Origin of the sequence: Mannheimia massilioguelmaensis, assembly GCF_000940515.1 — a bacterium.
In the GTDB taxonomy this organism is placed as follows: domain Bacteria; phylum Pseudomonadota; class Gammaproteobacteria; order Enterobacterales; family Pasteurellaceae; genus Basfia; species Basfia bettyae.
On the sequence record NZ_CDQL01000007.1, the window covers coordinates 288,358 to 399,546 of the forward strand.

Genomic DNA, 111,189 nt, shown 5'->3' on the forward strand with positions numbered 1-111,189 from the left:
AAAGTGCCTGCGATTTCTTCAACTAAATCAATGACGGGTCACTCTTTAGGTGCAGCTGGTGCTCATGAAGCTATTTACACATTACTTATGTTAGAAAATGATTTTATTGCTCCAAGTATTAATATTGAAACATTAGATGAACAAGCCGAAGGTGTAAATATTGTTACTCAAACGAAAGAAAATGCAGGCTTACAAGTAGTAATGTCAAATAGTTTTGGTTTCGGTGGTACGAATGCTACCTTAGTATTTAAACGTTATACTAAATAATTAATTATTTTATCCATATTGAATAGAAAAGTGCGGTTTTTATACCGCACTTTTTTTGTGTAAGGTTTTGTCTATAGAGTAGTAATGAAAATATATTTGTTGAACTTTAGTGATTCTTTAGACATCTTTATTTACTCTAGAACAAGTGTGGTAGTAACAAAAAGTGAGTTACAAAAAGGTACATTATCAAGTACAAAAATGCACGGATTGAATGGAGTTAATTTGGAACAACGAAAAAGGCTAGAACCTTATAAATTCTAGCCTTGTGAATTTCTTTAAAATGTTATTGGAACATATCATTGGTGCTCTGGGCGAGACTTGAACTCGCACGGCCTACGGCCACCACCCCCTCAAGATGGCGTGTCTACCAATTCCACCACCAGAGCATTTTAGAATTTAATTTTTATTGAGGGATATCTGCGTTTTTATTTTCAACTGGTGCAGGTTTTGCAGGTTGTTGTAGCTGTTCTGCTGCTTGAGATAAATCCTCAAATGCGCCTTGTTTTACATTATTTTTATGTGAGTTCATATTGCCAAGAGCAATACTAATAATAAAGAAGATTGTAGCTAGAAGAGCTGTTGTACGCGATAAAAAGTTTGCAGAACCAGCTGAACCAAATACTGTACCTGAAGCACCACCACCGAAAGATGCCCCTGCATCAGCACCTTTACCTTGCTGAACCAGAATGAAACCAATTAAAGCGATTGAAACTAGTAAATAAATAATTAATAAAGCTTGATACATTATATTTTCTCTTCTTTGCAAATTGCAATTATATAAAACGTGCAAATACTAGCTGATTTTTGCTGTCATCGCAAGTCATTTTATGTAAATTGTGGCGGATTGTGTTAATTTTAGACATTTGTTTTATTTTCAATGTTTTTATTATTTTTCGTTTTCAATTTAAAAGATTTAGCTTGAGAATTATTGGTTACACTCGTTAATTTACGCAGTGCCGAATAATTAACATATTGTATGAGTTCAGGCAGTAAGTGAATCAAGGTTGACATAAATTGTTGGTAACTTGTTTGCTTACGACTAATGCTATCTAATTGGGATTCCCAATGTGCTGTCATATCAGGTTGAGTCGCAATATCAGGAAGTGCCTCAATTAAGATTCTACCTGCTTCAGTACTATGAATATTACGACCTTTTTTATATAAGAAACCTCGTTTGAATAGTAATTCAATAATACCCGCACGAGTCGCCTCTGTGCCTAACCCATCGGTTTCACGTAAGATCTTTTTTAATTCTTTATCTTGCACAAAGCGGGCTATGCCGGTCATTGCAGATAATAGGGTTGCATCTGTAAAAGGTTTAGGGGGTTGAGTTTTTTTACTTATAATTTCCCCTTTTTGACAATGTAGTACTTGCCCTTTTTTTACCACGGGTAATGGTGGCTCTAATTGTTCATCATCATCTTCTTTACCTAACAATTCTTTCCAGCCGGCTACTTGTAAATTGCGTGCTTGAGCAATAAATTTTCCTCCTGCAATAATAAAATCAATTTTACTTTTGCGATATTCTGCATCTGGGCAGAATTGCATTAAATATTGGCGAGCAATTAACGTATAAATATTGAGTTCATGTACGTTTAAACTTACAGGGCGGTTTTTTGCCGTCGGGATAATGGCGTGGTGTGCTTCCACTTTTTTATCATTCCAACAACGATTTTTTTGCTCAATATTGACCGCACTTGGCAGCTGTTGGTATTGGTTAGAATGCATTTGAATTACCGCGAGCACTTTTTCACGCTCAGCAAAATGTTCTTCAGGTAGATAACGACAATCTGAACGTGGATAAGTAATGAGTTTGTGCTTTTCATATAGATTTTGGCACGTATCTAAAACATCTTGTGCAGACATTCCAAAGCGTTTTGCCGCATCAATTTGCAAAGCCGAAAGTGAATAGGGTAAAGGTGCGGTTTCTTTTTCACGTTTGTCTACATATTCTGTCACTTCCGCAGGTTGATCTGTAATGCGTTTAACCACATTTTCTGCCAACCCTTTGGAAAGCACTCGACCATCTTCATCTTGATAATCTTCACAAGCTTTACTTGGCTGCCAAAGTGCGGTCAGTTTTTGCGGAATTTCTTCTTGAGTTTGGATATGGGCGAGCACTTCAAAGAAATCTTTGGGTTGAAAATTTTCAATTTCTAGGTCACGACGCACAATTAATCCTAATACGGGTGTTTGTACCCGTCCCACAGAAAGCACACCGTTATAGCCTGCTTGGCGACCGTGAATGGTATAGGCTCTGGTCATATTAATTCCATATAACCAGTCAGCACGAGCTCGAGCAAGCGCTGAAGTTGCTAAAGCGATAAAGTGTGTATTAGGCTGCAATTTTTTTACTGCTTTTTCTACCGCACTTGGATTGAGATCGCTGACTAAACAACGTTGAATAGCATTACGTTTATTAATAGATAATTTAGCATAATTGAAAACTTCATCTACTAATAATTGCCCTTCTCTATCAGGGTCTCCAGCATTGACTAATTGATCTGCTTGATGAATAAGATTTTCAACAGTTTTCAGTTGTTTCGCCACTTCTTTACGTGGAATGAGTTGCCATTTTTCAGGTACGATGGGTAGATGCTCAAGACGCCATTGTTTAAAAATAGGGTTGTAAGCATCAGGTTCTGCTTGCTCTAATAAATGCCCTACACACCAAGTTACGCAATCATTATTGCCACACTTAATGAAACCATCACCACGCTGATGTGGTTTAGGTAACACGTCAGCAATGGCTCTGGCTAAGCTAGGTTTTTCGGCTACAAATAATCGCATTTCATGTTGGTCTCTTAATTAAAAATTCGGGAAATTCTACCGCACTTTTTACTTCATTCAAATAAGCTTTCTAATATCGTGAGCTTCTGTTAGAGAATATTGCTGATGTTTAGGGAATATATTCGTAAATAAAATTAACAGAATTTATTTGATGTTAAAAAAACAGTAAAACTATTTTTATAAATGATATGGATCAAAAATTAAAGACATATTTTTTGTAGGCCATTTACAGTTGAAAATATTTTATGTCAATATGAAGTCATTTATTTTTGTTCTATTTTTTTTCTTTATTTTAGTGTTATTTGGGAGTGATTCGGTATGGCTAAATTCTTTCTTACCCCTGCGGATAACTATGATGTAAAAATTGGTCAATTAGTTGATAAGTTTGTCAATAAAGTTAGAAGTTTTCCTCCTGGTACTTGTCCTTTGGTTGTGCAATATGCCTCCTTACGTTCTTCAATGAGCCAAACCTGTGGCAAGTGTGTTCCTTGTCGTGATGGTATTCCTCATTTGTCTTTTTTATTGCGAGATATTTTAGCAGGAGAAGGCGATGATAATACGATGTATCAAATTCGTGAATTAGCAGAAATGATTCGTGATGGTTCAGATTGTGCGATTGGTTATCAACCTGCGATTGAAATTCTAGATAGTATTGAAGAGTTTAAAGAAGAATACGAGAGTCATATACATCATAAATCTTGCCAAAAGGTTATCGGTCAGAGAATTCCATGTATCAATATGTGTCCTGCCCACGTGGATATTCCTGGTTATATCGCTCATATTGGTGATGGAAATTATGCAGCGGCAATTAACTTAATCCGTCGAGATAATCCTTTACCTACGGCTTGTGGGCTGGTATGTGAACATCCTTGTGAAGAACGTTGTCGTCGCCGCTTAATTGATGATGCAATTAATATTCGTGGTTTAAAGAAATATGCGGTAGATCAAATTGCTGCGGATACAGTGAAAGTCCCTGAACCATTACCAGATACAGGTAAAAAGGTTGCGGTTATTGGCGGTGGACCCGCAGGATTAACTTGTGCTTATTTTTTAGCGCAAATGGGTCATCGAGTTACCATTTATGAGCGCCAAAAAGCTTTGGGTGGTATGTTGCGTTATGGCATTCCTAATTATCGTTTTCCTAAAGATCGTTTAGATCAAGATTTAAATGCAGTGTTGTCGGCAGGCAATATTGAAGTGAAATATGGGGTGATGGTAGGCGATGATATTTCTGTAGAAGAAATTCGTCGTAACCATGATGCGATGTTCGTGGGCATCGGTGCGCAAAAAGGCAAAATTTTGCGTATAGATGGTGCTGATGCGAATAATGTGTTCTCTGCGGTGCAAATGCTTGATGATATTGGCAATAATATTATTCCTGATTATACGGATAAAGTAGTTGTGGTGATTGGTGGAGGTAACGTTGCAATGGATGCGGCACGTTCTGCAGTGCGTTGTAAAGCCAAAGATGTGCGTATTGTTTACCGCAGAAGACAAGAAGACATGACTGCACTTCATACGGAAATTGAAGCGGCGATTATGGAAGGAATAGAACTGATTACCCTTGCCGCACCTGTGAAAATTGAAAAAGATGAATCAGGCAGTTGTAGAGGCTTAACGGTTCAACCACAGATGACGGGCCCTTATGATCATGGTGGTCGTCCAAGCCCAGTAAAAGCGAATAAACCTGAGTTTACTATCGATTGTGATGTAATTTTAATTGCAGTGGGACAAGATATTATTAGTATGCCATTTGAAGAATTTGGTATGCCAGCAGAGCGTGGTGTGTTTAAATCCGATCTGACAACGGCAGTACCTGATATGAATGGTGTATTTGTCGGCGGTGATTGTGCAACAGGGCCTTCAACTGCAATTAAAGCAATTGCCGCAGGAAAAGTAGCTGCTCATAATATTGATGAATATCTTGGTTATCATCATGAATTTCCTTGCGAGACAAAAGCACCGCCACCAAAACAAAATGTTCGCATACAGATTGGCCGTGCAAATATTACCGAAAGACCTGCCTATATTCGTAAATGTGATTTTGAGCATGTGGAAAATCCTTATACTTATGAAGAAGCTATGCAAGAAGCGGAACGCTGTTTACGTTGTGATCATTTCGGTTGTGGAGTTTTACAAGGGGGGCGTAACTTATGATTAATTTAAATATTGATGGAGTAAATGTTCAAGTTGCTGAAGGAACAACTATTCTTGATGCAGCAAAATCAATAGGTATCAATATTCCTACATTATGTTACTTAAAAAATGTGAGTGATATCGGTTCTTGTAGACTTTGTGTGGTTGATATTGAAGGATATGAAAAATTACCTACATCTTGTAATACGCTTGCACAAGATGGCATGATTATTCGAACTCAAACCGATAAAGTGGTGCGATCTCGCCGTATGGCATTGGATTTAATTTTATCTCATCATAATTTAATTTGTTTTTCTTGTCCTTCTAATGGTGCTTGTGAACTACAAAATGTCGCGCATCAATGCGGAATTAGTGAATCTAGTTTCCCTAATTTTCGGTTACCTGGAATTGAAGTACCTCATGTGGAAGATAATCCTTTTTTAGGATATCGACCAGATTTGTGTATTCATTGTCAACGTTGTATTAATACTTGTGCAAATGTTAGTGGTTGTAATTCTATTCAACTCACCTCAAGAGGCATTTTTAGGGCTATTGAAACCCCATTTGGTACAAATTGGAAAGAAACGAATTGTGAGTCTTGTGGTAATTGTGCCGAAGCTTGTCCAACAGGCGCTATTTATAAAAAAGAAGCCAAGGCATACCGCAGTTGGGAAATTCAACGAGTAAGAACCACATGTCCACATTGTGCAGTAGGTTGCCAATATAATTTATTAGTGAAAGATAATAAATTAGTGGGTGCTGAGGGGGTAGATGGCCCATCAAATAATAATCGTCTTTGTGTAAAAGGTCGTTTCGGTTCTTATAAATTTGTGATGTCTCAGGATCGGTTAACAGATCCATTAATTAAAGATCGTGGGACGGGAAAATTTAGAAAGGCTAGTTGGGATGAGGCTTTAGATCTTGTGGCTTCAAAATTTATGGCATTAAAACGTCAATATGGCCCAGATTCATTAGCTGGTTTTGCTTGTTCAAGATCACCAAATGAAGATATTTACATGGTTCAAAAAATGGTACGTGCATGTTTTGGTACGAATAATGTTGATAACTGTGCTCGTGTATGCCATTCAGCTTCTGTAGAAGGGTTAGCGAAAACCTTAGGTTCGGGGGCGATGACCAATACTATTTATGATATTACTCATGATGTGGATGTGATTTTATTGGTGGGTTCAAATCCTGAAGAGGCGCATCCTGTCATTGGTATGCAAATCCGTGAAGCGGTGCGTAATGGTACAAAACTGATTGTAGTAGATCCTCGTGATATAGGTTTAACCAAACAAGCTGATATTCATTTAAAATTACGTCCTGGTAGTAATATTGCTTTTGCCAATGGTATGTGTCATCTCTTTATTGAAGAAGGATTAATTGACGAGAAATTTATTGCCGAAAATACAGAAGGTTTTAAAGAACTTAAAAAAATCTTAAAGAGTTATACGCCAGAACGAGTTGCTAAGATTTGCAATATTGATCCTGATGATCTTCGAGCTGCTGCAAGAATGTATGCTACGGCAAAAAAAGCACCAATTATTTATTGTTTAGGCGTAACAGAACACTCAACAGGGACGGAAGGCGTCATGTCAATGTCTAATATGGCAATGATGGTAGGGAAATTAGGTCGTGAAGGTTGTGGTGTCAACCCATTACGTGGGCAAAATAATGTGCAAGGAGCTTGTGATATGGGCGCGATGCCAGATAAATATTCTGGTTATCAATTAGTCTCAGATCCTATTGTTAGGAATAAATTTGAAAAGGCTTGGGGAATTAAATTACCATCGCAAATGGGGATGCATGCTACGGATATTTTCCCAAGTGCAATTAAAGGAAATATTAAAGGATTATATATTTGTGGTGAAGATCCTGTCGTGACGGATCCCGATACAGCACATGTGATAAAAGCATTAAAATCATTAGACTTTTTAGTGGTTCAAGAGTTATTCATGACAGAAACTGCAATGTTAGCAGATGTAGTATTGCCAGGGCGTTCTTATGCTGAAAAAGATGGTACATTCACTAATACTGAGCGTCGTGTCCAGCGAGTCCGTAAAGCGGTCACATTACCTGGAAATAGTCGTTTAGATACGGATATTATCTGTGATTTAATGCGTCGTATGGGTTATAACCAACCGACTTTAAGTGCTTCAGAGATCTTTGATGAGATGGCATCTGTTACGCCATCATTCCATGGAATTAGTTATGCTCGTTTGGAAAATGAGCCAACTAAATCATTGCAATGGCCATGTACAGATAAATTTCATCCAGGTACGCCAATTATGCATGTAGGAAAATTTGTGCGAGGTTTAGGTTATTTTTATCCGACAGAATATAAACCAGCACAGGAATTACCTGATAAAGAATATCCAATGATGCTAACTACAGGGCGTATTTTGTATCATTATAATACTAGTGCTATGACAAAACGTACAGAAGGGTTAATGGAAATTGCAGGACACTCATTTGTAGAAATTAATACACAAGATGCTGAGCATTTAGGTATTAAAGATGGTGAACGTGTAACCGTATCTTCTCGTCGTGGTACGATAACATCAGAAGCACGAGTCTCCGATAAAACTAATCCAGGGGAATGTTGGATGCCATTTCATTTCCCTGATGGCAATAGTAACTGGCTTACTAATGCTGCATTAGATAAATATGCTCGAATACCAGAGTATAAAGTTTGCGCTTGTCGAATTGAGAAATTATCAAAAGAACAGGCTTATGATGGACGAGGTCGATACATTTCACAAAAAATCATTGCGACACAATGGCATAAAAGAATGGATAAGTCCCTAAGTCGGGTGATAATGAGATAAACAAAAGTGCGGTAAGAATTTTAAAAATTTATACCGCACTTTTTTATCTACAACTTAATGTTTTACTACTTTTAATGCATTACTGCTTTGACTAATCGGCATGATTTCAATGCGATTAATATTGACATGAGCGGGTTGTTGATAGATCCAAAGAATCGTATTGGCAATATCTTCTGGCTGGATTGACTCAGTATCTTTATAAAGATTAGCGGCTCGCTCATCATCCCCTTTAAAACGTACATTAGAAAATTCTGTTCCACCGCAAAGCCCAGGTTCAATATTAGTTACTCGTACTTTAGTACCAGATAAATCTGCACGCAAGTTTAAACTAAATTGTTTTACAAAGGCTTTCGTTGCACCATAAACATTACCACCAGGATATGGATAAGTACCTGCAATTGACCCGAGGTTAATAATATGGCCTTTATCACGTTCAACCATTTGTGGCAGAATTTTTCTTGTGAGATAAATAAGACCAATAATATTAGTATTCACCATAGTGAGCCAGTCTTCAATTTTCACTTGATGAGCAGGTTCTAAACCTAAGGCTAAACCAGCATTATTTACTAATAGTTCAATTTCAGACCATTGCTTAGGTAAGCTATCGATAGCTTTATCAATATCAACTGTGTTGGAAATATCCATTTGTAATGGATAGAAGTTATCACCTAGTTGTTGTTTTAATTCATTGAGTTTTTCTAAACGACGGGCTGCACCAATAACTTTATAGCCAGCTTTGACTAAGGTGATACAAGTTGATTTACCAAAACCTGCAGAGGCACCAGTTACTAAAATCGCCATATTGTTCTCCTTGGTTATAGATTAAAAGAAAGGTGGTATCTATCTTACTACGAATATAAAGAACTGTTACAGATTTTTTAGATAACCTTGACCTAAAGCATTCATTTGATGAATGATCCAAATTTGTTTTTTACGTACCACTAAACTTGGTTTATTCACTTTATAGATAATCGGGTTCGGTAAGACTGCAGCTAACATAGCTGCTTCTGATTGTGTCAAATTTTTAGCGGACTTTTTAAAATAATACTGACTAGCAGCTTCCACACCAAAAATGCCTTTGCCAAATTCAGCAATATTTAAATAAACCTCAAGAATACGTCGTTTAGACCATAATGTTTCCAACATTAGTGTTACAGGCACTTCTAAGCCTTTTCTTATCCAACTTTGACCATGCCATAAATAGAGATTTTTAGCCGTTTGTTGGGAAATCGTAGAGGCTCCTCGTATTCGTTTCGATTTTTGGTTATATTTCACCGCACTTTGAATCGCATTCCAGTCAAAACCATTATGATGAGGAAAGCTTTGATCTTCTGCCGCAATGACGGCTAATTGCATATGAGGCGAGATTTCATCAAGGCTTGTCCAATCATATTTAATATCATAATCAAAATCTAATATCGCTAAATGGGCAATTTTTTGTTCTGCCATATAAGCAGAAAAAGGAATAGGAACAATGCGAAAGAATACTGTAATCGCAATGGAGAAAATAAAAAAATAGAATAAAAAAGTACCGCATTTTGTATCAAAAATGCGGCAATTTTTATGTTTACAAAAATGAAACTTAAAGGTTATTTTTTTCATCAATTTGAGCTTTGACCCAATCCATAAATTCAGGTGGCATCAATTTCAACATATTAGAACCTCTGGTAATTGTTGCAGCACTGGTGCTAAGATTTTGTTGAATTTCACGCTGTGGAATTTTTTTATCAAGTAATTGAGCAACAATTTGTAATCGTAGCCCAATTGCATCTCGTTCATCAGGGGTGAGCAGAAGCGTTAATAGCTCTTGTTCTTTTCCTTTGTTAAATGCAGTTCGTAAAACCTCAATAAATGTTGTCCATTGTTTCATGTTACGACTAATATACATATCAAACTCCTTGATTATTTATACTATTAAACTAGTATAGCTTATTATATTCCTCTTTGGAAAATATTTGTTGTGGCTTGTTTTGTAAAATTTGGTAATAGGTATCATAAGCGAGAACATTTTGTACATAGCCCCGCGTTTCATAGAAGGGAATAGAAGCGACGAATTCAGCCATTGTGAGTTTACCATTAGATTTTGCTAACCATTGGTCAACACGATTTGCGCCTGCATTATATGCTGCAGCGATGAGAATTCGATTATCTCCATATTTATCGTATAATTCTTGTAAATGTGTTGTTCCAAGCATAATGTTATTAAATGGATCCAATAACTGATTTTCTTGATTATAAGGCAAATTATTGCGTTGAGCTGTTAATTTTGCCGTGCTAGGTAAAAGTTGCATCAAACCTTGAGCATTAGCACTTGAACTTACATAAGGCTTCCAAGCACTTTCTTGACGAGCAATCGCCATTGCAAAAGTGCGGGTGATTTTTTTATCTTTTAAAAATAAATCAAACCATTTTTCATAGGCGTTAGGCAAACGTAATTTTAAATAGTTCCAGGCTTTAGCCTGAATTGTCCCTTCCACTTGTAAATCATACCAGCAATGCTTTTCAGCAAACTTAATTAATGCAATTTGTTCATTGAAATTAGCTTGATTAAAAAGCTCCCGCCATTCTGTATTCATGTTATTGTGATCATTAAAATAACGAAGTTCTTCAATGCGGGCTAGTTCATTAGCATATTTATCCGCCACAGATGTTAAATCTGTTACTTTCTGTGTGGAAGATGGGCTTTGCAAATTAGAATGACTTGTTTCTTGTTGAGATGATGTTGTTTCAATCTCTTTTGTTTCTTGCACTTTTATTTGGTAAGGTATGCCAAGCTCTTGTGCAGCTAGCATAGCGTAAAATCCTCGTTGGCTAGAAATTGATTTTAGTATATTTTTAGATTTTTCGGCAGAAAATTGTGATGTTTTTGTAAGCCAATATTGCCATTCATCCATGGCTTTTTTTTCATCAGAAAGCAATGCTAACCAGGGGGTAATATCTTCTTTTTCACGAATAGCCATGCGAATACGGCGTTCTATCAGTTTATCTTCCTTAACGGTTTTTAATACTGTGTCACGCCATTGTTGCACGCTTATATTAGGGCTATCAAATAGTTGATTAATGATTAAGGTTTGCCAATTGTGAGTTTCTTCTGGTGTTAAGTTGAAAGCTATTGCCCAGTTATCCACTTTAGACAATAAGCTTTTAATATCCATTACATCCGTATCTTTAATGGTTTTGATAAAACTTGGAAAAATAGCCAGTAAAATACGCTTATTTTGTTCATTAATTTCTAGATTATCCGCATTTAGGGAAAAGTCTGGACTGGAGATTTTTTGTGCATAACGACGTAAATCAGCTAAATCTTTTAACCATGTTTGTAGGGTAGACTCTTGTGTCATGGAAGATAAATGCGTTAATAGCCCTACATTATTTTGCTCAAAGGCAAGTAATGCTCGTTGCTGAATTAGTGAATTGCTCAAACCGCCCATTTGATACCATTGCTCAAATAAAGGATCACAAACTTTCGGTAAACTATTGCCAGTTAGCCATAATTGTTCTAACTGTGATTCAGTCAACGTGCCCACGATAAATTGAGGTTGATTCACTAAATTTTTTTCTAAATTGACCGCACTTTTAGGCAAAATCATCTGCATGTTTTTTCCATTTATTGCAAGCTCAGCTTGTTGTATAGCACATTGCGTATAGGTATTTGTAGGTAGCTGCTGTTTGCTATCTAAAATAGTTTGCCAATGTTCCGCTTTTTGTTGTGCTTCTAGCCATTGTTTGCTCAGATTTTTAGATAAAGGAAAATTACTATGTTGCTTTTGATAAGTATCTATATCAGCAAAATTTAAATTGGCGAGATTGGCAGTGAATAATTGATATTCAGCGTAAGGATAAAGCGGGTAGTCTTTTATCTCTGCTACTAGTTGTGCTGCAATATTTTGAGTGGTATTAGATGATGAAATTGTCAATAATTGAGAAATCTTTTGATAGATTTCACGTTGTTGTTCTAATGGAGCTTCTGTAGCAAAAATAGAGAATGTGATACTTGATGTGAGTAACGTCAATATAGTACGAGAGAATTTCATGCTATGCTTCGCTCCTATTTTATATTTATAGCCTTTAAAAATAAAACCCGATAATAAATCGGGTTTTACTGTCTATTTTAGACCTTTTTATGTAAAAAAAGTGCGGTAATTTTTCAAAAAATTTTACGTTTATAGACCTTCTTGAAATTCTTCTTTTTCCACCACTTTGATTAACATATGCTCACGGTCTAAGCCGAAGTCAAAGGCTAAAGCAATTGCCACAAAGATAGAAGAGTAAGTACCAAAACCGATACCAATTAATAGTGCTAAAGAGAAGCTATAAATTGATGGGCCACCAAAGAACAATAATGAAAATACAACAAATAAGGTTGTAATAGAGGTCATTAAGGTTCTTGATAAGGTTTGGGTTAAGGAAATATTAATGACTTCTTCTGAGCTTAAACGACGAACTTTGCGGAAATTTTCACGTACACGGTCAAATACCACAATACTATCGTTTAATGAGTAACCTACTACTGTTAAAATAGCAGCAACAAAGGTCAGGTCAATTTCAATTTGTAGGAAAGAAAATACACCAATAGTAACGATGACATCGTGTGCGAGAGCTAAAATACCGCCTAATCCCAATCGCCATTCAAAACGCATTCCAACATAAGCCAATAACATAATTAAAGTTGCTAATGTGGCATAAATTGCACCTTGAGTTAATTCTTCACCCACATTTGGACCTACGAATTCCACTGCACGTATTTGAATATCTTTATCCAATGCAGTCATCATATCTTTGATATTATTACCAATATTTGAATCACTAGCTGATGCAGGTAAGCGAATAGCTACATCATTTGAACTCCCTGTGGTTTGTACTAGTGCGCTTTCAATCCCGTGATTTTTTAAGGTACTACGGACTTGTTCAAGATCAGCTGGTTGAGAGAAATGTGTATCAATGATCACCCCCCCAGTAAAATCTAGACCCCAGTTAAAGCCTTTAGTAAAAATTGAAAATAAGCTTAAAAAGATCACAATAATTGAAAATAGATATCCCAATTTACGAAATTTCATAAAATGAAATAAAGAAAATGGGAGACCAATACCTTTATATTCGTGTTTCTGTTTTAGATTTGTTGATACACTCATAATGATTCCGTCCTAAATTGATAATTTCTCAACACGTTTACCACCGTAAATCCAATTGACAAGCATGCGAGTACCCGTGATTGCGGTAAACATTGAGATTGCAACCCCTAATGCAAGGGTGACGGCAAAACCTTTTACAGGACCCGTACCTACGGAATAAAGAACAATTGATGTTAAGATGGTTGTTAAGTTGGCATCAAAAATAGATGTCCATGCGCCGTTATAACCTTCATGAATAGCTTGTTGAATAGGGCGTCCATTACGTAGTTCTTCTTTGATCCGCTCAAAAATCAGTACATTTGCATCCACTGACATCCCAACAGATAAAATAATCCCTGCAATACCAGGCATGGTGAGAGTTGCTCCAGGTAATAAAGACATCAATCCTACAACTAATACCATATTGGCACAGAGAGCAAGACTTGCCACTAAACCAAATAATTTGTAGTAAATTAAACAGAAGACAATGACAATGGCTAATCCCCAAAGACCAGCATTTAGTCCTTGTTCAACATTTTGAGCACCTAATGAAGGACCAACTGTACGTTCTTCAACAATTTGGATTGGGGCAGTTAATGCACCTGAACGTAATAAGACTGATAAATTTTGGGCTTCAGCAGGAGTATCAATACCTGTAATTTGGAATTGACTACCAAAACGACCTTGTATTGTTGCAATATTAATGACTTCTTCATGTTTAGCCAAAATGACTTTACCATTTTCATCTTTTGAACCACTGTCTTTATATTCTACATATAAAGTTGCCATAGGTTTCTTCAGATTCAAACGGGTAGTGTCAGACATGATTTCTCCACCTTCACTATCTAAAGTCACACTTACTTGAGGTAGAGAGGTATTTTTATCTACACCAGAATTTGCATTGGTAATGTGTTCACCACCCAATACTGCACGTTTAAATAATGCTACAGGCTGGCCATCTTTAGTTTGTTTGATTTCCGTATCAGATGGCACAATATTACGAGAAATTGCTTCAGGGCTCACATTTGGATTTACTAAGCGGAATTCTAGTGTGGCAGTCGCCCCTAAAATTTCTTTTGCACGAGCAGTATCTTGAATACCAGGCAATTCCACAACAATACGTTCTGCACCTTGACGTTGAATGACTGCTTCAGATACACCTAATTCTTCCACACGTTTACGTAAAATACCTAAGTTTTGTTCAACTGCATTTTCACGATATTCGGTTAATGCTTGTTCTGATAAATTTAACGCAATGCTATCAGAAGAGGATGATTTAATATTCAGAGTAGGGTGTTGTTTACGTAAGAATCGTTCTGCATCTGCTAATTGTTCTGGTTTAGCCAATGTCACCATTGTTCCAAAATTATCAGCATTTTTAATGCCTGAATATTGAATTTTTTCTTTACGTAATTCAGTACGTAAATTGTCTTGCAGCTGTTCTTGACGTTTTGCGAGAGCAGTATTCATATCTACTTCCATTAAGAAGCGAACACCACCACGTAAATCAAGTCCCCATTTCATAGGGTTGCCACCTAAACTACTTAACCAAGCGGGTGTAGAAGGTGCTAAGTTTAAGGCAATAGAATAAGACTGACCAAGTTTTTCAGTGATTTTATCTTTGGCAAGAAGTTGGTCATTTGTATTATTGAAACGGGCTAAAATTGAGCCATTTTCTAATTTGATAGATTTAGGATTGAGATGATTTGTATCTAATAAGTTTTGTACATCACTCAATGTAGTTTCGGAGGCCGTGTGACCACGGGTACCAGAAATTTGTACGGCAGGATCTTCACCGTAAATATTTGGAAGAGCGTATAAAACGCCAATGGCGATCACGAGGATCACCATTAGATTCTTCCATAAAGGGTAGCGATTTAACATAACTGTTTAATTTCCCTTGGAATCAAGATTAAAGTGATTTGATTGAGCCTTTTGGTAAAATCGCGACAATAAAATCACGTTTGATAGTTACTTCGTTAGTTTCATTTAATGCAATAACAATAGCATCGCTATCAGTAGGCACTTTTGTAATTTTACCAATTAAACCACCAGAAGTAAGCACTTCCGTACCTTTTGCCAATTCAGACATTAACTTACGATGTTCTTTGTTACGTTTTTGTTGTGGACGGTAAATCATGAAATAAAAGATTAAACCGAATAACACAAAAATAATTAACATTGACATTGGGCTACCTTGTTGTGCATCCATTTTATATTCCTTTTAAAAGTTAAGTTGATATTTAAAGAAAAAATCGTTGGCTAAAATACCACAAAATTGCTTGAAAGTGAAAATGATCTTAGCAAAGCAGAGAAAATTTCATAAAAATTTACCGCAGTTTTATTTCTTAATCAGAAGTTTTTGATAATCTTGCTTAGATTCTACTGAAATTAGCTGATAATTATATTTTTTACAGAGTAATTCAAAGTCTTTCGCTGCACTCGTGTAATTGACTAATATGATTAATTGATGCCCTTGGGGTAAGTTTTCAAGTGCCTGTTTTGTGAGTAAAACAGGCATTGGGCAAATATATTGCGTTAGATCTAATTGGTGTTGCATAGTAAATTATTTAACTTTACGGCGATCTGCCATAATTTTCCCCATTGCCACTAATTCATCCTCGGGAATATAGTGCTGACCTAATTCAAATAAAGGTTCTTCTAAAGCAATATGACGAGCATAAGCTGCTGTGTAATCATCTAGTAATTTTTGATCGATTTCGGAGCGTTGTTCATTAATCAATTCTTCTAATTGAACGGATAACTGAGCCCAAATACGATGAATGCTAATATGTTCAGATTCTAATTTATCAATATCAATTTGCGCTTGGGGTTGATATTTCAATAAGGCAGGGAAAAAATTTAATTCCTCATCTTCATGATGAAGAGGGGCAGCAATATTAAAGTAGGTGATTAATTGCTTAATATCGTTTTTCACTGCTTGATTTACCCCATTCTTGATAAGGTAATCAGGCAAAATTTTTAATTGTTGGCAAAAACGTTTTACACGACCATGGCAAGCATAAAGCATTTCAATAGGTTGAGCCCAAGTTGCAGAGCCTTGAGGTTGAATATTTATTATCATAGATTAACTCCCACAACGACGTTCACAAGGTTTTCCATCTCTATCGCCATCCATTTTCACATTGGGGCAATAACGATTAAAATATCTTGCCTCATCACAAGTTTTCATTTCTGCACAATATTGGCGACCATCACAGTGATATTGAGTATCGTTTTGTTGATTATGTTGTACTTGATTCGCTAGGCTTACTATAGGGAATGTTGGATATAATATTCCAAAGGCAAGTAGTAAGGTTAATTTTTTCATGATATTCCCTAAAATAAAGATAAAAAATGGGCCATATAGACCCATAATATACTAAATTTAACTTTTTTGTAATGGTGGAACTTCACGACCTTGACGAGCATAAAATTCAACTACAAATTCATCGAAACGATCTTCTTCAATGGCTTTGCGAATTTGTTCCATTAAGCGTTGATAGTAACGTAAATTGTGAATAGTATTTAAACGTGCACCTAAGATCTCACCACATTTATCTAGATGATATAAATAAGATTTCGTATAGTTTTTACAGGTATAACAATCACATTCAGGATCTAATGGGCTAGTATCATCTTTATATTTAGCATTACGAATTTTTACAATACCGTCTGTGACAAATAAATGACCATTACGTGCATTACGTGTTGGCATTACGCAATCGAACATATCGATACCACGACGAACACCCTCAACTAAGTCCTCAGGCTTACCAACCCCCATTAAGTAGCGAGGTTTATTGGTTGGAATTAGAGGCGTAATAGATTCTAAAATTCGGTGCATTTCTTCTTTGGGTTCACCTACGGCTAATCCCCCGACAGCATAGCCATCAAAACCAATATTGACTAATCCTTCAACAGAAATTTTACGCAATTCTTCAAATGTACCGCCTTGGATAATGCCAAATAAAGCATTTTTGTTTTCTAATTGATCAAAACGATCACGACTACGTTTTGCCCAACGTAATGACATCTCCATTGATTTCTTCGCATAATCAAATGTGGCAGGATAAGGTGTACATTCATCGAAGATCATTACAATATCAGAGCCAAGATCATATTGAATTTCCATAGACTTTTCAGGTGATAAGAAAATACGTTCACCATTAATTGGATTTTGGAATTTTACCCCTTCTTCAGTAATTTTACGTAATTTACCTAAGCTGAATACTTGGAAACCGCCAGAATCAGTCAGAATTGGACGATGCCATTGCATAAAATCATGTAAGTCACCATGTTTACGCATCACTTCTTGCCCTGGGCGTAGCCATAAGTGGAAAGTATTACCTAACAGAATTTCTGCACCAGTAGCACGCACTTCTTCAGGTGTCATTCCTTTTACTGTTCCATAAGTACCTACAGGCATAAAGGAAGGTGTTTGTACCGTAAATTCGCCTTTAGGACGATTGAAGGTGAGTTGACCACGACGAGCTGAGCCACTTGTGGTTTTAAGTTCAAATTTCATGAGTGTTCCTTTTGTTGAAAAAACAGTTCAACGGTTTGTTCGAATAACTAATTCGATATGATGAGTAATAATTTGTCTAAACTATACAATAAAAAAGGACACATTTAAGTGCCCTTTACTATTGTTGTAAAAGTGCGGTTGATTTTAGCAGAATTTTACTTTTTTTGAAAATATCTACCGCACTTTGTAGATATTGAAATGACGATTTAAGCCGCCACAAGAATTTCTGTGGCTACAATAACCACGACCATACCAACAATCATTGGTACAGAAATACGTTTTACCACCTCAAAAGGTGAAATTTTTGCCATACCTGATACAGCAACAACTACGCCTGATACTGGTGAGAGGCTACGACCGATATTTGATGCTTGTAACATCGGTGTGGTTAAGTAGGCAGGGTTTGCTCCCATTTGAGCTGATAATTTAGGAATAAGTTCAACGAAAGCATAAAAAGGTGCATTACCAGAACCTGTAGCAATTGCCGCTAATGCAGTAATTAATGCAAGGGCTAACATCATTAAGAATGCACCACTGCTTGCAGCTTGCACTGAATTGATTAATGCACTAATGAAACCAACGGTACTTAAGCCTTGTGCAAATACACCTGCCGCCACTAATAAAATCACTACGCTTGAGAAAGCATCTGCCATTCCTTGATAAGCCATATTCAAGTTTTCATAAACTTGTTTAGCATTAAATGAGCGTAGGAAGTCAATTACAGCGATAATCGCTAAGCAGATAACAATGATCGTAATAATATTTAATTCTGGTGCCCATTTACCATCAAAAATTAATACACCAATAATCGGTGTAAATGGAAAAATGGCATAGTATGCAGGCACTCGAGTAGTGATTTCATGAACTTCTAATTGTTCTGCATTAAAACCTTCTTTACGATCTAAATAACGTTGCCAGAAGTAATGTGAAATAGCAATTGAGATAATTGCAGTGATAGATATTGGTAAAGTTAAATCAAATGCATATTGTAATAATGGCATTTTAGAAACTTCAGCGGCTAACACAACATCGCCAGAGGTGGGTGAAAGAATAATAGCTGCAGGTGAAGCACAAATTGACGCGGCTGCACCACGTGAAATCCCCATATTAACCATCACAGGGAACAATGTCGCCATTAATAAAACCCCTAATCCAGTTGCAGATGGCACAGCAAGAGACATTAGACAAGCTAGGAAATAAGCTGCAACCATTAATATATAAGGAGATTTTATATATCTAAGTGGTCTAGAAGCTAATTTAACTACCATATCATTCGCCCCTAAGTGGGTCATATAAGCGGCAAATCCACATAACACCATAATTAACATACCGAGGTTTCCACCACGATTCATTAATAGATATTTAATATATTCAAAAACATCTAAGTAGGTATTCCCTGTGCTTTTAACACTTTCAGGTAAAATGCTTTTATCTAATAAAACACTAATTAATAAAAGTAAAACACCAACGGTCATTAACACACCTGTTGCAGAGTAACCTTTTATTACATAGTAACCGACTGCAATAATGGCAAGTAAGCCAATGATCAATTCCATATTGTTATCCTCACAATTAATAAAAGAATCTAATCTAATCCCTTAACATGATGATTCTTAGTAATAAACATAGCATCACCATAACTAAAGAAACGGTAAGCATTTTCTACCGCAATTTTATAAGCATTCATTGTATTTTTATAACCTGCAAAAGCAGAAACCAACATAATTAAGGTGCTTTCAGGTAAGTGAAAATTGGTAATTAAACAATCAATTACACGGAATTTTTTACCTGGATAAATAAAGATTGAAGTATCGGAGAAAAATGGCTCAATCAGTTGTGATGAAGCTTTTTGCTCGGCATTCAAAGCAGCACTTTCAATAGAACGAACAGAAGTTGTTCCTACCGCAATTACTCGTTTCCCATTAGCTTTCGTGGCGAGAATTGCATCCACTACTTCTTGAGATACTTCAACATATTCTGCATGCATATGATGATCTTCAATATTTTCTACTCGAACAGGTTGGAATGTCCCAGCTCCAACATGTAAAGTGACGAAAGCAAAATTGACTCCTTTGGATTTTAATTTATCGAGTAATGTATTATCGAAATGTAAACCCGCAGTAGGCGCGGCAACTGCACCAGGAACTTTATTGTAAACTGTTTGATAACGTTCTTGATCGCTATCTTCATCTGGACGGTCAATATAAGGCGGTAATGGCATATGACCGATCTTCTGCAATACATCTAAAAGTGCGGTGCCTTTTTCAGAAATTTCTAACTCAAAAAGCGCATCCTGGCGTCCAATCATTATTGCTTTAACGCCATTTCCTTCTCCTAATTTATCTTCACCGAGAATCAATTCCGCACCTTCTTTTGGCGCCTTTGAAGCACGAACGTGAGCAAGAAAACGAGTTTCCGTGAGTACACGTTCGATTAACACTTCAATTTTTCCTCCCGAGGACTTACGGCCATACATGCGAGCAGGAATCACACGAGTGTTATTAAAGATTAATAAATCCCCTTCATTAATCAGATCTAACACATCATTGAACACTCGATGGTTTAGTTCTCCGGTTTCACCATTTAGTTGGAGTAAACGACTTGAAGTGCGTTCTATTTTAGGGTAACGAGCGATCAGCTCATCAGGTAAATCAAAATAAAAATCAGAAAGTTGCATAATTATTAGGAAGGGATTCAATCCTTCTTTAGTAAAATTAATTAAGAATTAGTAGGCAATCAATATTACCCAATTAATGAAATGCCGCTTAGTCTATTGCGATTTTCTGTGAAGTACAAGTAAAAACCTTTATCTTTTAAGCTTTTTTCGATAAAATCTTCCAGTTATCCCTGTTATGAATGAAATCAAAGAAAATGTCAAAACAAGCTAAATTTTATGTGATCGAAAAAACTGCTATGCAGGGTGAGTTATCAGCTTCTGAAGCCTTGGCTTGTGATTTGGCAGCGGATGCTTGGCGTTTGGGTAAAAAAGTGCTTATCGCTTGCGAAACTGAACAACAAGCCTTAGATCTTGATGAAGCCTTGTGGCAACGTGATCCTGAGCAATTTGTACCGCACAATTTATCAGGCGAAATCACTCAATTTGCCACACCTATTGAAATTAGCTGGAAAGGCAAACGTAATGCTCAACGCCGAGATTTATTAATTTCACTACAACGAGAAATTCCTGATTTTATCGCCAGTTTTAACCAAGTGATTGATTTTGTATCGACTGATGAAGCCGAAAAGGCACAGGCAAGAGAACGGTATAAACAGTATCGACAAATGGGCTGGCAGCTGGCGACTGAGAATGCCTGATTTAGTAAATTATTTATAGAGAATGGAATTTTGTCTGATTTAATTTTAACTTTGGTTTCATTTATTACTATGATACTTGTTATATACATTTTAACAAGAGAATTTGATACTATAAAAATTAATAGTAGTTTCGTTATATTTATTTTATGTTTGACTATTATTTTACAAATTGTTTGTTATGTTCAACCTGTTTCTAACATAAAAGAATATTCAAGTGCGTTAGATGCTATAGAATTTTTTTTCTTTATCATTTCTGGTATAGCGTTAATATGTGTTATATATCTTTTATCTATATATCCTAGCTTGTCAGAAAAAATTAAAGTATTTTTGATATTATTATCTGCTTTTCAAGTAGCGATATTTATGACAGTCGTTTCATTAACGAGTGTTTCTATATTATTTAAGATTATATTTAATTCTTATTATTTGTTAATTCCTGCATTGGTATTGTATGAATTAAGTAAGAAAAGATAATACAAACAAAGAGAAAAATTAAATGACAAAACAATTCACAATGGAAGATCGTTTTAATCCTTCCACCGTAGAACAAGCCCTTTATAAACACTGGGAATCACAAGGTTATTTTAAACCATCTTATGATGCAGGTCGCCCAAGTTATTCCATCGCCATTCCTCCGCCCAATGTAACAGGTAGTTTACATATGGGGCATGCGTTCCAACAAACTTTAATGGATACGTTAATTCGTTTTAACCGTATGGAAGGTAACAATACCTTATGGCAGGCTGGAACTGACCACGCAGGAATTGCGACTCAAATGGTCGTAGAGCGTAAAATTGCTGCTGAAGAAGGCAAAACTCGTCATGATTATGGTCGTGAGGCATTTATTGAAAAAATCTGGGATTGGAAAGCTTTTTCTGGTGGCACGATTAGTCAACAAATGCGTCGTTTAGGCAACTCAATTGATTGGACTCGTGAACGTTTTACCATGGATGATGGTTTATCAGATGCCGTGAAAGAAGTGTTTGTCCGCTTACATGAAGAAGGGTTAATTTACCGAGGTAAACGCTTGGTAAACTGGGATCCTAAATTACAAACTGCGATTTCTGATTTGGAAGTTGAAAATAAAGAATCTAAAGGTAGTTTATGGCATTTCCGTTATCCATTAGCTAATGGTGCGAAAACGGCAGATGGTTTAGATTATTTAGTGGTCGCAACAACCCGACCTGAAACTGTATTAGGAGATACAGCGGTAGCTGTTCATCCTGAAGATGAGCGTTACCAATCATTAATTGGTAAAACAGTAGTGCTTCCATTAGCTAACCGTGAAATTCCAATTGTCGCAGATGAATATGTTGAGCGTGAATTTGGTACTGGTGTAGTAAAAATTACGCCAGCACATGATTTTAACGACTATGAAGTTGGCAAACGTCACCAATTACCAATGGTAAATGTGATGACATTGGATGGTAATATTCGTAAAACTGCAGAAGTAGTAGGATCAAATGGCAAACCATTAGATGGTTATGAAGCCGTTATTCCAGTAGATTACCAAGATTTAGAACGTTTTGCTGCTCGTAAAAAAGTGGTAGCAGATTTTGAAGCATTAGGTTTATTAGAAAAAATTCAACCACATGATCTGAAAGTACCTTATGGTGACCGTGGTGGCGTGCCAATTGAACCAATGTTAACAGACCAATGGTATGTAAGTGCAAAACCATTAGCAGAAGTTGCGGTGAAAGCAGTAGAAGATGGAGAAATCCAATTCGTGCCTAAACAGTACGAAAATCTTTATTTTTCTTGGATGCGTGATATTCAAGACTGGTGTATTTCTCGTCAATTGTGGTGGGGACATCGTATTCCAGCTTGGTATGATGAGCAAGGCAATGTGTATGTAGCACGTAGTGAAGAAGAAGCCCGTGAAAAACATGGTTTAGCTGCAGATGTTGTATTACGTCAAGATAATGATGTATTGGATACTTGGTTTTCATCGGCACTTTGGACATTCTCAACTTTAGGTTGGCCACAACAAACTAAAGAATTAGCAATGTTCCATCCAACTAATGTGTTAATTACTGGTTTCGATATTATTTTCTTCTGGGTGGCACGTATGATCATGATGACCATGCACTTCATTAAAGATGAAAATGGCAAACCGCAAGTGCCTTTCAAAACTGTGTATGTAACAGGTTTGATCCGTGATGAAAATGGACAAAAGATGTCAAAATCAAAAGGTAATGTTATTGATCCAATCGACATGATAGATGGTATTAGCCTTGAAGATTTATTAGCGAAACGTACAGGCAATATGATGCAACCTCAACTTGCAGAAAAGATTGCAAAAGCAACCCAAAAAGAATTTGCTGAAGGTATTGCGGCTCATGGTACAGATGCATTACGTTTCACCCTTGCTGCATTAGCTTCAAATGGTCGTGATATTAACTGGGATATGAAACGCTTAGAAGGTTATCGTAATTTCTGTAATAAATTATGGAATGCGAGCCGTTTCGTCTTAACTAACAGTAAATTAGATTTGAGTGAAGGGGAGCGTGAGTTTTCAGTAGCAGATAAATGGATCCAAGCAGAATTTAACAAAGCAGCTCGTAATTTCCGTACGGCATTAGGTCAATATCGATTTGACTTAACTGCAAATGAATTGTACGAATTTACATGGGATCAATTTTGTGACTGGTACTTAGAATTAACTAAACCTGTATTTGCCAATGGTACACCTGCACAAATTCGTGGCGCAAGCTATACATTAATTAATGTATTAGAAAAATTATTACGTTTAGCTCATCCAATTATTCCATTTATTACGGAAGAATTATGGCAAAAAGTGAAAGATTACGCAGGTGTTGAAGGTAATACCATTATGCTACAACCTTTCCCTCAAGCCGATGCTAGCCTAGATAATGACAAAGCCGTAGATCAAATCAACTGGATTAAAGATGTGATTACTGCTGTGCGTAATATCCGTGCTGAAAGTAACATTGCACCAAGTAAAGGCTTAGATTTATTGTTCCGTAATTTGGATCAGAAAAGTAAACAAACTTTAGATGAAAATTTTGCATTAATTCAAATTATGGCGAAATTGGATCATATTAAAGTGTTATCTGAAAGTGAAAATGCACCATTATCCGTCGCAAAATTAGTCGGTCAAATGGAGCTATTAGTACCAATGGCAGGCTTTATTAATAAAGATCTAGAACTTGCACGTTTAAACAAAGAAATCGATAAAATGATTGGTGAAGTAAAACGCATTGAAGGCAAACTTAACAATGAATCTTTTGTTGCTAAAGCGCCTGAAGCGGTTATCAATAAAGAACGTGAAAAAATGCAAGAGTACCAAGACAGTCTAGAAAAACTTCGAAATCAATTTAAAGAAATTGAATCGTTGTAGTTATTAAGTATAAAGGCGAACTAAGAGGTTCGCCTTTTTTATGGATAGAGATATGAATAAGCATCAACATTATGAATTATTAAATTTACTTGGTTATGGTCTAGCTAAATTTAATAATGAATTTGTTAAACAATTTGGCTTTAAAACTAAGCAAGATTTTTATAATTATTTTGTTCAGTTAAATATTGTTGATACGGCAAGTACAGTTAAAAATAGAATGGATTTATTTGATCCTTTTTTTGAAAACGGCAGGAAAGGGTGGTGGCAGAAAGGAAATGCTTATATTCATAGAAAGGAACTTATAGATAGCTTATTTGGTAATGAACATGTTGAAAATTATAGCAATATTATCAAGATGATTTTGCAAAATGAATTTCATGTAAAGAATTTAATTCAATCTTCTTTGATAAGTCCTATCACTCAATCAAGATTTAAATCTATGCAAGAAACAGGAATAGAAGCCGAATTATTCTTTATGAAAAACTATCAAATGATTGATATTTTTTCAACCGGGCATTTAGAAGATGCTCGTTTATATGGTGATGGATATGATTTTCAAATTACTACCTCTGATAATACTTATGTAGTAGAAGTTAAAGGTATTAGACAAAAACAAGGAAAAATTAGGCTAACTGAGAAAGAATATTTAAAAGCTGAAGCCTATAAAAATGATTATATTCTCGCTGTTATATTAAATTTATGTGATATGCCTAAGGTTAAAATAATTGAGAATCCAATAAAGAACCTTTCATTTAAAGAGAAAATAGTCAGGTCAAAATTGACTAAAGAATACCATCTTGAAACTGATATATATTAATTTGGTTAGCGAAAAGTTCGGATAAATTTTAACCGCAGATTTCATCATGCTAATACAATTTGGTTTTAATATGTATATTTTTTGTTAAAAATGTGATCTTGATCTGACTATCAAATTAATAGTTTTTAATAGCTATTATCTATGTTGTATTTTGACTTGAATCGTTTTAATCTAATTTTAACTCATATTGAGTTTAATATTTTTGTAACTTAACGATAACAAGGATTAAGATTATGATGAAAGATTTAAAGGTATTTGATAAACATTATGGCTTATTAATTAATGGTGAGTGGACTGATGGCTCAGAAGGTCAAAAATTAACTGCACATAATCCTGCAAATGGGGAAGCACTAGCAACTTTTATTGATGCAAGTGATGCGGATGTTGATGCAGCAGTTGCAGCCGCAAAAGAAGCGTTTAAAACTTGGAAATTAACAACAGTTACTGAACGTGCGGCAATTTTAAATAAAATTGCAGATATTATTGATGAAAATACTGAGTTATTTGCATTACAAGAAACATTAGATAATGGTAAACCAATTCGTGAAACTTGTGCGGCAGACGTACCTTTAGCGGCTGACCATTTCCGTTATTTTGCTGGTGTTATTCGTTCTGAAGAAGGAATTGCTAATCAGTTAGATGATGAAGATTTATCATTAATTTTACGTGAACCTATTGGAGTGGTTGGTCAAATTATTCCGTGGAACTTCCCATTCTTAATGGCCGCTTGGAAAATTGCACCTGCTTTAGCTGCGGGTTGTACTGTCGTGATTCATCCCTCCTCATCAACTTCACTTAGTTTATTATCGTTAGCTCAAAAAATTAATCACTTATTGCCAAAAGGCGTATTCAATGTGATTACAGGTAAAGGTTCTAAATCAGGTGAATATATGTTGCACCATAAAGGATTTAATAAATTAGCCTTTACAGGTTCAACAGAAATCGGCCGTAAAATTGGTATTGCAGCGGCTGAGATGTTGATTCCGTCAACACTTGAATTAGGTGGTAAATCGGCTAATATTTTCTTTGATGATATGCCATTTGATAAAGCGCTTGAAGGTGCACAAAAAGGGATTCTATTTAATCAAGGTCAAGTTTGTTGTGCAGGTTCTCGTATTTTCGTGCAAGAAGGTATTTACGATAAATTTATCAGCGCTTTAAAAGAAGAGTTCAAGAAAGTGAAAGTGGGTTTACCTTGGGAAGATGATACTCAAATGGGCGCTCAAGTGAATAGCAACCAAGTAAGTGTAATCAGTAAATATATTGATATAGCAAAACAAGAAGGTTGTGAAATTCTAACTGGTGGTTCTAAACCAACATCTACTGAACTAGCCCGTGGCGAATTTTTCCAACCAACTTTAATTTTAGCACCTGATAATGCTAAACGTGTTGCTCAAGAGGAGATTTTTGGACCTGTCGCTGTAGTGATCAAATTCAAAGACGAAGAAGATGTAATTCGTATGGCAAATGATAGTGAATACGGTCTTGGTGGCGCCGTGTGGTCAACTAATATCAATCGTGCATTACGTGTTTCTCGAGCTTTAGAAACAGGGCGTGTATGGGTCAACTGTTATAATCGTTTACCTGCGGGAGCACCATTTGGTGGTTATAAAACTTCAGGTATTGGTCGTGAAACTCATAAAATGATGTTGGCGGCTTATACTCAAGTGAAAAATATTTATATCAGCACAAGAGAAGAACGTGAAGGTATGTATTAATTTTCTTAGGCTTATAGTGGTTTAAGTTAACTAAAAGTGCGGTCAGAATTTTTAAAATTTTGACCGCACTTTCTTTTTACGACTTATATCATAACTAGTATTGGTTAATTAATATTCGATCAGTTCACTTTTAGTGATCTTTATCACATTTTTTATGAATAACTATTTGCAAAATTAGATTTTCAATATATTATGCTGAACACTTTTCTTGTGTCGGTATAATTTACTGCAAGTTTTATTAAATTGACTCGTTATATTTGCTTTTATATTAAAATATAGTTTTTTATTCTAATATAAAATAGCATTGTAATATATCATAAGTTAGTTAACGTTTGCGTAGAGTGATTTCTATAAATAACAATTCAAAATAGGGGATGAAGAGTTATTTATTGACTTATGCAAACTTTCCTTGAGTGAATTTGATGCATTTGTTGTGTAAACAATCTAATGGATTAGTAGTTAATGGACTAACGATGCATACATTAGAAAAGTATAGAACAGAAGGATATTGTTCTAGTAGATTTAGTGGATTATGCTTGTCACATAAAAAAGGAAATTTAGATTTGTGATCGAAATTTTATATTGCGAGTTATGCTAATAGGCTAAGTTTACAAAGTATCTCAATGACATTATTTTGAGAAAGGATTCATTTAATTAATAGTAATTTTATATATCAAGTTTAGTCATGATTCATTGATATAGAAAATTCATTGACAAGATAGGTAATGGAATATTATTTTGTCTGTTACTGTTAGGTATAATAATGTTATTAAGGTGCTCAGAATAACCAAGTTATACATTGGATGTTTAATCAGTTATTCAACCGACTAGGGAGTGATGATATCCAATGGAGTGGATATTTCCTCTTCTAGTCAACTATAACATTATGAAAAAGTAATTGAGAGTAACCGCACTTTATTAAATATGTGCGGTTTTTTTATTGCTAAAATATAAATATTTTTAATTTTGTACAAATAATCATTCAAACTTGCAGGACAATCATTATAATAAGACGTGGAGTGGGTTATCGAGATTAACCTGAATCAATGAACTACAATTTTAAAGGAAAGCTCATGCAAATTAATCAAATTGCTAACGTTGATTTGGTTAAACAAATGAACAGTGCAGTGGTTTATAAATTAATAGACCAAAAAGGTCCTATTTCTCGTATTCAGATTTCTGAATTGAGTCAATTAGCCCCTGCGAGTGTAACTAAAATTACACGTAATTTATTAGTTAGAGGCTTAATTAAAGAAGTTGAACAGCAAGAATCGACAGGTGGGCGTCGTGCAACGTCAATTATTGTTGAACAAAAAGCTTTTCATGCAGTGTTGGTGAGATTAGGAAAAACGCATGTTACTTTGGCTTTAATGGATCTTTCAACAAAACTTATAAAACGTGAGAAATTTGAGCTACCTAGAGAATTAGACATTATTGTGCTTGAAGGTTTCTTATTAGAAAAATTAAAGGATTTTATCCATAATTATCAAAAACGTTCTAGTGAAATTATTGCTATAGGGATTACTGTTCCTGGGTTTGTTAATATGAAAAAAAATATTATCGAACAATTACCTCATATAGAACTTAATGAGCCTTGGGATCTTGCTAACTATTTATCAGAAAATTTAGGCTTACCAGCGTATGTTGGACATGAAGTAAGAAGTCTCGCCTTGGCAGAACATTATTTAGGGGTAACTAAAGATTGCCATGATTCCTTATTATTACGCATTCATAATGGCGTTGGTGCAGGAATTGTGATTAATCATGAAGTTTTTTTAGGATCTAAACATAATGTTGGTGAAATAGGCCATATTCAGGTCGATCCTTTAGGTAAACGTTGTTTATGTGGTAATGTTGGTTGTCTAGAAACCATTGTTAGCAATACTGCAATTGAAGATAAAATGCAACAAATGCTAGAAGATGGCTATCATAGTAAGTGGCTAACCTTAGAAAGCCATGATATTGATGCTATTTGTAAAGCGACTAATAAACAAGATGCCGTCGCTACTGAATTGATTGAGCATGTTGGTGTACAGATTGGTCGGGTATTGGCAATGTCTGTCAATATGTTTAACCCAGAGAAAATTGTGCTTTCTGGGGAAATTACACAGGCTAAAAATGTATTATTTTCTTCCATTCGTCGAACCTTAGAAAATCATGCATTGCCAACATTTATTGAAAATACACCTTTAGTTGCATCAGAATTAATTAATGAAGATGTAATCGGTGCATTTGCTTTAGTTAAACATGCTATATTGGATGGTTCTTTACTTCAGCATTTATTGACAGAATAACTAAATAAAGAGAATGAGAAAATAGCTACTTAAATAAAGTAGCTATTTTTTTATATCATGAAAAATAAGGCAATTTCTAATGAGTTAATTATTTTTACTATAAATTTGGTTTGATTTTAAATCAAATTGTTTAATCTCTATTCGAACAAGACAAAAAAACGCATTTTTTTTAAAAAATAGTTGACGAAAGAGGCTTATCTTAGCATAATACGCCACGCAAAGCCGATGATGGTGACGCAAAATGGAAATGGCTACATAGCTCAGCTGGTTAGAGCACAACACTCATAATGTTGGGGTCGCAAGTTCGAATCTCGCTGTAGCCACCATAATGCGGGACTGGCGAAATTGGTAGACGCACCAGATTTAGGTTCTGGCGCCGCGAGGTGTGTGGGTTCAAGTCCCTCGTCCCGCACCATTCATTGCTTGCAAGTCTTTTAGTAGGTGGGGTATCGCCAAGCGGTAAGGCACTGGGTTTTGATCTCAGCATCCCTAGGTTCGAATCCTAGTACCCCAGCCATACTATCAAATAAAGTCTATTAAATCTTTTTTAAGATAATCTATTGGGGTATCGCCAAGCGGTAAGGCACTGGGTTTTGATCTCAGCATCCCTAGGTTCGAATCCTAGTACCCCAGCCATTTTATCAATATTATTTCCTTTCATATATTTATTTGGCAATTTTTTATTTGATTATTTTTTCTGTTTTATAATTAGTGCTAAATACTAATTACTAATTAACCAAGGATAGTTAACAATAATCTAAACTAGATATTGTTAATATAAAAACCTATATAGTTGTCAGTTATTTAGATAAGTTCGTATAAAGCAATAATTAATGGCATGGTAATCACACAAAGCATTGTGGTAACGCCATAAATTGCACTCGCTTTATTGGCATTTTTACCATAAAGCAAAGCCATTTGAGTAACTGTTGCTGCCGCTGGACTAATGGTTGCTAGGAAACTAATCATAGCAATCGTTTTACCATTTTCTACCCAAGTATCTACGCCAAAAACTTTAATAATAATAAGTAAGAAAATTGGAATCGCAATTAAACGCAAGAACGTGACTAAGTAAATGCGTTTAGATGAAAATATCGTTCTTAATGGAATGGATGCAATCAACATACCTGCAATTAACATCGCATTGGGACCGATAAATTGTCCTAGAGATTTTAATGTGCCCATGATTAGTGGTGGTAACTTAATTTGGAAAGCAAATAAAATAATCCCAACAATAATGGATAATATATTAATGTTTTTAAACATTTTTGAAATTGGTATCGTGCCTTTGCCACAGATGATGCTACGGCAATGGGTCCAAAATAGAACAGTCTGAACCACAATAAAACAAGTCGCATAAATCACCCATTCAGGACCAAACATTGACATGACAAGTGGAATAATTAAGTTACCAGAATTTGAATAAATTGTCGCTGCATGTTCAATGGGATCAAGTTTTAATGCTTTCTTCAATAATATGCCTATAATGATCAATATAATATGCAAAAAAATTGCCATACCTAAGGAAAGCATTAAACCTTTTAAAATTTGTGGCGTATAATCAATTTGAAAGGCTGTTGTCATTACTGCCGGGCTAATTAAATATAAGCCTATAATTGACAAGGGATAGCTATCTTGTGATTTGAGCAATTTGAATTTAACTAACGCATAGCCTAATAAGACAATAGCGGTTAATTCAATAATTTTACTCGCAAGTATGAGGGCAATTTCCATATAATCTTTAATTTATTTGATCTTTCTTCGCATTAGTAAGAATTTTAGAACTAATTTAAAGATAAAGAAATAAATAAAAAAACAAATTTGTTATAATTATTAGTCATTAATTATCAAAAAATTTTACTATTTTTTACCGCACTTTAAGGAACCTGCCGTGTCATTACAGATCAATTCAGTGGCTGTTATGCTTGTGGTTTTGATTATTCTTGGTTTATTAAGCCATAATAGTTCAATTACCATTTCCGCTTCAGTTTTATTAATTATGCAACAAACCTTTCTTGCAAAATATATTCCTTTGTTAGATAAATATGGTTTAAAGTGGGGAATTATTATTTTGACAATTGGTGTTTTGGCTCCTTTAGTATCTGGTAAAGTTGCCTTGCCACAGATGAAAGAATTGATTAATTTACAAATGATACTCGCTGTTATCGTGGGGATCGTTGTAGCATGGTTAGGTGGTAAAGGTGTCCCATTAATGTCGGCTGAACCTGTTGTGTTAACAGGATTGCTTATAGGAACGGTGATTGGCGTTGCGTTTTTGGGGGGAATACCTGTTGGTCCTTTGATTGCTGCCGGTATACTTGCGACAATTATGGGCAAATAAATTTTGCAAAGAAAAATGCCGTTAGTATTGAGCTATCGGCATTTTTGTGAATTAAAGAAAATTATTTTCCATCCCAAGCACGAATAGAATTGTTACGAATATCAATTTTATTTTTTACATCACCTTTATAGTAGTTTTTATCTAAACCACCTTCCCAGTCACCATAGTTAGGGTTTGGTAATACAATATATTTTGTACCAAATGCAGTTGCATTTTGGGTTACAAAATCGCGACGTTCTGAATTTGGTTTATGATAAGTGGCATCACCAAAGTCATTTAGGTTATCCCCTACATAAACCACAAGATCGTAGCCTTGGTCAGTAATCGCTTTAAAGCGAATTGATTTGGCTGATTTATCTTGTTTTAATAATAACGTTTGGTCAGTTACATTTGGGAAACCTAAACGTTTCATATCATCAATAGTGGCTTCACGTTCACCCTTTTCTAAGCGATTTGATACATAAAATACTGTGCCACCTTTACTGGTTACATATTTAGCAAAGTCAACTGCACCAGGAATAGCAGGTGTTTGACGTGCATTTACCCATTTTGTCCAACTTTCTTGAGAGAAATCTTGACCATTTTTAATTTGCCAACCTGCATAAGCACTGTTATCCATCATGGTTTCATCTAAGTCTACAACTACAGCTTTTTTCTTACCTTTAACTTTTTTCGCATGATCAAATGCTACTTTAGCTGTGTTAAATGCTTGGTGTGCTAAGGCTGCATATTCACCTGATTGTTGCATCCATACAATACCTAGTGTTGCTTGATTTTGTAATTTAAGCTGATCATGATTTTCTACAGCATGTTGATGAGTACAAGCTGATAAAACAGAGACCGCAGCTAGAGTAAAGATACTTAATTTTAGGGTTTTCATAAATTCTCCTTTTTTATTTTTTCGGAGTGAGTAATTTAGCATATAATGAGAGAAAATAGACTAAAAGAATTTTTGAATGTGATAAGGTTCACAAATTATTTTTTTAAATTATGAAAAAAACTATTCAAAAGCAAGTATTTAACCAATTACAAAAATCGCTATCCGCACAATTAAACGATATGATGATTATAGATCAACGTCGTTTATCTGCACGTATTAAAGGTCTCAGTAATATTAAGAATGAAAATTCACAACAAGTGGTTGGTGCTGAGATCCAAATGCAAATTCAACAGGCACAAGCCCGTTTAAATCAGCGGAAAAGTGCGGTTAAAAATCCAATTATTTTTCCTGATAATTTACCTGTAAGCCAACGTAAAACAGAAATTCAAAATTTGATTCAAAATAATCAAGTGGTCGTTATTGCAGGGGAAACGGGTTCGGGTAAAACAACCCAATTACCTAAAATGTGTCTTGAATTAGGTCTCGGACAAAAAGGTTTAATCGGCCATACTCAACCACGTCGTATTGCTGCTCGTTCTGTGGCCGCTCGTATTGCAGAAGAATTGCAAACAGAGCTTGGTTTTCTCGTAGGCTATAAAGTTCGTTTTAACGATCAAATTAGTGATGATAGCCAAATTAAATTAATGACCGATGGTATTTTACTTGCGGAAATTCAAACAGATCGTTATCTCAATCAATATGATACTTTGATTATTGATGAGGCTCATGAACGTAGCCTAAACAATGATTTTATTCTCGGTTATCTCAAACAATTATTGCCGCGTCGTCCCGATCTCAAGGTGATCATTACCTCTGCGACCATTGATGTAGCACGTTTTTCAAAACATTTTAATAATGCCCCAATTATTGAAGTATCAGGCAGAACTTATCCTGTAGAAGTACGCTATCGTCCTATGATTGAGGAAGAAGACCAAGATCAATTGCAAGGAATTCTAAATGCAGTAGATGAATTACAAGCAGAAGGTCGAGGTGATATTTTGATTTTTTTAAATGGCGAACGTGAAATACGTGATACAGCAGAAGCCCTGCAAAAGCAAGAATTACGCCATACAGAAATTTTGCCTTTATATGCTCGATTATCTGCACAGGAACAAAATAAAATTTTTCATCCAAGCAGTTTAAATCGTATTGTTCTAGCGACCAATGTGGCAGAAACATCGTTAACTGTGCCAGGTATTAAATATGTCATTGATCCAGGTACTGCAAGAATTTCTCGCTATAGTTACCGCACTAAAGTACAGCGTTTACCTATTGAGCCGATTTCACAAGCCTCTGCTAATCAACGTAAAGGTCGTTGTGGGCGTGTGAGTGATGGCATCTGTATTCGTCTTTATTCAGAAGAAGATTTTAATAACCGCCCCGAATTTACTGATCCAGAGATTTTACGTACTAATTTGGCTTCTGTTATTTTACAAATGACCTCATTAGGTTTAGATGATATTGAGGGTTTTCCATTTGTCGATGCACCTGATAAACGTCATATTCAAGATGGAATTAAATTATTAGAAGAATTACAAGCCTTTGAATTTAAACAAACGAAATTTGGAGAGCGTAGATTCTTAACTAAAGAAGGCAAGCAGTTAGCTCAACTCCCAGTGGATCCACGGCTTGCAAAAATGCTACTAAGTGCGGTGAATTTTGGTAGTATTTATGAAGTGATGATTATTGTCGCCGCTTTATCTATCCAGGATCCGAGAGAACGTCCACAGGATAAACAACAAGCAGCAGATGATAAACATCGCCGTTTTGTAGATAAAAAATCGGATTTTTTAGCTTTTGTAAATCTTTGGAATTACATTCAAAAACAACAAAAAGAACTGAGTAACAATCAATTTCGGCGTTTATGTCAGAAAGATTACTTGAATTATCTGCGTATCCGTGAATGGCAAGATATTTATCATCAGATTCGTTTAACCGTACGAGAAATGGGATTGCCGATTAATTCTGAACCTGCAGAATATCAACAAGTCCATAGCGCTTTATTAACAGGATTACTTTCTCATATCGGTTTGAAAGAAGCAGAAAAACAACAGTATCTAGGAGCAAGAAATACTCATTTTGCCATTTTCCCTAATTCAGTACTTTTCAAAAAACAACCGAAATGGGTGATGGCTGCAGAGCTGGTCGAAACCTCTAAATTATGGGGACGAATGGTCGCAGATATTGATGCCGAATGGATTGAACCCTTAGCGACCCATCTCACTAAAAAGTCTTATTCAGAACCACGCTGGTCGAAATCTCGTGGGCAAGTGATAGCTGATGAAAAAGTCAATTTATATGGGGTACCAATTGTTGCAAGTCGCCCAGTGAATTTTGGGGCTATTGAGCCACAAACTAGTCGTGAGATTTTTATTCAATCTGCGTTAGTGGAAGGTGACTGGAATACACGACATAAGTTTTTCTTTGATAATCAAAAACTCATTAGAGAAGTAGAAGATTTAGAACATAAATCTCGCCGTCGTGATATTTTAGTGGATGATCGCACCTTATTTGAATTCTATGATGCACGTATTGGTGCAGATGTTGTATCGCAAAAACATTTTGATAGTTGGTGGAAAAAGGCGAGTCAGAAAGATCCCGAATTATTAAATTTTGAAAAATCTTTTTTAATGAATGATGATGCTCAAAAAGTTAGTCAGCTAGATTTTCCTAATTTTTGGCATCAGGGTAATTTAAAGCTAAAACTTACTTATCAATTTGAGCCAGGCACTGAGGCTGATGGTGTCACTGTACATATTCCGTTGCCATTACTCAATCAAATTGAAATGACAGGGTTTGATTGGCAAATTCCAGGATTACGTCAGGAATTGATAGTATCATTAATTAAATCTTTACCGAAATCTTTACGCCGCAATTTTGTTCCCGCTCCTAATTATGCCGAGGCTTTTTTAGCTCGAGTGAGTGATACTGATAAGCCATTATTCCATACACTAAGTTATGAATTACGTCGCATGACTGGTGTAAATGTGGAAGAAGATGAATGGAATTTAGAGCAAATCCCATCGCACTTGAAAATGACTTTCCGAGTGATTGATGATAAAGGCAAAAAAATTATAGAAAGTATGAATTTAGATGAATTGAAATTTAGCTTAAAAGATCGTGTGCAACAAAGTATTTCTGCGGTGGCAGATGATGGTATTGAGCAAAGTGGAATTCATATTTGGAATTTTGAACATTTGCCTCAATGTTATGAACAGAAAAAGCAAGGTTTCACTGTCAAAGCTTTTCCAGCGATTACTGATGAAAAAGAAGCTGTAGGTATCAAATTATTTGAAACCGAATATGAACAATCTGTAGCAATGCAAAAGGGGCTACGTCGTTTAATTTTATTGAATGTGCCATCACCAATTAAATATTTGCATGAAAAACTACCTAATAAATCAAAGCTAGGGCTATATTTTACGCCCTTTGGCAAAGTATTGGAGCTGATTGATGACTGTATTGCTTGTGCAGTGGATAAACTGATTACTGATTTTGGTGGTTTTGTGTGGAATGAACAAGATTTCGACAGATTACGTGATTTTGTGCGTGAAAACCTAAATGAAATTACTGTGGACATTGCTCAACAAGTAGAACAGTTGCTGACCTTAACCTTTGAAATCAATAAACGTTTAAAAGGGAAAATGGATTTCACCATGGCATTTGCGTTATCAGATATAAAAACTCAATTGGCAGGCTTAATTTTTCCAGGGTTTGTTGAAAAAACTGGCTATGCACGTTTGCCAGATATTCATCGTTATCTACAAGCGATTGATAAACGTATAGATAAATTAGCTCAAGATATTAACCGTGATCGAGCTGCCATGTTACGTGTAGAGCAGGTGGAAAATGCTTATAAACAATTATTAGCAAAATTACCAAAATCTAAACCACACAGTAATGAAGTACTAGAAATTCGCTATATGATTGAAGAGTTGAGAGTAAGCTTATTTGCACAACAGCTAGGAACAAAATATCCTGTGTCAGATAAAAGGGTGTTGGCTGTGATTGCAGAACAGTAAAGTGCGGTGTTTTTTTTAAATTTTTATATAGTCATAATTCCTATAGGAATAAATGAAATTATTAAATGAGCTAAAACGTTAAGATATGACAGTGCAGAGGAATATTTTTCTGGTTGATTAATCAGATCTTTAAGAACTAGCCTTGGCAACACTGTAGCTGTGAGACTTTAGTGGATTGGTAATAGTTTTTTATTAATAATACTATAGCTAGAAAAGTTGTTGTCCTAATTTTCAATGAAAATAAATTATTTAATTAAGATTGATGATCGATTAATCAATTCTGGTTTTAAAATAATCTTTTTATAATCTGCATTTTTATTATTAATTCGTTCCAATAAGGTTTCTATGGCAAGTTTACCCAGTTCCTGTTTTGGTTGGCTAATGGTGGAAAGTGGGGGAGAGAGATAGCTAGCTAGCTCAATATCGTCATAACCAATAATAGAAATATCCTCAGGAATACGTAAACCTTTTTGCCAAATAGCACGATAGGCACCTACGGCAATGGTGTCGCTACAGGCAAATACTGCGGAAGGATAAGGTTTTTTATTAAGTAATTGATTCATTCCATTAAAGCCTCCTTCAAAATCAAAATGACTATCGATAATCCAGTTTGAATTAACAGCAATCTTGGCTTCTTCTAAGGCGTTGAGATAGCCTTTTAAACGATCTTGCGCAAGGGATTTTTTTAAGCCACCAGTAATAATGCCTATATGACGATGCCCAGCATCAATTAAAGCTTTTGTCGCAAGATAGCCACCTAATGCGGAATCTTCAAAGATTTTATCTGCATTAAGATCGGTATACCACCAATCCATAATAACCATTGGCAAAGGAATATTTAAATGTGAAGATGCTTGAAATCGAGTATCAGCACACATTAATAATAAGCCATCAACTTGTTTTTGGAGCATCATTTGTAGATGCCGTTGTAACCGTTCTTCATCTCCATCAGTAGTTGCTACAATAAGATTATATTGATGTTTTTCGCAATAATGTTCAACACCCGTCATAACTTCGCCAAAAAAAGGGTTATTTGTAGCTGTAACAAGCATGCCGATGGTTTTGGTTTCTTTTACTTTTAAACTGCGAGCTAGGGCAGAGGGGGTATAATTTAAATCGGCAACCACACGTAGTACTTTTTCTCGAATTTCATCACTAACAAAACGAGTATTATTCATAACATGAGATACTGTAGAGGTGGAAACTTTTGCTAATCTTGCAATGTCTTTCATGGTTGCCATATAAAAATTCCTATAAAACTCACCGCACTTTATTTTGGATTTTCTAGAAAACCTAAGGTTTCTTGTCGATTTGGAATTGAGGATTGAGCGCCTTGGCGAGTCACACTAATAGCCGCTGCAGCATGAGCAAAACGGATAGCTTCTTGTAAAGGTTTATCTTCCAATATAGCAGTAACCAATGCACCATTAAAGGTATCACCTGCTGCGGTAGTATCAACAGCATTAACGCAGAACCCAGGGACAATTTCACCTTTGCCATTTTGACTGACGAAAACACCTTTTGAACCTAAAGTAATTAACACGTTCTCAATGCCTTTTTGATGGAAAACTGAAGCCGCTTTTACGGCTGTTTCTTGATCAACAACCTTTACTCCAGTCAGAATTTCTGCTTCAGTTTCATTTGGTGTGATCATATATAATAAGCGAAGTAATTCATCAGGAAGAGCTCTTGCTGGTGCTGGATTTAACACAATTTCAGTTCCGTTATCTTTAGCAATTTGGGCAGCTAAAATAATTGCTGGGAGAGGTGTTTCTAATTGCATTAATAAACAATTTGCTTGTGCAATTTCATCTTCAAATTCAGTAACCGTACTTTCATCTAAATAAGCATTCGCTCCCGCAGAAATAACAATACTATTTTCTCCCGATTCAGCAACTTGAATCATGGCAATACCAGTCATTTCAGTTTTAATGGTTTTAATTGGTTGAGTATTAATATTGTCTTGTTCAAAAGCTGTTTTCATTGCTCGTCCAATATCATCATTACCGATACAACCAATAAAAGAGACATTTGCCCCTAAACGTGCGGCGGCAACTGCTTGATTTGCACCTTTACCACCATAAGCAATATGATAATGACTTCCTATTAATGTTTCTCCTGGTTTAGCAAAATAGGGAACAGAAATCACGTGATCAGCGTTAATGCTGCCGAGAACGGTGAGTTTTTTCATATTGTGTCCTTTATAAAATCAACCTATATATTAACACTTGTCTTGGACCAGTGAGTTTTAAATTAATGCGATAAGCACTCGCCTAAGACGAGTGCTTTTTAGATAAGATTATTTTGAAATTACTTTTAAATCTACAGGAATTTTTGCTTCAACTTTCTCACCTTTGAGTACTTTATCTGCGGTTTCAACACCAAGTGAACCGATAAGTTCAGGCTGTTGAGCTACAGTTGCAGCTAATTTTCCACCGTTGACCGCTTTGACACCATCATCTGTACCATCAAAGCCAACAATCATGACTTTTTTATTAGCAGCACTTACTGCACGTAATGCACCTAATGCCATTTCATCATTTTGTGCAAAAATAGCTTGTACATCATTTTTACTGGCTAATAAGTTTTCGGTGACATTTAAACCTTTTGTACGATCAAAATCTGCTGGTTGACTTGCTAATACATTAAATTTATGCGCTTCAACAGCTTGTTTAAAGCCTTCTCCACGTTCACGAGCGGCAGAGGTTCCTGCAATACCTTCTAGTTGAATAACTTTGGCTCCATCACCTAATTTTTGAGCAATGAAATCACCTGCCATTTTACCGCCCGCAACATTATCTGAAGCAATATGGCTGACTACATCACCTTTTTCAGCCCCACGGTCTAAGGTGATTACTGGAATTTTATTACGATTTGCGATAGCTACCGCATTACTTACTGCTTTCGAGTCTGTTGGGTTAATTAATAATACTTTTGCACCACGTACGGTTAAGTCTTCTACATTAGAAAGTTCTTTAGCTGGGTCATTTTGTGAATCTAGTACGACTAATTTATAACCTAATTCATCTGCTTTTTTCTGAGCCCCATCTTTAAGGCTTACAAAGAAAGGGTTGTCTAAAGTTGATACAGCCAAAGCAATAGTTTCTTTTGCTGAGGCTGTGCCTGCAATAGCAAAGGTAAGCATGATTGCTGAAGCTAAAGTGGTGAGTTTTTTCATACAAATCTCCTTAAAAATGATTAAACTTTTTTAGTACCTAAGTAATTATCAGCTAATACAGCAACCAAGATTACCAATGCTTTAGCTATCATCTGATAATACGAAGAAATGTCTAATAAATTGAGTGCATTATTTAAAAAGCCAATAATTAATGCACCCACTAAAGTACCCATTACACGCCCTTTACCGCCCATTAAACTTGTTCCTCCAACAACAACGGCAGCGATAGCATCTAACTCATATGATACTCCAGCAGTAGGTTGTGCTGATGAAAGGCGTGAAGTCACAATTAAGCCAGCAAGTGCAGATAAAAAACCACTCACGGCAAATACAAATATTTTGATTTTATTAACATTAATACCTGAAAGTTGTGTGGCTGATTCATTTCCACCCAAAGCATAGATATAACGTCCAATTGGGGTGTGTTTTAAAATATACCAAGCGATAGCAAATACAACAGCCATAATCCAAATAGGTACAGGAATACCGAATAAATAACCTGTACCAATGCTAGCAAATAAATCAGCTTGTTCTGAGAATCCAGTACTGATTGGTCTTCCATCTGTATAAACCATGGTAATACCACGTAATAAAGTCATTGTGACTAAGGTGGCGATAAAAGCTTGTACTTTACCTTTCGCCACAATCACACCACTGACACCACCGAAGATTGTTCCTAATAATAAAACCAATGGAATGACCAAGAAAATTGGCATTGTTGAACTTACTAATGAAGCCGCAACTGCACCCGTGAGTGCAAGGACTGAACCTACGGATAAATCAATTCCTGCAATCAAAATGACAAAGGTCATTCCCACTGCAATAATCGCATTTACAGAGGTTTGACGTAAGATATTAAGAATATTGTCAATACTGAAAAAATCAGGATTAATCATTGATACAATGATAATTAGAATGAATAACGCAACAAAAGAACGTTGTTCAATTAAAAATTTCCCTAACTGAAATTTATTTGTTTGAGTCGTCATAAAAATACCTTAATTTAATTCTGTGTTTTTGCCAATCGCGGCAGCCAGTAATTTCTCTTGGGTCGCTTGTTCACGAGAAAATTCGGCACTGATTTTTCCTTCATGCATGACTAAGATACGATCGCTCATACCAAGCACTTCTGGCATGTCTGATGAAACCATTAAAATGCTTAATCCATCCTTTTTAAACTCATTGATTAATTGATAGATTTCTTTTCTTGCACCGACATCAACTCCTCGAGTTGGTTCGTCTAGAATTAATACATTTGGACGTGTCATTAAGCCTTTTGCAATGGCTACTTTTTGTTGATTACCACCAGAGAGTAAGCCGATTTGTTGATCACGGCTTGGTGTTTTGATATTAAACATTGAAATAAAGTCATCAACGGCCATTGTTTCTGCTTCATGGCGAATAGTTCCTGCCTGAGAAAAATGGTCTAATGCTGTTAAAGACATATTTTCTTTAACTGACATACCTAAAATTAATCCATCACCTTTGCGATCTTCAGAAATATAGACAATACCATTATTTAAGCCATCTTGAGGACAAGTATTATGAATTGCCTTTCCGTTGAGCTCGATTGTTCCTGATGTTTTTGGTAATGCACCATAAAGCACCTTCATTAATTCAGTACGTCCTGCCCCCATTAGGCCTGAAATACCCACAATCTCCCCTTTATGCAATTGGAAGGATACGTCATTCACCCCTTGACCACTGAGATTTTTCACATTTAATAATAATTCACCACGATGCTGCTCTAAGTGTGGATATTGTTCTTCTAAACGACGTCCTACCATCATTTCAATCAGATGATCTTCATTAATTTCAGCAACTACACGTTCGCCAATAAATTGACCATCACGGAGTACCATAACATCATCGCAAATTTCAAAAATTTCTTTTAAACGGTGTGAAATATAAACAATACCTCGGTTTTCTGCTTTTAATTCATGAATCACATTAAATAATGCTTCTGTTTCAGCATCAGTTAGGGCATCAGTAGGCTCATCCATAATAATGACTTTAGATTCGAAGCTTAGTGCTTTGGCTATTTCTACCATTTGCTGTTCGCCAATGGATAATTCTGCACAAAGCTGGTGACTACTGTGCTTGACGCCTAAACGAGCTAGTAGTTTGTCCGCTTCTGTATACATTTTTTTCCAATCAATTGAGCCCCAAGCGGTTTTAAATTCACGCCCTAAAAAAATATTTTCGGCAATGGTTAAATTACCGACTAAATTTAATTCTTGGTGGATAATGCTAATGCCGGCCTCTTGTGAATGTTTAGGCCCTTTAAAAGAGACTTCTTTACCTAAATAAGTAATTGATCCTGAATCTTTGCTGTAAATACCTGTGAGTACCTTCATCAAAGTGGATTTACCCGCTCCATTTTCACCCATAAGAGCCATGACTCTTCCTGCATAAACCGATAAACATGCATTACTAAGAGCTTTTACACCAGGGAAAGATTTATCTATCCCGCTCATTTTTAATAAGGTTTCCATCACACCACCTTAAAATGGTACGCCTGAATATAAAATAATATTTGCATAAGGTGAGCATTCGCCAGTGCGTACAATAGCTTTACTCATGAGCGTTTGTTCTTTGAAGATTTCGTGATTGACATAATCAATTTGAATCGTATTGTTTTGTTTTTGTTCTAATTCAGTTAGTCGAGCTAAAAGTGCGGTTAAAATTTCTGGATTTTTTTGTTTTATTTCTTCAGCAATTCGTACACGCTCTATATATAATTCATCTACGATCACATCAAAGGTTTGTAAAAAAGAGGGAATTCCAGCAGTTAAAGCAAGATCGATACGTTCTACTGAATTTGGGATTGGTAATCCTGCATCACAAATTGTCAAGCTATCGGTGTGACCTAATGTTGCAAGACAGTGTGAAAGCTGAGCATTAAGGTTAGTGGTTTTTTTCATAGAAACTCCTTCATGTTATTTCATCGAAACGTTTCGATGGGCAGAGTAAAAGAAAATGGAATAAGAATAAATAGACAGATTTCAAAAATGTGAAGTAGATCAAATTTTTCGTCAAGTATGGAAAAAGGAACTAATATAAAAAGTGCGGTGTAAATTTTAAAAATTTATACCGCACTTTTGCATAGTATTTTAATAAGATTAGCCCACGGCTTGAGGTAAATAACCTAATTGAATCAGGAATGGGATAATCATGATAATAATACCAGCAATGAGGGCTATAACTAATGCACTATTTCCACCAATCACACGATAAGGTAAGTTTGGAAATTGTTGACGAGCCTTCCAAGCTAAGCCAATTGGTAAAATCATACCATAGAATGCGAAGAGTAAACCTGCATAACCTAGTGCGGTAATAAAACCATCAGGGTAGAAGAGCGCAAACATAATTGGCGGAATAAAGGTAACTGCGGTTAGCCAAATTCGATTTGATGGTAATCTTACCCGTTTTAATAAGTCATTAGCACATTCAAATATACCAAGTGAAACACCTAAAAAAGAGGTGATGAGTGCTAATACGGAGAATATGCGAACGGTTTCGCCTAATATAGTGCTCCCTGTAATTTGGCTGGTTGCGGTGACTAATCCATTTAAGGTTGGATCATTTTTCAAAATAGTGGTGAATTCATTTTGACTCAAGACGCCATGAGTCGACAATTGCCATAATAAATAAGCGGCTAATGGAATAGCTGTGCCAATATAAATAGCTTTACGAATTTTACCAATATCCGCATTTAAGTAAGTATTGATGCTTGCCATAATTACATGGAAGCCAAAAGAGGTAAAGAATATAGGAATAGATGAAATCACTAATAAATTATCTAATGGCACAGCAGTTAAGTTTTCTAATTTTGCTTTCGGTAACATCATGAGTAAAACCATAATGAAAGCAATAATTTTGCCAATAAATAATAAACGGGTTAGACCATCAACAGATTGAATTCCAACAACAACGAATGAACCGAGAATAACGGTAAAAATCAAAATACTGATTTTTAATGTTGTTTCTTTGTCTCCCATTTCAGGCATAATTCCAGCCAGCAATGAACCACCGCCAGTGATATAAGCTGAAAGTAGTGCATAGAGCAAAATCAATAAACTGATGGTTGCCAGCACCCGCCCGGCCATACCGAAATATTGTTCTGCTAGGCTTGCTACGCCGACATCTTGTCGTGGAGCAGTTTGATAAACTTCCATAAATAATAAACCTGTATAAGCTAATAACGCCCACAAGCTAATTAATAATAATGCCGTGACTCCAAATCCCATACCTGCTGAAATCAATGGCATTGCTAACATTCCAGCACCAATAGTGGTGCCAGCGATCATTAATGCACTTCCTAAAATTTTATTTTTCATTTTTATATATTTATTTGGTTGATAAAGATGTTTATTCTATCAGAAGTTCTAGCATTAGCCATAGAATCTGATATAAAAAGTGCGGTTAATTTTTTGAAAATTAAGACCGCACTTTTGGGCGTTAATTTTATTAGTTTTTCATGGATTGAACTGGCGCCGGGATACGTCCCCCACGGTTCACGAAGACTTCACATGAACCTTCTTTGATAGGCATAATTGGAGCATAACCAAGTAAGCCTCCAAATTCTACGCTTTCACCCACGCCTTTACCTATGACAGGAATGATACGAACAGCAGTCGTTTTGCTGTTGATCATTCCAATTGCGGCTTCATCTGCAATGATACCTGAAATAGTATGGGCAGGAGTATCACCTGGAACGGCAATCATATCTAAACCTACAGAACAAACTGCGGTCATGGCTTCAAGTTTTTCTAAGGTTAAAATTCCACTTTCAGCAGCTGCAATCATACCTTCATCTTCTGATACAGGAATGAAGGCTCCACTTAAGCCACCTACCGCACTAGAAGCCATCATACCGCCTTTTTTCACTGCATCATTGAGCAATGCTAATGCGGCTGTTGTACCATGCGTACCGCAGACGCTTAAGCCCATAGCTTCAAGAATACGAGCGACAGAATCACCAATGGCAGGGGTGGGTGCTAGAGATAAGTCTAAAATACCAAATGGAATATTGAGCATTTTAGAGGCTTCTTGACCAATTAATTCACCAACACGAGTAATTTTAAATGCTGTTTTCTTAACGACTTCAGCCACTTCTGTGAGTGTGGTTACATTAGCGTTTTCCAGTGCTTCTTTTACTACACCAGGGCCAGAAACACCGACGTTGATAACCGCATCGGCTTCTCCAGAACCATGGAAAGCTCCTGCCATAAATGGGTTATCTTCAACAGCATTACAGAAAACAACAATTTTGGCACAACCAAAACCTTCAGGTGTAATATCTGCAGTACGTTTTACCATCTCACCTACAAGTTTAACGGCATCCATATTGATACCAGCACGAGTAGAACCAATATTAATAGAACTGCAAACAATATCAGTGGTTTTCATGGCTTCAGGAATAGAACGAATTAAGACTTCATCAGAAGGTGACATACCTTTTTGTACCAATGCAGAGAAACCACCAATAAAAGAGACGCCAATAGCTTTTGCCGCACGATCTAAGGTTTGTGCGATTGATACATAAGAATCCGCTTTTGTTGCAGCCGCAATCTGTGCGATTGGTGTCACAGAAATCCGTTGATTGACGATAGGAACACCATATTTAGCAGAAAGGATATTCGCTGTTTTTACCAAGTCCTGACCAATACGAGTGATTTTGTCATAGATATTTTGATTTAGTTGGTGAATATTACTCGTGATACAGTCATGTAAATCAATACCTATAGTAATAGTTCGTACATCAAAATTTTGATCTGAAACCATTCGAATAGTTTCTAGAATTTCATCAGATTGAATTGTCATTATTCACCCCATTAGATACGGTGCATTGCTTTAAAAATTTCTTCATTTTGTAAACGAATATCTAATGCCAGATTCTTGCTTGCTTGAGTAAAGAAATCCGCTAATTCAGGAAAGGATTTTGGGCATTTAGAGGTATCAACTAGGATAATCATGGTGAAATAATCATCCATTAATTGTTGTGTGATATTGACGATATTAATTTGGTTTTCCGCAAGCATTTTTGATACATCATAAACAATACCTACGCGATCTTTGCCGATAACTGTAATAACTGAATTGTTGCTCATAGTTTGCACCTTTTGTCTTTTTATAGATAGTATCAGTATAACAGCTTTTTTCTACATTGGCTTTGTATATAATTTGTATACAAAAAGTGCGGTAAAATTTTTAAAAAAGTTACCGCACTTTTAGATTAAAGCCAGAATAGATAACCAATGGCAGAAATCACAAAAATACAAGTTAAGTTAATTTTATAAGAACGTAACATTTCTTTTTGTTTAACCATGCCTGTACTGAAAACAATAGCATTGGGAGGTGTACCTACAGGCATCATAAATGCACAAGATGCTCCTAAACCGATAATTAATGCAAAACCTAATGGAGACATATTGAGTGACTCTGCAATAGAAATAAAAATTGGTACTAATAATGCGGCACTTGCAGTGTTGGATGTGAATTCTGTGAGTAATATAATAAAAGCGGCAATAGTTAAACAAATAACATAATAACTTTGCCCTTCAATTAATGCGACTATTCCATCAGCCATAATTCGGCTTGCGCCAGTGTGAGTCAACACGGCACTGAGCGTTAAACCGCCACCGAATAGATATAATACTCCCCACTCAGTATTATTATGTAAGTCATTCCAGGTTACGACGTGGCTAACACATAATAACAATGCAGCAATTAAACCGACAATACTATCAAAATTTGCGATTTGACCTTTTAGACCAAGTAGCTCTGATAAAAAAGGATTGACTGTGCCACCAAATATCCAACAGATAACCACAATTAAGAAGATCGCAAGGGTAATGATACGATTACGATCCATACGGATTTTTTCAAAATTATATTCAAATTTTTGGTTAAATTTAGGTCGAAAATTGAAATAGAGAATAGCGACCATCATTGGAAAAAGCAGTAACATTATAGGTATGCCATATTTTAACCAACTAGCAAAGCTTAAATGTAGTTGTGAAGCGACAATTGCATTAGGTGGACTTCCTACTAAGGTTCCCATTCCTCCAATACTTGCACTATAAGCAATCCCTAAAAGTACAAAGGTATAAGTATTGTGTTCTTTTTCAGGATCCATATTACTTAGGATGCCCATTGCTAAAGGAATCATCATAGCCGCTGTTGCCGTATTACTCATCCACATAGAGAGGAATGCTGTAATAACAAAGAGGAAAAGCACCGCTCGAAATAAATTACCATTAGCTAATGCCATAATTTTATTTGCGATTAAGCGATCGATTTTTTGCATATGTAAGGCTGTAGCTAAAGCAAATCCACCAAAGAATAGGAAAATAGTAGGATCAGCAAAGGCAACTAAGGCTTCTTTTGAGGATACTAAACCTAATAAGATAGCAAGAACAGGCACAAATAGTGCAGTGACAGTTACATGAACAGCTTCTGTAAGCCAAAGCACTGCAACGAAAGCTAACAGCGCTAAGCCTTTAGAGGGCGCTGGCTCAAAAGGAAGAAATTTAATTAGTAAACAAAATAAAACGAAGTCAGCAAGAATAATAATCGTATTACGTTTATTTTTACTGACATCTTCAAAGTTACCACTCATGTCATCTCCTCATTGTGGTGTAATGCAATATGCATTAAATAATAGGCTTCCCGAGAATTTAAATATTCAGAAAAGTAGATAAATAAAAATTGCTATTGTAGTAAAATTAATGATTAAGCATCATCACTCCTATGTTTGTTATGGTCATTAACGAAACTATGATAATCGTTTGCGATAGGCTAAATTGCCATATAAAGAGAATAATCGCAATAGTGAATGGTAAAATGAACATTAAATTTTTGTAAGTATTACAAAAAGAAACAATATTGTTTAAGTATTGTTATTGGGGTGTTATTAATTTGTATGGTGAAATTTTCATAAATCCTTTTTATATAAGATAAAGCAGATCTTTTTACTTAAATAAACATAGTGTTTGTATATCGTAAATTCATATAAGTTTTGTTATGATGACAAAATATTTTCTCGTTATAGGAAAAAATTATGCATTGTCCATTTTGTTCAACTGAAGAAACCAAAGTGATAGATAGCCGTTTGGTTTCTGATGGTTATCAGGTTCGTCGTCGTCGTGAATGTACAAATTGTCATGAGCGTTTTACTACATTCGAGACCGCAGAATTAGTTGTACCTAAAATCATTAAAAATAATGGTATGCGTGAACCTTTTAATGAAGATAAATTACGACGTGGTATTCAGCATGCATTAGAAAAACGTCCTGTAAGTGCTGATGATGTGGAAAAGGCTATTAGCCATATTATTCACCAATTACAAGCAACTGGTGAACGTGAAGTGTTAAGCCAATTTGTTGGATCTTTAGTGATGGATGAATTAAAGAAATTGGATAAAGTTGCTTATATTCGTTTTGCTTCTGTTTATTTAAGTTTTGAAAATATTAATGAGTTTACAAAAGAAATTGAAAAATTAAAGGAATAGTTTTAGTGAGCCAATTTACTTCAGAAGATCAACACTTTATGCAATTAGCTATGGAACTTGCGGCTAAAGGACAATTTACCACCACGCCAAACCCAGCCGTTGGGTGTGTATTAGTAAAAAATGGCAATATCGTAGGTAAAGGATTTCATTTTAAAGCGGGGGAACCTCATGCTGAAGTAATGGCTATGCGAGAAGCGGGCGAAAAGGCAAAAGGTGCGACTGCTTATGTTACCTTAGAACCTTGTTCTCATTTTGGGAGAACGCCTCCTTGTGCCAAAGGCTTAATTGAAGCGGGCATTGCCAAAGTAATTGTCGCCATGCAAGATCCTAATCCTTCCGTCGCTGGTAAAGGTTTAAAAATGTTGATGAATGCGGGTATTGAAACCTCAGTAGGTTTATTGCAAGAGCAAGCAGAAGCATTAAATAAAGGTTTTCTTAAGCGCATGCGTACAGGAATGCCTTATATCCAGTTAAAAATGGCGATGAGTATTGATGGACGTACAGCAACCGCAGAAGGAGAAAGTAAATGGATTACTGGAGAACAGGCTAGGGCAGATGTACAGCTTCAACGGGCAAAGGCTTCAGCAATTCTCTCTGCAAGCAACACTGTATTGAAAGATAATCCTAATTTAAATGTGCGTTGGGAACAATTTCCTTCAGAATTACAATTACAATATAAAAAAGAACAACTCCGCCAGCCTATACGAGTGATTATTGATTCTAAACATCGGGTTTTACCTAGTTTAAATCTATTTAAAATCAATTCTCCCATATGGTTAGTGGGAACTAGTACTCGAGATATATCAATGTATCCAGAGTATTGTCATTCATTAGAATTACAACCCGAACCTAATCAAACCATGTTGCAAGCACTCATGATGGCTTTAGGCAAACAGCAAATAAACTCTATTTGGGTAGAAGCAGGGGCGGAGCTTGCGGGCTCATTAATAGCAGAAAACTTAGTGGATGAACTGATTATTTATATGGCACCTAAATTATTGGGCGATCAAGCTCGAGGCTTATGTCATTTACCTGCATTAACAAAATTAGTAGATGCCCCATTATGGAAATTGCAGTCCATCGAAAAGCTCGGTGACGATGTTAAAATGATCTATACAAAGGATTAGTCTAAAATGTTAAAAAAAATTATCCAAGCCGCAATTATTGGCCTTGCTTGTGCGGGGTTGGTATTAGCTTTCTTGCCTAAACTTTCTTCTAATCATTTAGGCTTTTCCTTATATGTAAATGAAGATTCTGTATTATCATTTAAAAACGCAGTACGTATTGCTTCTCCTGCAGTTGTCAATGTTTATAATCAATCTTTTTCCTCTTCTAATGCCGATGAACGATTACAGGTTAATAGTTTAGGATCGGGTGTAATCATGTCAAAAGATGGTTATATTTTGACAAATATGCATGTGATTCAAAATGCCGATCAAATTGTAGTCGCTTTACAAAATGGCATAATTTCCGAAGCTGCACTTATCGGTTCAGATAAATTGACAGATTTGGCGGTATTAAAAATTCGAGCAGAGAATTTGCCTACTATACCTCAAAATCCTAGTCGGCAAATTCATGTTGGAGATGTAGTGCTTGCAATTGGTAATCCCTATAATTTAGGGCAAAGTGTCTCTCAAGGAATTATTAGTGCCACGGGGCGAAATACGGTAGGCGATTCAGTAGGGCGCCAGAATTTTATTCAAACAGATGCTTCAATAAATCGAGGTAATTCTGGAGGAGCATTAATTAATTCCTTAGGTGAATTGGTTGGTATTAGTACATTAAGTTTTGGTAAAGATGCTTCTGATATTGCAGAAGGATTAAATTTTGCTATACCTATGAATATTGCTAACGATGTACTTAATAAAATTATTCGTGATGGACGAGTGATCCGAGGTTTTTTCGGCGTACAAAGTAATATTATTTTTAATGAGAATACAGATTCTCAAGCAGGTGTAAAAGTGGGAAGTGTTGTTGAAGATGGTCCAGCAGCTAAAGCAGGTATTCAACCTAATGATATTATTCTTGAATTTAATAATGAGCCAGCAACCTCACCTGCACAGATGATGCAAGTTATTAGTAATGTTAGACCAGGTAGTGTGGTAAATGTCCTTATTGAAAGAGAGGGGAGAAAATTAACTATTCCTGTACAAATAGAAGAATTTCCAGAGTCTATACCTGAGAACAATCAATAAATTCTGTAGAAAAGCGACCTTATGTCGCTTTTTTATTTTTATTCATATAGTCATAATTCTGTCATATATCTTTTTTATATTATAGCCAGTCAGGTAACCTTCTACTTATAACTGGAGAATATATGAAAAAATATGCATTAATCCCTTTTATTCTAGTCGCTTTCCCTTTTTATTCATCAGCAAATACGATTTATCCTTTAGATCGGGCAACGATGATGGTTGATGGTAAATTTGATTTTAAAGTTGAATTTGATGAAGTTATTCAACCTCAACAAGTAAGTATTTTGATTAATGGTAAAGATTTCAAAGATGTTTTAGGCAGTAAACAAGTTGAATTTATTGAAAAAGAAGATGGTAATAATGTTTCAGCATTATGGTTACGTAATGTAAGTATCCAGAGTGCAGGCAATTATAAAGTACAAGCAAAAGTAAATGATAAAACTACAGAAGTTAATTGGACAGTTTATAAAACACCAGATGTAGCAAAAGCTAAAAATGTCATTTTCTTCTTAGGTGATGGTATGTCTGTTGCTCATAGAACTGGTGCGAGAATTTTATCGAAGGGTATTTATGAAGGTAAAGCAAAAGGTAAATTAGCAATGGATAGTTTGCCTATTAGTGGTTTTATTGGAACTTATAGTACAGATGCGATTACCGCAGATAGTGCAAATACTATGAGTGCTTATATGACTGGGCATAAATCAGCAATTAATGCTTTAGGGGTTTATGTAAGTCGTTCTAAAGATAATTTAAATCATCCTAAACAAGAAACTTTAGGCGAAGTCATTCGTCGTAAAACAAATAAAAGCTTAGGTATCGTAAGTGATGCCGAAGTAGAAGATGCAACGCCTGCTGCCGTGGTTTCTCATACACGTCGGCGTGCAGATAAAGATAAAATTGTTGGTATGTTTTATGATGTTAAGCCAGATGTATTGTTAGGCGGTGGATCAGCTTATTTTCTCCCTAAATCAATAGTTGGTTCTAAACGTAAAGATGATATTAACTATATAGAAAAATTCAAACAAGATGGTTATACATTAGTTACTAATAATACAGAATTAACAACAATTGATAAAAATACCAATAAACTTTTAGGATTATTCCACACGGGGAATATGGACGGTGTTTTAGATCGTCGTTTCTTAAAAAATAATGTAACTAAAAAATTCCCTGACCAACCTGATTTAACCACCATGACTAAAACTGCTTTAGATGTGTTATCTAAAAATCCAGAAGGATTTGTGTTAGTAGTTGAATCAGCATTAATAGATAAAGCATCACATCCACTAGATTGGGAACGCGCATTAACAAATACGATAATGTTAGATCAATCAGTTGATATCGCAAAAAAATTTGCAGAAAAACATCCAGATACATTAATTATTGTAACTGGGGATCATACTCATGGTATTTCGATCATTGGTACGGTAGATGATGAAAAAGAAGGTCATGATATGCGTGAAAAGGTTGGAGTATATGAAAAAGCAGGATATCCAAATTATGAAGATAAAAATAAGGACGGCTATCCTGATGATATTAATGTTTCAAAACGTTTAGCCGTATTCTTTAATAACTTTCCTGATTACTATGAAACATTCCGCCCTAAGTTAGATAATCCATTTACTCCAGCTATCAAAAATGAGAAAGGTGAATATGTGGCTAATGAAATATACAAAGATATTCCTGGGGCAGTATTAAGAACAGGTATTTTGCCTCGTGCAGAATCTCAAGGTGTTCATTCTGTTGACGATATCGTAATTCAAGCACAAGGACCAGGTTCAGAAGATATCAAAGGTTACATGGAAAACTCAGATATTTTCAAAGTGTTAATGGATAGTTTAGCAATTAATGGGATAAAAAAATAAAAGCACATGTTGAAAATTAATACTAAAAAAGAAGTTTCTTCCATTTTGTTTAAACAATTCAAACAATGTGTTTATGCCATTGTTCTATCACTTCTATGCTCATCTGTACAGGCTAAGAATGAATTATTATTTGATGAACTTTATGGGAAAATTTCTTCATTAGGTATGGAATTTTCTGACAAGGTAAAGCAGTTTGATGGGAAAACTGTCACCATGAAAGGATTTATGGCGCCGCCATTAAAAGCAGATGCTAAATTTTTTGTACTCACAAAAATGCCAATGGCATTATGTCCATTTTGTTCATCTGATGCAGATTGGCCTGAAGATATTGTTGTGGTCTATCTAGATAAGCACCAAAAATTTGTTCAAAATAACACACGAATTGAAGTAGAAGGCATATTAGAATTTGGTTCTTGGACAGATCCAGATACAGGATTTTTGAGTTTACTGCGTTTAGTCGATGCGAGCTTTCATACGTTATAAATAATATTAACAAAATATTATGAGTGAGGTTTTATGGCTAATTTATCTATTCGGAATTTAGAAATGCGAGTTTCTTGCTTTCCGAATCCTATTTTACAACTTGAAAAGTTAAAGATTCTTGCTGGAGAACAAGTCGCTATTATAGGTCCTTCTGGGTGTGGCAAAAGCACCCTATTAAATTTAGTTAGTGGTTTATTAAAACCTACTTCGGGGGAAATCGAATGGGATAAAAATAATATTGCGAGTTTATCACCCGCTGAACAAGATAAATGGCGATTTCAGCATGTTGGTATGATTATGCAGGACTTTTATTTAACGCCTGGATTAAGTGCAATTGAAAATGTTTTACTTCCAATCTCATTTCTTTATTGGACAGTATCTAATGAGTATTATCAAAAAGCTAAAGATTTATTACTATCATTAAACATGCCCAATGTAGATACTAATGTAGAACATTTATCTCGTGGTGAAAAACAACGTGTTGCTATAGCACGAGCTTTGATTATGAATCCTAAAATTCTTATTGCTGATGAACCTACTGCAAGTCTAGATGTGGAAAATGGTCATAAAATTTCTGAATTATTGACCGCACTTTGTAAAGATCAAAATATTACTTTACTGGTTGCGACTCATGATCCTTATTTGATTGGTTTGATGAAACGTTGCATTCGTTTAGAAAATGGTCGAATTGCTTCTGATAAGCAGGATGGTCTTCTCTATGTTTAAATTATTACTTTTAGATTTTAAACAAAGTAAATTAGGTAGCTTGCTAATTATTTTATTAATTGCATTATCTAGTGCGTTAAGTATTGCTATTAATCTACAAGAACGGGCAGTAAGAGAAGGTAGTACTCAGGCAGCTGAAAGATTTGATTTAATAATTGGTGCACCAGGAAGTGAAACTCAGCTAGTTCTAAGTTCAGTATTTTTACAACCTGCATTTTTGAGTCTAATAGATTATAAAATTTACCAAGATCTTGAAAAAAATGACAAGGTAGACTGGGCTGCGCCTTTAGCTTTTGGTGATTTTTATCAAGATTCTACGATTGTTGGAACGAATACTAATTTAGTAACTGATGGCGGTAAGCGAAAAATTATTGGCCGTGTTTTTAATCATTTAAATGAAGCTGTTGTTGGGCAAAATACAGGACTTAAAATTGGAGATCATTTTTCACCTATTCATGGTCAAGTTGGTGATGTTAATCGTCATGTGCATAAAGAACAATCTTACGTTGTTGTAGGGATTGTACCAACAGAAGGAAATCGTTGGGATCATGCTATTTATGTACCTATTGAATCAGTTTGGAAAGTTCATGCTAATCATCATGATCAACATCCTTTACTGAATATTAATGAGAGAAAAAAACGTAATCTTCATCATGAAAAATATGACGATTCAGAATATATTCAGCCATTGGGAGCATCTGCAATTGTTGTGAAACCTAAAAGTTTTTCTGGAGCATATCAATTAAGAAATCGATATAAAAATGAATCAACTCAAGCAGTATTTCCAGCTGAAGTCTTAGTTAAAGTACATTCCTTATTAGGTGATAGTAAACAAGTATTATTGTGGATTTCTATTGTTACGCAAATTTTAATGGCGTTAGCACTATTGATGATTATTGTGTTGTATCTTAAAAATCGTCGTCAACAAATTGCTGTATGGCGTATTTTTGGTGCACCACGAAATAAAATATTTTTACTAGTATGGTTAGCTTTAGTTATTGTAATTGCGCTTGCAATGCTATTAGGAATCTTGATTGGCTGGATATTTGCACTAATTATTTCATATTATTTGAGCATTGAAAGTGGTTTCCAATTACCAGTGTATTTAAGTGATGAAGATGGATATTTTGTGTTATTTAACTTTATATTTGCTATTTTAGTTGCTTTGATTCCGTCATTATTATTCTATCGACAATCACCAATTCAGATTTTACAAAATCGTTATAATTGATGATCTTATGAAATTTGTCAATTTTAACCGCACTTTATAGATTGCCATAATAAAAGAGGACATTTGCAATGTCCTCTTTGCTTGTATGTCAGTTGATTATTTTATGCAAGTGCCGCAAAGGCTTTATCTGCTGCTTTTAATGTATACTCAATGTCCTCATCTGTGTGCGCTAATGACATGAAACCAGCCTCAAATGCAGATGGTGCAAGATAAATACCTTCATTGAGCATTTTATGAAAGAATATTTTAAATTTTTCAGTATCACAATCCATTACATCTTGATAGCAAGTGACTTTTGGTTTGTCTGTAAAGAATAAACCAAACATTCCACCTACGTAGTTGACTGTGAATGGAACATGATGTTTTTCGGCAAGGGCTTTTAAACCTAATGCTAATTTTTCTGTTAATTCAGCAAGGTGTTTTTCATTACCTGCTTTTTGTAATTCAGTTAAACAAGCAAGGCCTGCTGACATGGCAATCGGGTTACCTGATAATGTACCTGCTTGATATACTGGGCCAGTTGGAGCAATATATTCCATAATTTCTTTTTTACCGCCAAAGGCACCTACAGGCATGCCGCCACCAATGACTTTACCTAAACAAGTTAAATCGGGTTTTACATTATAATAAGATTGAGCCCCACTTAATGCCACACGAAAACCTGTCATTACTTCATCAATAATAAATACCGCACCATATTGGTCACAAAGCTCACGTAAGCCTTGTAAGAAGTTATTTTTAGGTGGTACACAGTTCATATTTCCAGCAACAGGTTCAACAATTACACAGGCAATTTGTTCTGGATATTGCTGAAATGCTTGTTTAACTGAGTCAATATCATTATAAGTACAGGTTAATGTATGTTTGGCAAAATCAGCAGGGACTCCAGGAGAATTTGGTTGACCTAAAGTTAAAGCGCCAGAGCCTGCTTTTACTAAGAGTGAATCGGCATGACCATGATAACAACCCTCAAATTTAATAATTTTATCACGGTTGGTATATCCTCTAGCTAAACGAATCGCAGACATGGTTGCTTCAGTCCCTGAACTTACCATACGTACCATTTCAATGGATGGAATTAATTTACAGACTAATTCCGCTAAATCTATTTCAATTGATGTAGGCGCGCCAAAACTTAATCCATTTTCAGCCGTTTTCATTACTGCATTTAAGATAGCAGGGTGGTTATGACCTAAAATCATTGGGCCCCATGAACCTACATAGTCCACATATCGCTTACCATCGGTATCCCAAATATAAGCACCTTTTGCTTTTTGAATAAATACGGGTGTCCCGCCAACGCCTCTAAATGCTCGTACTGGCGAATTTACACCACCTGGGATAACTTTTTGCGCTCGTGAGAAGAGAGTATTGGAATCTGTCATAATGAGTTTCCTTGTTTATTTGTAATAAAATCTGATAAAACGGATATATTGTACTTTAAATATCATAAATATTTTCTTTTTTATAAAAATATTTATGTAGTAAATATCCCTTTATGGTATTCTTTACCATCTAAAATTGTCATTTAAGAGCATTTATGAAGGTATAAATTAGATGTTATGGCTTAGTTTGATTCTTACATTTATCGTTTCATTTTTAACGATTATTATTGCAAAGCCGATTGCGATTAAAGTTGGGTTGGTTGATAAACCTAATTATCGTAAACGTCATCAAGGTGCAATTCCATTATTGGGTGGTATTTCTTTATTTATGGGAAACCTTTGTTTCTATTTATTGCAATGGGATTCAACTCGTTTACCTTATTTATATCTCTTTTGTGTCTTAGTTTTATTGATCATAGGGTTGCTAGATGACCGATTTGATTTAAGTGCTGCATTACGAGCGGGTATTCAAGCCGTGTTATCTGTATTAATGATTTATTTTGGTCATTTATCTTTAGAACATTTAGGGCAAATTATTGGTCCATTCCAAATTACCTTGGGTCCTGTCGGTTTTATTATTACTGTATTTGCAACCATTGCAATAATTAATGCCTTTAATATGATTGATGGTATCGATGGTTTATTAGGTGGTTTATCTAGCGTTAGTTTTTCAGCCATTGCGATTTTAATGCTATTAGATGGGCAGTATGATTTAGCCGTATGGTGCTTTGCATTGATTATAGCTTTAATACCTTATGTGATGTTTAATTTAACTATCTTTGGTAAAGAACGCAAAATTTTTATGGGAGATAGTGGCAGTACATTAATTGGCTTCACAATGATTTGGATTCTTTTACTGAGTACTCAAGGAAAAGGACACCCAATGAATCCTGTGACCGCATTATGGGTGATTGCTATTCCAATTATTGATATGATCGCTGTTATTTATCGTCGTTTACGTAAAGGTAAAAGCCCATTTAAACCAGATCGTTTACATGTACATCACTTAATGGTTCGAGCTGGTTTAACATCACGTCAAGCACTTTTAGTGATTACCTTATTTTCTGCGCTTTGTGCTGGATTTGGTATTTTAGGTGAAGTTTATTACATTAATGAATGGATAATGTTTATTTTATTTATTGGATTATTCTTCTTATACCTATATTCGATTACTAAAGCATGGAAAGTAACTCGTTTTATTCGTCGTATGAAACGTAGAGCGCAACGCCGTTTGAATCAAAAAAAAGCATAATTTTATTATTTGGGGTTAACTATGTCAGAAAATAATTCAACTAATTCAAGTTCAGGATTTAAATTATTACTCATTACTCTCTTATCCACAGCTGTATTTGCAGGGGCAGGTTATGGTTCTAGCTATTTAATGAAAGAACAATGGACTTCAGATGTTTCTCTTGAAAAACCCTCAACCGCAGAATTAGGTAATTATTACTCATTATTTTCCACATATAATTTAGTTAATGAAAAGAAAGTCGATACTGAAGCCGATATGGTGGTATTTAATAGTTTTAAACAATTAGCGACTTCTTATGATCATGCAAAAACATTCTGGGAAAATACAGATTATTATAAGCAACAGCTTACGGATAACCCTCAACATGATTCTGAATTATTAGACAAGTTAATTAAAAAAATTAATCTTGTAGAAAATGGTAGTGATAAGGCTAGACTAACTTTAGAACTTGAAAATCCTAAAAGAGCTAATGAGTTGCTATCTTCTTATATGGACTATACTAATAATTTGAATAAACAATCTGTTTATAATGATCTTATTGTTAAATGGAAAAGTTTATTTGATCAAGTTAAATCCGCTAGTGAAGTTAATTTAGATTCTAACGGTAAACAAAACTGGGAAGCTAAATTAAAAATGATGCGTTCAGTCACAGGATTAGATGATAATTTATCTAGCTATCATTTTCTTAAAAAACCAGGACAAGCGGCATTATCAGGTCCAGATCGTCTATTATGGGCCGGTGCTGGTGCAGGCGTTGGGTTTATCTTAGGATTATTAATTTCGTTATTCATGCGTAGAAAATAGTTAATCAACTAAATAAAAAAGCCTAAATAATTTAGGCTTTTTTATTATAGTTAATACAGCAAAAGTGCGGTCATTTTCCTAGAAATTTGAATAACAAGGGATGAAACTTCAAATTTTTCTTTGTTTACAGTGATTAAATTAGAGTAAATTACTTAAGAAAATGACAATAATAATCACTGGAACAACATATTTAACATAGTTAAACCAAATATTAGTAAATGTTGAATTAGGCGAGTCAGAAAGTTCCTCTTTAGCTTTATCTTTTAATACAAAACCTACGAAAATTGCACAGCCTAACGCAGTGAGTAAGAATAAAATATTACCACTCACAAAATCGAATGCATCAAAAATACTTTTCCCAGATAGTCTAATACTGCTCCAAATGTTATCACCTAAAATAGATGGAATATTTCCAAATACAAAGATGAAACCTAAAGTTAGAGCAATTGCTTTGCTACGACGCATTTTTAATTTTTCTTGTAGAGCAGTAATGATAACTTCATAGATAGTAAGTGAAGTAGTTAATGCTGCAATTAATAATAAAGAGAAGAAAATAATTGCAAAGAAAGTACCTGCCCATAAGTGTGAAAAGACAATAGGTAAACTTTGGAAAACTAATGTTGGCCCTGCGTTAGGTGCAATTCCAAAACTAAATAAGGATGGAAAGATCATAAAACCAGCAAGTACCGCAATAATAGTATTAGTGAAACCAGTAATAATTGCAGTTTGAACCAGGTTTTCTTCTTTGCTTAAATAACTAGAGAGCGTAATTAATACACCAAACCCAAGGCTTAAAGCAAAGAAAACTTGACCTAATACCATAATAAAGAGTTTAGCCGTAATTTTTGAAAAATCGGGTTTTAAATAATAAATTATGCCTTCCATTGCACCTGGTAATGTGACATTACGAATAACCATGCCAATGAGAAAAATGAATAGTAAAGGCATGAGGTATTTTACTGAGCGTTCAATTCCACCAATAATGCCTTTTGCTAAAATAAAATAGTTAATGGCAACAAAGCTAAATGTATAAAGGGCAATTTGCATTGGGCTATTACCAATGCTTGAATCATAGAATGCTTTGGCGGTATCTTTAGTAATTGGCATTGAAATATCAAGTGTGCCAGTCAGCAAGCTAATAATATAATTTATTACCCAGCCACCTAATACCATGTAATAAGCCATAATACCAAAGGCACCGAGTAAGCCCATGTAACCTATAATTTTCCAATATTTAGAAATATTTTTATCTTGTAATTTATCACCAAAAGCATCAATAGAGTTGACACGTAAGCGACGACCAATAACATTTTCAACTAATATCATGGGAATGCCAATTAAGATCATGGCAACACAGAATAACAAAACATAAGCTCCACCACCATTTTCACCGACTAAATAAGGAAAACGCCAAGTGGCACCAAAGCCAACCGTTGCTCCAGCAACAGTCATGATATAGGTGAGTTTGCTCGACCATGTTTGTCTTTCAGTTGTTTTTGTTGTCATTGTTGGTTCCATGTTTGTATAAATCAATTCGATTTTATAAATGACTTTAAGTTTAAGAAAGGGGCTTAAAATCTAGATTAAGTACTCGATAAATATCGAAAAAGGGGATTATTCTATCTTATTTTTTTATTTTTTTGTAGATGAATAAAAAATAATAGAGAAAAAATTTAATAAATATTTATATTTACTATATTACATATAAAAAAAGATGCGGTTAGACATCTTTTATTTAATTAAATATCAGTTTTATTTTTGTATTCACAGAGATCTTCAATGAGACAAGAACCACATCGGGGCTTACGAGCAATACAAGTATAACGACCAAATAAAATTAACCAGTGATGAACATCCATTTTAAATTCATCAGGAACCACTTTATTAAGTTTTTCTTCTACTTCTAATACATCTTTACCTGGTGCAAAACCAGTACGATTGGACACACGGAAAATATGTGTATCAACTGCGATAGTAGGATGCCCGAAAGCAGTATTTAATACCACATTAGCCGTTTTACGCCCAACTCCAGCAAGCGCCTCCAAGGCTTCACGATTTTCAGGTACTTGGCTGTGATGTTTTTCAATTAAAGTGCGGCATGTTTTAATAATATTTTCTGCTTTAGCGTTATAAAGCCCAATAGTTTTAATATATTCTTTCAATCCATCTACGCCTAAAGCTAAAATATCCTCAGGAGTATTCGCTACTGAAAATAATTTATCGGTGGCTTTATTAACACCTTTATCTGTTGCTTGTGCGGATAAAATAACAGCAACTAACAACTCAAAAGGTGAACTATAGTTGAGTTCTGTAGTTGGCTTTGCGTTTTCTGCTCTTAAACGAGTAAGAATTTCAATTCGTTTGGCTTGGTTCATTTTTTACGATTCTCTATCATATTTTTTAAGGCTAACATTAATGCTAAGCCAAGAAATGCTCCAGGCGGAAGAATAGCTAAAAGTAAGTTATTATCATTTTGGAAGAATTCAATGCGTAATGATTTAGCCCAACTGCCAAATAATTGATCGAGACCATCAAATAAGGTTCCATTACCTAAAATCTCACGTAATGAACCTAATACAAATAAACTTAATGTCATCCCTAACCCCATAGAAAATCCATCAAATATAGAATGTAATAATGAGTTTTTGGAAGCAAAAGCTTCTGCCCGCCCAATAACGATACAATTTGTGACAATGAGTGGAATGAAAATTCCTAAAGATTGATAAAGAGTATAGGTATAAGCATTCATTAATAGTTGCACTACAGTGACGGTAGTTGCAATGATCATCACATAAATAGGAATTCGAATTTCATGTGGAATTTGTTTACGGAAAATAGAAATCATTGCATTGGTACAAATCAATACAAACATTGTTGCTAAACCTAGCCCTAAAGCATTAGTCGCACTGCTTGATACAGCTAATAGCGGGCACAAGCCTAATAACTGAACTAATGTTGGGTTATTATTCCAAATGCCTTGTTTGAATAGATTCGCCCATAGCCCTTTTTCTTCTGTTTTGACTACCGCAGTTTTAGTTTCTGAGGTTTCCAAAGTGCGGTCAATTTGTTGAGAATTTTCTGTCATTTTGATCTCTTTGAAAAACTAATTGCATGTTGGATATTGTTCAAAATTACTGCTTTTTAACATTAATAATGCTGAACGTTTTACTTGATTTATCAATGCGCGAGGAGTAATCGTTGCTCCTGCAAATTGATCAAATTTACCACCATCTTTTTTTACTGCCCATTCAGCTTGATTATTTTCAGTAATATGTTGATTCGTTAAGCTTAAAATCCAATTGGAAATACGTAAATCAATTTTATCACCAAGACCTGGGGTTTCATGATGTTCAATTGTTCGCACGCCTAAAACTTCACCTGAAGGAGTCAAACCCACTAAAATACGAATATCACCAGAATATCCATCATGAGCAACGGTTTCAAATGCATAAGCCGTAATTTGTTGATTTTTTTTGGCTAAATAAATTTTATGAATATCAGGCAACGCAGATTTTATACAACTTTGCACTAAATTATTATCAAAGTAATTTTGGGGAATTACTTCTAATAATAATTTTCGTTGATTTTCACTGATTACTGAATCAATTTTATCTTTAGTAACGAAATATACGCCTGCAGATACTAAGGTACAAATCACTGCAACCAGTGCTAGAAGAAGACCATATCGAAAGGTTACAACAGCTATTTTCATGATGTTTCCTTATTTTCTATTAAAATGGCCAGATACACGAGGGCGAGTATATTGGTCGATTAATGGCACACAAATATTGGCTAATAAAATAGCAAATGCTACACCATCAGGATATCCGCCGTAAAAACGGATAAGGCAGAGGAGTAAACCCACTAATACGCCAAAGATTAATTTACCTCTATGGGTAATGGAGGCTGTAACAGGATCAGTCGCAATAAAGAATGCACAGAACATGGTTGCTCCACTAAATAATTGCCATAAGGGTGATGGCATATTATGACCAAATACCCAAGTACAACCAGAGAAAATGAGCACTGTCGCCAATAACGCTACAGGAATATGCCAATGAATAATTTTTTTCCAAATAAGGAATAAACCACCTAGTAAGAATGCCAAATTCACTTGGAACCAACCTAAACCAGCGAAAACAGATTGAGTAAATAATGGTGATTGGTTAATTTCCGTTAAACTTTGATGCGATTTTAAACCTGTTTTCACCGTGTCTAATGGCGTGGCTGAGGTAATGCCATCAATAGAAGCAGCCAGTTGATGCAAACTAAAACCATCTGAACTTACTTGAGTAAAAATCAAAGAATAAGCATCAATAATTGTGGGTGGCTCTTGTAATAATGATACAGGAGGCATCCAATTTGTCATTTGTACAGGGAAGGATATTAATAGTACTACATAGCCTACCATAGCAGGATTAAATAGATTTTGACCTAATCCTCCATACACATGTTTACCAAGAATAACAGCACAAAATACCCCAATCAAAATAACCCAATAAGGCGCATAAGGAGGGATTGCCATAGCCAAAATAAGGGCCGTTAAAGTGACACTAAAATCCGATACATAAAATAACTTTGACTTTTTGCGGAGAAGGGTAACAATAAATTCAAGTAAAAGTGCAAAGCTGATAGCTAATGTTGCTTGGATAAGCACACCAAAGCCGAAGTAGTGAATTTGCATAAATAATGCTGGAAGCATAGCTAAGATTACCCAAAGCATAATACGTGCTGTGAGTTTCCCTGAATGACTATGTGGAGAACTTGCTATTTTAAACATATTGATAGCACCTTAAATTATTCTGTTTTATTTGCTTGTTGTTGAGCTAATTTTTTCGCTTTTGCTCGAGCAATCGCAGCAGCAATTGCCGCTTTTTTAGGATCCGTTTCTGTTGATTCAGAAGCAGTAGAAATTTCTGTATTTTGTGCCGCAGTTTGGGAGGCTTCTGATTGCTCACTAGCTCCTTGAACCGCCTGTTTTTTGGCTTTAGCACGTGCAATGGCAGCGGCAATCGCTGCTTTTTTAGGATCCGTTTCTGTTGATTCAGTAGCCGTAGAAATTTCTGTATTTTGTACCGCAGTTTGGGAGACTTCTGATTGCTCATTAGTTCCTTGAGCCGCCTGCTTTTTGGCTTTAGCTCGAGCCAATGCTGCTACAATCGCTGCTTTTTTATCATCGCCCGTGGAATTTTCTGTATTAATTGAGTTGATTTCTGAACCAATATTTTCTGCTTTTTCAGCTTGTTGACGAGCTAAACGACGAGCTTTGCGTAACGCCATTATCTCTGAGTTATCAGGTAAGATTTCACCTTTTTCAGAGACAATCGTTTTCATGCTAGAAATTGTTGGTTTAGTCGTAATATCAGCTTTTTTGGCTTTTAATCTTTCAAGTGCTGCTTGTACTGGATCGATACCTTTTTGATTAGCCAATTCTTCTCGGCGAGCTTCAGCAGCTCGTTTTGAACGTTCTTGTCGTTCTTGTAATTCGCGTTCCATTCGGGCTTGTTTTGCTTCAAAACGAAGTTTAGCTTCTTCTGCTTTTTTAGCTTTCTCTTTAATTTCCCAAATTTTTGCTTTTTCTTGGCGGAAATATTGAATTAATGGAATATGGCTAGGGCAAACGTAGGCACATAATCCACATTCGATACAATCTTTTAAATGATATTCTTCAGATTTTTCATGTTCTTCTGAACGAGCATACCAATAGAGCTGCTGAGGCATTAAATGTACTGGGCAGGCATCAGAACAAGCAGAACAGCGAATACAAGCTTGTTCTTCAGCTTTGTGATCATATTCAAAATGATCTGGTGCTAAAACACAGTTACCCAATTTTGTGATAGGTGCATCAAGGTTAGATAAGCTTAAGCCCATCATTGGCCCACCGAGGAAAACTGGTAGGCGTTCATCGTATTCGTAACCTACATTTTTTAGTAAGAATGAAATAGGCGTACCAAAGCGAACCCACTGGTTACCTTTATTGGGAATTTTATCACCAGTGAAAGTAACAACACGTTCAATTAACGGCTCATCATCAATGATAGCACGTTTAATAGCAAAGGCGGTTCCAACATTCTGCATCAATACACCAATACTTGAAGAACGTTGACCACTAGGCACTTCCATACCTGTTAATACTTGGATCAATTGTTTTGCGGCACCTGAAGGATATTTTGTTGGAATGACTCGGATTTCCATATCATTAGCCCCATGTAATGCATTTTTAAGTGCAACTACAGCTTCTGGTTTGTTATCTTCAATAGCAATAACCACTTTTTCTGGGCGCAAGATATAACGTAGAATACGAACCCCTTCAATGATTTCCTCAGGGTTATCTCGCATTAAACGATCATCACAGGTAATATAAGGTTCGCACTCAGCGCCGTTAATAATCAGTAATTTAACTTGTTTTTGGGCAGAGTCTATTTTTGCTGCGGTCGGAAATACAGCGCCACCAAGCCCTGCAATCCCTGCTTGATAAATAGTTTCAATTAAAGTTTCAGGCGTTTGTGTGAGGAAATCTTCAATTGGATTTTGCTCACGCCATTGATCCTTACCATCAGCATGGATATGCACGGCTAATTCAGATAAACCAGATGGATGTGCAGCAATATAAGGCGCAATATCGATTACCGTTCCTGAAGTTGGTGCATGAATAGGTAATACTCGTAAACCATCACCTTGGGTGAGAGGCTGACCTTTAAGTACTTTATCACCTGGTTTAACTAATAAATTACCGGCAGAACCAGCATGTTGTTTTACAGGTACATAAAAATCTTCAGCTAATGGGGCTTGAATAATTGGGGTTTGGTTAGATTGTGATTTCATTTCAGGAGGATGAATGCCTCCATCAAAATCCCAAAGTTTACCAGAGTTAAATCTTGTTAATACATCGGCCATCTGTTATTTCCCCACCACTAATTTTTTATTACCATCTGTGGTATTTAGAACAGGAATAACGAGATCTGGATTAATTTTCCAATCCCAGCTATCAACAGTTTTTTCAACTTTTATCATCACAATACAATCCGTTGGGCAAGGGGCGACACAAAGTTCACAACCTGTACAAAGGTCAGGAATAATAGTGTGTAAAGATTTATTGGTGCCAATGATGGCATCAACTGGGCAAGCTTGAATACATTTAGTACAGCCAATACACATATCTTCATTGATAAAAGCAACTTTAGGGCTGTTATCTTCAGCAAATTCAGCATCAGGTACATCAACGCCAAGTAATTCAGCGATTTTGACGACAGTCTCTTGACCGCCAGGAACACATTTAGTGATTTGATCACCATTAGCAATAGCTTCTGCATAAGGTCGACAACCAGGATAGCCACATTGTCCACATTGACTTTGTGGAAGAATCGCATCGATTTTATCGACAATCGGATCGGCATCAACTTTTAATTTTATCGATGCAAAACCTAAAATAGCACCGAATATAAGTGCTAACACTGCAATGGCAATAAGAACGTAGTAGAAAGTTGTCATTAGCTTTGTTGCCTTAGAGTCTAATAAGACCCGTGAAACCCATAAACGCTAATGACATTAGCCCTGCTGTCACTAAGGCGATTGATGCACCTCTAAATGGAACAGGAACATCCGCAGCAACCAGTCTTTCTCGTAAAGAAGCAAATAAAATTAGTACTAAAGCAAAACCCAGAGATGCTCCAAACCCATAGATAACAGATTGAGTAAGATTATGTGCTAAGTTTATGTTTAATAATGCCACACCAAGAACCGCACAGTTTGTTGTAATCAATGGTAAGAAAATACCTAATAAGCGATATAAGGTAGGGCTAGTTTTATTAATCACCATTTCGGTGAATTGAACCACAACAGCAATCACTAAAATGAAAACTAGCGTACGTAAAAAGGTTGCATTTAGTGGTGCTAAAATATAGGTATCCACGAGATACGAACAAAGTGAAGCAACAGTTAATACAAAGGTGGTTGCGAGTCCCATTCCAATAGCTGTTTCAACTTTTTTGGATACTCCCATAAATGGACAAAGCCCTAAGAATTTAACTAGGACAAAGTTGTTTATTAGAGCTGTACCAATAATTAATAAAATATAGTCTGTCATATCAGTGTAATTCGTTTGAGTAAGCGAGTTATTATCCTCGTTTTAAGATTTTAGAACAATAAGAATTTTAACAGCTAAATATAACAGATTTTCAAGATAATTTTTATCCCTAAATAGAGGTTTATTATGGGGTATTTTGAGTCGGAGAAGGTAAAGGTTCAGGTGTACCTAAAAAGTGCGGTTCTTTTTCAGTAAAAATTTCCCAAAGCATTAAGGCACGAGCAAAGATTTCTCTAAAGCGAACCATTGGGTAGTCTTTAGGGTATTCTGCACTATAGCAGATAGCATCAATGTGATTGAATTTGGCGATAAATAAAGCTCTTTCACAATGAAATTTTTGGGTAATAATTGTCATTGGTGTGGCGTGGAAAATTTCTTTTGCTCGGATAATCGAATCTAGCGTTCTAAATCCTGCAAAATCCATATGTAGATATTCTTCTTCAATGCCTTTTTGTCGGAGATCTTTAAACATTGTTCGAGGTTCATTGTATTGCAAAGTACGATTATCACCACTTAGTAATAAGTGATTAACTTTACCTGATTTAAATAAATTTTCTGCAGCCTCTAAACGATAAACATAGAATAAGTTTGGTGTATTTTTAGCAAAATATTTTGATGTGCCTAAAAGTAACCCATAAGGACGATAAGGTAGTTTATTTATATCAGTATAAACGTCATGGCGGACATAATATGCAATGCCCTGGTCAATAGCGATTAAGCTAAGAATACTGATAGCAAATAGAACAGAACAAATTTTAATAAGAAGCTTCAAAGGGGCTAGAAAAGAAACAATGTTTGATTGTATTCCTTTATATCCTGACATTTAAACATCTCTCACTTGATTAATCCTTAAGTGGAGATTAATCAAAAATTCTTTTAAGTTCAAGTGCAATTTTTGATAAATAAATTTTGGACGTCTAAACGTCTAAAATTTCTTGACAATATTTATGCTTAGAGATAGTTTATATTGAACTCTGCAAAGACAGAGAAGTATTTTTTAATTTATGGGTTATTTAATGTCAGTAAAAATAGTTAAGCTCTTTACCGAAAACACTTTAAAACTCACTTTAGGCGGTCAACTAGAAAATGTTGAAGTAGCTTATCAAACCTATGGTAGATTAAATGAGAATAAAAGTAATGTTGTGTTAATTTGCCATGCATTAACAGGTGATGCTGAACCTTATTTATCTAAAAATGAACAGCATGCTGAAGGCTGGTGGCAGAGTTTTATGGGGGATGGGCTGGCATTAGATACGGCTAAATATTTCTTTATTTGCTCAAATGTATTAGGAGGTTGTAAAGGTACAACGGGGCCAGCCTCTATTAATCCCGTTACTCAAAAGCCTTATGGTAGCCAATTTCCTAATATTACTGTTCAAGATATTGTTCACGTACAAAAAGCTTTACTTAATTATTTAAATATTTCTCAATTACATGCTGTCATTGGCGGATCTTTTGGTGGAATGCAGGCAACACAGTGGGCAATAGAATATCCAAATGATGTTGCACGAGTGATAAATCTTTGTTCTTCTTTAACATTTAGTGCAGAAGCAATAGGTTTTAATCATGTGATGCGTCAGGCAATTATTAATGATCCTAATTTTAATCATGGGGATTATTATGATGGGAATCCACCAGATAAAGGCTTGTCTATTGCTCGTATGATAGGCATGTTAACTTATCGAACTGATCTTCAATTAGCCAAAGCATTTGGACGTGCAATTAAAACAGAAGGTGAGTTTTGGGGAGATTTTTTCCAAGTTGAATCTTATTTGAGCTATCAAGGCAAAAAATTCTTAGCTCGTTTTGATGCTAATAGTTATTTGCACTTATTGAGAGCTTTAGATTTATATGATCCAAGTATTGGCTTTGAAAATATAAAACAGGCATTATCTCGTATTAAAGCAAAATATACTTTAGTTTCAGTGACCAATGACCAATTATTTAAAGTGGCAGATTTACATAAAAGTAAAACTTTACTTGAGCAAGCGAATGTCAATTTACATTATTATGAGTTTATGTCGGACTATGGACATGATGCTTTTTTAGTGGACTATGATATTTTTGAACAAAAAATTAGAAATGGATTAGTGTAGATGCTAACTGATTTAATCATATAAAGAAAAATGCATTCCTCTGACTGCATTTTTCTCTTTATATTTTAATTGGTTATGAATAAATACTCAGTTAGTAACTCTATGTAGACTGACATGTTGGACTAGATTCATCCTAATATACTTTTAATGACTAAGCTGTAATGTATTTTCTAATTAGAAGTATTATTTGTCATTAAGGATAATCATTTGATGTGATTTGAAGTTTTCCATTAAATGCATCAGTGTTTGCTGATTAGGTAGCACTAGAGTAGGTGCTATTTCATATAATGGCACAATAACAAATTCTCGATTATTCATGTCATAGTGAGGAACCGTAAGCCTTTCAGAACTAATCACTTGATTATCATATAGCAAAATATCTAAATCTAAGGTCCTTTCTCCCCAACGGCGCAATCTTACTCGGCCTTGTTCATTTTCAATATGTTGTAAAGAATCTAATAAGGTTAATGCTGATAAGTTTGTTTTTATCTGCGCAACAGCATTGACATAATCAGGCTGATCTTGAGGTCCAAGCGGTTTGCTTTGATAAAACGAGCTAACTTTTACTAATTTGGTTTCAGTTAGCTCATCAATAGCCTTTAATGCTGATTTGAGTTGTTCTACGGGGGTATTAAGATTACTGCCGAGAGCAATAAAAGCATCTTTCATCATAGATGATTATTTACCATAGGTTTGTTTTTTGGTTTACGCTTACGTGAGCGATAGAATTTTTTCTTCGGTTTAGGATGATTCTTATCTTGCTCTTTTACTAACATATTGCGTTGTTCGCCATTACTCAATTGATACTCATGCCACCATGCAGATAATTCAATGGTTTCACCGCCTTCAATTTCGGCTCTCATCGCAATTAAATCAAATGCAGCACGGAATTTAGGATGTCCCATTGTTTTTTCAGGTGCATTACCATGACGTTTTAATAGTTGTAATTGCAGAAACCAAATATCTCTGATTACGCTAGTGTGACGTCGTGGAGCAGCTAATGCAGCACAGAATAAATCTAGAATTTCATTACTAGCTAAAGCATAAGCATCATGGTTATTTAATCCACCTTCATTTTTCAAGATTTCCACTTTTTCTCGTAATGGATACCAAAAGAAAGCTGCAAATAAAAACGCAGGATTAATCCGTAATTTGTCAGCTATGCGTTCATCTGTTGAAGCTAATGCAATCGTAATCATACGTTCAGCAAAACTGTCTTCACGTTCAGTAAAATATGGCATCAATGCAGGGAATAATTGTTCGAATAAATGATATTCACGTAATAATTTATATGTTTTTACCCCAAAACCACATTGTAAAAGCTTTAAACTTTCATCAAATAAACGTGCTGGTGGAATATTTTTTAATAAATATGCTAACTCACGAATTGGCTTTTCACTTGATTTATCTAAGAACATATCCAATTTTGCCATAAAACGAATAGCACGTAGCATACGTACTGGATCTTCTTGATAACGAGTAACGGGATCACCAATTAAACGTAATTTCCCAGATTTTAAATCTTCAATACCATTGAAGTAATCAAAAATAAGATTATCTTTAGGGCTATAGTAAAGTGCATTAACAGTGAAGTCTCGGCGTTCTGCATCTTGCTCTAATGTACCATACACATTATCACGTAATAGCATGCCTTCGTCACTTTGCTTAGAGGCATTTTCATTTGCAATATTGGTATGATTTGCTCGGAATGTCGCAACCTCAATGATGTCACGTCCAAACATAATGTGAGCTAAACGAAAACGACGGCCTACAAGACGGCATTGACGTTGGAAAATTGCTTGAATTTGTTCGGGACGTGCATTCGTCGCCACATCAAAATCTTTAGGATTTTTATTTAAAAGTAGGTCTCTTAAACATCCGCCAACAACATAAGCTTCATAGCCATTACGATTAAGTTTTTCCACCACAGTTAGCGCATTTTTACTAATCATTCTTGGATTAATGCCTAATTGTGTTGCTTTAATCGCATGTTTATTTTGCAGACGTTGTGCATTCTGCATATTTTTAGCAACTTTTTTTGGAGTATGTTTTTTAGGCTGCTCGAGTTTATTTTCTACTCGTTCAGTTTTAGTCGTTGTTTGACTGAGATGATGTGCCTGTTTATTTATTTTTTTATTAAACAGGTTTTTAATATAACTTAAAATAATTTGCCTCGTTTATTGATCTAAAATTAGAAACTCGTTTCGCTTGATATGAAAAAAATGGAGCGAATCATAATTCTAGAAATTGCTCTCTTATAAATATACCTATACCTCCTAAATAGGAGGTATATAAGAGATAGTGAAGAGATTAGTTTTTTAAATTAGTGTCCCATTTGTTTTTCACGTACTTCAGCAAGGGTTTTGCAGTCGATGCAAAGATCTGCGGTTGGACGAGCTTCTAAGCGACGAATACCAATTTCAACACCACAAGAATCGCAGTAACCGAAGTCTTCTGTTTCTAATTTTTTTAATGTACTTTCGATTTTTTTCATAAGTTTACGTTCACGATCCCTTGTACGTAATTCTAAACTAAATTCTTCTTCTTGAGTTGCACGGTCTGCGGGATCTGGGAAATTTGCAGCTTCATCTTGCATATGATTAACCGTACGGTTAGTTTCTTCAATAATTTGGCTGCGCCAAGCTTCTAAGATTTTTTTGAAATGAAGTAATTGTGCTTCATTCATATATTCTTCGCCTACTTTTTCTTTATAAGGCTCTACGCCCGCTAAAGCTAAAAGGCTTAAAGATGCTTTGTTTGTATTTGCAGTCATTTTGATCTCCTAATATAAATCATCCATTTAATTTAACTGCACTTTATTGGTATTTGCTTAAGTGATCAGAAAAATTAAACTCAAAAATACAAAAACTAACTTAATAGGTATTTTGAAAGGCGTTATAAATAGCAGAACTTTTCTCATTTGGCAAACAAATTTACCTGAACTGATAAAAATTTTAATTAATTTGTTTTTTTTGTGATCTTTCCCTCAAAAATGAAAATAAAATTTGCTGGTTAACATCATTTCTTTCTAACTTTAGATTGGTATTGGAATTTTTTTATTCATGGATTGAATATGGGTTACTTTAAGTTGGAAGTAGTTTGTCTGTTTATTATCATTAATTGTTTGTTATTACTCTATTTACCTGTAAATTTGTTAATCACAACAAAGGCTTTTCTAATTATTTTTAGTTGCTTTACATTTCTGATTATTATCGTTTTTAAGCATCAATTTTGGCGACAGATTGTTTTATATTTATTCATCGCGCTAGGGATTATTTTTTATATTCATTCCAAACCATTATCATTAATTCATCAGGCTGATGGGGTACAAAATTTTTCACAAAAAATGAATGTGAAGTTTACAGTTAATGAAATTGTGCATCAGCAAAATTATCAAACTTTGATTATTACCACGAGATTATCTCCAGAATATCCAGAACAGCGTATTTATGCTAATTGGCGTGTTAATGAACCCGTAAAAGTAGGAGAGACTTGGCAAGGTGAATTACGCTTACGGGCAATTTCCTCCAGGTTAAATCAAGGTGGTTTTGATAAGCAGAAATGGTACTATTCACATGGTATAACTGCTTGGGCAAGTATTAAAAGTGCGGTCAAAATTGAAGAAAATTTATCTCTTCGGCAAAGATTGTTTAACCATTATTTTAAACAGACTCAAAATTTATCTCATCAAGGTTTATTGATGGCATTATCTTTTGGTGAGCGAGCTTGGCTAGAGCCCAATGTCTGGCAAGTTTATCAACAAACGAATACGGCTCATTTGATTGCAATTTCAGGCTTGCATATTGGTTTAGCGATGTTTATTGGTGTGATGCTAGGGAAGGGGATTCAGTTTTTACTTCCTACACATTTGATTAAACCTCAGTTCCCGCTTATTGTCGGATTAGTTTTATCTTTTATTTATGCTGGATTGGCAGGTTTTGCTATTCCGACATTACGGGCATTTATTGCCTTGCTAGTTGTTAGCAGTTTGAAATTATTGCGATTTCATTATAATCCGTGGCAACTGTTTATTCGGGTTATTGCGGTTTTATTATCGTTTGATCCTTTAATGGTTTTATCTAGTAGCTTTTGGCTTTCCGTTGGTGCTGTTTTTTGCCTTATCCTATGGTATCAAGTTTTCCCTCTGAGTTTAATTGAATGGAAGGGGCAACCGATAAAAGGAATATGGCGTTGGTTTTTAGGATTAATTCACTTACAAATTGGGTTACTCTGGTTATTTACACCTATTCAATTATTTATATTTAATGGTATTTCTTTAACTGCATTTTGGGCAAATTTACTTATTGTGCCATTATTCAGCTTGTTATTAGTACCATTGATACTTTTTGCTTTATTCACAAATGGCGCATTAGCGAGCTGGTGGATCGCTAATCAATTAATAGATTATTTCACCGCATTATTAAGTTTTTTTCAAAATTATTGGATCAATATTAGCCATTCCATAGCTTACTGGGTTTCTGTCATTCTATGCGGTTTATTTGTCTTGCTAATGTATTGGGTTTATCAGAGAAAACATCAACCTCGAGATGTATATGATTACTTAAAACCTAAAAGATTTTCCTTAAAATCCGACCGCAGTTTATCTCCCATCTTATATTGGAATATTTGTTTTATTGCATTATTAGGTGTTATTTCAGCTTCTATTGGATTTGCTCTACAGTTATTGAATAAACCTAATTGGCAATTTGAAACTTTAGATATAGGTCAAGGTCTTGCTAATCTGTTAATTAAAGATGGACATGCTATTTTATATGATACAGGCGCAGGCTGGAAAGAAAGTAATATGGCAGAAATTGAAGTGATTCCCTATCTAAAAAGGCAAGGTTTGCAATTGGACTGGTTGATTCTAAGCCATGATGATAATGATCATTCAGGTGGTGCGAGTGCTGTGTTACAAGCTTATCCTGAAGTGAAGCTAATGATGTCATCACAACAAAATTATGGCAAAACTGACCGCACTTTTTGCCAACAAGGTATTGAATTTCAATGGCAAGGTTTACAAATTAAGGCATTAGCACCAAAACAAATAGTACAAAGAGCAAAAAATACACATTCTTGCGTATTATTGGTTGATGATGGTTATCATAAACTGTTATTAACAGGAGATGCTGATATAGCAGAAGAAACTCAATTTATTCCTCAATTAGATAAAATTGATGTTCTACAGGTTGGTCATCATGGTAGTAAAACATCAACTAGCAAAGCCTTGTTAGATAAATCCCATCCTAGAATTGCGATTATTTCTGCAGGACGTTGGAATCAATGGCATTTTCCTCATAAGATAGTCACAGAACGATTAAAACAGTATCAAAGTGCGGTCTATAATACGGCAATATTGGGGCAAATATCCTTACTATTTTATCCAGATAGAATAGAATTAGATTCTGCTAGAAATCCTTATTCCCCTTGGTTTGAACAAGTTGTAGGCAAGATCCCAGATTGATATTTGGATCATTGTCTAATATAGGGTACAATGCGCCAAATTATATCATTCGGACATTGAGAATTTATGCAAGAAATGGAAAAAAAAGATCTGTCAACAAGTCAGACATTTAAACGTTTATGGCCAACTATTGCACCTTTCAAATTAGGCTTAATTGTTGCAGGTATAGCATTAATATTTAATGCCTTGGCAGATTCAGGTCTCATTTATTTGCTTAAACCTTTACTAGATGATGGCTTTGGTCAAGCAGATCATACATTTCTGAGAATTATGGCATTTGCTGTAGTTGCTATTATCTTTGCTCGAGGATTGACAAACTTTGTGGCATCTTACTGCATTAGCTGGGTATCAGGCAAAGTAGTGATGACAATTCGTCGTCGAATGTTTAAACATTTAATGTTTATGCCTGTTGCGTTCTTTGATCAAAATTCTGCGGGTAAATTACTTTCTCGAATTACCTATGATTCTGAAATGGTTGCTAATTCCTCTTCTAGCTCATTAATTACCATTGTTCGTGAAGGTGCTTATGTGCTTTCATTGCTAGTGGTTATGTTTTATACCAGTGTCAAATTAACCCTCGTCCTTTTTGTTATCGGTCCAATTATTGCGGTTTTAGTGCGCATGGTTTCTAAGATATTCCGTAAGTTAAGTAAAAACATGCAAGACTCTATGGGGGAGTTAACTTCTGCGACTGAACAAATGCTAAGAGGCCATAAAGAAGTTTTATCTTTCGGTGGGCAAGCTATCGAAGAAGAACGTTTTAATCATGTAAGTAATGATATGCGTCGTAAAGGTATGAAAATGGTCACAGCAGATGCAATTTCTGATGGTGTTGTGCAAGTCATCGCTTCATTAGCATTAGCGGCTGTGTTATATCTTGCAACCTTACCAACCATTATGGATGATAATTTGACTGCGGGATCCTTTACGGTTGTGTTCTCATCAATGCTTGCGATGTTACGCCCAATTAAATCTTTAACCAATGTAAATGCTCAGTTTCAACGTGGTATGGCTGCTTGCCAAACTTTGTTTGGTTTACTTGATTTAGAAATTGAAAAGGATACGGGAACTTATAAAGCAGAGCCTGCTAAAGGTGAAGTCGAATTTAAAAATGTCAGTTTTGCTTATGCAGATAAAGATGAATTAGCATTAAAAAATATTTCCTTTACCTTGCCTGTAGGCAAAACTTTTGCATTAGTTGGACGTTCAGGTTCAGGTAAATCAACTATTGCGAATTTGATGACACGTTTTTATGATGTTTCACAGGGTGAAATTTTGTTAGATGGCGTTAATATTAAAGATTATCAATTAGCTAATTTACGTGAAAACTGTGCAGTGGTATCCCAACAAGTGCATTTATTTAATGATACTATTGCTAACAATATTGCTTATGCGGCAAAAGATAAATATAGCCGTGAAGAAATTATTAAGGCAGCAAAAGCCGCTTATGCTTATGAATTTATCGAACAGTTACCACAAGGTTTTGATACTGTCATTGGCGAGAATGGGGCAAGTTTATCTGGTGGTCAACGTCAACGATTAGCTATTGCACGTGCGTTATTACGTAATTCACCAGTATTGATTTTAGATGAAGCAACTTCAGCTTTAGATACAGAATCAGAACGTGCAATTCAAGCCGCACTTGAAGTGTTACAAAAAGATCGAACTGTATTGGTCATTGCACACCGTTTATCAACTATTGAAAAAGCCGATGAAATTTTAGTAATTGACCATGGTGAAATTTGTGAACGTGGTAATCATACTGAATTGCTCGCTTTAAATGGTGCTTATAAACAGTTGCATAACATGCAGTTTAACGGTTAATTATTATATATAATGGTGCAAGCCTTTAGGTATTTGAGCTTGTGCCTTTTAAATTAAATCATCTATTGAAGAGAAGTTACAATGAATTTTTGGTATTCAAAATCCTGGATCGCCTATTTATTATTACCATTCTCTTGTCTATTTTGGCTAGTGAGCAGTTGTCGCCGCTGGCTTTTTCAATCTGGTATTTCTAAATCCTATAAAGCCCCTGTTCCTGTTGTAATTGTTGGTAATTTATCTGTGGGAGGCAATGGCAAAACCCCCGTGGTGATTTGGCTAGTTAAAGCGTTACAAGCTGAAGGATTAAAGGTAGGTGTGATTTCTCGAGGGTATGGTAGCCAGGCAGAGGTTTATCCATTACTTGTCACCAGTGAAACAGATCCTGTAAAAGGAGGCGATGAACCAGTTCTTATTGCCAAACGTACAGAAGTACCCGTTTGTATTTCCCCGAATCGTCAACAAGCGATAGAATTATTATTATCAAAATTTCCTTGTGATGTTATTGTCAGTGATGATGGTTTACAACACTATAAACTTCAACGTGATTTTGAAATTGTAGTAATGGATGCGGTGCGGGGTTTAGGTAATGGTTTTCTATTGCCAGCAGGCCCGTTACGAGAATTATCAAGTCGTTTGGATTCAGTAGATTTAATTATCGCTAATGGTCAAGCAAATCAATATAGCCAAGCAATAATGAATTTAGTGCCTCAATATGCGATTAATTTACTGACAAATGAAAAACGTTCTTTAACTGAATTTAAATCAGGTTCTGCCTTTGCTGGAATTGGTAATCCGCAACGTTTCTTTTTAATGTTACAAAATTTAGGTATTCAATTAAATAACACCTATGAGTTTCAAGATCACCAGAAATTTAGTGCTGAATTATTCGAAAAATTTGTTAAAAATGAACCGCACTTTATGACTGAAAAAGATGCTGTTAAATGCCTTCCTTTTGCTCAAGAAAACTGGTGGTATGTGCCTGTCGAGGCTGAAATTAAGGGAGAAAGTGCGGTAGAATTTATTAAAAAAATTACGCAGAAGGTTAATGATGGACGGTAGATTACTGGAAATTATTGCTTGCCCAATTTGCCAAGGTCGATTGCAATATGATAAACCCCATGAGCGTTTAATTTGCCGCTTTGATCATGTCGCCTATTCAATTAAAGAGGGTATTCCTGTTTTACTGCCTGAAACAGCGGTTATGCTTAATGAAGATAATCATATCTCTAAGGATATAAAATGACAAAATTTACTGTAATTATTCCTGCCCGTTTTGCATCAAGTCGTTTACCTGGTAAACCACTTGCAGATATTGCAGGCAGACCAATGATTATTCATGTGCTTGAGAAAGCTAAATTATCAGGCGCTAGCAGAGTTATTGTTGCTACAGATAATGAAGATGTGAAAAAAGTAGTAGAACAATTTGGTGGTGAAGTTTGTATGACTTCTGAAAAACATAATTCTGGAACTGAGCGTTTAGCTGAAGTGGTGGATAAATTAAATATTCCAGATGATGAGATTATCGTGAATATTCAAGGGGATGAACCTTTGATTCCACCAGTAATTGTTTCTCAGGTAGCAGAGAACTTATGTAAATTTAATGTAAATATGGCAACTTTGGGAGTTAAAATTCATGAGTCTGAAGAACTTTTCAATCCCAATGCCGTCAAAGTGTTGGCCGATAAAGATGGGTACGTTTTATATTTCTCTCGTGCAGTGATTCCTTGGGATCGAGATCAATTTGCGAAGTTACAATCAGGACAAATTGAGATGGCACAATTAAAATTATCAGATCATTATTTACGTCATATAGGCATCTATGCTTATCGTGCGGGTTTCATTAAACAATATGTGCAATGGCAACCTAGCGCATTAGAGCAAATAGAAAGCCTAGAACAATTGCGTGTACTTTGGTATGGTGAAAAGATTCATGTAGAATTAGCTAAAGAAGTCCCCGCAGTAGGTGTTGATACACCAGAAGATCTTGAGAAAGTCAGAGCTATTTTAGCTTAATCCTAAAGTTTATCTCTATTAAGGAACATCTATCATGTTAGAAAAAATTATTGGTGCGGTAATTAGTAATGCATTAGGCGGTAATTCAAATAATGGTCAAAATTCATCATTAATAACCAATGTATTAGGTTCATTACTACAATCACAAGGTGGTATGGAAGGTATTTTCAATCAATTACAAAAAGGTGGGTTAGGTGATGTATTAGAATCTTGGATTGGCACAGAACGTAATCAACCAATGCATTCAAATCAGGTATCAGAAGTATTTGGTGAGGATACTATTTCACATGTGGCTAAACAAGCGGGTGTAGATAAATCACAAGCACAAGATATTTTATCTCAAGTATTACCACAAATTATTGATATGTTAACACCTAATGGTCGTGAAGGTGGTGTTCAAACTGATAGTCTTGCTCAAGCAACTCAACGTGCACAACAAGAAGATGGTTTCGGTTTAGATGATTTACTTGGAGGGGTACTAGGTAGTGTATTAGGTGGTGGCATGAGCCAACAACCTCAACAACCTCAACAACAAATGCAACAAGCTACAGAAGGCGGTTTAGGTGATCTATTAAATCAAGTATTAAACCAACAAACTCGCACAAGCCAAACTCGTGCACCAAGTTCAAATAGTGAATTAGCACAAGATATAGGTTCAATCTTAAATGGTTTCTTTGGTAATCGTTCCTAATTAATAACTTGATTTTAGTAAGGCACGTACATTTCTGTTCGTGCCTTATTTATTTCTATGATAGTATCTTAGGAAGTAAAAATTTTTAGAATATAAAGTAATGTTTGATTTCAAAACATTTTTAGCAAATGTAACTCATGATCCTGGTGTATACCGTATGTTTGATAACAAAGATACGGTCATTTATGTGGGAAAAGCGAAGGATCTTAAAAAACGTTTATCTAGCTATTTTAGAGCCAATCTAAGTAGTAAAAAAACAGAAGCATTGGTAGCCTCTATCCATCATATAGAAACCACCATAACGACTTCTGAAACAGAAGCGCTATTGCTTGAACATAATTATATTAAAACTTTTCAACCTCGTTATAACGTACTATTGCGAGATGATAAGTCCTATCCTTATATTTTATTAACCAAAGAACAACATCCTCGTATTACTTCTCATCGTGGTAGTAAAAAAGTGCAAGGAGAGTATTTTGGACCTTATCCTCATGCAGGTGCGGTGCGAGAAACTTTATCCTTATTGCAAAAACTATTTCCTATTCGTCAATGTGAAAATTCTGTTTATCGAAATCGATCACGCCCTTGCTTGCAATATCAGATTGGACGCTGCCTTGCACCTTGTGTAGAAGGTTATACGACTGATCAAGAATATAATCAACAAGTTAATTATGCACGTTTATTTTTACAAGGTAAGGATCAACAAGTATTGGATCACCTGATTAGTAAAATGGAAACAGCGAGTCAAGAGTTAAACTTTGAAGAGGCTGCTCAATATCGTGATCAAATTCAAGCGGTACGTTCTGTGATTGAAAAACAATTTGTTTCTAATGAACGCTTAGATGACATGGATATTATTTCTATTGCCTATAAATTGGGCATTGCATGTGTGCATGTGTTGTTTATTCGTCAAGGTAAAATTTTGGGTAATCGCAGTTACTTTCCGAAAGTGCCGGCCAATACAGCATTAAATGAATTAACGGAAACTTTCGTAGGGCAATTTTATTTACAAGGACATCAAGGTAGAACTATTCCTAATAGTATTATTGTGGATCATAAACTTGCAGAGAAAATAGAATTAGAAGAGTTATTGTCTGATCAAGCAGGTCGAAAAGTCTCTATTCAAGATACGACGAAAGGTAGCAAGAGTAAATATTTGTATTTAGCACAAATGAATGCACAAGCTGCTTTAGCATTGCAGTTAAAGCAATCTTCTCTTATTCATGAGCGTTATGAAGAACTACAACAGCTACTCAATATTGGCAAAATTCATCGTATGGAATGTTTTGATATTAGCCATACAATGGGTGAGCAAACGATAGCTTCTTGTGTAGTTTTCAATGAAGAGGGACCTCTAAAATCCGATTATCGTCGTTTTAATATTGAAGGTATTACGGGGGGGGATGACTATGCAGCGATGGAACAAGCACTCAAAAAACGCTATGACCGTGATTTAGAATCTGAAAAAATTCCAGATATTATATTTATTGATGGGGGAAAAGGTCAGCTAAATCGTGCTTTAAAAGTCTTTAGTGAACTGAACGTGAAATGGGATAAAAATCGACCGCACTTAATTGGAGTCGCTAAAGGTGTAGATCGAAAAGCTGGTTTAGAAACCTTAATTATCAGTAAACAAGAGCGTGAAATTAACTTGCCTGCTGATAGTCTAGCTTTGCACTTGATTCAGCACATTCGTGATGAAAGTCATCATCATGCTATTACAGGTCATCGTAAAAAACGTCAAAAAGCATTTACTCAAAGTGGCTTGGAAACTATTGAAGGGATTGGTGCAAAACGTCGCCAAGCATTATTAAAATATCTAGGGGGAATGCAAGGTGTTAAAAATGCCACGCTAGATGAAATTGCTTCTGTGCCAGGTATCTCAGAATCTCTAGCTGAGAAAATTTATGAGGCATTACGCCATTAAAAGTGCGGTCTGATTAGAAAAAATTTTCACGATAAAAGTATACTCAAATTCAGTCTATTTTATTTAAAATATAAATGTTAATTGCTTATTGCGGTTTAGCGTTGAAAGAGTAAAAATTTAGATATAAAAAAAGCCGCATTAAGCGACTATATTTTTGAATTTATTGCTTTTTTAAAATGGTGCCCGGGGACGGACTTGAACCGTCACGCTTCGGAAAGCGAGGGATTTTAAATCCCTTGTGTCTACCGATTCCACCACCCGGGCAGATTTTAAATTGGAGCGGGAAACGAGGCTCGAACTCGCGACCCCAACCTTGGCAAGGTTGTGCTCTACCAACTGAGCTATTCCCGCATTGATTTAAATAACAACGTATCGTTAATCAACGAGAGTGAATTTTACGGATTTCTGAGGGGATGTCAAACGGTATTTATCAGTTTTTACTAAATTTAATATTGTTTGAGTAAAAATGAAGCAACTTGAATTAAGTTATTTATTTAAAACAATTAATTTGTTTTGATAAATTAAATTAATTTAGAAATTGACATCATCAAGTAAATGGCCTTTGGCTGCTTTTAAATATTGCATCATTGACCATGCAGTTAAAATCATTGCAATATAAAGTAAAACAATACCTAATATTTCCATCCAAGGTTGGGCTCGCCACAATAATCCGCCTAAAGCAAGCATTTGAGATGTTGTTTTAATTTTACCTAAATGAGATACAGCAACAGTAGTACGGCTACCAATTTCAGCCATCCATTCACGTAAAGCAGAAATAATAATTTCTCGTGCAATCATGACAATGGCAGGGATTGTAATCCAAAAGGCATGATAATATTCCACAATTAGAACTAAAGCGGTTGCCACGATAACTTTATCGGCTACAGGATCAAGAAACGCACCAAAACGAGTAGTTTGCTTCCATTTTCGAGCTAAATATCCATCTAACCAATCGGTTACTGAAGCAATAAAAAAGATGATTGTTGCTAAGAATGGTGCCCATGTAAATGGCAGATAGAAAGCAATAATCAGGAAGGGGATCAATGCAACTCTGAATAATGTTAGAAATGTTGGAAAATTTAATTTCATAGTTTTATAAGCATGATAGAGTAAGCGATGACATCATTCTAAAACATATTTTGGAGTTTGAAAAATGGAATTTTGAATATTTAGATAGATTTACAAAAGAAAGCCCTTAATCTATTTATTGCTTTTTGATTAAGGGCTTAAGAGTTTAATTGTAATAAATTATTCTACATAAATAGCATTATAGAGTTTACTTTCAAATTGTACTAATGGAGCACGCTTAGTTTTGTTTTCTAATTCACCTGTAGAATAGCCATTAATAAACTGTACAAATGCTACTTTTTCACCTCTTGCATTTGTCATAAAGCCCGCTAGATTATAAACACCTTTAAGAGAACCTGTTTTGGCTAAAATATTTTTTACTAATGGAGGATTAATAAGTGATCCACGACCACTAATCGTGCCATCGACTCCAGCAATAGGGAATGTTTCCATTAGATGTAAAGTATTTTCGTTTTCAGCAATATAATGCAATGCTTGAAGCATTGTGTTCGGATCAATTAAATTATGTCTAGAAAGACCAGAGCCATCAGCTATGATCGTATGACCAAACTTAATTTTAGCTTGTGAACTTAAAATCCGTTTTATTGCCAATGTGCCTAGTTGAAAAGAGGCTGGACGATTAAAAGTTTTATAGGCAATTGTCCGAAATAGAGCATCTGCAATTTGATTATCTGATTTTTTCATCATTTTTTTTAGTAAATCAGGTAAGGGATTCGATAAGTGTTGTGCTAACATTGTTCCCGTTTGCGGTTGGTGAGGCTGTTGAATTTTGCCATTAAATTCAATTCCAACTTGTTTTAATTGGCGTTGAATAATTGCAGCAGCATAGGCATCTGTGTCTTGTACGGCAAAACTTAATCCAAAGGGCTGAGTTTGGCGAGTAATACAGCCTTTAATTTGATAGCGATTATTATCATGAACCACAGCATCTAATTGGCAGTAAGGTGCTTCATCTAAGCCAACAACTCGTACTTGCCCAAAAACTTGAATTGGATATTGAGTTGGAACATTAAATTGTGCGAGTTCACCAACAGCTTTATTAGCATCAATATTTACTGAAAAACAGTTGCTATCCAAATTAACTGCGGCTGGAGGCGAATTGAAACACATGGTTAAATCATTCCAAATCCAACCAGAACCGCGGTCATGGCTAGCAAATACAGAAGTATCTAAAATTAAATTTCCAGTAATTTTATTTATGCCTTGTTTTTTAAGCTGAGCAAATAGTTGATAGAGCTGACCTGTTGTGAGATCAGGATCTCCTGTAAATTTTGCGATTAGATCGCCTTCTAATTGATTATTTTGAATTTTACCCGTAGTTTGCAAGCTAGTTTCAAATTGAAATTGGTCACCAAGTGCTAATTTTGCCGCTAATGCGGTAAATACCTTTTGTGTACTAGCGGGTAACATAAAAGTTGAGCCATTATAATTGGCGATAATTTTATTTTGGTTGATATTTTCAGCCATAAATCCGAGGCTGGCGCCTGGTGGAAGTTCTTGACTGATTGATTGAATATCAACTTGAGCAAAAGCAGAACTAGCAAAAAAGAGGCTAGTTATAAGAAATTTTCGAGTGAATTTTGGCATATTAATACAGATAAAATTGCGTTATTGTTGCTATTTTTTTTTAGACGAACAATAATAGAACTCGAATAACATTGAGTAAATGATTTTTTCTCATAAATAGCAAATTTTTAATTTAACTACAATATTGCTTAACAATATTGTGGTTTTGTTTTACTAAAAAAGGATAACTATGAATCAAATCCCAATGACTGTGCGTGGTGCAGATTTATTAAAGCAAGAGTTAGATTTTTTAAAAAATACGCGTCGTCCTGAGATTATTAAAGCTATTGCCGAGGCTCGTGAGCATGGCGATTTAAAAGAAAATGCAGAATATCATGCTGCTCGTGAGCAGCAAGGTTTTTGTGAGGGACGTATTCAAGAAATTGAAAGTAAATTATCAAATTGCCAGATTATTGATATCACTAAAATTCCTAATAATGGCAAAGTGATTTTCGGTGCGACAGTAGTATTAGTGAATACGGAGACTGATGAAGAAGTTACTTACCAAATTGTCGGAGATGATGAAGCGGATATTAAGTCAGGGCTAATTTCAGTGAATTCACCTATTGCTCGAGGGCTAATTGGCAAGGAAGTGGATGATACGGTGAATATAGCCGTACCAAGTGGTACCGTGGAATTTGATATTGTAGAAGTGAATTATCTTTAATTTTTGAATTAAATTTAATCAATAAAAACTGGCACCAATTGAGGTGCCAGTAACATGTATAGTATAAATTATTTTTTAGGAAGAATAATTTTATTATTCTCACTTTGACGATAAAGTATCAGTACATGGCCGATAAGTTGCACGGTGGTAGATTGAGTTTCTCGCACAATGGCATCAACGATCAATTGTTTTGTGTCACGATCAGAGCCTGAAATTTTTACTTTAATTAATTCATGATGAGCTAATGCATTGTCAATTTCAGCCAATACACCTTCGGTTAAACCATTGCCCCCGAGCATAACAACTGGATTTAAATGATGAGCAAGGCTCTTAAGAAATTGTTTTTGTTTAGTTGATAATGTAATTGACATATTTAATCCTAAAATAATAAAAAAGTGCGGTAGAAAAATGAAAAATTTCTAATTTAAGCACTTGAACTTATGAATTTTAACCTTATATTCAAGAAACACCAAAAGATTTATAAAAATTATGGGAAAAAAACGTTCGGCAAGTTCAAGCCGTTGGTTAAATGAACATTTTAAAGATCCTTTCGTACAAAAAGCACATAAGCAGAAATTACGTTCTCGTGCTTATTTTAAATTAGACGAAATTCAGCAAACTGATCGTCTATTTAAACATGGCATGACCGTGGTGGATCTTGGTGCTGCGCCAGGAGGATGGTCGCAATATGTGGTCACCCAAATTGGAGATAAAGGAAGGGTAATTGCCTGTGATATTTTAGATATGGATCCAATTGTTGGTGTAGATTTTTTACAAGGTGATTTCCGTGATGAAAATGTACTTGCCGCATTGCTAGAGCGTGTTGGTGATGAACAAGTGGATGTCGTGATGTCAGATATGGCGCCTAATTTCAGTGGTACACCTTCTGTGGATATTCCAAGAGCAATGTATCTTGTGGAATTAGCTTTAGATATGTGTAAGCAAGTTTTAGCACAAAAGGGAAGTTTTGTAGTCAAAGTTTTCCAAGGAGAAGGCTTTGATGAATATTTAAAAGAGATTCGTTCTTTATTTACTACGGTAAAAGTACGTAAGCCAGAAGCTTCTCGAGATCGTTCTCGTGAAGTCTATATTGTGGCAACTGGTTATCGCGGTTAACTATGATAGCCATTAATTTAAACTATTTTAGATTTTTTAAGTCTGACTATTTTACTAATAGTTTTATGTAATTATAAAATTATAGTAAGCTACATACTAATACTAATTTATTAACGAGAAAACGAGGTCGAACCTTGAACGATATGGTCAAAAACATAATACTTTGGGTTGTTATTGCAGTTGTCATGATGACGGCATACCAAGGTTTTAGTTCTAGTGCAAATGGCAATGCTACAGATTATACTACTTTCGTAACGGATGTCGGTAACAATCAAGTGGCACAAGCACGTTTTGAAGATTCTGAAATTATTGTCACTAAGACAGATGGTACGAAATACTCAACCGTAATGCCTCTTTACGATGATAAAATTTTAAATGATCTTTTAAATAAGAAAGTCAAAGTAGAAGGCACTATGCCAGAAAAAAGAGGTTTATTATCACAGATCTTAATTTCTTGGTTTCCAATGCTCTTTTTAATTGGTGTATGGATATTTTTCATGCGTCAAATGCAAGGCGGTGGTGGCAAGGCAATGAGCTTTGGTAAAAGCCGAGCTAAAATGCTGACAAAAGAACAAATTAAAACCACATTTGCAGATGTCGCAGGTTGTGATGAAGCGAAGGAAGAAGTGGGCGAAATTGTTGATTTCTTACGTGATCCTAGTAAGTTTCAAAAATTAGGCGGTAAAATTCCTAAAGGTATTTTAATGGTTGGGCCTCCAGGAACAGGGAAAACTTTAATTGCTAAAGCTATTGCTGGCGAAGCAAAAGTACCATTTTTTAGTATCTCAGGTTCTGACTTTGTTGAAATGTTTGTTGGGGTTGGTGCATCTCGTGTGCGTGATATGTTTGAACAAGCTAAGAAAAATGCCCCATGCTTAATTTTTATTGATGAAATTGATGCAGTAGGTCGTCAACGTGGTGCAGGTCTTGGTGGTGGTCATGATGAGCGTGAACAAACTTTGAACCAAATGCTTGTTGAAATGGATGGTTTCGAAGGTAATGAAGGTGTGATTGTAATTGCCGCAACTAACCGTCCTGATGTATTAGACCCTGCACTGACTCGACCTGGACGTTTCGACCGCCAAGTTGTTGTTGGGCTACCAGATGTACGAGGTCGAGAACAAATTCTAAAAGTGCATATGCGTAAGGTGCCTATTGCTTCTGATGTTGATGCTATGACATTAGCTCGTGGGACACCTGGTTATTCTGGTGCTGATTTAGCCAATTTAGTCAATGAAGCTGCATTATTTGCAGCTCGTACCAACAAACGAGTTGTTACAATGCTTGAGTTTGAAAAGGCGAAAGATAAGATTAATATGGGACCTGAACGTCGTACAATGATTATGACGGATAAACAAAAAGAGTCTACAGCTTATCATGAGGCAGGACATGCGATTGTCGGTTATTTAGTGCCAGAACATGATCCTGTACATAAAGTGACTATTATCCCTCGTGGTCGAGCACTCGGTGTTACTTTCTTCTTACCAGAAGGCGATCAAATTAGCGTTAGTCAGAAACAGTTAGAAAGTAAATTATCTACTCTCTATGCTGGACGTTTAGCTGAAGATTTAATTTATGGTGAAGAAAATATATCTACAGGGGCATCAAATGATATTAAAGTAGCAACTAATATTGCACGTAATATGGTGACCCAATGGGGATTCTCAGATAAATTAGGTCCGATTCTATACACTGAAGATGATGGCGAAGTTTTCTTAGGACGTTCAATGGCTAAAGCACAACATATGTCCGATGAAACTGCTCATATTATTGATGAAGAAGTTCGTGAAATTGTATCTCGTAACTATGGTCGTGCAAGACAGATATTAATAGATAATATGGATATTTTACATGCAATGAAAGATGCATTAGTAAAATATGAAACCATTGAAGAAACGCAGATTAAACAATTAATGAATCGTGAACCCGTTACACCTCCTTCAGGTTGGGAAGATCATTCAGCTACTAATTCATCAACGAAGAGTGAAAATTCTTCTGAAGAAAATAAATTTGAAGAAACGCAAACTTCAGATAATTCTTCTGTACAATAAGTATGTGTCAACGAAGCCTTTTTAGTGAATAACTAAAAAGGCTTTTTTATTTTTATTTATATTTTGATTATAATAAACAGACTTTTTATGGCCTACTTATTGGAATCATTTATTCATGAAACTTTATGCAAATAATAAAGTATTAGATTTATCCACTCCCCAAATTATGGGTATATTGAATTTTACCCCAGATTCATTTTCTGATAGTGGAAAGTTTTATCAATTAGATAAGGCTATGGAACAGACGGAAAAAATGCTAAAAGCGGGAGCTTCTATTATTGATGTGGGTGGTGAATCAACCAGACCGAATGCCGAGGAAGTTAGCTTAGAACAAGAGTTAGAGCGTGTTGTTCCTGTAGTAGAAGCTATTGCTCAGAGATTTGATTGTTGGATATCTGTGGATACCTCTAAACCACAGGTTATGAAAGAAAGTGCAAAAGTAGGAATGGATATGATTAATGATATTCGTGCGTTACAAGAACCTCATGCACTTGAAGTGGCAGTCGAATTAGGATTGCCTACCTGCATTATGCACATGCAGGGGCAGCCAAGAACAATGCAACAAAATCCTCAATATGATGATGTGGTCACTGAGGTATTAAATTTTTTACAAAATCGTACCGCAGTTTGTCTACAGGCAGGCATGAAATCAGAAAATATCATTTGGGATATGGGATTTGGATTTGGAAAATCAGTCCAACACAATTATAAACTACTACAACAACTTGCTCGTTTTGCGGTTCATGGATATCCCGTGCTGGCAGGACTTTCACGGAAGTCTATGCTTGGTGCGATATTAAACAAAACAGTTACAGAACGTACAGTAGGTAGTGCAACAGCAGCATTAATTTCTGCAATGAATGGTGCAACAATTTTGCGTGTTCACGATGTAGATGAAACTGCTGATGCATTGAAAATTTGGCAAGCAACATTACAAGCCTAGAATTAAATAAGGAATGATAAATGGCAGAACGTAAATATTTTGGTACTGATGGTGTTCGAGGAAAAGTAGGTACTTTTCCTATTACACCAGATTTTGCATTAAAACTTGGTTGGGCAGCAGGTAAAGTGCTTGCTTCACAAGGTTCTCGACAAGTATTAATTGGTAAAGACACTCGTATTTCGGGTTATATGTTGGAATCAGCACTTGAAGCGGGACTTGCAGCAGCAGGGTTATCGGCAGCCTTTATTGGTCCAATGCCAACCCCAGCAGTTGCCTATTTAACTCGAACTTTCCGTGCAGAAGCTGGCATCGTTATTTCTGCTTCACACAATCCTTATTATGATAATGGTATTAAGTTTTTTTCTGCTCAGGGCACAAAATTACCAGATGAAGTAGAAGAAGCTATAGAGGCGATGTTAGAGCAGCCTATTGATTGTGTTGAGTCTGCTGAGTTAGGTCGAGCAAGTCGTATTAATGATGCAGCAGGGCGTTATATTGAATTTTGTAAAGGGACATTCCCGACACATCTAAGCTTATCTGGATATAAAATTGTCGTAGATTGTGCAAATGGTGCAACTTACCAAATTGCACCTAATGTCATGCGTGAATTAGGGGCAGAAGTCATTGAGATTGGAACTTCTCCAAATGGAATGAATATTAACGATAAATGTGGTGCAACAGATGTAAGTGCATTAAGAGCTAAAGTACTAGAAACTAAAGCTGATTTAGGACTTGCATATGATGGTGATGGTGACCGTATTATGATGATTGATCATTTAGGTCATACTGTTGATGGCGATCAAATTTTATTTATTATTGCTCGTGAAGCGTTACGTGCTGGGAAATTAAAAGGCGGTGTTGTTGGTACATTGATGAGTAATATGAGTTTAGAATTATCACTGAAGACCTTAGGTATCCCATTCATTCGTGCCAATGTGGGAGATCGATATGTTCTAGAAAAAATGCAAGAAAATAATTGGACATTAGGCGGCGAAAATTCTGGTCATATTATCATTGCTGAAAAAAATACTACAGGGGATGGTATCATTGCTTCTTTAGCTGTATTAACAGCGATGGCAACCCATAAGTTATCATTGAATGAATTAGCTAGTGCAGTAAAATTATTCCCACAAGTTTTAATAAATGTTCGTTTTAGTGGTGGTAAAAACCCATTGGAAAGTGAAGCTGTAAAAACCGTTGCGGCAAGTGTTGAAAAGCGTTTAGCTGGAATAGGTCGGATTTTATTACGTAAATCAGGAACAGAGCCTCTAATTCGTGTTATGGTAGAATGTTCTGATGGTAATTTGGCTCAGCAGTATGCAGAGGAAATTGCAGAAGTAGTAAAGAATAATTAATTCTTTCCACTGATTACCTAAAGCCGAAAATTTATTTCGGCTTTAGTTTTATAAGAAAGTGCGGTTAATTTTAAAAAAATTTTCTAGTGAGAATAGTGATTTTTATAAAAAATCCCAAGTTGTATAACTTGGGATGAAATGGTGCGACTAGCTGGACTCGAACCAGTGACCCCCACCATGTCAAGGTGGTGCTCTAACCAACTGAGCTATAGTCGCAAATTGGTTCTAATAATATAGATTTTTAGAAGTGACGACAAGGTATTTTTTATCTTTTATATGAGGTTGCGTGTTTTTTAAACGAATTATTTGTCCGCATATTTAATTTGTTCAATGATGCCTATTTCTGTGTCCCATTCAATTTGAGCAATAGTCGATGTCTGGTAATTAATGGGATTTTTTTGGCAAAGCTCAGTAACAATTTCCCCAACTAATGGTAAGTGAGAAATAATGAGTAAAGATTCAATTGAGTGTTGTTCATATAAAGCGAGTAAATAATCAGAAACGATTTCTGCATCACCATAAGGTGTAATACCATCCCAAATTTCAGTTTTATTTGCCAGCTGCCCTTCATAAATTTTATCAATTTGCTCTAAGGTTTGTAGTGCTCGACTATATGGGCTAACAATCACGTAATCAAGCGTTGGAAAATTATCTTTTAACCATTGACCTTGTTGTAAGGATTGTTGGCGACCTTTCTCTGTTAATTCTCGAGCTTTATCTGATTTGGCTAGCATTTCAGCTTCACCATGACGCATTACAAAAATTTTCATGTTTGCTCCTTAAAGAAATAGGCTCTTATCTAATAAGATTTCGTAAAAAAAGTCAAAGAAAAATTTATTACTTTGTAAGCTCGCTTTAAATTGAAATTCAGCGTATAATATCCGCCAGTTTTTTCTCTGTGGCTAATTTTTATAGCTAAATCGGAGTAAAAAGATTATTTTAAAATCAAACGGTATAAATATTTACGGAGTAATTAATGTCCAGAAAATTAAGAAGAACCAAAATCGTATGTACAATGGGTCCTGCAACAGATAAAGGCAATAACCTAGAAAAAATTATTGCAGCAGGCGCTAATGTTGTGCGTATGAATTTTTCTCATGGTTCTCCAGAAGATCATATTCAACGTGCTGAAAAAGTGCGTGAAATTGCTAAAAAATTAGGCAAGCATGTAGCAATTTTAGGTGATTTACAAGGTCCAAAAATCCGTGTTTCTACTTTTAAAGAAGGCAAAATTTTCTTAAGTATCGGCGATAAATTTATTTTAGATGCAGATCTACCTAAAGGCGAAGGTAATCAAGACGCAGTAGGTTTAGATTATAAAAAATTACCACAAGACGTTGTTCCTGGCGATATCCTATTATTAGATGATGGACGTGTACAATTAAAAGTATTATCGGCTGAAGGCGCTAAAGTTTTCACTGAAGTAACTGTAGGTGGACCTTTATCTAATAATAAAGGAATCAATAAGTTAGGCGGTGGTTTATCAGCTGATGCATTAACTGAAAAAGATAAAGCAGATATTATTACTGCTGCACGTATTGGTGTTGACTATTTAGCTGTCTCATTCCCACGTTCAAGTGCAGATTTAAACTATGCTCGACAATTAGCTCGTGATGCAGGCTTAAAAGCACAAATCGTTGCTAAAGTAGAACGTGCAGAAACTGTTCAAACACCAGAAGCGATGGATGATATTATTTTAGCCTCTGATGTTATTATGGTTGCTCGTGGTGACTTAGGTGTTGAAATCGGTGATGCAGAATTGGTTGGTGTTCAGAAGAAATTGATCCGTCGTTCACGTCAATTAAATCGTGTTGTGATTACAGCTACACAAATGATGGAATCTATGATTAGTAATCCAATGCCAACTCGTGCAGAAGTTATGGATGTTGCTAACGCCGTTTTAGATGGTACTGATGCAGTAATGCTTTCTGCTGAAACCGCTGCTGGACAATATCCTTCTGAAACAGTTGCTGCCATGGCAAAAGTTGCATTAGGTGCTGAAAGAATGCCAAGTATTAATGTTTCTCGTCACCGTATGGATGTTAAATTCCAAACGATTGAAGAATCTGTTGCTTTATCTGCAATGTATTCAGCTAACCATATGGAAGGGGTTGCCGCTATTATTGCGTTAACTAGTACTGGTAGTACAGCTCGTTTAATGTCTCGTATTAGTTCTGGATTACCAATTTTTGCCTTATCACGTAATGAATCAACATTAAATGCATGTGCCTTATATCGTGGTGTAACACCAGTACGTTTTGATGGTCAGACACGTAATTCACAAGGTGCTAAAGATGCAATTAATCTTTTAAAAGAAAAAGGTTACTTAATTGCTGGCGATTTAGTGCTTCTTACTCAAGGCGATCCATTAAATGGTGGTGCAACTAATACCTGCCGTACATTAGTTGTTGAGTAATCATTAATATTATTTAAATAGAAAGCGATGCATTATTTAATGCATCGCTTTTTTTGTGTAAACCATAGAATATCTTGCACAATAAAGTGCGGTATAAAATAAAAAAATTAAATCGTTATCAAAGAGACATTTACTTATATTGAATTATTTCAGTTTTTCTAGATGAGTTAGCAAATTTTCATCTGATTGAGATTGAATTTTGTGCATTCGATAATATAACAGAATGGCGGCTATAGTTAGACTTACAACAAAGGCTATCCAAAATCCCATTGGGCCGATATGGGTTATTATCAAATCTGTGCGAGCTAATGCATAGCCAATAGGCATTCCAACTCCCCAATAGCAGAATAATGTAATGTATAAAATTGCTTTAGTATCTTTATAGCCTCTTAGTGCTCCACCTATGACCGCTTGTACCGCATCTGAAAATTGATATAAGGCATTGAGTAATAATAAAGATGCGGCTAAGGCAATGACTTCATGATCTTTAACGAAAATGCCAGCAATTTCATAACGCAGTATAACAGTAATAAAAGCGGTAATAGTTGCAGTTGCTAACCCTACAAAAAGAGCAACATAACTAATATGTTTAGCTTTTAATGGCGATTTTTCACCGAGACTTTGTCCAACAAGAATGGTTGTCGCTATACCAAGAGACATGGGTAACATAAAAATAAAAGAACTTGTATTGAGTGCAATTTGATGGCTTGCAACTGCATTTGTACCTAAAGGTGATAGGAGTAATGATGTTAAAGCAAAAAGCGCCACTTCACTGCATAAGGCTATAGCAATGGGTAAGCCAAGTTTGAGAAGTTTTTTTAAAGTTATTACATTAGGTTTTTCAATAATTTTCTCAAATATTTTAAGATCTCGTTGATTTTGTGCAGACTTGCTATAACCGATCATCATTATACACATTACCCAATTAACAATGGCTGTAGCAATTCCACAACCAACGGCTCCAAAAGCTGGTAATCCTAATTTTCCATAGATAAAAATATAGTTAAGAGGAATATTTAATAATAAGCCAAAGAAGGTAATGATCATTGCGGGTTTAGTTTTTGCTAGACCATCATTCAAACAACGAAAGTTTACGAGTAATAAATAAGCAGGTAGGCCAAATAACATTGCATGTAAATATTCGATAGTAATTTTTGCTAAGTGCTTTTCCATACCCATGCGATTAATAATAATATCACTATGATAAATTAATAATGCAAGAGGAATAATAGATAATGCAATAATCCAAATCCCTTGGCGGACTTGGTGAGCGATACGATAGCGTTGATTTGAGCCATTTAAATAAGAAATTGTTGGCGGTAATGCTAATAATAAGCCTTGTCCAAATAACACTAATGGCATCCAAATAGAAGCGCCGATTGAAATGGCTGCCATATCCGCAGCGCTCACACGGCCTGACATAATCGTATCCACTAGCCCCATAGAGTTTTGTGCAATTTGTGCGAACAAAATTGGAAGAGATAGTTTAATTAATGTGTTTGCTTCTTGCTTATATTCTTGCCAGTGGGTAATTTTTTGCATAAAAATGGGTAATTATAATTTATAATAGTAAAAATGATTTTATAGATATTGAAATTTACACATTTATCGGAGAGAAATATGTTTACAGGAATTGTACAGGGTACTGCTCAAATCCAATCTATTGTATCAAAAAAAGATTTTAGAACACAGACAATTAAAATGCCACAGGAATTATTAGATGGATTAGAAATTGGTGCATCTGTAGCAAATAATGGGGTTTGTTTAACGGTTACTTCTATTGAAGATGATTTAGTCAGTTTTGATTTAATGATGGAAACATTAAATATCACTAATCTTGGGCAATTAAAAGCTGGAGACTTTGTTAATATTGAACGAGCTATGAAAATGGGCACTGAAATTGGAGGACATATTCTTTCAGGTCATGTGTATTGTATGGCTGAGGTGGTAGAAAAGGTTTCTTCTGAGAATAATTTAAGATTGTGGTTTAAATTATTAAATACCGAAGCGATGAAATATATTTTAACTAAAGGTTTTATTGCTATAGATGGTATTAGTTTAACCGTTGTCGAAGTAGAGCAGAATACTTTTTGTGTTAATTTAATTCCAGAAACGATCCAACGTACTTTGATAGGTGAACGAATAGTGGGTTCAAAAGTAAATATTGAAGTTGATTCTCAAACACAAGCTATTGTAGACACGGTTGAAAGATATTTAGCAGTCAGAATTTAATTATTAAAATGATAAAAGTGCGGTCTATTTATTAAAAATATACCGCACTTTTTCATCTACTCCGCAGGTTTTGCTTCTTCAACTGTGGCACCTTGATCACTATGCTTAATAGATGGATTTTCTTGTTGTGGTATAGAAGGCACCAAAGATAAACCCGACGGTTGAGCATCTACGATTGGCGCAGGTTTAGGTGAATAATTACAGAAGTTTTGATCTTTATTTATCCAAACTGGAATGGTTTTTGTTGGAGTATAGCAATCCCAACTTCCATAGCTATTAATGCCAACAAATTTGATAGATTTAGGCTTATCCAGTCTTAAACTAGTAATTGGAGTACGTTTCAAATAATCTTTATAAACATATAACGCACCACTTGAACCTGTTAAATCTGTTTCACCATTATCATCACGTCCAACCCAAACAGTCACTAAATGTTTGCCATCAATTCCAACATACCATGTATCTCTTGCATCATTAGTTGTTCCTGTTTTACCTGCAAGATGATATTGAGGGAAATCATTCATTAAGCTACGAGCAGTCCCTCTGTCTACAACTTCTTGCATAGCATAGAGAGTTTGATAAGCTGCTTCGGCAGGGACAACTTGTTCTGGTTGTGTTGAATGTTGATATAAAATCTCTCCTTGACGATCAGTAATGCTATCTATAGTTGTTAATTGAATTTTTCCACCATTATTCGCAATAGTTTGAAATAATCTCGTAACATCATAAGGTGATACTTGTAAAGAACCTAATAACATTGAAGGAACTTTAGGAATGTTTACCTTATCCCATCCCATGGCTTTTTGAGTTTCTATAACTTTGCTTAATCCCGTTTTCATTCCTAGATTTACGGTAGGTATATTTAAAGAACGAGACAATGCATCAATTACCATCACAGAACCACTGAACTTTTTATCATAGTTACGAGGTGACCAAGGTTGGCTTCCTTTGATTGTGATAGTAATAGGATGATTATTTAATGGCGTATTAAGACGGAATTTTTCGGGATCAGATAAAGCCGCCAAATAAACAGAAGGTTTTACTAATGAACCAATTTGGCGTTTTGCCATAGAGGCACGGTTAAACCCTGCATATTGAATTTGTGTCCCTCCTACCAGCGCTCGAATTTCACCATGCTTGTAATCAGCTACGATCATCGCAGATTCTAATGCAGGATTTTTGGTTTTAAGTTGTAGTTCAGAAGTCGCATTAACTACCGCTTGTTCCGCATAGCTTTGTTGTTTCGGATCAAGAGTGGTAAAAATACGTGCTCCCATCAGTTTTGATTCACGATCTTCACCGAAGGTATCCCGTAGCTCTGTTTGTAAAGTCTGAATAAAAGCAGGGTAATTACGAGCAATTTTACCTTTTTCTTGAACATTTAGAGGACGTTTAATTAGCATTTCATAAAGTTCATTACCAATAACTTTATGATCTAATAATAATTTTAATACTACATTGCGACGTTCTAACGCATAAGTGGGATTACGCCATGGATTATAAAGAGAAGGACCTTTTACCATGCCGACTAATAATGCAATTTGATCAAGGCTTGCTTCCCTTATTGGTAGCCCGAAATAGAAATGACTGGCTAATTCAAAACCATGAATTTGTGTATCACCATTTTGACCTAAATAGATTTCATTTAAATAGGTTTCTAAAATGGTATTTTTATCATAGCGAAGATCCAATAGCACAGCCATTAGTGCTTCATTGATTTTACGAGAAATAGAACGCTTGTTACTAAGAAATAAATTTTTCACTAGTTGCTGAGTTAATGTACTTCCCCCTTGTACAGTATGACCTGCACGAATATTTGTGATCATGGCACGAGCTATTCCAAGTGGGCTAATTCCTTCGTGTTCATAAAAATTTCTATCTTCTGTCAAGAGGAGTGCATCAATAAGTAAACGAGGGTAGTTTTGTAATGGGATAGCAAGACGTTCTTCATTTTCAGACTGAAGCATCCCAATTAATCTTGGAGCAATCTTGAATTCATCAATTGCTTTTAAATTAATGAGATCCTCAATGACATCAAGCTTATTGTCCACAAAACGTAAACGGAAGACTCGTTGAGCTTCAGGTTGTTCAGGAAAGGGAAAGGCACGACGAATAAGTACCATGGTATTGTCTTCAATTTTGAAATCACCAGGTGCCGCAACCATCGTGGTTTGGCGGTAATCATTTTCTAATAAGGTTTGTTTGATTTTTTCTAAAGAGAAATGATCTTCTAAGCGTATTTTTTCGATACGGCTATAGACTTCAGCGGGCAAACGCCAAATTTGTCCATCCATTTTAGAACGAATTTGTCCATCTAAATAAATGCCATAAGCGGTAATTAGACAAGCAGCAGTAAATCCAACTTTTGCGATAAAAAGTGTAAAACGTTTTTTTCTACTTTTTTTTACATCTTCTTGCTCAATATCATCTTGCTGTGCTAAATCATCTTGATCTTGTTCTTTTGACATTATTTATTGACCTAATTCTCATAAAATCACAGAAGAAATTCTATCATAGAATTTGTAAAGAACCTTAAAAATATATGTAAATTAACGAAAAAGTAACCGCACTTTGAGTAGGATATCGCTCAAAGTGCGGTTCATTCTGGAAAAATTTTATGCGCTAGGAAATTAGCTACATACTATTTTAATTGCTAAGCCACCTTGTGAGGTTTCACGATATTTTGCATTCATATCCTTACCAGTTTCATACATAGTTTCGATGACTTTATCTAGGCTTACACGAGGGTTTGTACTACGACGCACAGCCATGCGAGCCGCATTAATTGCTTTTACTGAGGCAATTGCATTACGCTCAATGCAAGGCACTTGTACTTGACCTCCGACAGGATCACAAGTTAATCCTAAATTATGTTCCATTGCAATTTCAGCCGCAATACAGACCTGTTCTGGAGTACCACCAAGAATTTCAGTTAATCCAGCAGCTGCCATGGAACAAGCAACACCAACTTCGCCTTGACAACCTACTTCCGCTCCAGAGATTGATGCATTCATTTTATAAAGCGAACCAATAAAACTACAAGTTAATAAATAACGTTGAACGGTTTCAGGAGTTAAAGGTGAAATAAATTTTTCATAATAAGACAATACCGCAGGAACAATGCCACAGGCACCATTGGTTGGTGCTGTAACAACTCGTCCTCCTGCAGCATTTTCTTCATTCACCGCCAGTGCATACATATTAATCCAATCTATTACTTGCATTGGATCATTATTTAAATTGCTATTCGCTTGCAATAAACGGTGTAAAGCTGGTGCTCTGCGAGAGACTTTTAAAGGCCCTGGTAATAGACCTTCTGTTTTCAAGCCATGAGCAATACAATCTTGCATGGTTTGCCATACCCAGGCTAAATGATGTTCAAGATCTTCTTGACTATGTAATGCAATTTCATTTTTGTAGATAACTGTAGAAATTGGTAAGCCAGAATCATTACAATGTTGAAGAATATCTGCAGCATTTTTATAAGGATAAGGAATGCTTATACTTTCTTCTTGAACTTCACCAAAATGTGCTTCATCAACAATAAAACCACCACCAATTGAATAATAGGTTTGGTTATAAATGGCGGTATCTCCATTAAACGCAGTTAATGTCATACCATTCTCATGTAAAGAAAGAAAAGTATTATGGAAAACCATATCTTTATCAAAATCAAATTCAACTAAAGCTTTTCCCTCTGCGATAGGTAAATGTGCTGTTTGTTTTACTTGAGAGATAAAATCTGGAATATTATCAATATCCACATTATGAGGAAGATAACCAGCTAACCCCATAATAATCGCAATATCAGTACTATGACCTCGTCCCGTCATAGAAAGTGAACCATACACATCTGCACGAATATGGGTTGTTTTTTCTAGATTTCCCTGTGCAATTAAATCGTCGATAAATTGTTTACCTGCTTTCATTGGCCCAACAGTATGCGAGCTTGATGGACCAATGCCCACTTTAAACATGTCAAATACACTAATCATATTATTATTCTCATATGTATAATCCCCTTTAACTATGTTTATTAAAGGGGATTTTTATTTTTATAAGTTGAGAGATTTTAGACTAATTTTTAAAAGAGTCCATAGACAACTGCAGAAATCGCAATTAATCCCATAATAGTTACGAAAACGTTGCTGAATTTACCTTGATAACGTTTCATTGCTGGAACATTACGGATAGCATACATTGGCATAATAAATAGGATCATCGCAATAATTGGACCACCAAGTGATTCGATTAAACCTAAAATACTTGGGTTGATAATAGCCACTCCCCATAATGTGAATAAGAAGAAAATTGCTGCACCATAATTAAGTTTTTTACGATTAATAGATTTTGCATTTTCACCTTGTAATTTAATGTATAAACCTTCTAAGCCTTCACGTGCACCTAAGTAATGACCAAAGAATGAACTGGTAATTGCTAAGAATGCAACCAATGGACCAAGATAAGAAATATAAGGATTATCAAATTTATTTGCTAAAAAGGATAAAATACTAATATTTTGTGCTTTAGCGGCTACAAGTTCTTCTGGTGTTAAGGTAAGTACACAACTGAAAACAAAGAACATCACAAATACTAATAATATAGTTGCAGCTCCTTTTAAGGTTTTACTTGCATGTTTTTCTGCTAATTCAGGATCTTGATATTCTCGTTGTTGTGATTGAGAGAATGCAGAAATAGCAGGAGAGTGATTGAAGGAAAAGACTAATACTGGAATAGTGATCCACAATGTCTTGATAAAATCTCCTGTAGTTGGAAGTTGGCTAAGCATTGAGGTATTCCATTCAGGAATCAAATAAATTGATAAAGCAAAAAGAATGAATACTAATGGGTAAACCAAAAGCTCAGTTAATTTCAACATCACTTTCTCATTCATTAACATAACAGAAATTAATGATGCAATTAAAACGAAAGAAAGAATAACACGATTGGGTGAAGGTAAACCAAGTTGATTCACAATAAATGAATCAATAGTATTCGTGATACCATTACCATAAATTAATAGGATTGGGAAAATAGCAAAGAAGTATAATAAAGTAATAAGTTTTCCTGCTGTTTTACCAAAGTGTTCTTCTACAACTTCGGTAATATCACTTCCTGGTTTTGATGATGAAAGTACAAAGCGTGAAAGCCCTTGGTGAGCTAAATAGGTCATAGGACCTACAAATATTGCCATTAATACAAGCGGCCAGAATCCTCCCATTCCTGCATTAATTGGCAGAAACAATACACCCGCACCAACGGCTGTACCGAATAAGTTTAACATCCAAGTAATATCGAACTTGCTCCATTTTTTAGAATTATTGTCTAATGACATAATATCCCCTTAGTATTTTATTTTGAAATTTAATGTGAAATCGTGGCAGCTATACTAGGAGAATGAAATAAAAATTTCAAAAAGGGAAATGTAAAAATGTGATCTACATATAAAAATTTTTTTAGAATGGATACTTTTTAATCGTTAAATGTGCGAAAAGGAAAATCATTGATTAATATTTATGCTTAATTATGTTCTTAATGGAAAAGGAGTTAAGTGCGGTGTTAAATTGAGAAATTTTATCTAGAACACATCGTATGATTCTTTTGAAGTATATTTAAGTCGAAGAGGGCATGTCCATAAATTCGAGATAAGAGAGAAGAAATCTTTCAAAGTCTTCTAATCCACAGAAAGCAATACTTTCTTCATTATAGTAATTAAAATCTTGTTCCATCTCTTGTTCATTACTGTCAGCAATATCAAGGTTATTGGCTTTGATTAATACTTCATCGGAGTGAATAAATACACTATATTCGGCACCAATTAATCGAATTTCTTGATGTTGTGGTAAGCCTATTTTAGCTTGTTTAAGAGCAATAAGTGCGGTATGAATTTTCTGAAAATCACACCGCACTTCTGTATTGAACCAGTTAGCTACTGCTTCATGTCCCATGGAACATTTGGCAATAACAGAACCTAAATCATAGGTAAATCTAAAATCCATATGACCATATTAAATGCTGAATGATGAGCCACAACCACAAGTTGTTGTTGCATTAGGATTGTGCACAATGAAACGTGAACCTTCTAATCCTTCAGTATAATCCACGGTTCCACCAATTAAGTATTGTAAACTCATTGGATCAATTACTAATTGAACACCTGCATTTTCGATAGTTAAATCTCCATCATTAACTTTTTCATCAAAAGTAAAACCATATTGGAAGCCACTGCAACCACCACCAGTAATATATACTCTTAATTTTAATTCTGGATTTTCTTCTTCTGAAATTAGGTTTTTTACTTTATTAGCTGCTGCATCAGTAAATGTTAGAGGCACTGCTATATCTGTCATAATCTATATCCCACATTTCTAATCTAAATGTTCCGAAAAATAATTTTATATTATCGTATAACCGACTAAATCGTTCAACAAAAAATCTTCAGATATTAGTAATTTTTAGAATGTGGAGCATGTAAATAAAAAGTGTTATCATATACGAACGATTTTTAATATAGAAGACAACGTCTAACCGATTTTATAAGAGAGATAAAAATGGCTATTCCATTAAGAACAGAGGCAGAATTAGAAAAAATTCGTATTGCCTGTAAATTAGCATCTGATATTTTAGTAATGATTGAACCTCATATTAAAGAAGGAATTTCTACTGGAGAGCTCGACCGTATTTGTCATGAATATATTGAGCAAGTTCAAGGGGGTATCCCTGCAAATGTTGGCTATCATGGTTTTCCTAAAGCAACCTGTATTTCATTAAATGATGTGGTGTGCCATGGCATTCCAAGTGAAGATAAGATCTTAAAAAAGGGCGATATCTTAAACTTAGATGTTACGGTAATCAAAGATGGTTACTACGGAGATAACTCCAAAATGTATATTGTGGGTGAAACGAGTGTAAGAAGTAAATTATTATGCGATGTTACACAAGAAGCATTATATGTAGGTATCCGTGCAGTGAAAGCAGGAGTTCGTTTGAACACTATTGGTAAAGCTATTCAACAGTATGTTGAAAAACAAGGTTTTTCTGTAGTGCGTGAATATTGTGGACATGGGATTGGTGATGAATATCATACGGAACCTCAAGTGTTGCATTATTTTGGTGACGATGGTGGTGTGATCTTAAAACCAGGTATGGTATTTACGATTGAACCTATGGTTAATGCAGGTAAAAAAGAAGTTCGTTTAATGGGCGATGGTTGGACAGTAAAAACTAAAGACCGTAGCCATTCAGCGCAATATGAACATGAGTTAGTGGTGACAGAACAGGGTTGTGAAGTGATGACCATCCGTGATGAAGAAGAGCGAGAAGGTCGCATTACTCGTATTATGATTAATAGCTAATCAGCTGTATTTTTTAATGCCCCGTTTTACACGGGGCTTTTTTTGGCTAAATATTTTCCTTTAGTGAATTTAGGTTCTTCGCCATAATATTTACGTACTTTCTATTAATGTAATGATTTAGGTAAGGCTATGTCTGAATTTTTTAATATGCCGTTGACAGTTGATAATGTGAAACAACAGAAGGCACAACTTAAGCAAATAGAATTAGAAAATTTTGCTCAATCGGATATAAATTTTCTAATTTCTAACCGCACTTTAGCCTACGATAAGTTGCTGGTTGAATTATGGACGCAATTTGGTTTTGAACAAATTCAAGATTTAGCTTTAATTGCGGTTGGTGGGTATGGACGTAAAGAGATGTTTCCCTTGTCAGATATTGATTTTCTGATTTTAAGCAAGCATACATTACCCTCGGTTTTAGCTGAAAAAATAAGTGAATATATTCAATTTTTATGGGATTGTGGATTTGAAGTAGGAGCAAGTGTCAGAACATTAGCTGAGTGTGATGTTGAAGGACGTAATGAAATAACCATTGCGACTAATTTACTAGAGAGCCGTTTCTTATGTGGTAATGAATCATTGCATTGTGAGTTAAATAATTTATTGCAAGCGCCTGATTTTTGGACGAAAGAAGATTTTTATAATGCGAAGATACAAGAGAAAATTGAGCGTTATCAACGTTATAACAACACTAGTTATAATCTAGAACCTGATATTAAATATAGCCCAGGCGGTTTACGAGATCTTCATCTTATTTATTGGATCGCTTTGCGTCATTTCAATGTTTTAAACTTAGAAGATATTTTTCAAACAGGTTTTATTTATCCAGAAGAATTTGAAGAACTAGAAAAACATCAACAATTTTTATTTAAAGTGCGTTTTGCATTACATTTAATTATCAAACGTTATGACAATCGTTTGTTATTTGAATTTCAAGTAAAAGTAAGCCAATTACTTGGTTATCAAGGTGAGGGTAATCAAGGCGTGGAAGCCATGATGAAAGATTTTTTCCAATCCCTTCAAGCTATTTCATTAGCCAGTGATATTCTAGCAAAACATTATAAAGAGCATTTTTTACAACCGATGATAACACATCAGCGTGATGTATTAGATGAACATTTTGAAATAGTGAATAATAGCTTATATTTACATAATCAAACTTGTTTTATGCAAAAACCTGAAAGCATTTTGGATCTTTTTGCTCATTTGATTGAACATCCTAAAATTGATATTCATTCTAATACATTACGTCAATTACATTTAGCATTAGGGCAATTAACGGGTTATCTTTGTGAAATCCCCGCTGCACGTGAAAAGTTTTTAACAATACTTACCAAGCCAAAAGCGGTAGAAAGAGCTTTAATCCCGATGCATAAATATGGCGTTTTAACAGCTTATATTCCAGCTTGGAAAGGTATAGAAGGGCTGATGCAATTTGATTTATTCCATATTTATACGGTGGATGAACATACTATACGTTTATTGTCAAAACTAGAAAGTTTTGTTGATGATAGTAGCATGGAATCTCATCCTATTTGTGCTTATACCTTTCCAAAATTACCCGATCGCAGTTTAATTTATATCGCAGCATTATTTCATGATATTGCCAAAGGAAGAGGTGGTGATCATGCAGAATTAGGGGCGTTAGAGGTTGCACAATTTGCTGTGCAGCATGGTTTTAATGGACGTGAAATTGATACCATGAAATGGTTGGTAAAAAAACATTTATTAATGTCCATAACCGCTCAGCGTCGTGATATTCATGATCCAGAAGTGATTATGCGTTTTGCAGAAGATGTAAAGAATCAAGTGCGATTAGATTATTTAATTTGTCTCACTGTAGCGGATATTTGTGCTACAAATGTGGCATTATGGAATAGTTGGAAACGTTCATTGTTTACTAGTTTGTATCATTATACAAAAGAGCAATTTAAACAAGGGATGGATAGTTTGCGGGATAGTAAAGAGCATGCTCAATATAATGCTAAACTTGCATTGGAAATATTACATAATCAAGGCATTAATGAAAATATTCAAGAATTATGGGCTCGTTGCCCAGAAGAATATTTTTTGAGAAATACTCCACAAGAATTAGCTTGGCATGCAAATTTATTGTTAGGTGTTGATTCTCAAATCGTAGTTAAAGTGAGTAATCGTTTTTCTTCTGGCGGTACAGGCATTTTTATTTACTGTAAAGATCAACGGAGTCTTTTTTATAAAGTAGCTTGTGTGATTAGTAATAAAAAATTGAGTATTCATGATGCGCAAATTATGACAAGTTTAGATGGTTATGCATTTGATACTTTTATTGTGACAGAAATAGATGGTTCGTTACTTGATTTTGACAGAAGAAGAAAACTCGAAAAGTCAATTATTGAAGTATTAAAATCGAATGACTTGCCAAAGTTACAGGGTATAAATAATCATCGGTTGCAACATTTCTATGTGAGTACTGAGGTTCGCTTTTTAAATACAATAAAAACTACGCATACAGAGATGGAATTGTATGCTTTAGATAAAACAGGATTACTTGCAGATGTCAGTCGTATTTTTAGTGAACATAATCTGAATATACAAAATGCGAAAATTACCACGGTTGGTGAAAAAGCAGAAGACTTTTTTATTTTAACGAATGCTGAGAATAAAGCGCTCACAGAGCAACAACGTTCTTTGCTTAGTCAACAACTGAAAGCTGAATTGAGTTAAATAGATGTGTTACATTTGGAAAAATTAAATTAGCAATTGTAAATAAAAATAATAGGAAATTTAATATGTATGTTTTAGAACTTAGCCAAGATGATCATAAAATTGAGTTAGGTATTTTTAACAGTATTTCAGAAGGCAGAGAGTTTATTTCTCAAATAGCCGCTTATAGCTACGATGAAGAAGATAATGAGTTATATGAATATCTCTGTCCCGATAAATTACCCGATTATTTTGAAATTAATTTTAATGGGAATATTGTTCCTATTACTCGATTTATGTTTTTTGAAAAAACAAGGATTGAGATTATTTGGAAAGAAATGCCTGTTTTATCAGCGCAAGGAACGGGCATCGTGGAAGGAACTACAAAAGTAGATGCTTATATTATCGATAATAAGGATGTTAAAGAATATATTTTACATAGAGAAAAGACTTATAGAATAATTAAACAACATCTAGAAGAGCAAGGATTTAAGGTTGAAAGACAATATTTAGGTTCAGAAGATGGGGAAGCAATTATGGTCTGTAAGGATAATGGTGACTGGCAGTTAATTTGTCATTTGGATCCTTATATATGTGAAGATCCAGATATAATAAAAACGATTGATGAAATAATATCTGATTTAATTTAGCACAATGATAGTAGGCATGTGAAAGAGGAAACATGCCTCTAAATTATAAAAGATAAAATTTTTTTAATTCTGACCGCACTTTTATAAGATATAAGAAGCATTATCTTCTAAAATTCACAATTGCCACTGATATGAGTATGATTAAACCACCAATAATCATTCTTATATTCGGTACTTGATCTAGCCATAACCATGCAATTAAGATGGCATAAACGGGTTCTAATGAAATGATCATTGCTGCGGTACGAGCCTTAATAATATTCAGACTAGAAACGAATATTGTATAAGCAAGGCTAGTACATAATAATCCTAAACAACCAATCCAAAACCAATCTATAGCTGTAACTTTTGGTAATTCAGTGAGGCAATATGGCATAAGTACAAGTGCTCCAGCGAGATATTGCCACCAGCTAGCTTGCGTACCTGAGAGTTTTTCAGCATTATAGCGATTGAAAATAGCTAAAGCGGCATAAATAGCACCTGAGAAAATCCCCCACAATAAACCTTGAGTAGCTTGATTACCAAATTCATACTTAGGTGTAATTAAGGCTAATCCTAAGGTGATTGCCACTAATAAAATAATTTCACGTCGTTTAATACTTTCTTTAAGGATTAAAACTTCAAATAATGCGACAAAGGCTGGAAAGCTCGCAAAACCTAACGTACCAACGGCAACACCACCGACTTTGATCGCAATATAAAAGGTAATCCAATGAGAAATCAGCATGGTGCCTAATATAGCTTGTATTAGCATATCTTTAGTTGATAATTTAATTATTCTTTGGGATTTCACTAATAAGAAGAAGCTAAGGGCTACAAATGCAATGAGTACTCGACCAAAGACTAATACTTCAGAACTGCTTTGAATGATAGCCCCTAAAACACCGGTTAAACCGAATAAAACCGCAGTACAGTGAACTTTAAAAAGTGCAAGATTATATTGAGTAAGCATTAAATATCCTAGTTAGCAACGCATTTAGGGCAAGTCAAGCCTTCAATAATTGGACAATGTTCAGAACCATCACCAGGGCATTGATTAGCAAGATCTAATAATTGATTTTTCATTTGTTGTAGTTTTTCAATTTGCTCATTAATTGCCTCAATACGAGCTAAGGTTTTTTCTTTTACATCTGCGCTACGCCGATGAGGGTTATTATAGAATTCGATTAATTCTTTACATTCAGGTAAAGAAAATCCTACTAGACGGGCTTGATGAATAAGATTTAATTCATTGATATGTTGTTGGCTATATTGACGATAGCCATTGGCTGCACGTTGTGGTGAGGTGATTAATCCTTTTTCTTCATAAAAACGAATGGATTTGGCAGTGAGATTAGTTTGTTTAGCAATTTCATTAATATTCATTTTATTTTTTATTGAATTATTTTTAATCATTTTTGTAATTTACGCTTGACCTTCCCCTTATGTCAAGCTTTATTCTTATATCGTCAAAAACTAGTTAAAAATAAAGGAGTTCATTATGGCAAATATTATTTTAGCATTAGGTGATCTTTCATGTGGTCATTGTATTAAATCTGTTACTAAAGCAATTGAAGCAATTAGTGGTCCAGAAACGGCTGAAGTGACTTTAAATTTTGCAAAAATTAATAGCGATAAAGATCCACAAGAATTTATTCATGCCATTGTTGATGCAGGTTTTCAAGCAAAAGTAGCTACACCAAGTTTTGAATTAGATTTAGCTGGTTTAAATTGCGGTCATTGCATTAAATCTGTAACCAAAGCATTAAATTCTGTTGAAAATGTAGAAGCAGTAAATGTAGAACTTACTCATGCTAAAGTTTATGGTTCAGCAGATCCTGAAGCTGCAATCAAAGCAGTCGTTGATGCCGATTTTCAAGCGAGCTTAGCCAGGAAATAATCCTCTACCTGAAATTGTTGAAATTCCTCAACCTGTAAAAAAAATTGAAGCTAAAACTGAGAAAAATATTAAGGTAGATGAGAATACACAGCAAACGACCTTAATATTAGAAGGGTTAAGTTGTGCTGCTTGTGTTAGTAAAGTGGAAAAAGCTTTATTACATATTCCAGAGGTAGCAAAAGCTCAAGTTAATTTAGCAGAACGTACCGCACTTGTGTATGGTAAGGTTGACCCTAAAACTATGATAGAAGCTATTGTAGAGGCTGGCTATGGAGCGGAACTCGTAGAAGATGAAAATCTTCGACGTGAAAAGCAAAATGCACAGGCAGAATATGAAATTACACAACGTAAGTGGCAAGCAATTGTTGCATTAATTGTTGGTTTTGGTTTGTTCTTTTGGGGGATTTTCAGTGGGACTATGGTTGCAACCACAGAAAATCATTGGAATTGGGTTGTTGTTGGCGTAGTTGTATTAGTAGCTATGTTATGGACGGGGTGGCATTTTTTTGAGCGTGCATGGCGTAATTTACTGAAAGGAAATGCCACAATGGATACCCTTGTAGCTTTAGGAACGGGAGTAGCTTGGTTGTTCTCTATGTTTATCTCATTGAAACCTGATTTTTTCCCTGAGGGTTCAAGACATCTTTATTTTGAATCAAGTGTAATGATTATTGGGTTAATCAATGTGGGTAAAATGCTAGAAGCCAAAGCGAAACAAAGATCATCACAAGCTTTAGAACGATTGTTAGATTTGACGCCGAAAACCACACGAATTATTGATCAACAGGGCGAGCATGAGATACCAATTAGAAATGTACAAGAAGGTATGGTTATCCGTTTACAAACTGGTGATCGTGTTTCTGTGGATGGTATGGTATTGCAAGGGGCGGCTTGGATTGATGAGAGTATGCTTACTGGTGAACCGATACCCGTACAAAAACAAGTGGGCGATAAAGTCAGTGCAGGAACATTAGTCACAGACGGGACCTTGCAGTTTATAGCAGAACAAGTAGGTAACAAAACTACTTTAGCTAATATTATTCGTTTAGTTCGCCAAGCACAAAGTAGTAAACCTGAAATTGGTCAACTTGCGGATAAAATTGCAGGTATTTTTGTGCCTGTGGTAATTAGCATTGCAATTATTGCTGCATTGATTTGGTATTTTTGGGGGCCTGAACCTCAAATTTCTTATTCATTAGTAGTACTTACCACCATATTAATTATTGCTTGTCCTTGTGCTTTAGGTCTAGCAACACCAATGTCTATTATTGGTGGCGTGGGACGAGCGGCAGAATTAGGTGTGTTAGTTCGTAATGCCGATGCATTACAAAAATCCTCGAATATAGATACTGTGGTTTTTGATAAAACTGGTACTTTAACTAAAGGAGAACCTAAGGTTACGGTAATGGCAAGTTTTAATGAGTTTAATGATACTCAAGCAATTGAATATGCTGCAATGTTAGAGCAAGGTGCAAATCACCCATTAGCAAAAGCCATTTTAGATTTTGCTAAGGATAGCCAGGTCACAGTAAATCAAGAAATGACAGATTTCTGTACCTTAAAAGGCCTTGGCGTAACTGCAAATCTGGGAACACAAAAAATTTTGTTAGGGAACCGCACTTTATTACAACAGTATAATGTGCAAACTGAATTAGCAGAATCGTTCTTTCAATCAGAAAGTGCTAAAGGTTCGACAGTAGTATTCTTATCAGTGAATCACCAACTTGCAGCAGTATTTGCCATTAGAGATCCGTTGCGTGATGATTCTGTTGGAGCCTTAAAACGTTTGCATAAACAAGGCTACCACCTAATTATGTTAACTGGTGATCAAGAAAAAACTGCACAAGCAATTGCTAAAGAGTTAGGGATTGACCAAGTCATTGCGGGCGTATTACCTGAAGGTAAAGCTCAAGTGATTCAAGATTTGCAAAAGCAAGGTCATAAAGTTGTAATGGTTGGGGATGGTATCAATGATGCACCAGCGTTAGCCCAAGCAGATGTGAGCATTGCTATTGGTAGTGGTAGTGACATTGCCATTGAAACTGCTGAATTGACTTTAATGCGTCATAGTATTCATGCTGTTGCAGATGCGCTTTCATTGGCTAAAGCTACACTACATAATATGAAACAGAATCTGTTCTTTGCTTTCGTGTATAACATCATTTGCATTCCTGTTGCAGCAGGTGTGCTATATCCAGTCTTTGGTTTTCTATTGAATCCAATGTTTGGTGGAGCGGCTATGGCCTGCTCATCGATCACTGTGGCAACTAATGCAAATCGACTCTTAAGATTTGAACCTAAAGACTAATCAAATATCAGGCGCTAATAATTAGCGCCTTTCTTTTTCCCTTTTATAGCTAAAACTGCTAAAATCTTTCTACTTTTTTTATTATATAAACCTATTCGAGATAAAAATGGCATTAATTAGTTTAACTAACGGTTATCTTTCTTTTAGCGATCACCCTCTATTAGATCATGCAGACTTACATATTGAACCTAATGAACGGGTTTGTTTAGTGGGAAGAAATGGGGCTGGAAAATCCACGTTGCTAAAAATTATAGCAGGTGAAGTAATGATGGATGATGGTCGAGTACAATATGAAAAAGATTTAATCGTTTCTCGTTTAGAGCAGGATCCTCCACGTCATGCAGAAGGCAATATTTTTGATTATGTGGCTGAGGGCATTGAACATCTAGCTGATCTATTAAAAGAATATCATCATATTTCTAATCAATTAGAAACCAATTATAGCGAAGCCTTATTAAGTCAATTATCTCAAGTGCAAAGCCGTTTAGAACATGAGAATGGCTGGCAGTTTGAAAATAAAATTAATGAAGTCTTGGTTAAGTTAGAATTAAATCCAAATACCTTATTATCTGAATTATCTGGTGGTTGGTTACGCAAAGCCGCACTAGCACGTGCGTTAGTATGTAATCCAGATGTATTATTATTGGATGAACCTACTAACCATTTAGATGTTGATGCTATTGAGTGGTTAGAAGAATTCTTAATGACTTTCAGTGGAAGCATTGTTTTCATTTCTCACGATCGTTCATTTATTCGTAAAATGGCGACTAGAATAGTAGATTTAGATCGCGGTAAATTAGTATCTTACCCAGGTAATTATGATTTGTATTTGACAACTAAAGAAGAAAACTTACGTGTTGAAGCGCTTCAAAATGATTTGTTTGATAAAAAACTAGCTCAAGAGGAAGTTTGGATCCGCCAAGGTATCAAGGCTCGTCGTACAAGAAATGAGGGGCGAGTCCGTGCATTAAAAGCATTGCGTGAAGAACGTCGTCAACGTCGTGATGTGTTAGGTACTGTCAAATTGCAATTAGATACTTCAAGCCGTTCAGGCAAAATTGTTTTTGAAGTAGAAAATGCAAGCTATATAGTTGCAGGTAAGCAATTATTATCTAATTTTAACACCACAATATTACGTGGTGATAAAATTGCCTTAGTTGGACCAAATGGCTGTGGCAAAACGACTTTTATTAAATTACTGCTTAATGAACTTCAACCAACCCAAGGAAGCATTCGTTGTGGTACTAAATTAGAGATTGCTTACTTCGATCAATATCGAGCTGATCTCGATCTTGAAAAAACAGTAATGGATAATGTTGCAGATGGTAAACAGGATATTGAAGTAAATGGGGTAAAACGCCATGTATTAGGCTATTTACAGGATTTCTTATTTCCACCTAAACGTGCAATGACACCAGTTAAAGCATTGTCTGGGGGGGAACGTAACCGTTTATTATTGGCAAAATTGCTATTAAAACAAAACAATTTATTGATTCTCGACGAACCTACCAATGATCTTGATGTAGAAACCTTAGAGTTATTAGAAGAAATTCTTGCGAATTATCAAGGTACATTATTAATTGTTAGCCATGATCGTCAATTTATTGATAATGTGGCAACGGAATGCTATATCTTTGAAGGTAATGGTCAATTAAGCCAATATATTGGTGGCTACTTTGATGCAAAACAGCAGCAAGCCAATGTGTTTGCTACTCGAGCTGAAGTTGAAAAGCATAAAGTGAAAAAAGTGATAACTGAGAGTGCGGTAGAAAAATCAAAAATTTCTGAGAAAGTACAAAATAAACCTAAACCAATAAAGCTATCCTATAAAGAACAACTTGAATTAGAAAAGCTACCACAATTATTAGAAGAATTAGAAGAAGCTATATCTTTACTACAAGAAGAAGTAGCTAATCCAGAATTTTTTCAACAACCTCACCAATATACTGCAGCAAAATTACAAGAATTAGCTGATAAAGAGATGGAGTTAGAGAATGCATTTCTGAGATGGGAAGAATTAGAAGAGAAGAAAAATGGAGGAGTTAATTAAAAATCAAACAAAATAATCGTAAAAACTACTCAATTTGTATATTTTGCATTCTAACAATAAAAATTTTAAAAAAAAGACTAGACAAGCATTGCTTAACCCATTAATATACGCCCCGCAACGACGCGATGAGCGCTCGTAGCTCAGTTGGATAGAGCGTTGGCCTCCGGAGCCAAAGGTCGCAAGTTCAAATCTTGTCGAGCGCGCCAGGTCAGCGTAATTGCAACTGATTTAAACAGTGGTGGCTATAGCTCAGTTGGTAGAGCCCTGGATTGTGATTCCAGTTGTCGTGAGTTCGAGCCTCATTAGCCACCCCAATTTTCTACCGTAAGGTAAGTGTCGGCGAGTAGCGCAGCTTGGTAGCGCAACTGGTTTGGGACCAGTGGGTCGTAGGTTCAAATCCTATCTCGCCGACCAATTTATTTTTTGCTCTTTAACAATTTATCAGACAATCTGTGTGGGCACTTGTAAGATTTGGTTTTGAAAAAAATAAAGTCTTAAGGTGCTGAACAAAGTTAATTTAATTAGCGATTAAAGTCAGTATTTTGAGCGATTAAACTTTTTTAAATTGAAGAGTTTGATCATGGCTCAGATTGAACGCTGGCGGCAGGCTTAACACATGCAAGTCGAACGGTAGCACAGGGGAGCTTGCTCCCTGGGTGACGAGTGGCGGACGGGTGAGTAATG

General features: G+C 35.3%; 93 protein-coding genes, 11 tRNA genes and 1 rRNA gene (1 of these 105 only partly in view). 49 read left to right on the forward strand and 56 right to left on the reverse strand.

Features of this window, described 5'->3' with window-relative positions:
• A protein-coding gene (gene fabB / locus BN1226_RS07945; RefSeq protein ID WP_044470730.1) for a beta-ketoacyl-ACP synthase I crosses the window boundary here: on the forward strand, window positions 1-267 show its 3' end. It extends 954 nt beyond the left edge of the window; only the last 267 of its 1,221 coding nucleotides appear in the window; its start codon lies off the left edge, out of view; it ends in the stop codon at window positions 265-267.
• A gap of 300 nt (window positions 268-567) precedes the next feature.
• Here fabB and BN1226_RS07950 read toward each other — a convergent pair.
• From BN1226_RS07950 to BN1226_RS07960, 3 genes are all read right to left on the reverse strand, one after another.
• Window positions 568-653 (reverse strand) — tRNA-Leu (locus BN1226_RS07950).
• Between the two features lie 17 nt (window positions 654-670).
• Window positions 671-1,012: a preprotein translocase subunit SecG gene (gene secG, locus BN1226_RS07955; RefSeq protein ID WP_044470731.1), complete on the reverse strand. Its 342-nt coding sequence runs from the start codon at window positions 1,010-1,012 to the stop codon at window positions 671-673.
• 110 nt (window positions 1,013-1,122) lie between these two features.
• Window positions 1,123-3,057: a DNA topoisomerase III gene (locus BN1226_RS07960; RefSeq protein WP_044470732.1), complete on the reverse strand. Its 1,935-nt coding sequence runs from the start codon at window positions 3,055-3,057 to the stop codon at window positions 1,123-1,125.
• 318 nt (window positions 3,058-3,375) lie between these two features.
• On the opposite strand from BN1226_RS07960, the gene BN1226_RS07965 reads away from it, so the two are divergent.
• Both BN1226_RS07965 and fdhF read left to right on the forward strand, forming a co-directional pair.
• Entirely contained in the window at window positions 3,376-5,214 is a 1,839-nt protein-coding gene (locus BN1226_RS07965) for an NAD(P)-binding protein (RefSeq protein ID WP_044470733.1), read from the forward strand.
• Window positions 5,211-8,021 carry a formate dehydrogenase subunit alpha gene (gene fdhF, locus BN1226_RS07970; protein ID WP_044470734.1) on the forward strand — a complete coding sequence of 937 codons (2,811 nt, stop codon included), beginning with the start codon at window positions 5,211-5,213 and terminating at the stop codon, window positions 8,019-8,021. Before BN1226_RS07965 ends, fdhF begins: the two co-directional genes overlap by 4 nt.
• A 54-nt stretch (window positions 8,022-8,075) precedes the next feature.
• Here the strand turns inward: fdhF and BN1226_RS07975 are convergent, their stop codons facing one another.
• From BN1226_RS07975 to queA, 13 genes are all read right to left on the reverse strand, one after another.
• Window positions 8,076-8,822 (reverse strand): SDR family oxidoreductase, encoded by a 747-nt coding sequence (locus tag BN1226_RS07975; protein ID WP_005760441.1) that lies wholly within the window; start codon window positions 8,820-8,822, stop codon window positions 8,076-8,078.
• A gap of 66 nt (window positions 8,823-8,888) precedes the next feature.
• Window positions 8,889-9,623 carry a monofunctional biosynthetic peptidoglycan transglycosylase gene (gene mtgA, locus BN1226_RS07980; RefSeq protein ID WP_204204328.1) on the reverse strand — a complete coding sequence of 245 codons (735 nt, stop codon included), beginning with the start codon at window positions 9,621-9,623 and terminating at the stop codon, window positions 8,889-8,891.
• Window positions 9,604-9,909: a trp operon repressor gene (gene trpR, locus BN1226_RS07985; RefSeq protein WP_044470735.1), complete on the reverse strand. Its 306-nt coding sequence runs from the start codon at window positions 9,907-9,909 to the stop codon at window positions 9,604-9,606. The genes mtgA and trpR overlap by 20 nt, the downstream gene beginning before the upstream one ends.
• Window positions 9,910-9,940: 31 nt before the next feature.
• Window positions 9,941-12,055, reverse strand: coding sequence for a transglycosylase SLT domain-containing protein (locus BN1226_RS07990; RefSeq protein ID WP_044470736.1), 2,115 nt, complete (start codon window positions 12,053-12,055; stop codon window positions 9,941-9,943).
• Between the two features lie 129 nt (window positions 12,056-12,184).
• Window positions 12,185-13,153, reverse strand: a complete 969-nt coding sequence (gene secF, locus BN1226_RS07995) for a protein translocase subunit SecF (RefSeq protein ID WP_044470737.1) — start codon at window positions 13,151-13,153, stop codon at window positions 12,185-12,187.
• Window positions 13,154-13,165: 12 nt separating this feature from the next.
• On the reverse strand, window positions 13,166-15,016 hold the full coding sequence (secD, locus tag BN1226_RS08000; RefSeq protein WP_044470738.1) for a protein translocase subunit SecD: 1,851 nt from the start codon (window positions 15,014-15,016) through the stop codon (window positions 13,166-13,168).
• A 28-nt stretch (window positions 15,017-15,044) separates the two neighbouring features.
• On the reverse strand, window positions 15,045-15,344 hold the full coding sequence (yajC, locus tag BN1226_RS08005; protein WP_005760515.1) for a preprotein translocase subunit YajC: 300 nt from the start codon (window positions 15,342-15,344) through the stop codon (window positions 15,045-15,047).
• A gap of 129 nt (window positions 15,345-15,473) precedes the next feature.
• On the reverse strand, window positions 15,474-15,692 hold the full coding sequence (locus tag BN1226_RS08010) for a sulfurtransferase TusA family protein (RefSeq protein WP_044470739.1): 219 nt from the start codon (window positions 15,690-15,692) through the stop codon (window positions 15,474-15,476).
• 6 nt (window positions 15,693-15,698) lie between these two features.
• Window positions 15,699-16,217 (reverse strand): hemerythrin domain-containing protein, encoded by a 519-nt coding sequence (locus BN1226_RS08015; protein WP_044470740.1) that lies wholly within the window; start codon window positions 16,215-16,217, stop codon window positions 15,699-15,701.
• A gap of 3 nt (window positions 16,218-16,220) precedes the next feature.
• The gene (locus BN1226_RS08020; RefSeq protein WP_044470741.1) at window positions 16,221-16,463 is read right to left on the reverse strand and encodes an excalibur calcium-binding domain-containing protein; all 243 of its coding nucleotides are present in this window, start codon (window positions 16,461-16,463) and stop codon (window positions 16,221-16,223) included.
• Between the two features lie 57 nt (window positions 16,464-16,520).
• Window positions 16,521-17,660, reverse strand: coding sequence for a tRNA guanosine(34) transglycosylase Tgt (tgt, locus tag BN1226_RS08025; RefSeq protein ID WP_044470742.1), 1,140 nt, complete (start codon window positions 17,658-17,660; stop codon window positions 16,521-16,523).
• A gap of 206 nt (window positions 17,661-17,866) precedes the next feature.
• Entirely contained in the window at window positions 17,867-19,216 is a 1,350-nt protein-coding gene (gene dcuC, locus BN1226_RS08030) for an anaerobic C4-dicarboxylate transporter DcuC (RefSeq protein ID WP_044470743.1), read from the reverse strand.
• Between the two features lie 29 nt (window positions 19,217-19,245).
• On the reverse strand, window positions 19,246-20,337 hold the full coding sequence (queA, locus tag BN1226_RS08035; protein ID WP_044470744.1) for a tRNA preQ1(34) S-adenosylmethionine ribosyltransferase-isomerase QueA: 1,092 nt from the start codon (window positions 20,335-20,337) through the stop codon (window positions 19,246-19,248).
• Between the two features lie 194 nt (window positions 20,338-20,531).
• On the opposite strand from queA, the gene BN1226_RS08040 reads away from it, so the two are divergent.
• The 10 genes from BN1226_RS08040 (at window position 20,532) to BN1226_RS08080 (ending at window position 29,801) form a co-directional block, all read left to right on the forward strand.
• Complete coding sequence (locus tag BN1226_RS08040) at window positions 20,532-20,975, forward strand: DNA polymerase III subunit chi (RefSeq protein WP_044470745.1); 444 nt, start codon at window positions 20,532-20,534, stop codon at window positions 20,973-20,975.
• A 30-nt stretch (window positions 20,976-21,005) separates the two neighbouring features.
• Window positions 21,006-21,449 carry a hypothetical protein gene (locus BN1226_RS10780; protein WP_156149911.1) on the forward strand — a complete coding sequence of 148 codons (444 nt, stop codon included), beginning with the start codon at window positions 21,006-21,008 and terminating at the stop codon, window positions 21,447-21,449.
• A gap of 22 nt (window positions 21,450-21,471) precedes the next feature.
• Window positions 21,472-24,336, forward strand: a complete 2,865-nt coding sequence (locus BN1226_RS08045; protein WP_044470746.1) for a valine--tRNA ligase — start codon at window positions 21,472-21,474, stop codon at window positions 24,334-24,336.
• A gap of 52 nt (window positions 24,337-24,388) precedes the next feature.
• Window positions 24,389-25,153, forward strand: coding sequence for a protein NO VEIN domain-containing protein (locus BN1226_RS08050; protein WP_156149912.1), 765 nt, complete (start codon window positions 24,389-24,391; stop codon window positions 25,151-25,153).
• 236 nt (window positions 25,154-25,389) lie between these two features.
• Window positions 25,390-26,871: an aldehyde dehydrogenase family protein gene (locus BN1226_RS08055; RefSeq protein WP_204204329.1), complete on the forward strand. Its 1,482-nt coding sequence runs from the start codon at window positions 25,390-25,392 to the stop codon at window positions 26,869-26,871.
• Between the two features lie 1,073 nt (window positions 26,872-27,944).
• Window positions 27,945-29,165, forward strand: coding sequence for an ROK family protein (locus BN1226_RS08060; protein WP_044470749.1), 1,221 nt, complete (start codon window positions 27,945-27,947; stop codon window positions 29,163-29,165).
• Between the two features lie 249 nt (window positions 29,166-29,414).
• Window positions 29,415-29,491, forward strand: a tRNA-Met gene (locus tag BN1226_RS08065).
• A gap of 4 nt (window positions 29,492-29,495) precedes the next feature.
• Window positions 29,496-29,580, forward strand: a tRNA-Leu gene (locus BN1226_RS08070).
• A gap of 27 nt (window positions 29,581-29,607) precedes the next feature.
• A tRNA-Gln gene (locus BN1226_RS08075) sits at window positions 29,608-29,682 on the forward strand.
• A gap of 44 nt (window positions 29,683-29,726) precedes the next feature.
• Window positions 29,727-29,801 (forward strand) — tRNA-Gln (locus BN1226_RS08080).
• A 168-nt stretch (window positions 29,802-29,969) separates the two neighbouring features.
• On the opposite strand, the gene BN1226_RS08085 is transcribed toward BN1226_RS08080, so the two are convergent.
• The gene (locus BN1226_RS08085; RefSeq protein WP_044470750.1) at window positions 29,970-30,899 is read right to left on the reverse strand and encodes an AEC family transporter; all 930 of its coding nucleotides are present in this window, start codon (window positions 30,897-30,899) and stop codon (window positions 29,970-29,972) included.
• A gap of 157 nt (window positions 30,900-31,056) precedes the next feature.
• Between BN1226_RS08085 and BN1226_RS08090 the strand changes: the two genes are divergently transcribed.
• Window positions 31,057-31,506, forward strand: a complete 450-nt coding sequence (locus BN1226_RS08090; RefSeq protein WP_044470751.1) for a DUF441 domain-containing protein — start codon at window positions 31,057-31,059, stop codon at window positions 31,504-31,506.
• A 61-nt stretch (window positions 31,507-31,567) separates the two neighbouring features.
• Here the strand turns inward: BN1226_RS08090 and BN1226_RS08095 are convergent, their stop codons facing one another.
• The gene (locus tag BN1226_RS08095) at window positions 31,568-32,386 is read right to left on the reverse strand and encodes a 5'-nucleotidase, lipoprotein e(P4) family (protein ID WP_044470752.1); all 819 of its coding nucleotides are present in this window, start codon (window positions 32,384-32,386) and stop codon (window positions 31,568-31,570) included.
• 110 nt (window positions 32,387-32,496) lie between these two features.
• Here BN1226_RS08095 and hrpA point away from each other — a divergent pair, with 110 nt between their 5' ends.
• Entirely contained in the window at window positions 32,497-36,408 is a 3,912-nt protein-coding gene (gene hrpA, locus BN1226_RS08100; protein ID WP_044470753.1) for an ATP-dependent RNA helicase HrpA, read from the forward strand.
• Window positions 36,409-36,653: 245 nt separating this feature from the next.
• On the opposite strand, the gene BN1226_RS08105 is transcribed toward hrpA, so the two are convergent.
• The 10 genes from BN1226_RS08105 to BN1226_RS08150 form a co-directional block, all read right to left on the reverse strand.
• Complete coding sequence (locus tag BN1226_RS08105) at window positions 36,654-37,649, reverse strand: substrate-binding domain-containing protein (RefSeq protein WP_044470754.1); 996 nt, start codon at window positions 37,647-37,649, stop codon at window positions 36,654-36,656.
• 29 nt (window positions 37,650-37,678) lie between these two features.
• Window positions 37,679-38,599 (reverse strand): ribokinase, encoded by a 921-nt coding sequence (rbsK, locus tag BN1226_RS08110; RefSeq protein WP_044470755.1) that lies wholly within the window; start codon window positions 38,597-38,599, stop codon window positions 37,679-37,681.
• Window positions 38,600-38,707: 108 nt separating this feature from the next.
• The gene (rbsB, locus tag BN1226_RS08115) at window positions 38,708-39,586 is read right to left on the reverse strand and encodes a ribose ABC transporter substrate-binding protein RbsB (RefSeq protein ID WP_044470756.1); all 879 of its coding nucleotides are present in this window, start codon (window positions 39,584-39,586) and stop codon (window positions 38,708-38,710) included.
• 20 nt (window positions 39,587-39,606) lie between these two features.
• Window positions 39,607-40,575, reverse strand: a complete 969-nt coding sequence (gene rbsC, locus BN1226_RS08120; protein ID WP_005760601.1) for a ribose ABC transporter permease — start codon at window positions 40,573-40,575, stop codon at window positions 39,607-39,609.
• Between the two features lie 9 nt (window positions 40,576-40,584).
• Window positions 40,585-42,081 (reverse strand): ribose ABC transporter ATP-binding protein RbsA, encoded by a 1,497-nt coding sequence (gene rbsA / locus BN1226_RS08125; RefSeq protein WP_044470757.1) that lies wholly within the window; start codon window positions 42,079-42,081, stop codon window positions 40,585-40,587.
• A 9-nt stretch (window positions 42,082-42,090) separates the two neighbouring features.
• Window positions 42,091-42,510 carry a D-ribose pyranase gene (gene rbsD / locus BN1226_RS08130; protein WP_005760583.1) on the reverse strand — a complete coding sequence of 140 codons (420 nt, stop codon included), beginning with the start codon at window positions 42,508-42,510 and terminating at the stop codon, window positions 42,091-42,093.
• Window positions 42,511-42,708: 198 nt separating this feature from the next.
• Window positions 42,709-43,926 (reverse strand): aromatic amino acid transport family protein, encoded by a 1,218-nt coding sequence (locus BN1226_RS08135; protein WP_044470758.1) that lies wholly within the window; start codon window positions 43,924-43,926, stop codon window positions 42,709-42,711.
• A gap of 130 nt (window positions 43,927-44,056) precedes the next feature.
• Window positions 44,057-45,412, reverse strand: a complete 1,356-nt coding sequence (locus tag BN1226_RS08140) for a PFL family protein (protein ID WP_044470759.1) — start codon at window positions 45,410-45,412, stop codon at window positions 44,057-44,059.
• 11 nt (window positions 45,413-45,423) lie between these two features.
• Window positions 45,424-45,699 carry an ACT domain-containing protein gene (locus tag BN1226_RS08145; RefSeq protein WP_044470760.1) on the reverse strand — a complete coding sequence of 92 codons (276 nt, stop codon included), beginning with the start codon at window positions 45,697-45,699 and terminating at the stop codon, window positions 45,424-45,426.
• A 125-nt stretch (window positions 45,700-45,824) separates the two neighbouring features.
• A complete protein-coding gene (locus BN1226_RS08150; RefSeq protein WP_044470761.1) occupies window positions 45,825-47,210 on the reverse strand; it encodes a DASS family sodium-coupled anion symporter in 1,386 nt (461 codons plus the stop codon).
• Window positions 47,211-47,651: 441 nt separating this feature from the next.
• On the opposite strand from BN1226_RS08150, the gene nrdR reads away from it, so the two are divergent.
• From nrdR to BN1226_RS08185, 7 genes are all read left to right on the forward strand, one after another.
• Entirely contained in the window at window positions 47,652-48,101 is a 450-nt protein-coding gene (gene nrdR / locus BN1226_RS08155; RefSeq protein WP_005760586.1) for a transcriptional regulator NrdR, read from the forward strand.
• 38 nt (window positions 48,102-48,139) lie between these two features.
• On the forward strand, window positions 48,140-49,228 hold the full coding sequence (gene ribD, locus BN1226_RS08160) for a bifunctional diaminohydroxyphosphoribosylaminopyrimidine deaminase/5-amino-6-(5-phosphoribosylamino)uracil reductase RibD (RefSeq protein ID WP_044470818.1): 1,089 nt from the start codon (window positions 48,140-48,142) through the stop codon (window positions 49,226-49,228).
• A 6-nt stretch (window positions 49,229-49,234) separates the two neighbouring features.
• Window positions 49,235-50,296, forward strand: coding sequence for an outer membrane-stress sensor serine endopeptidase DegS (degS, locus tag BN1226_RS08165; RefSeq protein WP_044470762.1), 1,062 nt, complete (start codon window positions 49,235-49,237; stop codon window positions 50,294-50,296).
• Between the two features lie 122 nt (window positions 50,297-50,418).
• Window positions 50,419-52,161: an alkaline phosphatase gene (locus BN1226_RS08170; RefSeq protein WP_044470763.1), complete on the forward strand. Its 1,743-nt coding sequence runs from the start codon at window positions 50,419-50,421 to the stop codon at window positions 52,159-52,161.
• Between the two features lie 6 nt (window positions 52,162-52,167).
• A complete protein-coding gene (locus BN1226_RS08175; RefSeq protein WP_044470764.1) occupies window positions 52,168-52,644 on the forward strand; it encodes a hypothetical protein in 477 nt (158 codons plus the stop codon).
• A 33-nt stretch (window positions 52,645-52,677) separates the two neighbouring features.
• Window positions 52,678-53,370: an ABC transporter ATP-binding protein gene (locus tag BN1226_RS08180; protein WP_044470765.1), complete on the forward strand. Its 693-nt coding sequence runs from the start codon at window positions 52,678-52,680 to the stop codon at window positions 53,368-53,370.
• Window positions 53,363-54,601: an ABC transporter permease gene (locus BN1226_RS08185; protein WP_044470766.1), complete on the forward strand. Its 1,239-nt coding sequence runs from the start codon at window positions 53,363-53,365 to the stop codon at window positions 54,599-54,601. Before BN1226_RS08180 ends, BN1226_RS08185 begins: the two co-directional genes overlap by 8 nt.
• 101 nt (window positions 54,602-54,702) lie before the next feature.
• On the opposite strand, the gene hemL is transcribed toward BN1226_RS08185, so the two are convergent.
• Entirely contained in the window at window positions 54,703-55,986 is a 1,284-nt protein-coding gene (gene hemL, locus BN1226_RS08190; protein WP_044470767.1) for a glutamate-1-semialdehyde 2,1-aminomutase, read from the reverse strand.
• Window positions 55,987-56,158: 172 nt separating this feature from the next.
• Here hemL and wecA point away from each other — a divergent pair, with 172 nt between their 5' ends.
• Window positions 56,159-57,238: a UDP-N-acetylglucosamine--undecaprenyl-phosphate N-acetylglucosaminephosphotransferase gene (gene wecA, locus BN1226_RS08195; protein ID WP_005760451.1), complete on the forward strand. Its 1,080-nt coding sequence runs from the start codon at window positions 56,159-56,161 to the stop codon at window positions 57,236-57,238.
• A 21-nt stretch (window positions 57,239-57,259) separates the two neighbouring features.
• Window positions 57,260-58,042: a chain-length determining protein gene (locus BN1226_RS08200; RefSeq protein ID WP_044470768.1), complete on the forward strand. Its 783-nt coding sequence runs from the start codon at window positions 57,260-57,262 to the stop codon at window positions 58,040-58,042.
• Between the two features lie 138 nt (window positions 58,043-58,180).
• Here the strand turns inward: BN1226_RS08200 and BN1226_RS08205 are convergent, their stop codons facing one another.
• The 9 genes from BN1226_RS08205 to BN1226_RS08245 form a co-directional block, all read right to left on the reverse strand.
• Window positions 58,181-59,548, reverse strand: a complete 1,368-nt coding sequence (locus BN1226_RS08205) for a sodium-dependent transporter (RefSeq protein ID WP_044470769.1) — start codon at window positions 59,546-59,548, stop codon at window positions 58,181-58,183.
• Window positions 59,549-59,781: 233 nt separating this feature from the next.
• On the reverse strand, window positions 59,782-60,417 hold the full coding sequence (gene nth, locus BN1226_RS08210; RefSeq protein WP_005760626.1) for an endonuclease III: 636 nt from the start codon (window positions 60,415-60,417) through the stop codon (window positions 59,782-59,784).
• Window positions 60,414-61,127, reverse strand: coding sequence for an electron transport complex subunit E (locus tag BN1226_RS08215; protein ID WP_005760455.1), 714 nt, complete (start codon window positions 61,125-61,127; stop codon window positions 60,414-60,416). Before BN1226_RS08215 ends, nth begins: the two co-directional genes overlap by 4 nt.
• Before the next feature lie 18 nt (window positions 61,128-61,145).
• The gene (gene rsxG / locus BN1226_RS08220; protein WP_005760555.1) at window positions 61,146-61,754 is read right to left on the reverse strand and encodes an electron transport complex subunit RsxG; all 609 of its coding nucleotides are present in this window, start codon (window positions 61,752-61,754) and stop codon (window positions 61,146-61,148) included.
• Between the two features lie 9 nt (window positions 61,755-61,763).
• Window positions 61,764-62,822, reverse strand: coding sequence for an electron transport complex subunit RsxD (rsxD, locus tag BN1226_RS08225; protein WP_044470770.1), 1,059 nt, complete (start codon window positions 62,820-62,822; stop codon window positions 61,764-61,766).
• A gap of 17 nt (window positions 62,823-62,839) precedes the next feature.
• A complete protein-coding gene (gene rsxC, locus BN1226_RS08230) occupies window positions 62,840-64,939 on the reverse strand; it encodes an electron transport complex subunit RsxC (RefSeq protein WP_044470771.1) in 2,100 nt (699 codons plus the stop codon).
• Window positions 64,940-64,942: 3 nt separating this feature from the next.
• A complete protein-coding gene (gene rsxB / locus BN1226_RS08235; protein ID WP_044470772.1) occupies window positions 64,943-65,533 on the reverse strand; it encodes an electron transport complex subunit RsxB in 591 nt (196 codons plus the stop codon).
• Between the two features lie 13 nt (window positions 65,534-65,546).
• Window positions 65,547-66,128, reverse strand: coding sequence for an electron transport complex subunit RsxA (gene rsxA / locus BN1226_RS08240; protein ID WP_044470773.1), 582 nt, complete (start codon window positions 66,126-66,128; stop codon window positions 65,547-65,549).
• 124 nt (window positions 66,129-66,252) lie between these two features.
• Window positions 66,253-66,951 carry a SanA/YdcF family protein gene (locus BN1226_RS08245; RefSeq protein WP_044470774.1) on the reverse strand — a complete coding sequence of 233 codons (699 nt, stop codon included), beginning with the start codon at window positions 66,949-66,951 and terminating at the stop codon, window positions 66,253-66,255.
• A gap of 193 nt (window positions 66,952-67,144) precedes the next feature.
• On the opposite strand from BN1226_RS08245, the gene metX reads away from it, so the two are divergent.
• Window positions 67,145-68,224, forward strand: coding sequence for a homoserine O-acetyltransferase MetX (gene metX / locus BN1226_RS08250; protein ID WP_044470775.1), 1,080 nt, complete (start codon window positions 67,145-67,147; stop codon window positions 68,222-68,224).
• Window positions 68,225-68,407: 183 nt separating this feature from the next.
• Here the strand turns inward: metX and folK are convergent, their stop codons facing one another.
• The 3 genes from folK to dksA all read right to left on the reverse strand — a co-directional run bounded on the left by folK (window position 68,408) and on the right by dksA (window position 70,997).
• Window positions 68,408-68,893, reverse strand: coding sequence for a 2-amino-4-hydroxy-6-hydroxymethyldihydropteridine diphosphokinase (folK, locus tag BN1226_RS08255; RefSeq protein ID WP_044470819.1), 486 nt, complete (start codon window positions 68,891-68,893; stop codon window positions 68,408-68,410).
• Entirely contained in the window at window positions 68,893-70,245 is a 1,353-nt protein-coding gene (pcnB, locus tag BN1226_RS08260; RefSeq protein ID WP_420835354.1) for a polynucleotide adenylyltransferase PcnB, read from the reverse strand. The genes folK and pcnB overlap by 1 nt, the downstream gene beginning before the upstream one ends.
• Window positions 70,246-70,547: 302 nt before the next feature.
• Entirely contained in the window at window positions 70,548-70,997 is a 450-nt protein-coding gene (gene dksA / locus BN1226_RS08265) for an RNA polymerase-binding protein DksA (RefSeq protein WP_005761238.1), read from the reverse strand.
• Between the two features lie 300 nt (window positions 70,998-71,297).
• Here dksA and BN1226_RS08270 point away from each other — a divergent pair, with 300 nt between their 5' ends.
• From BN1226_RS08270 to uvrC, 7 genes are all read left to right on the forward strand, one after another.
• Entirely contained in the window at window positions 71,298-73,688 is a 2,391-nt protein-coding gene (locus tag BN1226_RS08270) for a DNA internalization-related competence protein ComEC/Rec2 (RefSeq protein ID WP_077065004.1), read from the forward strand.
• A gap of 75 nt (window positions 73,689-73,763) precedes the next feature.
• On the forward strand, window positions 73,764-75,512 hold the full coding sequence (msbA, locus tag BN1226_RS08275) for a lipid A ABC transporter ATP-binding protein/permease MsbA (protein ID WP_420835360.1): 1,749 nt from the start codon (window positions 73,764-73,766) through the stop codon (window positions 75,510-75,512).
• Window positions 75,513-75,593: 81 nt separating this feature from the next.
• Entirely contained in the window at window positions 75,594-76,571 is a 978-nt protein-coding gene (lpxK, locus tag BN1226_RS08280; protein ID WP_044470778.1) for a tetraacyldisaccharide 4'-kinase, read from the forward strand.
• On the forward strand, window positions 76,561-76,755 hold the full coding sequence (locus BN1226_RS08285) for a Trm112 family protein (protein ID WP_044470779.1): 195 nt from the start codon (window positions 76,561-76,563) through the stop codon (window positions 76,753-76,755). The genes lpxK and BN1226_RS08285 overlap by 11 nt, the downstream gene beginning before the upstream one ends.
• Entirely contained in the window at window positions 76,752-77,525 is a 774-nt protein-coding gene (kdsB, locus tag BN1226_RS08290; protein WP_044470780.1) for a 3-deoxy-manno-octulosonate cytidylyltransferase, read from the forward strand. Before BN1226_RS08285 ends, kdsB begins: the two co-directional genes overlap by 4 nt.
• A 34-nt stretch (window positions 77,526-77,559) precedes the next feature.
• The gene (locus BN1226_RS08295; RefSeq protein WP_044470781.1) at window positions 77,560-78,216 is read left to right on the forward strand and encodes a YidB family protein; all 657 of its coding nucleotides are present in this window, start codon (window positions 77,560-77,562) and stop codon (window positions 78,214-78,216) included.
• Between the two features lie 100 nt (window positions 78,217-78,316).
• Complete coding sequence (gene uvrC / locus BN1226_RS08300) at window positions 78,317-80,143, forward strand: excinuclease ABC subunit UvrC (RefSeq protein WP_044470782.1); 1,827 nt, start codon at window positions 78,317-78,319, stop codon at window positions 80,141-80,143.
• Window positions 80,144-80,320: 177 nt separating this feature from the next.
• Here the strand turns inward: uvrC and BN1226_RS08305 are convergent.
• From BN1226_RS08305 to dacB, 4 genes are all read right to left on the reverse strand, one after another.
• Window positions 80,321-80,407, reverse strand: a tRNA-Leu gene (locus BN1226_RS08305).
• An 11-nt stretch (window positions 80,408-80,418) separates the two neighbouring features.
• A tRNA-Gly gene (locus BN1226_RS08310) sits at window positions 80,419-80,494 on the reverse strand.
• A gap of 180 nt (window positions 80,495-80,674) precedes the next feature.
• Window positions 80,675-81,232 (reverse strand): CDP-diacylglycerol--glycerol-3-phosphate 3-phosphatidyltransferase, encoded by a 558-nt coding sequence (gene pgsA, locus BN1226_RS08315; protein ID WP_044470783.1) that lies wholly within the window; start codon window positions 81,230-81,232, stop codon window positions 80,675-80,677.
• 159 nt (window positions 81,233-81,391) lie between these two features.
• Window positions 81,392-82,819: a serine-type D-Ala-D-Ala carboxypeptidase gene (gene dacB, locus BN1226_RS08320; protein WP_044470784.1), complete on the reverse strand. Its 1,428-nt coding sequence runs from the start codon at window positions 82,817-82,819 to the stop codon at window positions 81,392-81,394.
• Between the two features lie 169 nt (window positions 82,820-82,988).
• Between dacB and greA the strand changes: the two genes are divergently transcribed.
• A complete protein-coding gene (greA, locus tag BN1226_RS08325; RefSeq protein WP_005761214.1) occupies window positions 82,989-83,465 on the forward strand; it encodes a transcription elongation factor GreA in 477 nt (158 codons plus the stop codon).
• 68 nt (window positions 83,466-83,533) lie between these two features.
• Here the strand turns inward: greA and yhbY are convergent, their stop codons facing one another.
• On the reverse strand, window positions 83,534-83,836 hold the full coding sequence (gene yhbY / locus BN1226_RS08330) for a ribosome assembly RNA-binding protein YhbY (RefSeq protein WP_077065005.1): 303 nt from the start codon (window positions 83,834-83,836) through the stop codon (window positions 83,534-83,536).
• Between the two features lie 118 nt (window positions 83,837-83,954).
• On the opposite strand from yhbY, the gene rlmE reads away from it, so the two are divergent.
• The 4 genes from rlmE (at window position 83,955) to glmM (ending at window position 88,930) form a co-directional block, all read left to right on the forward strand.
• Window positions 83,955-84,581 (forward strand): 23S rRNA (uridine(2552)-2'-O)-methyltransferase RlmE, encoded by a 627-nt coding sequence (gene rlmE / locus BN1226_RS08335; RefSeq protein WP_044470785.1) that lies wholly within the window; start codon window positions 83,955-83,957, stop codon window positions 84,579-84,581.
• A gap of 143 nt (window positions 84,582-84,724) precedes the next feature.
• Window positions 84,725-86,632 (forward strand): ATP-dependent zinc metalloprotease FtsH, encoded by a 1,908-nt coding sequence (gene ftsH / locus BN1226_RS08340; RefSeq protein WP_044470786.1) that lies wholly within the window; start codon window positions 84,725-84,727, stop codon window positions 86,630-86,632.
• Window positions 86,633-86,747: 115 nt separating this feature from the next.
• Window positions 86,748-87,575 (forward strand): dihydropteroate synthase, encoded by an 828-nt coding sequence (gene folP, locus BN1226_RS08345; RefSeq protein ID WP_044470787.1) that lies wholly within the window; start codon window positions 86,748-86,750, stop codon window positions 87,573-87,575.
• 20 nt (window positions 87,576-87,595) lie between these two features.
• Entirely contained in the window at window positions 87,596-88,930 is a 1,335-nt protein-coding gene (gene glmM, locus BN1226_RS08350) for a phosphoglucosamine mutase (RefSeq protein WP_044470788.1), read from the forward strand.
• A 139-nt stretch (window positions 88,931-89,069) separates the two neighbouring features.
• On the opposite strand, the gene BN1226_RS08355 is transcribed toward glmM, so the two are convergent.
• A tRNA-Val gene (locus BN1226_RS08355) sits at window positions 89,070-89,146 on the reverse strand.
• Between the two features lie 86 nt (window positions 89,147-89,232).
• Window positions 89,233-89,700 carry a phosphohistidine phosphatase SixA gene (gene sixA / locus BN1226_RS08360; protein ID WP_044470789.1) on the reverse strand — a complete coding sequence of 156 codons (468 nt, stop codon included), beginning with the start codon at window positions 89,698-89,700 and terminating at the stop codon, window positions 89,233-89,235.
• Between the two features lie 206 nt (window positions 89,701-89,906).
• On the opposite strand from sixA, the gene pyk reads away from it, so the two are divergent.
• Window positions 89,907-91,346, forward strand: a complete 1,440-nt coding sequence (pyk, locus tag BN1226_RS08365) for a pyruvate kinase (RefSeq protein ID WP_040596463.1) — start codon at window positions 89,907-89,909, stop codon at window positions 91,344-91,346.
• Window positions 91,347-91,490: 144 nt separating this feature from the next.
• Here pyk and BN1226_RS08370 read toward each other — a convergent pair whose 3' ends face one another.
• Window positions 91,491-92,888, reverse strand: coding sequence for an MATE family efflux transporter (locus BN1226_RS08370; RefSeq protein WP_044470790.1), 1,398 nt, complete (start codon window positions 92,886-92,888; stop codon window positions 91,491-91,493).
• A 78-nt stretch (window positions 92,889-92,966) separates the two neighbouring features.
• Here BN1226_RS08370 and BN1226_RS08375 point away from each other — a divergent pair, with 78 nt between their 5' ends.
• Entirely contained in the window at window positions 92,967-93,578 is a 612-nt protein-coding gene (locus BN1226_RS08375) for a riboflavin synthase (protein ID WP_044470791.1), read from the forward strand.
• A gap of 56 nt (window positions 93,579-93,634) precedes the next feature.
• Here BN1226_RS08375 and mrcB read toward each other — a convergent pair whose 3' ends face one another.
• From mrcB to erpA, 5 genes are all read right to left on the reverse strand, one after another.
• Entirely contained in the window at window positions 93,635-96,046 is a 2,412-nt protein-coding gene (gene mrcB, locus BN1226_RS08380; RefSeq protein WP_044470792.1) for a penicillin-binding protein 1B, read from the reverse strand.
• Between the two features lie 162 nt (window positions 96,047-96,208).
• Entirely contained in the window at window positions 96,209-97,573 is a 1,365-nt protein-coding gene (locus BN1226_RS08385) for an L-serine ammonia-lyase (RefSeq protein WP_044470793.1), read from the reverse strand.
• A gap of 89 nt (window positions 97,574-97,662) precedes the next feature.
• Window positions 97,663-98,913, reverse strand: a complete 1,251-nt coding sequence (locus tag BN1226_RS08390; protein WP_005761199.1) for an HAAAP family serine/threonine permease — start codon at window positions 98,911-98,913, stop codon at window positions 97,663-97,665.
• Between the two features lie 277 nt (window positions 98,914-99,190).
• Window positions 99,191-99,577, reverse strand: coding sequence for a YacL family protein (locus tag BN1226_RS08395; RefSeq protein ID WP_005761245.1), 387 nt, complete (start codon window positions 99,575-99,577; stop codon window positions 99,191-99,193).
• 9 nt (window positions 99,578-99,586) lie between these two features.
• Window positions 99,587-99,928 (reverse strand): iron-sulfur cluster insertion protein ErpA, encoded by a 342-nt coding sequence (erpA, locus tag BN1226_RS08400; RefSeq protein ID WP_005761246.1) that lies wholly within the window; start codon window positions 99,926-99,928, stop codon window positions 99,587-99,589.
• A gap of 201 nt (window positions 99,929-100,129) precedes the next feature.
• Between erpA and map the strand changes: the two genes are divergently transcribed.
• The 3 genes from map to BN1226_RS08415 all read left to right on the forward strand — a co-directional run bounded on the left by map (window position 100,130) and on the right by BN1226_RS08415 (window position 104,268).
• Window positions 100,130-100,933 (forward strand): type I methionyl aminopeptidase, encoded by an 804-nt coding sequence (gene map / locus BN1226_RS08405; protein WP_044470794.1) that lies wholly within the window; start codon window positions 100,130-100,132, stop codon window positions 100,931-100,933.
• 129 nt (window positions 100,934-101,062) lie between these two features.
• Window positions 101,063-103,639 carry a bifunctional uridylyltransferase/uridylyl-removing protein GlnD gene (gene glnD / locus BN1226_RS08410; protein WP_044470795.1) on the forward strand — a complete coding sequence of 859 codons (2,577 nt, stop codon included), beginning with the start codon at window positions 101,063-101,065 and terminating at the stop codon, window positions 103,637-103,639.
• A gap of 65 nt (window positions 103,640-103,704) precedes the next feature.
• Window positions 103,705-104,268, forward strand: a complete 564-nt coding sequence (locus BN1226_RS08415) for a hypothetical protein (RefSeq protein WP_044470796.1) — start codon at window positions 103,705-103,707, stop codon at window positions 104,266-104,268.
• 100 nt (window positions 104,269-104,368) lie between these two features.
• Here BN1226_RS08415 and BN1226_RS08420 read toward each other — a convergent pair whose 3' ends face one another.
• The gene (locus BN1226_RS08420) at window positions 104,369-105,220 is read right to left on the reverse strand and encodes a DMT family transporter (protein WP_044470797.1); all 852 of its coding nucleotides are present in this window, start codon (window positions 105,218-105,220) and stop codon (window positions 104,369-104,371) included.
• Window positions 105,221-105,228: 8 nt separating this feature from the next.
• Window positions 105,229-105,633, reverse strand: coding sequence for a Cu(I)-responsive transcriptional regulator (gene cueR / locus BN1226_RS08425; RefSeq protein ID WP_044470822.1), 405 nt, complete (start codon window positions 105,631-105,633; stop codon window positions 105,229-105,231).
• A 115-nt stretch (window positions 105,634-105,748) separates the two neighbouring features.
• Here cueR and BN1226_RS08430 point away from each other — a divergent pair, with 115 nt between their 5' ends.
• From BN1226_RS08430 to BN1226_RS08460, 7 genes are all read left to right on the forward strand, one after another.
• Window positions 105,749-106,147, forward strand: coding sequence for a cation transporter (locus BN1226_RS08430; RefSeq protein WP_044470798.1), 399 nt, complete (start codon window positions 105,749-105,751; stop codon window positions 106,145-106,147).
• Window positions 106,148-106,289: 142 nt separating this feature from the next.
• Window positions 106,290-108,455, forward strand: coding sequence for a copper-translocating P-type ATPase (locus tag BN1226_RS08435; RefSeq protein ID WP_420835355.1), 2,166 nt, complete (start codon window positions 106,290-106,292; stop codon window positions 108,453-108,455).
• A gap of 106 nt (window positions 108,456-108,561) precedes the next feature.
• A complete protein-coding gene (locus BN1226_RS08440) occupies window positions 108,562-110,505 on the forward strand; it encodes an ABC transporter ATP-binding protein (RefSeq protein WP_044470800.1) in 1,944 nt (647 codons plus the stop codon).
• Window positions 110,506-110,634: 129 nt separating this feature from the next.
• Window positions 110,635-110,711 (forward strand) — tRNA-Arg (locus BN1226_RS08445).
• 32 nt (window positions 110,712-110,743) lie between these two features.
• A tRNA-His gene (locus BN1226_RS08450) sits at window positions 110,744-110,819 on the forward strand.
• 23 nt (window positions 110,820-110,842) lie between these two features.
• A tRNA-Pro gene (locus BN1226_RS08455) sits at window positions 110,843-110,919 on the forward strand.
• 148 nt (window positions 110,920-111,067) lie between these two features.
• Window positions 111,068-111,189, forward strand: a 16S ribosomal RNA gene (locus BN1226_RS08460); the annotation flags it as partial.

Coding starts and splice junctions, on each gene's coding strand:
- secG (WP_044470731.1), bottom strand. CDS start 1,012: ATGTATCAAGCTTTATTAATTATTTATTTACTAGTTTCAATCGCTTTA.
- BN1226_RS07960 (WP_044470732.1), bottom strand. CDS start 3,057: ATGCGATTATTTGTAGCCGAAAAACCTAGCTTAGCCAGAGCCATTGCT.
- BN1226_RS07965 (WP_044470733.1), top strand. CDS start 3,376: ATGGCTAAATTCTTTCTTACCCCTGCGGATAACTATGATGTAAAAATT.
- fdhF (WP_044470734.1), top strand. CDS start 5,211: ATGATTAATTTAAATATTGATGGAGTAAATGTTCAAGTTGCTGAAGGA.
- BN1226_RS07975 (WP_005760441.1), bottom strand. CDS start 8,822: ATGGCGATTTTAGTAACTGGTGCCTCTGCAGGTTTTGGTAAATCAACT.
- mtgA (WP_204204328.1), bottom strand. CDS start 9,623: ATGAAAAAAATAACCTTTAAGTTTCATTTTTGTAAACATAAAAATTGC.
- trpR (WP_044470735.1), bottom strand. CDS start 9,909: ATGTATATTAGTCGTAACATGAAACAATGGACAACATTTATTGAGGTT.
- BN1226_RS07990 (WP_044470736.1), bottom strand. CDS start 12,055: ATGAAATTCTCTCGTACTATATTGACGTTACTCACATCAAGTATCACA.
- secF (WP_044470737.1), bottom strand. CDS start 13,153: ATGAGTGTATCAACAAATCTAAAACAGAAACACGAATATAAAGGTATT.
- secD (WP_044470738.1), bottom strand. CDS start 15,016: ATGTTAAATCGCTACCCTTTATGGAAGAATCTAATGGTGATCCTCGTG.
- yajC (WP_005760515.1), bottom strand. CDS start 15,344: ATGGATGCACAACAAGGTAGCCCAATGTCAATGTTAATTATTTTTGTG.
- BN1226_RS08010 (WP_044470739.1), bottom strand. CDS start 15,692: ATGCAACACCAATTAGATCTAACGCAATATATTTGCCCAATGCCTGTT.
- BN1226_RS08015 (WP_044470740.1), bottom strand. CDS start 16,217: ATGATAATAAATATTCAACCTCAAGGCTCTGCAACTTGGGCTCAACCT.
- BN1226_RS08020 (WP_044470741.1), bottom strand. CDS start 16,463: ATGAAAAAATTAACCTTACTACTTGCCTTTGGAATATTATATCCAACA.
- tgt (WP_044470742.1), bottom strand. CDS start 17,660: ATGAAATTTGAACTTAAAACCACAAGTGGCTCAGCTCGTCGTGGTCAA.
- dcuC (WP_044470743.1), bottom strand. CDS start 19,216: ATGGAATTGATCATTGGCTTACTTGCCATTATTGCAGTCGGTTACTAT.
- queA (WP_044470744.1), bottom strand. CDS start 20,337: ATGCAACTTTCTGATTTTTATTTTGATTTACCTGATGAGCTGATCGCT.
- BN1226_RS08040 (WP_044470745.1), top strand. CDS start 20,532: ATGTCAAAACAAGCTAAATTTTATGTGATCGAAAAAACTGCTATGCAG.
- BN1226_RS08045 (WP_044470746.1), top strand. CDS start 21,472: ATGACAAAACAATTCACAATGGAAGATCGTTTTAATCCTTCCACCGTA.
- BN1226_RS08050 (WP_156149912.1), top strand. CDS start 24,389: ATGAATAAGCATCAACATTATGAATTATTAAATTTACTTGGTTATGGT.
- BN1226_RS08055 (WP_204204329.1), top strand. CDS start 25,390: ATGAAAGATTTAAAGGTATTTGATAAACATTATGGCTTATTAATTAAT.
- BN1226_RS08060 (WP_044470749.1), top strand. CDS start 27,945: ATGCAAATTAATCAAATTGCTAACGTTGATTTGGTTAAACAAATGAAC.
- BN1226_RS08085 (WP_044470750.1), bottom strand. CDS start 30,899: ATGGAAATTGCCCTCATACTTGCGAGTAAAATTATTGAATTAACCGCT.
- BN1226_RS08095 (WP_044470752.1), bottom strand. CDS start 32,386: ATGAAAACCCTAAAATTAAGTATCTTTACTCTAGCTGCGGTCTCTGTT.
- hrpA (WP_044470753.1), top strand. CDS start 32,497: ATGAAAAAAACTATTCAAAAGCAAGTATTTAACCAATTACAAAAATCG.
- BN1226_RS08105 (WP_044470754.1), bottom strand. CDS start 37,649: ATGGCAACCATGAAAGACATTGCAAGATTAGCAAAAGTTTCCACCTCT.
- rbsK (WP_044470755.1), bottom strand. CDS start 38,599: ATGAAAAAACTCACCGTTCTCGGCAGCATTAACGCTGATCACGTGATT.
- rbsB (WP_044470756.1), bottom strand. CDS start 39,586: ATGAAAAAACTCACCACTTTAGCTTCAGCAATCATGCTTACCTTTGCT.
- rbsC (WP_005760601.1), bottom strand. CDS start 40,575: ATGACGACTCAAACAAATAAATTTCAGTTAGGGAAATTTTTAATTGAA.
- rbsA (WP_044470757.1), bottom strand. CDS start 42,081: ATGGAAACCTTATTAAAAATGAGCGGGATAGATAAATCTTTCCCTGGT.
- rbsD (WP_005760583.1), bottom strand. CDS start 42,510: ATGAAAAAAACCACTAACCTTAATGCTCAGCTTTCACACTGTCTTGCA.
- BN1226_RS08135 (WP_044470758.1), bottom strand. CDS start 43,926: ATGAAAAATAAAATTTTAGGAAGTGCATTAATGATCGCTGGCACCACT.
- BN1226_RS08140 (WP_044470759.1), bottom strand. CDS start 45,412: ATGACAATTCAATCTGATGAAATTCTAGAAACTATTCGAATGGTTTCA.
- BN1226_RS08145 (WP_044470760.1), bottom strand. CDS start 45,699: ATGAGCAACAATTCAGTTATTACAGTTATCGGCAAAGATCGCGTAGGT.
- BN1226_RS08150 (WP_044470761.1), bottom strand. CDS start 47,210: ATGAGTGGTAACTTTGAAGATGTCAGTAAAAATAAACGTAATACGATT.
- nrdR (WP_005760586.1), top strand. CDS start 47,652: ATGCATTGTCCATTTTGTTCAACTGAAGAAACCAAAGTGATAGATAGC.
- ribD (WP_044470818.1), top strand. CDS start 48,140: ATGCAATTAGCTATGGAACTTGCGGCTAAAGGACAATTTACCACCACG.
- degS (WP_044470762.1), top strand. CDS start 49,235: ATGTTAAAAAAAATTATCCAAGCCGCAATTATTGGCCTTGCTTGTGCG.
- BN1226_RS08170 (WP_044470763.1), top strand. CDS start 50,419: ATGAAAAAATATGCATTAATCCCTTTTATTCTAGTCGCTTTCCCTTTT.
- BN1226_RS08175 (WP_044470764.1), top strand. CDS start 52,168: ATGTTGAAAATTAATACTAAAAAAGAAGTTTCTTCCATTTTGTTTAAA.
- BN1226_RS08180 (WP_044470765.1), top strand. CDS start 52,678: ATGGCTAATTTATCTATTCGGAATTTAGAAATGCGAGTTTCTTGCTTT.
- BN1226_RS08185 (WP_044470766.1), top strand. CDS start 53,363: ATGTTTAAATTATTACTTTTAGATTTTAAACAAAGTAAATTAGGTAGC.
- hemL (WP_044470767.1), bottom strand. CDS start 55,986: ATGACAGATTCCAATACTCTCTTCTCACGAGCGCAAAAAGTTATCCCA.
- wecA (WP_005760451.1), top strand. CDS start 56,159: ATGTTATGGCTTAGTTTGATTCTTACATTTATCGTTTCATTTTTAACG.
- BN1226_RS08200 (WP_044470768.1), top strand. CDS start 57,260: ATGTCAGAAAATAATTCAACTAATTCAAGTTCAGGATTTAAATTATTA.
- BN1226_RS08205 (WP_044470769.1), bottom strand. CDS start 59,548: ATGACAACAAAAACAACTGAAAGACAAACATGGTCGAGCAAACTCACC.
- nth (WP_005760626.1), bottom strand. CDS start 60,417: ATGAACCAAGCCAAACGAATTGAAATTCTTACTCGTTTAAGAGCAGAA.
- BN1226_RS08215 (WP_005760455.1), bottom strand. CDS start 61,127: ATGACAGAAAATTCTCAACAAATTGACCGCACTTTGGAAACCTCAGAA.
- rsxG (WP_005760555.1), bottom strand. CDS start 61,754: ATGAAAATAGCTGTTGTAACCTTTCGATATGGTCTTCTTCTAGCACTG.
- rsxD (WP_044470770.1), bottom strand. CDS start 62,822: ATGTTTAAAATAGCAAGTTCTCCACATAGTCATTCAGGGAAACTCACA.
- rsxC (WP_044470771.1), bottom strand. CDS start 64,939: ATGGCCGATGTATTAACAAGATTTAACTCTGGTAAACTTTGGGATTTT.
- rsxB (WP_044470772.1), bottom strand. CDS start 65,533: ATGACAACTTTCTACTACGTTCTTATTGCCATTGCAGTGTTAGCACTT.
- rsxA (WP_044470773.1), bottom strand. CDS start 66,128: ATGACAGACTATATTTTATTAATTATTGGTACAGCTCTAATAAACAAC.
- BN1226_RS08245 (WP_044470774.1), bottom strand. CDS start 66,951: ATGTCAGGATATAAAGGAATACAATCAAACATTGTTTCTTTTCTAGCC.
- metX (WP_044470775.1), top strand. CDS start 67,145: ATGTCAGTAAAAATAGTTAAGCTCTTTACCGAAAACACTTTAAAACTC.
- folK (WP_044470819.1), bottom strand. CDS start 68,893: ATGAAAGATGCTTTTATTGCTCTCGGCAGTAATCTTAATACCCCCGTA.
- pcnB (WP_420835354.1), bottom strand. CDS start 70,245: ATGCAGAATGCACAACGTCTGCAAAATAAACATGCGATTAAAGCAACA.
- dksA (WP_005761238.1), bottom strand. CDS start 70,997: ATGACTGCAAATACAAACAAAGCATCTTTAAGCCTTTTAGCTTTAGCG.
- BN1226_RS08270 (WP_077065004.1), top strand. CDS start 71,298: ATGGGTTACTTTAAGTTGGAAGTAGTTTGTCTGTTTATTATCATTAAT.
- msbA (WP_420835360.1), top strand. CDS start 73,764: ATGGAAAAAAAAGATCTGTCAACAAGTCAGACATTTAAACGTTTATGG.
- lpxK (WP_044470778.1), top strand. CDS start 75,594: ATGAATTTTTGGTATTCAAAATCCTGGATCGCCTATTTATTATTACCA.
- BN1226_RS08285 (WP_044470779.1), top strand. CDS start 76,561: ATGGACGGTAGATTACTGGAAATTATTGCTTGCCCAATTTGCCAAGGT.
- kdsB (WP_044470780.1), top strand. CDS start 76,752: ATGACAAAATTTACTGTAATTATTCCTGCCCGTTTTGCATCAAGTCGT.
- BN1226_RS08295 (WP_044470781.1), top strand. CDS start 77,560: ATGTTAGAAAAAATTATTGGTGCGGTAATTAGTAATGCATTAGGCGGT.
- uvrC (WP_044470782.1), top strand. CDS start 78,317: ATGTTTGATTTCAAAACATTTTTAGCAAATGTAACTCATGATCCTGGT.
- pgsA (WP_044470783.1), bottom strand. CDS start 81,232: ATGAAATTAAATTTTCCAACATTTCTAACATTATTCAGAGTTGCATTG.
- dacB (WP_044470784.1), bottom strand. CDS start 82,819: ATGCCAAAATTCACTCGAAAATTTCTTATAACTAGCCTCTTTTTTGCT.
- greA (WP_005761214.1), top strand. CDS start 82,989: ATGAATCAAATCCCAATGACTGTGCGTGGTGCAGATTTATTAAAGCAA.
- yhbY (WP_077065005.1), bottom strand. CDS start 83,836: ATGTCAATTACATTATCAACTAAACAAAAACAATTTCTTAAGAGCCTT.
- rlmE (WP_044470785.1), top strand. CDS start 83,955: ATGGGAAAAAAACGTTCGGCAAGTTCAAGCCGTTGGTTAAATGAACAT.
- ftsH (WP_044470786.1), top strand. CDS start 84,725: ATGGTCAAAAACATAATACTTTGGGTTGTTATTGCAGTTGTCATGATG.
- folP (WP_044470787.1), top strand. CDS start 86,748: ATGAAACTTTATGCAAATAATAAAGTATTAGATTTATCCACTCCCCAA.
- glmM (WP_044470788.1), top strand. CDS start 87,596: ATGGCAGAACGTAAATATTTTGGTACTGATGGTGTTCGAGGAAAAGTA.
- sixA (WP_044470789.1), bottom strand. CDS start 89,700: ATGAAAATTTTTGTAATGCGTCATGGTGAAGCTGAAATGCTAGCCAAA.
- pyk (WP_040596463.1), top strand. CDS start 89,907: ATGTCCAGAAAATTAAGAAGAACCAAAATCGTATGTACAATGGGTCCT.
- BN1226_RS08370 (WP_044470790.1), bottom strand. CDS start 92,888: ATGCAAAAAATTACCCACTGGCAAGAATATAAGCAAGAAGCAAACACA.
- BN1226_RS08375 (WP_044470791.1), top strand. CDS start 92,967: ATGTTTACAGGAATTGTACAGGGTACTGCTCAAATCCAATCTATTGTA.
- mrcB (WP_044470792.1), bottom strand. CDS start 96,046: ATGTCAAAAGAACAAGATCAAGATGATTTAGCACAGCAAGATGATATT.
- BN1226_RS08385 (WP_044470793.1), bottom strand. CDS start 97,573: ATGATTAGTGTATTTGACATGTTTAAAGTGGGCATTGGTCCATCAAGC.
- BN1226_RS08390 (WP_005761199.1), bottom strand. CDS start 98,913: ATGTCATTAGACAATAATTCTAAAAAATGGAGCAAGTTCGATATTACT.
- BN1226_RS08395 (WP_005761245.1), bottom strand. CDS start 99,577: ATGGATTTTAGATTTACCTATGATTTAGGTTCTGTTATTGCCAAATGT.
- erpA (WP_005761246.1), bottom strand. CDS start 99,928: ATGACAGATATAGCAGTGCCTCTAACATTTACTGATGCAGCAGCTAAT.
- map (WP_044470794.1), top strand. CDS start 100,130: ATGGCTATTCCATTAAGAACAGAGGCAGAATTAGAAAAAATTCGTATT.
- glnD (WP_044470795.1), top strand. CDS start 101,063: ATGTCTGAATTTTTTAATATGCCGTTGACAGTTGATAATGTGAAACAA.
- BN1226_RS08415 (WP_044470796.1), top strand. CDS start 103,705: ATGTATGTTTTAGAACTTAGCCAAGATGATCATAAAATTGAGTTAGGT.
- BN1226_RS08420 (WP_044470797.1), bottom strand. CDS start 105,220: ATGCTTACTCAATATAATCTTGCACTTTTTAAAGTTCACTGTACTGCG.
- cueR (WP_044470822.1), bottom strand. CDS start 105,633: ATGAATATTAATGAAATTGCTAAACAAACTAATCTCACTGCCAAATCC.
- BN1226_RS08430 (WP_044470798.1), top strand. CDS start 105,749: ATGGCAAATATTATTTTAGCATTAGGTGATCTTTCATGTGGTCATTGT.
- BN1226_RS08440 (WP_044470800.1), top strand. CDS start 108,562: ATGGCATTAATTAGTTTAACTAACGGTTATCTTTCTTTTAGCGATCAC.